The sequence below is a fragment of the Pseudomonas paraeruginosa genome (assembly GCF_003025345.2).
Taxonomy (GTDB): Bacteria; Pseudomonadota; Gammaproteobacteria; order Pseudomonadales; family Pseudomonadaceae; genus Pseudomonas; species Pseudomonas paraeruginosa.
The window spans coordinates 5,941,135-6,054,336 of sequence record NZ_CP020560.1 but is presented as its reverse complement, the minus strand read 5'-3'; the positions used below and the strand labels follow the sequence as shown (position 1 = coordinate 6,054,336).

Here is a 113,202-nt window from a genome sequence, read left to right as displayed (position 1 = left end):
AAACTTAAAGTATAGATTTCGTATTTTATATTTGAAGGTTCCTAAATTTTTATTGACGGTAACTTGTTGTTTTTCAAGGTCTATCATTCGCGTCCCTGTCCCTGGCTATAACACTGACTACTTCAGCATGCCTTTTGCCAATGGAATGCAGGACGGGTTTGATGCGCCTTGAAAAAGGCATGGTTATTCCAGATCCATAGGAACCTGCAATGTTTTCCATGAATATGAACGTTCCGTTCGTGAAAGAACGAAGCGAAGGTATTGTTCGCTCTTCGAAAAACAGGAATTCGCGTTATCTGCTGCTGTCTTTTTCCCTTGCGGCGCTTTCATCCATGTCCGGTGTCGCTTTCGCCGATGAGACCGGGTATACGACCAATGATGAACTGCGGTCCGCCGAGAGCAGCCTGAACAATCGCATCGATCGCGCTTCCACGACGCTCGACAACAAGCTCTCCCAGGTCGCCAGCGATGTCGCCAGGGTTGACAGCAAGGTCGATGCCAGCGAAAGACGCCTGCAGGAAAATATCGATGGCAACAAGGCGGACATCGAGCAGAAGGTGGTCGATAGCGAGACACGCCTGCAGAAGAACATCGACGACAACGTGAACCAGTTGAACGGCCGCATCGATACGGTCAGCGATCGCGCCAGCGATCTCGAGAACGGCAGAAGCGGGATGGTCCAGGTGAATACACCCGCCCGCGGACCGGTCCCCGGTCCCAAGGCGAGCGGCGCCAATTCGATGGCGGCGGGCTCCGCGGCCGAGGCTTCTGGCAACGACAGCACCGCGCTGGGCAACAATGCGAAGGCGACGGCGAACAACAGCATCGCCCTCGGCGACAGCTCGGTCGCCGATCGCGCGAACTCGCTGTCGGTCGGCAGCCGTGGGCATGAGCGGCAGATCACCAACGTCGCCGACGCCACGCAGGGCACCGACGCGGTGAACCTGAGGCAGATGAACGAAGGCCTGCGGGTGACCGAGGAGAATGCCCGGCACTACACCGATCAGCGCTTCAACCGCCTGCACAAGAAGATCGAGGACCTCGACGACGACCTGAGCGCGGGTATCGCCGGCGCCATGGCGATGGCCGCGCTGCCACCGCCCTACCAGGCCGGCGGTACCTCCACCGGGATTGGCGCGGCCACCTATCGGGGCCAGTCCGCGCTGGCCTTCGGCCTGTCGTCGATCAGCAAGGACGGCAAGTGGAGCACCCGGCTCAGCGGCAACATGAATACCGCTGGCGATGCTGGCGCCGCGGTGGGCGTGGGTTACAACTGGTAAGGCGGCTGGCTTGCCGGCCGCCGGGCCGGGGGAGGGCGTGGATGTCGCGCGGCCTGCCCCGGCTTCCTTCAGAGATCCTTCGCCAGCTCCACCGACGCCTGCCGCCCTCCGCGCTGCAATAGCGCCAGATAGACCAGCCCCACGGCGATCCAGGCCAGGCCGAGCAACTGCGCATCGAGGCTCATGCTGTACAGCACGTAGGCGATGATCGCCAGGCCCACCAGCGGGAACAGCAGGTGGCGTAGCCAGCGGCCGGAGCGCTGGCGGCGGAAGTAATGGTTGATCACGCTCAGGTGCAGCAGGCAGAAGCCGGTGAGGGCGCCGAAGTTCACCAGCGAAGTGAGTACGTCCGGCGCGTCGAGGAAGGCCCAGCCGATCGCCAGCGACAGCACCGCCACCAGGTACAGGCTGACGTGCGGCGTCTGGTAGCGCGGATGGACCCTGGCCAGTGCCCGCGGCAGCTTGCCATCGCGGGCCATCGAATAGAGCAGGCGCGACACCGCCGCCTGCGAGGTGATCGACACGGTGACACCCCAGGCCAGCGCGGTGGCCACCGCGGTCAGCATCGACAGCCACTGGCCACCGGCCGCTTCGGCGATCTCGTAGAAGGCGGTGTCCGCCGACCTGAAGGTCATCCCGGCGGCGAGGTCGGTGGCCAGCCAGGTCTGTGCGATGAAGATGCCGCCCATGACGAACAGTGCGACCAGCGCGGCGCGGCCGATCTGCCGCGCGGGATCGCCCTTGACCTCCTCGGCGAGGGTGGAGATGGCGTCGAAGCCGAGGAACGACAGCACGGCGATCGAGGCAGCCTTCATCACCAGGCCGAGGTCGAAGGCCTCCGGGCGATACAGCGGTTCGAGGGTCAGCCGGCCGTTGCCCAGGCCGCCTTCCAGCGCCTGGTAGCCGACCACCAGGAAGATCGCCAGGACCACCAGCTCGCCGACCAGGAACAACAGGTTGGCGCGTGCGGCGAAGGTGATGCCGCGCAGGTTGACCAGGGTCGCCGAGACCAGGAACAGGAGCATCCAGGCCAGCTTGGGAATCGCCGGGAACAGGTGGTTCAGCGCCAGCGCGCTGAACACGTAGAGCAGCGGTGGGATCAGCAGGTAGTCGAGCAGCAGCACCCAGCCGGCGAGGAAACCGACATGGGGATGGATGCCGCGCTGTGCGTAGGAATACACCGAGCCGGCAATGGGAAACGCCTTGGCCATGGCCCCGTAGCTGAGGGCGGTGAAGAGCATCGCCAGCATGCCCACCAGGTAGGCCATCGGCACCATGCCGTGGGCGTCGGCGTGGACCCAGCCGTAGACCCCGAACGGGGCGATGGGGATCATGAAGATCATCCCGTAGATGATCAGGTCGCTCAGGGACAGGCTGCGGCGCAGCTGTTGCCGGTATCCGAACTGTTCGATGGCCATGACGGGCTCCTCGGGAAAAGGCAGCGTATTGTCGTTATCGGCGCCGCGTTGGGGGCGGGTCTCTTTCTCGTTATGGGCGACCGGTCGCGCCGGTCATCGTCTCAGAGCCAGGGATGCAGCCGCTCGGCCCAGGTGCGTACCGCTTCCGGCGTACGCAGTCCATCGTTGCGGATTTCCAGCAGAACCGCCTCCAGGCCACGCGCATCGCCGTGCACGGGGACGGTGGTGTCCTCCGCCGGGTCTATGGCGTATGGCTGGTTGCCGGCGACCTCCAGGCCCTGCCGGCGCAGGCCGTCGAGGATGCGTTCGGCATAGGCGCCGGCGTTTCGATAAAGCACCCCGGCAACCAGCGGGCGGGGTCTGCCGTGGTAGACCGGGGTAAAGCTGTGCACGCCGACCACGCGGGTCGGCAGGCCGGCGGCCTGGCGCTGGTCGAGCAGTTGCGCCAGGCGATCGTGGAACGGATGGAACAGGCAGTCCTGCCGATAGCGGCGGACCGCCTCGGATAGTGCGTGGTTGCCGGGGACCGGATAGATCTCGCTGTGTGGCGGGATGCTGTCGGGGGCCTCCAGCGGCCGGTTCAGGTCAATCAGCAGGCGCGAGTAGCCGGCCGCCAGCAAGGGGGCGTCGAGGTGCCGGGACAGCTGTTCGGCCAGCGCCAGGGCGCCGATGTCCCAGGCGATGTGCTCTTGCGCGGCGGCCTCGTCCAGGCCCAGGCGCTGCAACTCCAGTGGGATGTGCCGGCTGGCGTGCTCGCAGACCAGCACCACCGGGCTGCGGCCTTCGGGATTGAGCAGGCGGAAGGGCGGCAATTGGTAGATGCCGAGTTCGGCGTTGTCAGTAGAGCTCGGCATAGTGGCGGCACAGGTCGTCGTCGGAAAGGCCCGCCGTCAGCGCCAGTTCGTGGCGCTTCATGGCGATGTAGGTGTCCAGCAGCGGCTTCGGCAGCTCGGCGCACAGCGCCTCGTCGCGCTGCAGGCGTTCGAGGGCTTCGCCGAGAGTCGCAGGCAGGGCCTGGATGCCACGCTCGCGGCGCTCCTCCTCGCTGAGGCCGTGCGGGTCGACGTCGGCCACGGCGCGCAGCGGCAGGCGCTGCTCGATACCCAGGCGGCCGGCGATGAGTACCGCGGCCATCGCCAGGTGCGGACAGGCGCTGGCGTCCATAGGCCGGAATTCGAGGTTGTACTGCTTGCCCAGCGGCTTGCCGCCGACGCTGACCACCGGGCAGATACGCAGCGCCGCCTCGCGGTTGCGCAGGCCCAGGCAGGCATAGGCGGCGCTCCAGTGGTGGGGTTTCAGGCGCAGGTAGGAAGCGGCGGTCGGCGCGGTCAGCGCGCACAGTGCCGGCAGGTGCGCGAGCACCCCGGCGGCCCAGTGCTCGCCGAGCTCGGAAAGGTCGTTGGGGCGGCCGGGTTCGTACAGCAGCGGGCTGCCGTCGGTGTGCTGCAGGCTCAGGTGCAGGTGCACGCCGTTGGTCACCGCGCCGGGCGCCGGCAGCGGCGCGAAGCAGGTGCGCAGGCCCATCTGCCGGGCCACCTCGCGGGTCACCTCGCGGACGTTCACCGCACGGTCGGCGGCCGCCACGCCCTGGGTCGGGCGGCAGGTCACCTCGTACTGGCGCTGGCCGTATTCGGGCAGGAACATCTCCGGTTCGGTGCCGGCCTGGGCCAGAGCGCTCACCAGCCAGCCGGGGAATTGCCCGGCGGCGCGCTGCGCCTGCAGGGAGAAGGCCGCCGCCGGACGTTCGCCGGGAAGCCCGAGCAGGCTGAACTCGTGTTCGAACGCGGCGGTAATCTGCAGGCCGCAGTCACGGTAGCGCTCCACTTCGGCCCGCAGCAGGCTGCGCGGGCAGGCCGGCCACGGCGTGCCGTCGGTCTCCACCAGGTTGCCGTGCAGGTAGTCGAGGGCCGGCGCCAGGGGGTCGGGGCCCTGCTCGACGCGCACCCGGCTGTTCGGATCGGGCAGCAGGCGCAGGTCGCCGTGGCTGCCCCAGGGGCTGCTTTCGTCGATCAGGTCCTGCGGGGTCAGCGAGCTGTTCGCCGGCACCCAGCCGCAGCCGCTGGCCAACTGCTCCTCCAGGGTTGCCAGGGGCAGCGAGCGGCCACGGGTGATGCCGGCCAGGTCGGTGGTGACGAAGCTGACCAGGCGTACCGGCTGCAGGCGGTTCACGGATTGCTCCGGCCGAGAGCGGCGATACGTTGCAGGACGGTCTCGGTGTCGCTGATCCAGCAGTAGCCCTTGATCGCTTCCAGGCAGGCCTGGTGGCGCTCGGGAGTGTGGGTGGCGCAGGCATCCTCGACCAGGGTCACCAGGTAGCCGCGGTCGGCGGCGTCGCGCACGGCCATGTCCACGCACTGGTCGGTGACCACCCCGCAGACGATCAGGTGGCGGGTGCCGAGGTTGCGCAGCACGTAGTCGATGGCGGTGGAATTGAACACTCCGGAAGAAGTCTTCGGCAGCACGATCTCGTTGGCGCTCGGCTCCAGGGCGTCGATGACGCGGGCATCCGGGCTGCCCTTGGGCAGGTGCATTTCCGACAGCTTGTGGTCCAGCGAGCGATCGCGACCATCGGCGGTGAGACTCTCGATGATGGTGTGCAGGACGTTCTCGTCCACCGCGCGCATCGCCCGCAGCAGGCGCTGCTGGTTGGGGATCACCTGGTTGTGCACGCGCTCGTAGAAGTAGCTGGCCGCCTGCGGGTCGACATGTGGATCGCGCCCCGGCTCGACCCAGGCGCGCTGCATGTCGACGAACAGGATGGCGGTCTGCCGGCGGCCGAACGGCAGGTCGCGGGGCGAATGGTGGGGCAGGCTGAACATCGGGTCATTCCTCCAGGAGATGGCTGCTGAACGCGTCGCGGAGCTGGTCGATGCCCTCCAGGCGTTCGTCGAGCGGCGCGCCCATGCGCGCCACCAGGGTCGCTACCAGCGCCTCGACCTGGGCCATGGCCGGCACCAGCGAGTCGAAGGGCGAGGCGGATTCCACCGGCGAACTGACGATCAGGTCGGCGTGTTCGCGCAGCGGCGAGGCGTAGATGTCGGTGAACAGCACCAGCCGCGCGCCACGGGCCTTGGCGGCCTGGGCGACGTGTTGGGCCTGGCTCTGGTAGCGGCGGTAGTCGAACAGCACCAGCAGGTCCTGGCGGCCGAGGTCGTAGAGCTGGTCGGGAAGCAGGCCACCGTCGTCGAGCAACCGGCAGTGCGGGCGCAGCAGGCGCAGGTGGGTCACCAGGTAGCCGGCGAGGAAGCGGCTGAAGCGGCCGCCGTGGCAATGCACGCGCAGGCGGCTGTCGAGCAGCCAGTCGGCGAGGCGCTGGATGTCGTCAGGGCGGGTCAGGCCGAGGGTCTGCTGCAGGCTCTGGCCGGCCTGGTCGAGGTAGCGCGCCCAGGTGTCGTCGCGGCCCATCCGCTCGCGGCGTTCGGCGAGCAGGGTGCGCGGCGAGCGCAGGCGATCGTCGACATCGGCCAGCAGGGCTTCCTGGAAGTCGCCGTAGCCGGCGAAACCGAGCTTCTTCACCAGGCGCATGATGGTCGGGTCGCTGACCCCGGCGTGCCGGGCCAGGCGCGTCATCGGCCCGAGACCGAGGCGCGGGTAGTCGTCGAGCAAGGCGCGCACCACCTTGCGCTCGGCGGGCGTCAGTTCGGTGGGCGGGGAAGCCAGGCGTTGTTTTAGTTCTTGCATGGGGCGTCCTCGAAGGAGGATCGATTTTGTAGTGAATTTTTCATTTTGTTCAATATGTGAAGGAATGTTTTTTTCACTACATCCACGTGAAGACTCCAGGTGCAGGGGAGCGGAAACGAAAAAGCCCGGTCGAAGACCGGGCTTTTCCCAGGGCGGTTACGCGGCGTGGCTCAGAAGGCCGGCACCACCGCACCTTTGTACTTCTCCTGGATGAATTGCTTCACCTCGGCGCTGTGCAGGGCCTTGGCCAGCTTCTGCATGGCGGCGCTGTCCTTGTTGTCCGGGCGCGCCACCAGGATGTTCACGTAGGGCGAATCGCTGCCCTCGATGGCCAGTGCGTCCTTGGTCGGGTTCAGCTTGGCTTCCAGGGCGTAGTTGGTGTTGATCAGCGCCAGGTCGACCTGGGTCAGCACGCGCGGCAGGGTCGCGGCTTCCAGTTCACGGATCTTGATGCTCTTCGGATTGTCGACGATGTCCTTCGGCGTGGCGGTGATGCTCTTGTTGTCCTTGAGCTTGATCACCCCGGCCTTGTCCAGCAGGAGCAGGGCGCGGCCGCCGTTGGTGGCGTCGTTGGGGATCACCACGGTGGCGCCGGAAGGCAGTTCGTCGAGTTTCTTGTACTTGCTCGAGTAGGCGCCCAGCGGCTCGATGTGCACGCCGGTGACGGCGACCAGGTCGGTGCCCTTGGCCTTGTTGAATTCGTCGAGGTACGGCTGGTGCTGGAAGAAGTTGGCGTCCAGGCGCTTTTCCGAGACCTGCACGTTCGGCTGCACGTAGTCGGTGAATTCCTTGATCTTCAGTTCCACCCCTTCCTTGGCCAGCAGGGGCTTGACCACGTCGAGGATCTCCGCGTGCGGCACCGGGGTCGCGGCGACGGTGAGGGTCTCGGCGGCCTGGGCGGTGCCGAGGCCGAGCGCCGCGACAGCGGAGAAAGCAGCAAGCAGTTTTTTCATCTTCAACTCCTTTCGAGGTGTTCCTGGCGGCTGTGGATAACCGCGGCGCTCAGGGTTTTGGGCTTGGCCGGCAAGCTTACTTGCGCGAGAAGTGCACCACCAGCTTGTCGCCCACGGTTTGCAGAATCTGGACGAGGATCAGCAGCATCACCACGGTGACCACCATCACATCGGTCTGGAAGCGCTGGTAGCCGAAGCGGATCGCCAGGTCGCCCAGCCCACCGGCGCCGACCACGCCGGCCATCGCCGTGTACGAGACCAGGGTGATGGCGGTGACGGTGATGGCGGCGATGATGCCCGGCCGGGCTTCCGGCAGCAGGGCGTTCCAGATGATCTGCCGGGTGCTGGCGCCCATCGCCTGGGTTGCCTCGATGATGCCCTTGTCGACCTCGCGCAGGGCGGTTTCCACCAGGCGCGCGAAGAACGGCGTGGCGCCTACCACCAGCGGCGGGATGGCCCCGGCGACGCCCAGCGAGGTGCCAGTGATCAGTACGGTCAGCGGGATCATCACGATCAGCAGGATGATGAACGGCAACGAACGGAGGATGTTCACCACCAGCGAGAGCAGGGTGTAGACCGCCTTCTGCTCGAACATCTGCCGCGGCCCGGTAAGAAACAGCAGGACGCCGAGGGGCAGGCCGAGGACCACCGTGAACAGCAGCGAACCGCCGAGCATCCAGAAGGTGTCGACGCTGGCCAGCCAGATTTCGTACCAGTCGATGTTGGCGAAGCTCATGGTTTCGAAGAAGTCCATCAGCGCAGTACCTCCACATGTACGTCAGCGGCGTTCAACTGGCTCATGGCGGCTTCCAGGTCACCGCCGACCAGGGCCAGGGTCAGCTGGCCGTAGGGCGTGTCCTTGATCCGGTCGATGCGTCCGGAAAGGATGCTGTAGTCGACCCCGTTCTGCCGCGCCACGGTGCCCAGCAGCGGGGCGTAGGTGGCTTCGCCGCGGAAGGTCAGGCGCAGGATCAGGCCCGGCACGTGGGCGAAGTCGTCGTGGCGCTCGTCTTCGTCGACCCGTTCGGCCTCGAAGACGAAGCGGCGGGTGGTCGGGTGCTGCGGGTGGAGGAAGACATCGGCGACAGCGCCCTGCTCGACGATGCTGCCGCCGTCCATGACCGCGACCTGGTCGCAGACGCGGCGGATCACGTCCATCTCGTGGGTGATGAGGACGATGGTCAGCTTCAGTTCGCGGTTGATTTCCGCCAGCAGTTGCAGGACCGAGGCGGTGGTCTGCGGATCGAGGGCGCTGGTGGCCTCGTCGCAGAGCAGGATGCTCGGCCGGCAGGCCAGGGCGCGGGCGATGCCGACGCGCTGCTTCTGCCCGCCGGATAGCTGTGCCGGGTACTTGCGCGCGTGGTCGGACAGGCCGACCCGCGCGAGCAGCTCCGCGACCCGTGCGTCGATCTCGGCGCGGCTGTGGCCGCCGGCCAGGCGCAGGGGCATCGCGATATTGTCGGCGACGGTCTTCGACGACAGCAGGTTGAAGTGCTGGAAGATCATCCCGACGCGCTGGCGGAAACGGCGCAGGCCTTCGGCGTCGAGGGCGGTGACGTCCTCGCCTTCGACCAGGATGCGCCCGCCGCTGGGTTCCTCGAGGCGGTTGATCAGGCGCAGCAGGGTGCTCTTGCCGGCGCCGGAATGGCCGATCAGGCCGAAAATCTGCCCGGCCTGGATGTTCAGGCGGGTCGGTTGCAGGGCGGGGATTTCCCGGCCGGCGACGCGATAGGTCTTGTGGACGTCGTGGAATTCGATCACTGGGCGAACCTTGTGGGTGCGGCGATGCGGTTACGGCTGGAGCACGGGCTTGGCAGGAAGCGGAGGTGGTCAGCTAAACCGAGCATTCTACCCTGCTTTCTTATGCGTTATTAATATTTGTTGGTGATGGAAAAACATAAAAAAGGAATAAGCATCTAGACCGCCGCTGCCCGCCGGGACGGGACTGGCGGCCTTCAGGCCTGCGGCGTGAGGATCAGCCGGGTCGGCTTGTCGGCTTGCACGACATGGCTGAGCTGCAGGTCGAAATCGGGCGCGAGTTTTTTCACCCGCACCAGCAACTGGTCGGAAATCAGCGGGTAATCGCTGTCGCGGCGCACTTCGATATGCACCTTGCAACGATAGGCGACGACATCCGCAGCCACCGCATCGAGCACCCCGCCGAGGCCGGCCTGGCCGGTGCCGTCGAGCATCGGCAGCGGCACCGCGCTGCTCGCCGCGTGCGGGTCGATCAGGCGTGGCGTGCCGGGGAGCGGCTTCAGCTCGCCGGCGGGCGGCGCCTGGATGATCTGCTGCATCTGCTGCCGGGCCGCCTCCTGCATGCGCCGGGCTTGTTCGGCACGGGCTGGGTCGACCTTGGCGCGGTTGATCGCGCCGTCCAGCCCGGCGGTCAGTGCCGGGGCCTTGGGCATCAGCCCGCGGGCGTGGCCGAGGGCGCTGGTGGCGGTGTTCAGGTCGCCCTGGCGCAGGGCGGTCTCGCCGCGTTGCATGTAGGCCTCGGCCAACTGGCGGCGGAACGCTTCGACGCGCTCGTCGCCTGCGGCGGCGCTGCGCAGGGCCAGCCATTGTTGCTCGGCCTGTTCGAGCCTGCCGGCGGCCAGGGTCCGTTGCAGTTCGGCGTAGGGATCGGCGGGCTGCGCCTGGGACGCGACCTGCGGCGCCGGTTGCGACGACGCGTTGCCCTGGCAGGCGCTGATCAGCAGCGCCGCGGCCAGGACCGATAGCAGGCGAAACAGGGGCGACATCATTCCTGCGGATTCTCGTTTGGTCAAAAAATGGCCAGATTCTACACCGTGCGGCGGGGCAGGACAAAACTCAGCAGGAACAGGCCGGCGGCGCTGACCACGATCGAGGGCCCGGCAGGGGTGTCCTTGAACCAGGACAGTGCCAGCCCGGCGCACACCGCGACCAGCCCCAGCAGGCTGGCGCCGATCGCCATCTGCTCGGGACTGCGGGCGTGACGCTGGGCGGCGGCGGCGGGGATGATCAGCAGCGAGGTGATCAGCAGCACGCCGACGATCTTCATCGCCACGGCGATGACGATGGCGATCAGCAGCATCAGCGCCAGGCGGATCGCGCCGACCGGCAGGCCTTCCACCTTCGCCAGTTCCTCGTGCACGGTGATCGCCAGCAGCGGCCGCCAGAGGAAGCAGATCAGCGCCAGGACCAGCGCGCTGCCGGCGATTATCCACAGCAGGTCGGTGGCGCTCACCGCCAGCAGGTCGCCGAACAGGTAGGCCATCAGGTCGACCCGCACTTCCTTCATGAAGCTCAGGGTCACCAGGCCCAGCGACAGGGTGCTGTGGGCGAGGATCCCCAGCAGGGTGTCGGCGGCCAGCGGCTGGCGCTGCTGCAGGGTCACCAGGAGCACGGCGAGCAGCACGCAGCCGACGGTTACCGCCAGGGTCGGGCTGACGTCGAGGAGAAAGCCCAGGGCCACGCCGAGCAGGGCGGCGTGGGACAGGGTGTCGCCGAAATAGGCCATCCGCCGCCAGACCACGAAGGAGCCCAGGGGGCCGGCCACCAGGGCCAGGGCGAGGCCGGCGAGGAGGGCGTTGAGCAGGAAGTCAGCCATGGTTGCAATCGGGGCCGTGTTTGTGGACAGGAGTGAAACGGGTGCCTGGAGGCAAGGCGCCGGGGCCGGCCCTGACCACCTCGCCGTGGAGGTCGTGGGCATGGTCGTGATGGTGGTGGTAGATCGCCAGGCTGCGCGCGTCCTGGCCGAACAGCTCGACGAAGGCCGGGTCGCCGCTGACCTGCTCGGGGTGCCCGGAGCAGCATACATGGCGGTTCAGGCAGACCACCTGGTCGGTGGCGCTCATCACCAGGTGCAGGTCGTGGGAGACCATCAGCACGCCGCAGCCGTAGCGGTCGCGCAGTTTGCCGATGAGCCGGTAGAGTTCGGCCTGGCCGGCGACGTCGACGCCTTGCACCGGCTCGTCGAGCACCAGCAGCTCGGGCTTGCGCAGCAGGGCGCGGGCCAGCAGCACGCGTTGCAACTCGCCGCCGGAAATGCTCTGCAACGGGCGCTCCAGCACGTGCGCTGCGCCGACCTCGCGCAACGCCGCCAGCGCCTGCTCGCGCCTCACCCCGGGCACCAGGCGCAGGAAGCGCAGCACGCTGAGCGGCAGGGTGGCGTCGACGTGGAGTTTCTGCGGCATGTAGCCGATGGTCAGCCTCGGCCGTCGCCAGACCTCGCCGACGTGCGGCTTGAGCAGGCCGAGCACGCTGCGTACCAGGGTGGTCTTGCCGGCGCCGTTGGGGCCGATCAGGGTGACGATCTGCCCGGGCTCGATGGCCAGGTCGACATCGCTCAGTACCGCCTGGCCATTGAAGGACACGCCGACCCGGGCCAGCCGCACCAGTGCCTTGTCCATCAGGCGTCCTTCCGGTCCCGGCAGGTGCCGCAGAGGCCGACCACCTCGACGGTCTGGCTTTCCACGGCGAAGCCGACGCTGGTGGCGCCGGCGACGATGGCCTGGCTGATGTCCGGTTGCTCCAGCTCGATGGCGGTGTGGCAGGCACGGCAGATCAGGAACTGGCCCTGGTGGCTGTGCTCCGGGTTGTTGCAGCCGACGAAGGCGTTGAGCGAGGCGATGCGGTGCACCAGGCCGTTCTCCTGGAGGAAATCCAGGGCCCGGTAGACGGTCGGCGGCGCGGCGCGACGACCATCGGTTTCGCTGAGCACCGCAAGGATGTCATAGGCCCCCAGCGGCTTGTGGCTCTGCCAGACCAGCTCCAGCACGCGCCGGCGCAATTCGGTCAGGCGCACGCCCAGGCGCGCGCACAGCGCATCGGCCTCGGCCAGCGCGGTGCTGACGCACTGGCTGTGGTCATGGGGCTGGCAGGCCAGCGGGGTCTTGGGCGCAATCTTGTACATGGGCTGCGACGCTCGAGGGTAGAGACGTTATTATATTACCCGCTTACCACCCTTTCATGTGAGTGCCGCCGTGTCCCTGCGCCCCCTTGCCCTGCTGTCCGCCTGCTTCGCCCTGTTCCTGCTGGCTTCGCCGGCGCGCGCCGAGGTCAGCGTGCTGACCAGCATCAAACCGCTGCAACTGGTCGCCGCGGCCATCCAGGACGGCGTCGGCCAGCCCGACGTGCTGCTGCCGCCGGGCGCCTCGCCGCACCAGTACGCCCTGCGTCCTTCCGACGTACGGCGCCTGCGCGAGGCGCAACTGTTCTACTGGGTCGGCTCGGACCTGGAGAACTTCCTGCCCAAGGTGCTCGCCGGTCGCCAGGGCGGCAGCGTGGCGGTGCAGGACCTGCCGGGGATGCACCTGCGCAAGTTCGTCAATTTCGAGGAAGAGGAGCATGCCGGGCACGACGAGCACGATCATGACCATCGCCCCGGCATGCTCGACGCCCATCTCTGGCTGTTGCCGGCCAACGCCCGGACCATCGCCGCGCGGATGGCCGAGGACCTGGCCCAGGCCGACCCGGCCAACGCCGGGCGCTACCGGGCCAACCTGAAGGCCTTCGAGGAGCGCCTCGGCGGGCTTGACGAGAAACTCCGCGAACGCCTGGGCAAGCTCGCCGGCAAGCCGTTCTTCGTCTTCCACGAGGCCTTCGACTATTTCGAGGAAGCCTATGGCCTGCGCCATACCGGGGTGTTCGCGGTATCCGCGGAAGTGCAGCCGGGCGCCCGCCATGTCGCCGCCATGCGCGCCCAGCTGAAGGCCGCCGGTCCGGCCTGCGTGTTCAGCGAGCCGCCGCTGCGCCCGCGCCTGGCCGATACCCTCAGCGAGGGCCTGCCGGTGCGCCTGGCCGAGCTGGACGACCTGGGCGTGAACGTGGCGGTGGATGCCAACGGCTACGAGAATCTCCTGAACAACCTGGCAGGCGAATTTGCCGGCTGTCTGGAAAAGCTCTGAAAACCCGTGACTGATGGCCGCGCCCTCTTGCGCGCGGCGTCCCGATGACTAAGGTTGTCTGTTGGTGCCTGACACAAGATATTGATTCCTGTCAGGTATGGACAACTAGATGTTGCGTACGGTGGCCGGCTTCGGACACCCCAACAACCATCGGGAGGTTAATCAGCGGATGGCCAAGACAGACGCACGCAGTCCCCGCACCGAACGCGGGACCATCGCCCTGCAGGACGCGTCGCAGGATATCTGGGACAAGAAGTACCGTCTCAAGAGCAAGGACGGCACGCCGGTGGATGCCAGCGTCGACGGTACCTGGCAACGCGTCGCCCGGGCCCTCGCCGATGTCGAGGACAAGGCCTCCCGCGAACACTGGTACGGGCGCTTCCTCTGGGCCCTGCGCAACGGCGCCATCCCGGCCGGGCGAATCATCTCCAACGCCGGCGCGCTGGGGCACAAGCCGGCCACCTCGACCATCAACTGCACGGTGTCCGGGACTATCCAGGACTCCATGGACGACATCCTGGAGAAAGTCCACGAGGCCGGCCTGACGCTCAAGGCCGGCTGCGGCATCGGCTATGAGTTCAGCACCCTGCGTCCGCGCGGCGCCTACGTTTCCGGTGCCGGCGCATACACCAGCGGGCCGCTGTCGTTCATGGACATCTACGACAAGATGTGCTTCACCGTCAGCTCCGCCGGCGGCCGCCGTGGGGCGCAGATGGGCACCTTCGACGTCAGCCACCCGGACGTCCGCGAATTCATCCGCGCCAAGCGCGAGGACGGGCGCTTGCGCCAGTTCAACCTGAGCCTGCTGATTACCGACCAGTTCATGCAGGCGGTGGAGCAGGACGCCGACTGGCCGCTGGTGTTCCCGGTGCACGTGAAGGAGCGCGACGAGATCGATCTCGACGACCCCAACGCGGTGGTCTGGCGCGAATGGCCGACCCAGGACAACTACGTCCAGCGCGCCGACGGACTGGTCGCCTGCAAGGTCTACGGCCAGGTCCGCGCCCGCCACCTGTGGGACATGATCATGGCCTCCACCTACGACTACGCCGAGCCCGGCTTCATCCTCATCGACCGGGTCAACGAGCTGAACAACAACTGGTGGTGCGAGGCGATCCGCGCCACCAACCCCTGTGGCGAGCAGCCGCTGCCGCCCTACGGCTCCTGCCTGCTCGGCTCGGTGAATCTCACCTGCTTCGTCGAGCAGCCGTTCGGCGACGAGGCGCGCTTCGACTGGGATCGCTTCCGCGAAGTGGTGCGGGTGTTCACCCGGATGCTCGACAACGTGGTGGAAATCAACGGCCTGCCGCTGCAACAGCAACGCCAGGAAATCCTTGGCAAGCGCCGGCATGGCATGGGTTTCCTCGGGCTGGGCTCGACCCTGACCCTGCTCAAGCTGCGCTACGGCAGCCCCGAGGCCTGCGTGTTCACCGAGGAAGTGGCGCGGGAAATGGCCCTGGTGGGCTGGGAAGTGGCCCTGGAACTGGCCAGGGAGAAGGGCCCGGCGCCGATCCTGGCGCAGGACTACGAAGTCACCGCGGAAATGCTTCGCAAGCGTCCGGAAATGGCCGCCGACGGCTACAAGGTCGGCGACCGTATCCGTGGCAGCGTGCTTCACGCCAAGTATTCGCGCTACATGCAGCGGGTCGCCGAACATGCTCCGGAACTGATCGAGGCGTTGGCGGAAACCGGCGCGCGCTTCACCCACCACAGCTCCATCGCGCCGACCGGGACCATCAGCCTGAGCCTGGCCAACAACGCCTCCAACGGTATCGAGCCGAGTTTCGCCCACCACTATTCGCGCAACCTGATCCGCGAAGGCCGCAAGACCAAGGAGAAGGTCGAGGTCTACAGCTACGAGCTGCTGGCCTACCGGACCCTGGTCAACGCCCAGGCCCTGCCGGACAGCGACGACCCGGCGCGACGCCTGCCGGACTACTTCATCACCGCCGACAGTGTCACCCCGGCGCAGCACGTGGACATCCAGGCGGCGGCGCAGAAGTGGGTCGATTCGTCGATCTCCAAGACCGCCAACGTGCCCACCGACTATCCGTTCGAGGACTTCAAGGACATCTACCGCTACGCCTGGCACCAGGGACTCAAGGGCTGCACCACCTTCCGTTTCAATCCCGAGGCGTTCCAGGGCGTGCTGGTCAAGGAGTCCGACCTGGAGAAGACCCGCTACCGCTTCGAGCTGGAGGACGGCAGCGTGGTGGAGTTCAAGGGCAACGAGCAGGTCGAGTACGACGGCGAGATCCACACCGCCGCCAACCTCTTCGACGCCTTGAAAGAAGGCTATTACGGCAAGTACTGAGGCCGGGGGAATCGATATGTCAGCAGTCAAGATCACGCAGAAGATCAAGGGCTTCAAGGTCGTCAACGAAGCCGAGGAACAAGCCCTGGCCGCCGCTGCCGAAGCCGCGTCGGTGGTGCAGATGGACGAGACCCTGGAGCGCCCGGACACCCTGATCGGCGCCACCTACAAGATCAAGTCGCCGCTGTTCGAGCACGCGCTCTACGTGACCATCAACGACATGGTCCTCAATGCCGGCACGGCGCACGAGCAGCGGCGCCCCTTCGAGATCTTCATCAACTCGAAGAACATGGATCATTTCCAGTGGATCGTGGCACTTACCCGCATCATGTCTGCGGTTTTCCGCAAGGGGGGTGATTGCACCTTCCTCGTCGAGGAGCTCAAGGCGGTATTCGACCCGCGCGGCGGCTACCTGAAGAAGGGGGGCATCTACATGCCTTCCATCGTCGCCGAGATCGGCGGCGTGCTGGAGCGCCACCTGACCGCCATCGGCCTGTTGCGCGGCCCCGAGCTGGACGAGGAACAGCGCCTGTTCCTCGCGGAAAAGCGCGCCGCCTACGAGGCCGCCCAGGGCACCAGCAAGGTCGAGCCGGGCGAAGGCTTCCCCGCCGGCGCGCAACTGTGCGGCAAGTGCAACACCATGGCGGTGGTACAAATGGACGGCTGCGCCACCTGCCTCAACTGCGGCCACTCGAAATGTGGGTGAGCACTTGAAAAACGCATGCGTTTTTCAATGCGAACGACCGGCCAGGATGGCCGGGCCGGGGGTGGGCTGAACGACGAAGCCTCGACAGGATGTCAACTCGGCCTCACCCAAGACGCCAAACCGCATGCGTTTTGAAGGGCGAACGACCGGCCAGGATGGCCGGGCCGGGGGGTGGCTGAACGACGAAGCCTCGACAGGATGTCGGCTCGGCCTCACCCCAAGACGCCGAACCGCATGCGTTTTTCAATGCGAACGACCGGCCAGGATGGCCGGGCCGGGGGTGGGCTGAACGACGAAGCCTCGACAGGATGTCAACTCGGCCTCACCCGAGACGCCGAACCGCATGCGTTTTTCAATGCGAACGACCGGCCAGGATGGCCGGGCCGGGGGTGGGCTGAACGACGAAGCCTCGACAGGATGTCAACTCGGCCTCACCCAAGACGCCAAACCGCATGCGTTTTGAAGGGCGAACGACCGGCCAGGATGGCCGGGCCGGGGGAGGGCTGGACGACGAAGCCTCGACAGGATGTCAGCTCGGTCTCACCCAGGACGCCGAAGCGCATGCGTTTCGAAAGGTGGGCGAGGGAGTGCAGCACGCTCCCCCGCTGCCTTCCTACAACGCAAACGGCAAATGAATCTCCACCTTCTGCCGTTGTGCCAGACGCATCTGGAATTCCGTCGGATCATGGATCAGCACGTCCTGCCCGGCGAACGCCTCGGCGGCGATCAGCCGCGACAGCCAGAAACGCACGCAGGCGACCCGCAGCAGGGCCGGCCAGTGCTCGGCTTCCAGCGCGGTGAACGGCCGGCGGTTGGCGTAGGCGCCGAGCAGGGCGCGGGCGCGGGCCGGGTCCAGGCTGCCGTCGGCGGTGGAGCACCAGTCGTTGAGAGCGATCGCCAGGTCGTAGAGCATCCAGCCGGAGCAGGCGTTGTAGAAGTCGATCAGGCCGGTCAGGTGCGGGCCGTCGAACAGCACGTTGTCGCGGAACAGGTCGGCGTGCAGGTTGGCGCGCGGCAGCGCCGGACGTTCGGCATGCAGCGCGGCGATTTCCGCCAGGGCCGGGGCGAGCAGGGCCTGGGCGGGTTCCGCCAGGCGCGGGGCGAGGCTTGCGCCTTGCTCCAGCATCCAGGCCAGGCCGCGGTCGCTGGGGCGCTCGATGATGCGTTCGCGGGTGGCGGCGTGCAGGTGGCCGAGCAGGTCGCCGACCTCCTGACAGTGATGGGCGTTCGGCTGCCGTTCGTGGCGGCCGGCCAGGCGCGGCTGCAGCAGCGCCGGCTTGCCTTCGAGGCGGCGCAGCGCCTCGCCGTCGCGGGTGCGCAGGGCGTAGGGTACCGGCAGGCCGTCCTCGTGGAGCACGTCGAGCAGTTCGATGAAGAACGGCAGGTCCTGCACCGGACCGCGCTCGACCAGGGTCAGGACGAACTCGCCGCGCTCCAGGCTGACGAAGAAATTGCTGTTCTCGGAACCTTCGGCGATGCCGCGGAAGTCCCGCAGGCGGCCCAGCTCGTAGGGGGCGAGGAAGGCTTCCAGGGTCGGACGTTCAAGTGGGGTGAACACCGACATGTCAGTGCGGCCTCGCCAGGTTGGAAATGCACATCACCAGCTGAAGATCTCCCATTGTGGAATCAGCTTGTCCGGCTGGTCGGAGCGGATGAAGTTGCCATCGCTGCCGTCGGCGCGGACCAGGAAATAGGGTTTGCCATGCTTGGGAACCACCTTGATGGCGTAGAGGAAACCATTGACGCGGTATTCCTGGATGGTCTTGTCGCCCTCCTGGCGGATGGTTACGTCGGGCTCGCCGGAGGGCGCATCGTCGTCCGCCGCCAGCGCGACGAGCGGGGCGAACGCCAGCAGTCCGGCGAGCATCAAGCGGTTCAGCGTACGCATGGTAACCTTGCTCCTTTATCGAATCGTCCAGGGTTCATTCTACACGCCCTGGTCTCCGGAAAAGGTTGATTCCCCTCATGAGCCAAGCGCCCCTCGTCCTGGTGGACGGTTCCTCGTACCTGTACCGCGCCTTCCATGCCCTGCCGCCGCTGACCACCTCGACCGGCAAGCCCACCGGCGCGGTGAAGGGCGTGCTGAACATGCTCCTGAGCCTGCGCAAGCAGTATCCGGACAGCCCGTTCGCGGTGGTCTTCGACGCCAAGGGCCCGACCTTCCGCGACGAACTGTTCGCCGAGTACAAGGCCAACCGGCCATCGATGCCCGACGACCTGCGGGTCCAGGTCGAGCCGCTGCATGCCAGCGTCCGCGCCCTCGGCCTGCCGCTGCTGTGCGTGGAAGGGGTCGAGGCCGACGACGTGATCGGCACCCTGGCGCGCAGCAGTGCCGCGGCCGACCGCCCGGTGGTGATCTCCACCGGCGACAAGGACATGGCGCAACTGGTCGACGGGCACATTACGCTGGTCAACACCATGACCGGTAGCCGCCTCGACGTGGATGGCGTGAAAGAGAAATTCGGCGTCGGTCCCGAGCTGATCATCGATTTCCTCGCCCTGATGGGCGACAAGGTCGATAACATTCCCGGCGTCCCCGGGGTCGGCGAAAAGACCGCGCTGGGCCTGCTGACCGGCGTCGGCGGCGGGCTGGAGGTGCTCTACGCGAGCCTGGACAAGGTACCCGAGCTGCCGATCCGCGGCGCCAAGGGCCTGCCGGCGAAACTGGAGGAGAACCGCGAGCAGGCGTTCCTTTCCTACCAATTGGCGACCATCAAGACCGATGTCGAACTCGACGTGCAGCTCGACCAGCTGTATCCCGGCGAACCGCAGCGCGAGGCGCTGATCGCCCTGTACCGCGAGCTGGAATTCAAGAACTGGCTCGATGACCTGCTGCGCGAGGCCAAGGAGGCCGGCGAGAGCGGCGAGGCGGAGACGCCGATCCAGGCCGAGGTCGACTACGACGTGGTGCTCGACCAGGCCGGTTTCGACGCCTGGCTGAAGAAGCTCGAGCAGGCCGAGCTGATCGCCTTCGATACCGAGACCACCAGCATCGACGCCCAGCAGGCGCAGGTGGTCGGCGTATCCTTCGCGGTGAAGGAGGGCGAGGCCGCCTACGTGCCGCTGGCCCACAGCTACATGGGCGTTCCCGACCAACTGGAGCGTGACGCGGTGCTGCGCGCGTTGAAACCGCTGCTGGAGGATCCGCAGAAGCTCAAGGTCGGCCAGCACGCCAAGTACGACATCAATGTCCTGGCCAATGCCAGCACGCCCATCGCGATGCAGGGCGTGGCCTACGACACCATGCTCGAGTCCTATGTGCTGGACTCCACCGCCACCCGCCACGACATGGACAGCCTGGCCCTGAAGTACCTCGGCCACAGCACCATCCGTTTCGAGGACATCGCCGGCAAGGGCGCCAAGCAACTGACCTTCGACCAGATCGCCATCGAACAGGCCGGGCCCTACGCCGCGGAGGACGCCGACGTCACCCTGCGCCTGCACCAGGCTCTGTGGCAGAAGCTGGAAGCCATTCCTTCCCTGGCCCGGGTCCTGACCGATATCGAGATGCCGCTGGTGCCGGTGCTGGCGCGGATCGAGCGCAACGGCGCGCTGGTCGACGCCAACCTGCTGGGCATCCAGAGCCGCGAGCTGGGCGAGAAGATGGTCGCCCTGGAGCGCCAGGCCTATGACCTGGCCGGGCAGGAGTTCAACCTCGGCTCGCCCAAGCAGCTTGGCGCGATCCTCTACGACAAGCTCGGCCTGCCGGTGCTGAGCAAGACCGCCACCGGCCAGCCGTCCACCGCCGAGGCGGTGCTCGCCGAACTGGCCGAGCAGGACTTCGAGCTGCCCAAGGTGATCATGCAGTACCGCTCCATGAGCAAGCTCAAGAGTACCTACACCGACCGCCTGCCGGAGCAGATCAACCCGCGCACCGGGCGCATCCATACCTCCTACCATCAGGCGGTGGCGGCTACCGGGCGGTTGTCGTCGAGCGATCCGAACCTGCAGAACATCCCGATCCGCACCGCCGAGGGCCGGCGCATCCGCCAGGCGTTCATCGCGCCGCAGGGCTACAAGCTGCTGGCGGCCGACTACTCGCAGATCGAACTGCGGATCATGGCCCACCTGGCCAAGGACGAAGGCCTGCTGGACGCCTTCCGCCACGATCTGGACGTACACCGCGCCACCGCGGCGGAAGTCTTCGGCGTGCCGCTGGAAGACGTCAGCGGCGACCAGCGACGCAGCGCCAAGGCGATCAACTTCGGGCTGATCTACGGCATGAGCGCCTTCGGCCTGGCCAAGCAGATCGGCGTCGAGCGCAAGGAAGCCCAGGCCTACATCGATCGTTACTTCGCCCGCTACCCCGGGGTGCTGGCGTACATGGAGCGGACCCGCGCGCAGGCCGCCGAGCAGGGCTTCGTCGAGACCCTGTTCGGCCGCCGCCTGTACCTGCCGGAAATCCATTCGAAGAACGGCGCCATGCGCAAGGCCGCGGAGCGGACGGCGATCAACGCGCCGATGCAGGGCACTGCGGCGGACATCATGAAGCGCGCCATGGTCTCTGTGGATAACTGGCTGCGGGAAAGCGGCCTGGATGCCCGGGTAATCCTCCAGGTGCACGACGAATTGGTGCTGGAGGTACGCGAGGACCTGGTCGGGCAGGTGCGCGAGGGGATTCGCCCGCTGATGAGCGGGGCGGCGTCCCTGGACGTACCGCTGGTGGTCGAGGCGGGCATCGGTTCGAACTGGGACGAAGCCCACTGATGAACGGTTGTGGGGCCCGTATGGCGGGCCTTGCGAGCAGGTCCGGAGTGCCTGGGGTGGATGCCGTGGAAAAGTTTTTCGCGGCGCGCTGAACTTTCCCGTTTTGCCGACAGTCAGAACACACGAATGGCTGATTGAGCCCTTCGATGCTCCTTTGCAGTGTTTAGTGTTGGCAGATTCCTGGACCCCGCCCTAGCGGTCCGGACTTGAACCCCGAACTTCCCCCTCCCCATACGAAGCTCGGGGTTTTTTTTGCCTGGAATTCAGGCTTCCCCGACCGGCTCTTCGTCCTCGTCCAGCAAGCCCAGCCATTGCGCCAGGACCATTTGCGCCTCGTCGACACCCTGGCGCTTGGGCGCGGAGAACAGCTGCAGGCTGGCGACATCGCCCCAGCCCTGCTGGACTTCGCGGCGCACCTTGAGCAGGGCGTTCTTCGCCGCGCCGAAGGCCAGCTTGTCGGCCTTGGTCATCAGCACATGGATCGGCAGCTGGCTGGCCTGGGCCCAGTCCAGCATGAGGCGGTCGAAGTCGGTCAGCGGATGGCGGATGTCCATCATCAGGAACACCCCGGCCAGGCTTTCGCGGCTGCTCAGATAGGCTTCCAGATGGCGTTGCCAGTGCTGCTTGAGCGGGATCGGCACCTTGGCGTAGCCGTAGCCGGGCAGGTCGACCAGCCGCCGCGACTCGTCCAGGCTGAAGAAGTTGAGCAACTGGGTGCGGCCGGGGGTCTTCGAGGTACGTGCCAGGTTGGCGTGGGTGAGGGTGTTCAGCGCGCTCGACTTGCCGGCGTTGGAGCGTCCGGCGAAAGCGACTTCCAGGCCCTCGTCGGGTGGGCACTGGTCGACCTGGGCGGCGCTGATGAGAAAGCTGGCCTTCTGGCACAGGCCGACGATGGGGTTCTTCTCTGACATGGGTTATCCACAGGGGTGCGACTCGGTGTCGCGGGGGCTGTTTCGTTTCCGTTTCGGTATCGGAAGTATATAATGCCGCGGATTTTGTGTGCGCTTTATCCCCCAGGGTCGAGCGCGCGCGGGAACGGACAGAGCATTTTTCCGCGCGGTAGAACGCGGGCGTTCCCCCTGATGAGGACGATCATGAAGAAACTGCTGCTCGCAGCGACAGTCGTTGCGGCGGCCGTTACGGCGCAGGCGGCGCAGGACCCGGAAGCAGTGTTCAACCGGACCTGTGGCGCGTGTCACGACGGCCAGCTGCCGACGGCGCCGAAAAAGGGCGACCATGCCGCCTGGGAGCCGCGGCTGGCCAAGGGCATGCCGACCCTGGTCCAGCATGTGACCAACGGATTCAACGCCATGCCGCCGCGCGGCCTGTGCACCGACTGCAGTGCCGAAGACTACCAGGCAACCATCCAGTGGATGGTGAAGAAGTAGCCGAAGCCCACTATCTTTCACCCTTAGCCGTAATTGGATTAGCTGATGAACAAACTTCTCGTGAGTCTGCTGTTGACCCTGGGTCTGACCGGCCTTGCCCATGCCGCTGGCGATGCCGCCGCGGGCCAGGCCAAAGCCGCGGTATGCGGCGCCTGCCACGGTGCGGATGGCAACAGCCCGGCGCCGAACTTCCCGAAACTGGCCGGCCAGGGCGAGCGTTACCTGCTCAAGCAGATGCATGACATCAAGGACGGCAAGCGTACCGTGCTGGAAATGACCGGCCTGCTGACCAACCTCAGCGACCAGGACCTGGCCGACATCGCCGCCTACTTCGCCAGCCAGAAGATGAGCGTCGGCATGGCCGATCCGAACCTGGTGGCCCAGGGTGAAGCGCTGTTCCGCGGCGGCAAGATCGCCGAGGGCATGCCGGCCTGCACCGGCTGCCATTCCCCGAGCGGCGTCGGCATCGCCACCGCCGGCTTCCCGCACCTGGGCGGCCAGCACGCGACCTACGTGGCCAAGCAGCTGACCGACTTCCGCGAAGGCACCCGTACCAACGACGGCGACACCAAGATCATGCAGTCCATCGCCGCCAAGCTGTCGAACAAGGACATCGCCGCGATTTCCAGCTACATCCAGGGTCTGCACTGATCGCTGCGTAGCCTGGCAAAAAAAGATGTATGAAAAAGGGTGGCCTCGGCTGCCCTTTTTTGCATCCGCCATCGCTACAATGCCGGAACCCGTTACCGGTCGTCCGGGTCGAAACCCGGCCGGAGAGCGGCACAGACCTCGCCTAGGAGTGAACGATGCGTAACCTGATTCTCAGCGCCATGCTGGCCATGGTCAGCCTGTTCGGCATGACTGCCCAGGCCGACGAATATACCGCCGGCAAGGAATACACCGAACTCAGCAGCCCGGTGCCGGTGTCGCAGCCCGGCAAGATCGAAGTGGTGGAGCTGTTCTGGTACGGCTGCCCGCATTGCTATGCGTTCGAGCCGACCATCGTGCCATGGAGCGAGAAGCTGCCGGCCGACGTGCATTTCGTCCGCCTGCCGGCCCTGTTCGGCGGTATCTGGAACGTCCATGGGCAGATGTTCCTGACCCTGGAAAGCATGGGCGTCGAGCATGACGTGCACAATGCCGTGTTCGAGGCGATCCACAAGGAGCACAAGAAGCTCGCCACCCCGGAAGAAATGGCCGACTTCCTGGCCGGCAAGGGCGTGGACAAGGAGAAGTTCCTGAGCACCTATAATTCCTTCGCCATCAAGGGCCAGATGGAAAAGGCCAAGAAGCTGGCGATGGCCTACCAGGTCACCGGCGTACCGACCATGGTGGTTAATGGCAAGTACCGCTTCGACATCGGCTCCGCCGGTGGTCCGGAGGAAACCCTCAAGCTGGCCGACTACCTGATCGAGAAAGAGCGCGCAGCGGCCAAGAAGTAAGCAAGGTGATCCGGCATGTTGCGCCGCTGGCAGCGTGAACCTCGGGTCGCAGGCAGCTGCGACCCGCGAGTGAACCCCTCCTGTGACGACTCGCGGGAGTTGCCCGGCGACGGCCGTCTGCGCCTGCTGAGCTTCAACATCCAGGTCGGCATCAGCACCGAGCGCTACCGCCACTACCTGACCCGCGGCTGGCAGCACCTGCTGCCCCACGCGGGCCGCGCGACCAACCTCAAGCGCATCGGCGAGCTGCTCGCCGACTACGATCTGGTCGCCCTCCAGGAAGCCGACGGCGGCAGCCTGCGTTCCGGCTACGTCAACCAGGTCGAGCACCTGGCCCAGCTCGGCGCCTTCCCCTACTGGTACCAGCAGCTCAACCGCAACCTCGGGCGCATCGCCCAGCACAGCAACGGCCTGCTCAGCCGCTGGCGGCCGAGCCTGCTGGAAGACCACCCCTTGCCCGGCCCGCCGGGGCGCGGCGCGATCTTCGTGCGTTTCGGCGACGGGCCCGACGCGCTGGTGGTGGTGATGATGCACCTGGCCCTCGGCGCGCGCACCCGCACCCGCCAGCTCGCCTACATTCGCGAGCTGATCGGCGACTACCGCCACCAGGTGCTGATGGGCGACATGAACACCCATGCCGTCGACCTCCTGGAAAACTCGCCGCTGCGCGATCTCGGTCTGATGGCGCCGCAGGTCGAGGCGACCTTCCCCAGCTGGCGGCCGCAACGCAACCTCGACCACATCCTGCTCAGTTCCGACCTCGCGCTGGAGCGGGTCGATGTGCTCGACCAGCCGATCTCCGACCACCTGCCGGTGTCGGTCGAGATCCGTCTGCCGGACAACCTGCGCGACAGGGCCCTGGTCGTGAGCGACAGCGCCGGGAGCGCGTCATGAGTCGCGACGACGCCCAGCGCTGGAAAGACAAGTACCTGGAGAACATCGAGCAGCAGGAGCGCCTGCAGCGCCGCTGGGATGCGCGCATCGACCTGCTGCGTCGCGGCCTGGTGCGCAGCAGCCTGGCGGCCGAAGGCAGCGACAAGGCGGTCGACCTGTGCATGAAGGAGCTGCGCGAGATCATCCGCCGCGACGACATGGACGCCGGCCTGGCCGGCCTGATTCCCCGCCTGGAGAAGGCCGTGCTCGACTCCGAGCAACGTCGCCAGCAACGCACCCAGCAGAACATCGACGCCCTCGGCGAGCTTGCCCAGCAACTGCTGGCCCTCGACCTGCCGCGGGAGCTGCGCAAGCCGCTCAAGCAGTTCGCCCGCGATATCGAGGAGCGTGCCCGGCAGTCGCGCGAGATACCCATCCTGCTCGGCGAACTGAGCCGGTTGCAGCGCCAGGTCCTGGCCGAGCGCAAGGGCGGCGACGGCGACGACAGCCGGCCGGGTCTGCTGCAGCGCCTGTTCGGCGGCAAGGAGGCGGAAACCGCCGTGGCGCGGGCGAACCCAGCGCTACCCATGGCGTCGGCGGTCGCGCCAACCACCGGGCCCGCGCCTGTCGCTCAGCCTTTGCCGGTCGGCGCCGGTAGCCCGCGCGGCGAGGTGGAGGCCAGCGTCCCGGCAGGGTTATCCACAGATCCGGAGAGCGTCGCCGCGGCGCCTCCGGCGCGACGTGGCGCGCTGGCCGCGCGCGGCGAGTCGAACCAGATCCGGCTGGAAGAGCCGCGGCCGATCTGGCTGGATAGCCTGCCCCTGCCAGGGGGCCTGGTTTTCCGCGAAACGCCCGGGGAGCCCTCGGTGGAGCAGGAGCTGGACATCGAGCCGGAAGAGCCGGGCGAGCCTGTGAATAACCTCGCCGAGGCGACGGCCGACGAGACCTACGCGCTGCCCCCGCCGATGCCCGAACCCGGCTACAGCGCGGTGGCGCCGCATATCGAGGCGAGCCTGCTGCGCCTGCTCGACGGCCTGTCCCTGCCGAGCAGCCACCAGCCCCAGGCCGAGGCGCTGCGGGTACGCATAGACGGCAGCCTGAACTGGTACGAACTGGTGCCGGTGCTGGACGACCTGGCGGTGCTGGTGCTGTCCCTGGCCGACAGCGGCCAGCGCGACTTCGAGGAATACCTGCGGCAGCTCAACGAGCGCCTGGAAAGCTTCCTTGGCCACCTGGGCGATGCCCACGCCGGCTACACCGGCGTGCTGGACAACGCGCGCGGCTTCGACCAGACACTGCGCGAGCAGGTCAGCGGCCTCCAGGCCAGCGTGCAGCAGGCGACCGACCTGGACAGCCTCAAGCTGGCGGTGGACAGCCGGCTCAACGGCCTGCTCGCCTCCATGGACGAACACCAGCGCGAACAGGCCGAACACGAGCAGGAAGTCTCCGGCCGCCTGCAGGCGCTGATGGAACGGGTCAACAGCATGGAGCAGGATGCCAAGGCGTTCCACACCCACCTGGAAGACCAGCGACAGAAGGCCCTGACCGACCCGCTGACCGGCCTGCCCAACCGCGCCGCGCTCAGCGAGCGCCTGGAGCAGGAAGTGGCGCGCCGGCGCCGGGACGGCGGCGAGCTGCTGCTGGCGGTGCTGGACATCGACCACTTCAAGCGGATCAACGATGATTTTGGCCACCTGGCCGGTGACAAGGTGTTGAAGATCATCGCCGGCGAGTTGCGCAAACGGTTGCGCCAGGCCGATTTCATCGCCCGCTTCGGTGGCGAGGAGTTCGTCGTCCTGCTTCCGGCCACGCCGCTGGACGCCGGCCGGCAATTGCTCGAGCGGCTGCGCGCGGCGATCGCCGCCTGCCCCTTCCACTTCAAGGGCGAGCCCCTGAGCATCACCTGTTCCGCGGGGATAACCGCCTTCGTCGGCAACGAGGCTGGCGAGGCGGCGTTCGAACGTGCCGACCAGGCGCTGTATCGTGCCAAGCGCGCCGGCAGGGACCGCCTGGAAGTCGCCTGAAGCACGACCGGCGCACATTCCGGCGCCCGAGGCCGGCTGCGCCTGCAGTTCGCTCCCGCGCCCGGTAGAATGGCAGGCCATACCGTTCTGGAAACAGCCATGGATATGTTCGGCGTCGCCGTCCTGATCTTTCTGGTCACCGACCCCTTCGGCAACATCGCCGTGTTCCTCGCCGCGCTGAAAGGCGTCGCGCCCGGGCGCCGCCTGCGCGTGGCGTTCCGCGAGCTGGCCTTCGCCCTGGGCCTGCTGCTGCTCTTCCTCACTCTCGGCGAGCACATCCTCAGCGGTCTTGGGCTGTCCCGCGAGGCGACCGGAATCGCCGGCGGGATCATCCTGTTCGTGATCGCCATGCGCCTGATCTTCCCGTCTCCCCAGGGCCTGCTCGGCGAGGTGCCCGACGGCGAGCCGCTGCTGGTGCCGCTGGCGACGCCGGCGGTGGCCGGCCCTTCGGCGCTGGCGATGCTGATCACCCTGCGTACCACCTTCGACGGGCCGCTGTGGGAGCTCTACCTGGCGGTGATCCTGGCCTGGGCCGCCACCGCCCTGATCCTGCTGCAGGCGGCGTTCCTCCAGCGTTTCCTCGGCCCGCGCGGGCTGACCGCCATCGAGCGCCTGGCCGGAATGCTGCTGATCATGCTCAGCGTCGATATGCTCCTGGACAACCTGCGCAGCGTGTTGCACATCGCCGCCTGACGGCGCTGCCTATTCATTCGGAGTCATCATGCGTTCGTTCATTTTCCTGGTTTTCACCCTGGCGCTGCTGGCCGGCTGCTCCAGCGGCCCGCGCCTGAACACCGACTACACCTCGGTGAACCAGGACAGCCGTGTCCAGTTCATCGTCCTGCACTACACCTCCACCGATCTGCCGCATTCGCTGGGCATCCTCACCCACGGCGGCGTCAGCGCGCACTATCTGATCGGCGACGACGAACCGGCCACCGTCTACCGCCTGGTGGACGAGAACCGTCGCGCCTGGCACGCCGGGGTCAGCGAATGGCAGGGGCGGACCTGGCTGAACGCCACCTCGATCGGCATCGAGATCGTCAACCAGGGCTATCGCGATACTTCTCAGGGGCGGGTCTGGTATCCGTTCAGCGAGGCGCAGGTCCAGGCGCTGATCCCCCTGCTGAAGGACATCGCCAAGCGCCATGGCATCACCCCGGACCGGATCATCGGGCACAGCGACATCGCGCCGGGGCGCAAGGTCGATCCGGGCCCGCTGTTCCCCTGGAAGCGCCTCGCCGACGCCGGCCTGGTGCCCTGGCCGAAGCCCGGCGAACTGGCGCGCCGCCTGGCCGAGCTGAACGGACAGTTGCCGGATGTCCGCTGGTTCCAGCAGCAGCTGGCGCGGCACGGCTACCTGGTGCCGCAGACCGGGGTGCTGGAACAGGATACCCGCGACGTCATCGGCGCCTTCCAGATGAAGTACCGGCCGGCCCGCTTCGATGGCCAGCCGGACCTGGAAACCGCCGCGCTGCTGCTGGCGGTTCCCGCTTCCTGAGGCCGCTGGAAAAGCCTGCCGGCAGCGCCCGCTACACCGGCAGCAGCATGTAGAAGCGCGCCCCCTGGCCTGGCTGCGAGCGGACCGCGATGCGCCCGCCGTGCAGCTGGATGATCTCCTTGCACAGCGCCAGACCCAGTCCGGCGCCGCCTTTCTTGCGGCCGACCTGGACGAACGGCTCGAAGATCCGGCCCTGCTGGCTGAAAGGGATGCCTTCGCCGTTGTCTTCCACCGCGATCAGCACGCGATCGCCCTGGCGCCGCGCCTGCAGGTGGATCTGCCCGCTTTCGCTGCTGTGGCGCAGGGCGTTTTCCAGCAGGTTGTCGATTACCCGTTCTATCTGCAGGCGATCGAGCTGCAGGTGCGGCAATTCCTCGCCCAGTTCCAGTTCCAGGGAAACCCGGCGCGCCTCGCCCTTGGGCACGAAGCGTTGCTGCGCCTGGGTGAGCAGGTCGACGAGGTCGCAGGTCGTCAGCTCGAGTTTCTGCATGCCGGTCTGGTAGCGCGAGAAGTTCAGCAGGTCGTTGATCAACAGGACCAGCCGCGACATTTCCTCGTCCACCGTCTGGATCAGGTCCGCTTCCCGCGACTCGGCGGGGAAGTCCAGGCGTTCGCGGAGCAGGCTGAAGGCCATCTGCATGCCGGTCACCGGGGTGCGCAGCTCATGCGAGGCGCGCAGGACGAATTCGCTGCGGACCCGCTCGAAGGCTCGCTGCTCGGTGACGTCACGCACCACCAGCACCGCGCCGACGCTGTGTCCGCCGGGGTGGGTAACCGGATACAGCGACCAGGCCAGCAGTCGCGACTCGCCGGCGACATCCACTTCCAGGTCGGGCATCGCCTCGTCCTGGACCTCGCCCTGCAGGGCCTTTTCCACAGCCTCGCGCAGACCTTCATCGCCGAGGATCTCGTCGATCCGCTTGCCGTGGGGGTCGTTGCTGACGAACAGCTGGCGGATCGCCACTGGGTTGGCGTGTTCGATGCGGCCCTGGTTGTCGAAGATCACCAGGCCATCGTCGATGCTGTCGAGCACCGCTTGCAGGCGCCGCTCGCCGGAAAGCATTTCCTCGACGCTGGTCCGCCGGTACTGCCGCAGGGCTTCGGCCATCAGGCCGAAACGGCGGGTCAGTTGGCCGACCTCGGCGAGGTTGGTCGTCGGCAGGGTCACGTCGAAGTCGCCTTTGCCGATCTTGTCCGCCGCGCGCGCCAGGGTCTCGATCGGCGCGCCGAAGCGGCGGGCGATGCTGTGGGCGGTGACGAAGCCGATCAGCAGAATGGCCACGCCCACCAGGCCGAGCAGGCCGGCGACCAGGTAGGCGCGATGGCGGGCATTGGTCTCGGCGGCGCTGATGCCGGAGAGGGCCAGTTGGTGCAGGTCCTGCAGGCGCAGGCGGAGGGTGTTGAAGGCTTCGCTGAAGTCGTCGCTGTCGTCCAGCGGTGCTTCGAGCAGGGGCTGGGTCTGCGCCTGCAACTGCCGGTAGGCGTCGCGGATGCCATCCAGCGCAGCCTGTTCAGCGCTGTCCACGGCATTCGAGCGCCCCTGTTCGAGAACCCGGCGGAAGTCGTTCTGCGAGCGTTCCAGGGCCTGGCTGTCGGGGCGCGTGCGAAGCAGGATGACCAACTGGTCGCCAAGCAGCTGGCGTAGTTGCTGGCTGGCCTCGATGGTCGTGTAGTGATGCGACATCCGTTGCTCCTGGGCCCGCCCGAGCTGCATCACGCTGAACAGCCCGAGCAGCAGGCCGAACAGCGAGACGGTGATCAGCGCGGAAATGCTGAGGAACAGCCGGGTCCGGAGTTTCATCGGCAACGGCATGTTCATAGGCCGTACTGCTTGCGCTTCCGGTACAGGGTCGAGGCGTCGATACCGAGGGTCTTGGCGGCCTGGTCGAGGGTGGCGCTGGAGGCCATCACCGCCGTTATATGGGCTTTCTCCAGGTCTTCCAGGCTCAGCGATTCACCGACTCGCGGAGCGCTGCTGGCCGATTGCGTGGCGCTGAAGCCGAGGTGGTCGAGGTCCACCAGCTCATGATTGCAGATGATGCTGGCGCGCTCGATCACGTTGCGCAGCTCGCGGACGTTGCCCGGCCAGGGATATTGCCGCATGGCCTCGCGGGCGGCCTCGCTGAAGCCTCGGGCGGGACGGCCATAGTCCTTGACGAAGCGGGCGAGGAAACGTTCGGCCAGGCCGAGGATGTCCTCGGCGCGTTCGCGCAGGGGCGGCAGGTTGAGGACGATGACATTGAGGCGGTAGAGCAGGTCCTCGCGGAACTGGCCCTGGGCGACCATCGCGCCGAGATCGCGGTTGGTCGCGGCGAGGATGCGCACGTCGGCGCGGCGGGTCACCGGGTCGCCGACGCGTTCGTATTCCTTGTCCTGGATGAAACGCAGCAGCTTGGGTTGCAGGGTCAGCGGGAAATCGCCGATCTCGTCGAGGAACAGGGTGCCGCCGTCGGCCTGGCTGACCCGGCCCAGGGTACTTTCGGTGGCCCCGGTGAAGGCGCCGCGGCTGTGGCCGAACAGTTCGCTTTCCATCAGTTCGGCGGTCAGCGACGGGCAGTTGATGGTGACCTGGGGTTTCTTCGCGCGCTTGCTCCAGGTATGGATGGCGCGCGCCAGCTCGCCCTTGCCGGAGCCGGACTCGCCGAGGATGAGGATATTGGCGTCGGTCGCCGCCACCTGGCGGGCGGTTTCCAGTACCGCGGCCATGGCCGGACTGTGCGACTCCAGGCCGTCACCCTGGCGGCGCATCTCGCCCTCCAGGGCTTCCAGGCGCGCGGTCAGCTGGCGCACCTCCAGTTGCTTGGCGGCGGCCAGGCGCAGCTGGTCGGGGCTGCAGGGCTTGACCAGGTAGTCCACCGCGCCAGCCTGCATGGCGTCGACCGCGGTATCCACCGCCGAATGTGCGGTGACGATAACCACGCGCATCCAGGGCGCCTGGACGCGCATCTGGGCGAGGACGTCGAGGCCGTTGTCCTCGCCCAAGCGCAGATCGAGGAAGCACAGGTCGAAGACCTGGCGCTGCAGCAGGGCCTCCGCTTGTGGCGCGCTGCTGGCGGTGGCCACGCTGTAGCCCTCGTCCTCCAGGCAGTAACGGAAAGTGCGCAGGATCGCCGATTCGTCATCGACCAGCAGGATGCGCCCCTGCTTTTCGGAAGTGGTTTCCATCGTTGCTTTTATCCTCCAGGGAACTCGCTGCCATACGGCCTCTGGGTTAGTCCGCGGAAAGCCCGTGCTAGTTGCAAGAGCGCCCCGCCACCCATCCGGGGCGGGCGGTGCCGACCCGCAAGCCGCTGGAGCGCCTGTTTCGATTTTCGGGCCGCATGCCGGATGGCATCGCCTGGCCCGCTCCCTGTACATGTGACAGCGTACCGCGTCGGTCGTGCAAAACGCCCGGAATAATTTGCGTCGTCGTGCAGGATGAACTGCGTCGACTACCGAAAGATATTTTCAACCCATTGAATTTAAAGGTTTTTTATTTTTTGAAAAGGCTGGCATGAGGCGTGCAAAGAGGAGGTACGGTCTCCCAGCAGAGAAATGGACAAAGGCCGGTTCGCTACCCCGCGGGCAATCTCCCGAGGCGGTACGACAGTTCCGAAGGCACACAGGAGAAAAACATCATGCTTAGTTGGGCAATCACCTTTCTGATCATCGCCATCATCGCCGCCGTCCTCGGGTTTGGTGGTATCGCGGGTGCAGCCACCGGAATCGCGAAGATCCTTTTCGTCCTGTTCCTGGTGCTCTTCGTGGTCTCGTTCTTCTTCGGACGCCGCCGCGGCTAGCCGGACGCCGAGGAGAAAGCGATGCGACTCATGCGCAACCTGATGAACGCACTGCTGCTCGGTGCCGCCGCCAGTTCGCTGGCGGTGGCGGCCGACAGGGATGGCGAATACCGTTTGAACGAACTGCAGAGCACCGACGCCGGGTATCGCAAGGCCTGGCAGAACCTGGTGGAAGACGAGAGCCGGCTGCCCGACTGGGTAATGAACCTTTCGGGGACCGCCACGCCGATGCGCGCGGTCGACGACCAGGGCGACAAGTATCTGGTCGGCGGGCTCTGCGAGAAGTCCGACTGCAAGGGCCAGCGCCTGCTGGTTGCCTTCGACTGGGACAAGAGCCACGCCTACGGACTCTACGTGCAGGTGCCCGAAGGCTTGCCGCAGGACAAGTCGCCGAGCAAGCACGCCAGCTTCCGCTGGCTGGGCAAGCCGGAGCCCGCGGTACAGAAGATTCTCGACGAACAACTCAAGGCCGATCCGAACTGGTACTGACTCGGGTCGGGCTTGCGTGACAACGCCCCGCTGGCAGCGGGGCATGGCCAGGGGACCGGGGTGCGCTGGATGAGGTCGATCCGGCGGGCTCCAGGGGTACAGGGAGTACCTCCTTCGGGGTCGGGCCAGGTGAAAACGCGCCGGAGGGGAGCGAACCGACGAGTCGCTCCTTTCCGGCGCGCTTCTATATATAGAAGGGCACGCCGTTCCGCCGCCCGGCGGAGCGGCGACCTCCGCGAGCATGCTCGGCGTACTTCCCTGATATCGATCAATGCCGACGACTGGCGAGGCCGTTTTACAATCGACCATCCGCGCATTCCGAAGCACCCTCCGGAAGGACTTCACCATACGGTTATCCACAGAAAGCCACTTATCCACAGCAGAGGGTGTCACCTCGGCGACGCCGCCGCGTCCCCGCGACCATCCATCGCAATCATGATGAGCGGGCTTCATCTTCCCAGGATGGACACCAGGCCCCGGGCCCGGCATGGAGTGCCTTCCGCTCCCTGTTCTTGAGTGAAAATCAAGGGCAATTTCCTGTGGGACGGATGTTTCATTAGTGATTTCTCATGCCGATTCGGCATGGGGCAGTCACTTACGGCATTAGACGGGGTAGGGGAGCGCATGAATCATTGCGCCCTTTCGCCTGTCGGGAGCGACTCTCCCGCTGGAGCGACTCCCGACTTCCACAAGAATTAAGGGTGACGAAACATGGGTAAAGCCAAGCTAAGCCTCGCCTGGCAGATCGTGATCGGTCTGGCACTCGGTATCGCCGTAGGCGCAGTGCTCAACCACTTCAGCGCCGAGAAGGCCTGGTGGATCGCCAACGTGCTGCAACCGGCCGGCGACATCTTCATCCGCCTGATCAAGATGATCGTGGTACCGATCGTGATCTCCTCGCTGGTGGTCGGCATCGCCGGCGTCGGCGACGCGAAGAAGCTTGGCCGCATCGGCCTGAAGACGATCATCTACTTCGAGATCGTCACCACCGTCGCCATCGTCGTCGGCCTGCTGCTGGCCAACCTGTTCCAGCCCGGCACCGGCATCGACATGAGCACCCTGGGTACCGTGGACATCTCCCAGTACCAGAAGACCACCCAGGAAGTGCAGCATGACCATGCCTTCATCGCGACCATCCTCAACCTGATCCCGTCCAACGTCTTCGCCGCCATCGCCCGTGGCGAGATGCTGCCGATCATCTTCTTCTCGGTGATGTTCGGCCTTGGCCTGTCGAGCCTGCCCAACGACCTGCGCGAGCCGCTGGTGAAGGTGTTCCAGGGCGTCTCCGAAACCATGTTCAAGGTCACCCACATGATCATGAAGTACGCCCCGATCGGCGTCTTCGCCCTGATCGCGGTGACCGTCGCCAACTTCGGCTTCGCCTCGCTGCTGCCGCTGGCCAAGCTGGTGATCCTGGTCTACGTCGCCATCGCCTTCTTCGCCCTGGTGGTGCTGGGCCTGATCGCGCGGATGTTCGGCTTCTCGATCATGCGCCTGATCCGCATCTTCAAGGACGATCTGGTCCTGGCCTATTCCACCGCCAGCTCGGAAACCGTGTTGCCGCGCATCATCGAGAAGATGGAAGCCTACGGCGCGCCGAAGGCGATCAGCAGCTTCGTGGTGCCTACCGGCTACTCCTTCAACCTCGACGGCTCGACCCTGTACCAGAGCATCGCGGCGATCTTCATCGCCCAGCTCTACGGCATCGACCTGTCCATCGGCCAGCAGATCATGCTGGTGCTGACCCTGATGGTGACCTCCAAGGGCATCGCCGGCGTACCGGGCGTGTCCTTCGTGGTGCTGCTCGCCACCCTGGGCAGCGTCGGCATCCCGCTGGAGGGCCTGGCCTTCATCGCCGGCGTCGACCGCATCATGGACATGGCGCGCACTGCCCTCAACGTGATCGGCAACGCCCTCGCGGTGCTGGTGATCTCCAAGTGGGAAGGCATGTACGACGCGGCCAAGGGCCAGCGCTACTGGGATTCGCTGCCGCACCTGCGTCAGGCGGTCGGCGAGGCCAAGGGCAAGCAGGCCACGATCGAGTAAGACGGACTTTGTCCAGCAGGCCCCGGCATCGTCCGGGGCCTCGTCGTTTCTGGCGCCGGCACCGCCTGCGCCGCTATCATCCGCGCAACGCGGGGGATTCTGAATGCTGAACGGCTTGTGGTTGGGTTTTTTCCTGGTGGCGGCGGCGAGCGCGTTGGCGCGCTGGTTGATCGGTGGCGACGCGACGGTGTTCGCGGCAATGGTGGAGAGCCTGTTCGCCATGGCCAAGCTGGCGGTCGAGGTGATGGTCCTGCTGTTCGGCACCCTGACGCTCTGGCTCGGCTTCCTGCGCATCGCCGAGAAGGCCGGGCTGGTGGAGCGCCTGGCGGTGCTGCTGGGGCCGCTGTTCCGCCGGCTGATGCCGGAAGTCCCGCCGGGGCATCCGGCGATCGGCCTGATCACCCTGAACTTCGCCGCCAATGGGCTGGGCCTGGACAACGCCGCCACGCCGATCGGCCTGAAGGCGATGAAGGCGTTGCAGGAGCTCAATCCCAGCAGCACCACGGCGAGCAACGCGCAGATCCTGTTCCTGGTGCTCAACGCCTCGTCGCTGACCCTGCTGCCGGTGACCATCTTCATGTACCGCGCGCAGCAGGGTGCGGCCGACCCGACCCTGGTGTTCCTGCCGATCCTCCTCGCCACCAGCGCCTCGACCCTGGCCGGCCTGCTGTCGGTGGCGCTGATGCAGCGCCTGCGCCTGTGGGACCCGGTGGTGCTGGCCTACCTGGTCCCCGGCGCGCTGTTGCTGGCCGGCTTCATGGCGCTGCTCGGCACCCTCTCGGCCAGCGCGCTGGCGCAACTGTCCTCGCTGCTGGGCAACCTGACGCTGTTCAGCCTGATCATCCTGTTCCTGGTCGTCGGTGCGCTGAAGAAGGTGCCGGTCTACGAGAGCTTCGTGGACGGTGCCAAGGAAGGCTTCGATGTCGCGAAGAACCTGCTGCCCTACCTGGTGGCGATGCTCTGCGCGGTCGGCGTGCTACGTGCCTCGGGGGCGCTGGAAGTGGTGCTCGACGGGGTCCGCTGGGCGGTGGAGGGAATGGGCTGGGACAGCCGCTTCGTCGAGGCGCTGCCCACCGCGCTGGTCAAGCCGTTTTCCGGCAGCGCGGCGCGGGCGATGCTGCTCGAGACCATGCAGACCCACGGTGTCGACAGCTTCCCGGCGCTGGTCGCCGCCACGGTGCAGGGCAGCACCGAGACCACCTTCTACGTGCTCGCCGTCTATTTCGGCTCGGTCGGCCTGCAGCGCGCCCGCCACGCGGTGGGCTGCGCGCTGGCCGCGGACCTGGCCGGGGTCGTCGCCTCGATCACGGTGTGCTACTGGTTCTTCGCCTGACGCCGCCAGGCTTCGGCGTCACTCGGTGACGTCGAAGCGCAGGCTGCCGATCATCTGCCCGGCCTCGGTGAGCACCTTCACCTGCCAGTGGCCGACCGGGTCGCCGGGGAAGTTCTGCTTGTGGGTCCAGGCCCGGTAGCCCTCCTTGCGGCCGCCGTGGATATCCAGGGCGATGCGGTCGAATTCCTTGCCGTTGAACATCCACACGTGATAGATGCGCTCGTCGAGGCCGCGCGGCGCATTGATCGCGGTGTAGGCGAACAGGCCCTGGCTGCGCAACTGGGCGGCGCCGACCTGCTCCAGGCTGTCGCCCGGGGTACGGTTCTGGTCGTCGAACTGGCTGCTCACCGCGACTTCGGTCAGCCACAGGGTCGCCGGCGGCACCCAGGCGCGGCCGAACCAGCCGGCCAGGCCCACCGCCAGGGTCAGGCCAAGCAACAGGATGCCGCGCCACCAGTGCTGCAGCGGGAAGGTCACCAGCAGGCTGGGGAAGGACAGCGCGACCGCGATGCCCAGGGATAGCCGGTAGCTTTCCGGCGTGGTCAGGTGCAGCAGGATTGGCAACGAGGTCAGCAGCACGGCGAACAGGGTCAGGGTGTGGTAGGCGAGGAACACCCAGCGACGTTGGGCCAGCCAGCGGTAGTAGAGCGGGTCGGTGATGGAGACCAGCGCGGCGGCTGCAAGCGTGCCGGTGAACAGCGCCTGACCGCTGTTCCAGGTGGTGGTGATGAGGAAGAACGGCAGGACGAAGAACAGGCTTTCCTGGTGGATCAGCTGGGTGGCGTAGCGCAGCAGCGGCGCCGGGATTTCCCAGCCGAAGCGGCGGGCGAAGGTTTCCCGCAGCAGGTTCTCGAGGATCAACCAGACCCAACTGACCAGCATGATGATCGCCAGGACCTGGGCGAAGCCCTTCTGCCGGTCGACCATGATGAAGCTGAACACCCCCGAGCAGAAACCGAACAGGGCGATGGTGCGTGGATAGCGGGCCATCAGGCCGGTGACCAGGGAGATCAGTCGCTCCAGGCGGGCTTTCCAGGACATAGGGAAACGGGAAGACATGGTGGAAAGAAATTACCTGACAGAGAGGAAAATTCTACGGCAGTAGCGTCGGGCCGGCGAACCGCAGAACGCGGGCTTGGTACTGGCGCGGGTCGGGAAATGAAGCAGATAAGTAATTTCATACATCTCTTTCGGAAAAATCCCATTAGATAAGCGTTCGAGTTCAAGGAGCATCGGAAATATCCAATTGCCGAGCTGACTGCTTCCATGAGTGCTTGTCTATCCAAGCTCACCAGACGTTCCCTTTTTGCCGTCGCCCTTCTGCCCGTGTCCGCCCGCGCGGGGCTGATGGATGTTTGCGTACCCGTGGGCTCGTCCAGCGTGCAGGTGGCATTTCCCGGACCGATCACGGTGCAGCGCGACGCGCCGGCAGGTACCGTCCTGGCGACCAGGGAAGTTCCCACCGCCATGGAGTGCGCCAACCTGTACTACCCGACCGGGAGCAAGGCGGTGTATTTCAAGTGGGGTTCCAACCCTTCGATCCAGTCTTTCTCCGCCCCAGGATATTCCGTGTACCCGACAGGGGTGGCGGGTGTGGGCCTGTACTGGGGTACCAGGAATCATGAGTCGGTGACCTACAACATGAGCGTCGGTTCGCTGAACGACGAGAGCTCCCTCCTCGAGGTACCGTTCCCCTATCTGTTGGGCTCGCGCACCTATCCCTTCACCCAGGTCTTCAAGCTGATCAAGACCGGGCCTGTCAGCGGCGGGACCTTCAGCTTTCCCAGTTTCAAGGTGATGACACGTCCGGTCTCGCTGCAGGGGGACTTCTACAAGAAGGACCTCTTCACCTTCAGTTTTTCGCCGGTCCAGGTGGTCGGCTCGTCCTGCGAGTTGAAGAACAGCGGCAAGACCGTCGACCTTGGCCAGGTCGAGGCCAGTGGTTTCAAGGGGCCGGGCACCACGCTGGGGGCCAGGGCGTTCGCCCTCGAACTCAAATGCACGCCGGGCGCCAGGATGAACCTGACTCTCGACAAGACCTTCCAGAACACCAGCTACGTGGGCACTATCAACCTGGTCAGCACTTCGAGCGCCAGCGGAGTGGGTATCCAGGTCCTCGATGCGGCCAACGGGCAACCCATCCCGTTGGGACAGGCGCATGCCATGGGCGTGGCCGCCAGTGGCGACACCTTGCTGGCGCTGGTGGCCCGCTACATCCAGACCGGCCAGCGGGTCGTTCCCGGCAAGGCGCAGGCGATCCTGAGCTTCACCCTCAGCTACAACTGAATCGCGGGGGGCACCGTGCACCGGATTGCGTACCGAAGCTTTCAGCCAGCTTTCAAAAGGCCTCTATCTGGCACCTTCCAGCCGATTTCTGTTGTTTCCTCGAGGTTTTTACACATATGGTTACAACTCGGTCGATGGATGACGTACCCGCCTGCGTGGCCATCGACGCCGCCATGGACCGCTTCCCCGTGTCTGCCTGAGTGTGTGTCCCATGGCCTCGAATAAATCCAAAGGCGTCGCCATTTTCCGTGTGGTCAGTGGCAACTTCCTCGAGATGTACGACTTCATGGTGTATGGCTTCTACGCCACCGCCATCGCCAAGACCTTCTTTCCCGGCGACAACCCGTTCGCCTCCCTGATGCTGGCCCTCGCCACCTTCGGCGCCGGCTTCCTGATGCGGCCGCTGGGGGCGATCCTCCTCGGCGCCTACATCGATCGCCACGGACGTCGTCGGGGCCTGATCATCACCCTCGGCCTGATGGCCATGGGCACCCTGCTGATCGCCTTCGTCCCCGGATATTCCACGCTGGGCGTGGCGGCGCCGCTGCTGGTGCTGTTCGGCCGCCTGCTGCAGGGCTTTTCCGCCGGTGTCGAGCTGGGCGGCGTGTCGGTCTATCTGTCAGAAATCGCCACGCCTGGACGCAAGGGCTTCTTCGTCAGCTGGCAATCGGCCAGCCAGCAGGTGGCGGTGGTCTTCGCCGGCCTGCTCGGCGTGCTCCTCAACCAGTGGCTGAGTCCGCAGGACATGGGCGAGTGGGGTTGGCGCGTGCCGTTCCTCATCGGCTGCCTGATCGTCCCGGCGCTGTTCGTCATCCGCCGCTCGCTGGAGGAGACCCCGGAGTTCGAGGCGCGTACCCACCGGCCGTCGTTGCCGCAGGTGCTGCGCTCGATCGGGCAGAACCTCGGCCTGGTCCTGGCCGGCATGGCGATGGTGGTGATGACCACCGTGTCGTTCTACCTGATCACCGCCTATACCCCGACCTTCGGCAAGAACGAACTGCATCTGTCGGACCTCGACAGCCTGCTGGTGACCATGTGCATCGGCCTGTCCAATTTCATCTGGCTGCCGGTGATGGGAGCCTTCTCCGACCGTGTGGGGCGCAAGCCCCTGCTGCTGGGAGCGTCCATCCTGGCGATGCTGACCGCCTACCCGGCGCTGTCCTGGCTGGTAAGCGAGCCGAGTTTCGCCGGCCTGCTCGGCGTCGAGCTGTGGCTGTCGTTCCTCTATAGCAGCTACAACGGCGCGATGGTGGTGGCGCTCACCGAGGTGATGCCGGCGGAGGTGCGCACCACCGGCTTCTCCCTGGCCTACAGCCTGGCCACCGCGACCTTCGGTGGCTTCACCCCGGCTGCCTGCACCTGGCTGATCCACGTCCTGGACAACCGCGCGGCACCGGGCATCTGGCTGAGCGGCGCGGCATTGCTCGGGCTGCTCGCCACCCTGGTGCTGTTCCGCCGGCGCGGCAAGCAGATCGCCGAGGCCGAGCTGGCCAACGCCTGAGGCATCCGGTCGCACGCCGTGCGTCGGCTCCCGCGGGAGCCGCGCCGGCGGCGTTGATGTCGATCAACCGGTGTCGCGCCAAACCGCGTAGACAGGAAGTCAGTAGCCGTACCGACTTTCTTCTACGGAGATCGCATCATGTCCAATGTACAAAATGCCAGCCGGTCTTCTGCGTTCGCGGCGGTGGAGGGCGACCACTGGGTCGAGTCCCTCGACGATGGCCGCCACGTGCTGATCCGTCCCCTGCGCGAGGAGGACCGGGAGCGTGAACGCCAGTTCATCAACCGGCTGTCCCCGGCGACCCGCCACTTCCGCTTCCTCGGCGAGATCAAGGAAGCCAGTCCGGCGCTGCTCGACCAGTTGATGGATATCGACTACCAGCAGAGCATGGCCTTCGTCGCCCTGGTGCACGAGGACGGCGAGCTGCGCGAGGTCGGCATCAGCCGCTACGCCGCCTGCTGCGAGGAAGGGCAGTGCGAATGCGCGGTGACCATCGCCGACGATTACCAGGGCCTCGGGCTGGACGCCGTGCTGATGCGCCACCTGATCGATGTGGCGCGGCGCAACGGCTTCCGCCAGATGTACTCGGTGGATTCGGCGGCCAACCGGGCGATGCGCGATCTCTGCTGCGCATTGGGCTTCGTCGGCCAGCGCGATCCGGACGACTCGACCCAGGTCATCCACCGCCTGGCCTTGTAGCGCGCTCAGGCGCGCCGGCGGCGCAGGCCGAACCAGAGCAGGCCGCTGGCCAGCAGGCCGGCGGCGAGCAGCAGCGGATAGAGCATGTCGTCGTCGAACAGCGGCTTTTCGATGCGCAGGTAGCCCTCGCCGTCGAACAGCCGTTGCGCCAGCGTGTCCACCTGTTGTTTCCGGACCTTGGCCAGGCGTCGCTCCTCGTCGGGGAAATGGCCTTCCTCGTAGTCGGCCAGCGAGCCCCAGTAATAGTCAGCCAGCGCCGCGTTGCCCTGGGTGCTCCAGGCCAGCCTGGCGCGCTCGGCGTATTGCACCCGCTTGAAACGCCCCGGGTCCAGGCCATGCTGGCGGATGCCGTCGAGCAGTTCGCGCAGGGCGGCCTCGGTGGCCGGCAGGTCGCCGCGCTCGACATCCGCGTCGAGGCTGAAGAAGCCCTGGTTGGCGAACACCTGGCGATCGGTCGACGGCCCGTAGGTGAGTCCGCGACGGACGCGCAGGTCGGCGTACAGCGCGTCGTTCATATAGGCCTGGAGCAGGACCATGGCGTCCGGGTCGGCGTCGTCCGGCTCGGGGAAGATCCAGTGCAGCATCGCGCCTTCGCCGAACAGCCGGGTGAGCAGGGTGCGCCTGGCCTCGGCGTGGCCGTTGGCCGCTGGCAGCTCACGACGCTCGGGGACCTCCTGGTCCTGCAGGGCGCCGAAGGTGCGGGTCAGGTAGGCCGGCAGGCGCGGGTCGAGATCGCCGACCATGATCAGGGTCATGTTGCCCGGCACGTACCAGTCGCTGCGCAACCGCTCCAGCTGCTCGGCGCTGAGCGGCGCCAGCGGCGCGCGCTGGGAGCAGGCCAGGCCCAGCTCCACCGCCAGCTGGTCCATGGCGCCGCGGCCGAGGTTCTCGCGGTCGAGCCAACGTTGCAGGTGCGAGTAATGGCCGCCGCCCTCGCGCTCGATCACCCGCTTGGCGGCGGCGATGCGCGGTTCGTCCAGTTCGGTGCGGGTGATGGTGTCCAGCAGCAGGTCAAGGACCTGGCGCTGGGTAGCGGCCGGCGCCTCGATGACGAAGGTGGTGTCGCCCTCGCTGGTGTAGGCGTTCCACTGGCCGCCCAGGGCTTGCATGCGGGCCTCCAGGTCGGCCTCGTCGCCGCCGTCCAGGCCGCTGAAGAACAGGTGCTCGAGCAGGTGCGGCAGCTGCTTTTCACGGCACGAGAAGTCGGCGAAGCCGACCCCCACCACCAGCCGGATCGAGACGTGCCGGCGCTGCTCGGTGGGCTTGAGCAGCACGCCCATGCCGTTTTCCAGCTGGAAGGCTTCGACCTCGCTGCGCTGGTCGGCATACGACCAGGGGCAGAGCAGACAGAACAGCAGCAGGGTGGACAACGAACGCATGGGCCGGGCCTGGAACCGAAAATACCGAGAATAGCGGATGCTTCATGACGAACCTACCCGCAGAACGGCTAATGTCGCGAGCGGCGCGGCTCCGCCGGTTCCTTCGCGAGCGCCGGTTCGGCCAGGGCCGACGAAGTCATGTCGTCGACCTCGTCGGCCCAGTCGTCGTCCGTCTCGCGGCTGCGCTCGTCGGCGGCGCTGTGTGGCGCGTCGGGATTGTCCAGCACGGCGTAGGCGATGGCGCAGAACAGCGAGTTGAGGCGCTTCATGTCGCTGATCAGGTCCAGGTGCAGGGAGCTGGTCTCGATACTCTGCACCACCTGCTGGTGCAGGCGGTCCACGTGGGCATGGGCATAGCGCCGCTCCTGCAGGCGGAAGCGCTGCTTGGCCCGGCGCAGGCGCTTGGCGCTGTCGAGGTCGCCATTGAGGAACACCGAGAGACCCAGGCGCAGGTTGGCGATCAACTGCTGGTACAGGGTGCCGATCTCCTCCAGGCCGGTGTCGGAGAAGGAGCGGCTGCGCGAGGTCTTCTTGTCCTGCACGGCGGCGAGCATGTGCTCGATGATATCCCCGGCCTGCTCCAGGTTGATCGCCAGCTCGATGATTTCCGCCCAGCGCCGGCTGTCGCGCTCCGACAGGTCCTCGCGCGGCATCCGCGCCAGGTACAGCTTGATCGCGGTATAGAGGGCGTCGACGTCATCGTCGAGCTTGCGAATGTTCTTGCCCAGCAGCGGGTCGCCGCCGCGGATGATCTGCATCAGGTCATTGAGCATCTGCTCGACGATGTCGCCCATGCGCAGGGTCTCGCGCACTGCGTTGGCCAACGCCAGGCTCGGTGTGTCGAGGGCGGCGGGGTCGAGGTGGCGGGGCCGGGCGACGTCGTCGGGCTGCGCGCGGTCGGGCATCACCCGGGTGCAGAAGCTGGCCATGGCGTTGGTCAGCGGCAGGCAGGCCAGGCAGCGGGCGGCGTTGTAGAGTACGTGGAAGGCGATCACCAGTTCGGCAGTGCTGAACTGCCAGTGGTCCATCCAGTCCGCCAGCGGGCCCACCAGCGGCAGCACCAGCAGGCAACCGGCGATCTTGAACAGCAGGCTGCCGAGGGCCACCCGGCGTCCGGCGGCGTTCTGCGCGGTGGCGCTGAGCATGGCCAGGATGCCGCTGCCGAGGTTGGCGCCGACCACCAGGCACAGCGCGACCTTCAGCGAGATCACCTTGGACGCGGCGAGGGTCGCGGTGAGCAGCACGGCGGCGAGGCTGGAATAGGAAATCATGGCGAACAGCGCGCCGGTCAGCGCATCGAGCATGATGTCGCCGGTCAGGCTGGAGAACAGTACCTTGACGCCCTTGGCCTGGGTCATCGGCTCGGCGGCGGCGACGATCAGCTGCAACGCCAGGATGATCAGGCCCAGGCCGATGAACACCCGGCCGAGCTGGCCAAGGCGGGTCTGCTTGCGGCTGAGGAAGAAGATCACGCCGAAGAAGATCAGCAACGGCGACAGCCAGGACAGGTCGAGGGTCAGCACCCGCGCCATGAGGGCGGTGCCGACGTCGGCGCCGAGCATGATCGCCAGCGCCGGGGCCAGCGCCATCAGGCCCTGGGCGACGAAGGAGGTGGCCAGCAGGGCGGTGGCGTTGCTGCTCTGCACCAGGGCGGTGACGCCGATCCCGGCGGCGAACGCCAGCGGGCGCCTTTCCACGCTGCGACTGAGGATGCGCCGCAGGTCGGCACCGTAGACCCGGAGAATACCGCTGCGCACGATATGCGTGCCCCATACCAGCAGGGCGACGGCGGAGAGCAGGTCGAGCAGTTTCAGCATGGCGTGGCCCCCTGGCACTTCGACGAATGGCCAACCTCGCGCCAGGTTCCGTACGGCAGGCACCTGTGCCCGGCGTCCTTTCCCGGACCCGGAGGGCGCCGACGGCCACGGTGGAACGACAGCGTTCAGGCATTTTGTAACACGAACGTCATATTTGGACCGGTGTCTCCCGCGGGAGTTCGTCCCGATGGCCTGAACGCCGGGGCGCTTTCCCTCCAGTTAAGCGTGCGCGCCGGGGAGCGGCGAGGATTTTTCGCCGCGACCGGGCGTCCGCCCGATGCGCACGTTTGCGCCACAGGCCATGGAATTGGCCGACAGGAAAGGTATCCTTTGCGCCTTTTAAAAAGCCCCGGTCTAGAGGGATGCAGAGGAGTGGTGCGGATGCGATTTGCGGGGATCAGTGGCTGCCTCTCGGCAGCGGTGTTGGCGCTGGGGCTGGGAGCGGCGACGGAGGCACGGGCCGATGCGCTGGGCGACGGTCTGGAGCAGGCGCACATTCGCAAGGCGACCTTCGCCGCGCCGGTCTGGGAAGGCTACACCAACGCCGACGGCAGCGGCCTGTACTGGGACCTGTTGAAACAGGTCTACGCGCCCTATGGCCTCGACCTGAAGTTCATGAACATGCCCTGGAACCGGGCCAACAAGCTGATGACCGCGGGCTCGATGGTCGACGGCGTGCCCGGTGAGATACCGGGGGTGGAAGGCAAGCTGTACGCCCAGCTGCCGATCGATATCGAGTACCACGGCGTGATGCATGCGGCGAAGACGCCGTTCTCCGGCCGCGCCAGCCTGACCGGCAAGCGCGTCGGCTGGCGCCACAGCTACAACCTGATCCCGGTCGAGCAGCGCGACTTCACCCTGGTCGAATGCATCCGCCCGGAGCGCTGCACCGAGCAGCTGGAGGCCGGCGAGCTGGACTTCTTCCTCGACGAGCCGGACGAGCTGCAGGTGCAGCGCAGCGAAGCGCGCCTGGCAGCGGATGCCTATCCCATCGCGCAACTGCCACCGGGCAAGGAGTCCTTCATGACCTTCGCCGACAGTGCCAGCGGACGCCTGCTGCGCGAGGTCTATGACGCGCGGGTGCGGCAGATGGCCGAATCCGGCGAGCTGCGCACTCTCTACCAGCGCTGGAACAGCGAGATGCCGGGGGCCGTGCAGGCGCTCTCCGGTCAGTGACGCGCCCCGCGTTTCCGCTGCGCGGCCCTGATGGGGGTTGCGCAGCGGGAATGAAACACCTAGGATTCGCCTTTCATTTCCCGCTCACGCACCGCAAAGGAGGTTACATCGATGATTCAGTTCTCTACCCTTTGCAGGCTGCGCCTGGCCTAACGGCCACCGAAACCTACCGCTCGACCCCCTGCAACGCTGAACGATTCCCGCCCTTGCCACCGCGCAAGTCTCCGGCGAGGGGTCATCGGCTGCCGCGGTCACCGCTCCCCAGGTTTTCACCTTTCCGTTAGACGCCCTTCGCCCATCCGCGAGTGCCCGCTCGGCTTCGGTCTGCCCCCCGGATCTACCGTTTCAATCACATGGATTGGATTATGGGCAACTACATCAAGCCTTTGTCCGCGGGCGTCACGCTGATCGCCTCGGACAGCACCTGGATCGAGGGCAAGGCGATCCAGCAACTGCAAACCACCGCCGCGCTGGACGGCATGCAGCGGGTCGTCGGCCTGCCGGACCTGCATCCCGGGCGCGGCTATCCGGTCGGCGCGGCGTTCTTCTCCGCCGGCCGCTTCTACCCGGCGCTGGTCGGCAACGACATCGGCTGCGGCATGGCGCTTTGGGAAACCGGGCTGGTTCCCGGAAAATTGTCGGCGGACAAGCTGGAGAAACGCCTGGGCAACCTCGACCTGCCGCTGGACGACTCCTGGCACGACTGCATCGAAGCCCTGGAGCTGCCGGCCCGCGAGCACTGGCGTGCGCTCGGCACGATCGGCGGCGGCAACCACTTCGCCGAACTGCAGCAGGTCGAGACGGTGTTCGACCGGGCCGCCCTGCATGCCCTCGGTCTCGACGCCGGGCGCCTGCAACTGCTGGTGCACAGCGGCTCGCGCGGCCTGGGCCAGGCGATCCTGCAGGAGCACGTCAGCCTGCACGGCCATGCCGGGCTGCCCGACGGCAGCCTGGAGGCCGCCGCCTACCTGGCGCGCCACGCCGAGGCGCTGCGCTTCGCCGAAGGCAACCGCCAGCTGATCGCCCGGCGCATTCTCGAACGCTTGCGCTGCGACGGCCTGGAACTGCTCGACGTCAACCACAACCTGGTGGCCCCGGCACAGGTCGACGGTGTCCACGGCTGGCTGCAGCGCAAGGGGGCCACTCCGGCCGACCAGGGCGCGGTGGTGATTCCCGGCTCGCGCGGCGACTACAGCTACCTGGTGGAGCCGCTGCCGAGCGCGCTCAGCCTGTTCTCCCTGGCCCACGGCGCGGGGCGCAAGTGGCAGCGTGGCGAGTGCCGCGAGCGTCTGTCGGCGCGCTTCAGCGTCGACCAGTTGGGTCGCACGCGACTGGGCAGCCGGGTGATCTGCGGCGACCGCCAGTTGATCTACGAGGAAGCGCCGGAAGCCTACAAGGGCATCGACTCGGTGGTCGGCGCGTTGCTCGAGGCCGGCCTGCTGCGCCTGGTCGCCCGCCTGAAGCCGGTGCTGACCTACAAGACCCGCGGGGAGTGCTGCCGATGATCCTGCTGCAACTCTCCGCGGCCCAGGGGCCGGCGGAATGCTGCCTGGCGGTGGCGAAGGCGTTCGAGCGGCTGTGCGTCGAGGCGGCGGCGGCCGGCGTCACGGTCGAGGTGCTCGAGGAGATGGCCGGCGAGCGTCCACGGACCTGGCGTTCGCTGCTCCTGGGGCTGCGCGGCACTGCCGCCGAAGCGCTCGCCGAGCGCTGGTGCGGCGGTATCCAGTGGATCTGTCCCAGCCCCTACCGGCCCCGGCATGCGCGCAAGAACTGGTTCATCGGCGCGCAGCGCTTCGCCGGGCCGCCGGCCAGCCTGGAAGGCGGGATCCGTTTCGAGACCCTGCGCTCTTCCGGCCCCGGTGGCCAGCACGTCAACACCACCGACTCGGCGGTGCGCGCCACTCACCTGGCCAGCGGCATCAGCGTCAGGGTCCGGAGCCAGCGCAGCCAGCATGCCAACAGGCGCCGGGCGATCCTGCTGATCGCCCGGCGCCTGGAGGAGCGAGCGAACAGTGCCAGCGACGCGCTACGCGCCGAGCGCCACCAGGCACATGCCCGGGTCAGCCGTGGCGAGGCTCGCAGGGTATTTCGCGGCGAGCGCTTCGAGCCTGCCTGAAGGGCTCAGTCGCCGAGCACTTCGCGGCGCAGCTTCACCGGCTCTTCGCCCCGCTTGCGCGCGGCGGCGCCGCGCATGCGGATGTTCAGCGCCTCCACGGCCAGGGAGAAGGCCATGGCGAAGTAGACGTAGCCCTTGGGTACGTGGACCTCGAAGGCTTCGGCGATCAGCACGGTGCCGACCACGATGAGGAACGACAGGGCGAGCATCTTCAGCGACGGGTGCTTGTCGATGAAGTCGCTGATGGCGCCGGCGCAGAGCATCATCACCAGTACCGCGACGATGATCGCCGCGACCATCACCGGCACGTGGGAGACCATGCCGACGGCGGTGATCACCGAGTCCAGGGAGAACACGATGTCGATGATCGCGATCTGGACTATGGTGCCGATGAAGCCGCCCGCCGAGCCTTTCGGCTGCTCGCCGCTCTCTTCCTCGCCCTCCAGGCCCTGATAGATCTCCGAACTGCTTTTCCAGAGCAGGAACAGTCCGCCGAAGAACAGGATCAGGTCGCGCCCGGAGATACCCTGGCCGAACAGGTGGAAGAGGTCGGCGGTCAGGCGCATCACCCAGGTGATCGACAGCAACAGCAGGATCCGCGTGACCATCGCCAGGGCCAGGCCGAAGAAGCGGGTGCGCGGCTGCAGGTGCTTCGGCATGCGCCCGACCAGGATCGAGATCATGATGATGTTGTCGATGCCGAGGACGATCTCCAGGGCGGCCAGGGTGAAGAACGCAATCCAGATTTCCGGGCTGGTCAGCCATTCCATGAAGCGGTCACTCGTCTCGGTCAGTCACTGAAAAGGGGGAACAGGCCCAGCAGCAGGGCCATGGCGAGGATCGCCAGGCACACCAGCACGGCCCATTTCAGGGTGAAGCGCTGGTGGTCGCCGAAGTCGATCTTGGCCAGGCCCACCAGCAGGTAGGTGGAGGGCACCAGCGGGCTGAGCAGATGCACGGGCTGGCCGACGATCGAGGCGCGGGCCATTTCCACCGGGGTGATGCCGTATTCGGCGGCGGCCTGGGTGAGGATCGGCAGCACGCCGTAGTAGAAGGCGTCGTTGGACATGAAGAAGGTGAACGGCATGCTCACCAGCGCGGTGATGGTCGCCAGGTACGGGCCCAGCGCCGGCGGGATCACCGCCAGCAGGCTCTTGGACATGGCGTCGACCATCCCGGTGCCGGAGAGGATGCCGGTGAACACCCCGGCGGCGAAGATCAGCGAGACCACCGCGAGGATGTTCTCGGCGTGTGCGCCGATGCGCTTCTTCTGTTCCTGGATGCACGGGTAGTTGACGATCATGGCGATGCCGAAGGCGATCATGAACAGCACCGGCATCGGCAGCAGGCCGGCGATCAGGGTCGCCATCAGGACCACGGTGAGGAGTGCGTTGAACCACAGCAGCCTGGGCCGGCGCGCCTCCGGGTACTGCGATACGCTGATCTCCGCCAGGTCCTCGTGGTCGGTGGGCAGGTGCAGCTCGCCGAGGCGGGCGCGCTCGCGCTTGCCGTAGATCCAGGCGATGGCGAAGATCGCCAGCAGCCCGGCGATCATCGCCGGGATCATCGGCACGAAGATGTCCGCCGGATCGACGTGCAGGGCACTGGCCGCGCGGGCAGTGGGACCGCCCCAGGGGGTCATGTTGAGCACGCCGCTGGAGAGCATGATCAGGCAGGCCATCACCAGCGGGCTCATGCCCAGGCGGCTGTACAGCGGCAGCACGGCGGCCACGCAGATCATGTAGGTGGTCGAGCCGTCGCCGTCGAGGGAGACGATCATCGCCAGCGCCGCGGTGCCCAGCGAGACCTTCAGCGGGTCGCCCTTGACCAGCCGGAGGATCTTGCGCACCGCCGGGTCGAACAGCCCGGAGTCGATCATGATGGCGAAATAGAGGATGGCGAACATCAGCATCACCCCGGTCGGCGCCAGGGTACGGATGCCGTCGAGCATCATCGGGCCGAGGCCGGCGGCGAAACCGCCGAGCAGGGCGAAGGCGATCGGGACCAGGATCAGCGCGATCAGCGCGGACAGGCGCTTGGTCATGATCAGGAACATGAAGGTCGCCACCATGGCGAAGGCGAGCAGGGTCAGCATGGGAACACTCCGGGAAGACGGCGGACGGGCGGCGTGCGATCAGCAGGCGGCGTGCGGTAGGCGTCGCGCGGACGGAGTGCGGCTGCGGGCATGTGCGGAACGGGGCATGGCAATCACCATTGTTGTTTTTGTACGGATAAGCGGGCGTCTCGCGGACGCGCCGTCGTGACCGGTCTTCTGCCGGTGGTGGGCGGATGCTACGGCGGGAAGCTTTCAGGCAGCTTTCGCTGGATAACGGCGGGAAACGTGCGGGTAATTCCGGATATGTGGCCGATCAGGGCTGCCAGGCGAGGAGCGCCGCGGCCAGTTGCAGGTCGCTGTAGCCGGCGTTTCCCGGGGACTGCCGCAGGACCCGCAGGGCCGCCTGGAGGTATGCGCCGCGGATCGCACCGTCGCTGGCGACGAAGCTGGCGGCGTCGTCCCGCGCCTGGACGAGCTTGTCGCCTTCGTCAGAACTGGACTCCTGTGCGCTGACGGTGGTGCCGATGAACGGGCCGACGGTGGTGAAGGCCGCCCAGAAGAAGGTGGCAGCGCCGGGTTCGTCGTCGAATTCGGGAACCACCTTGATGAAACCGAAGGTCGGTTGGCAGAACAGGCAGAGCGCAGTGAGGGCGGCGGCGACGCGTCCTGTCGTCATGGGCTTCCTTGCAGCACGAGGAGTACGCCGATCAGGGTGGCGCCGGCAAGCAGGGTTTGCAAGGTGATGATGCCCGCCATCAGGTGGCCGTCGCCGCCCAGTTGGCGGGTCAGCACATAGGCGGTGGGCGCCGTCGGCAGGGCGAAGAACAGCACCAGCACGGCGCTTTCCATGCTCGGCAGACCCAGCCCGCGGGCGATGACGAAGGCCAGCAGGGGCATCGCCAGCAGCCGCGCCGCGCAGTTCCAGCCAAGGGCCGCGACTTCGCCGCCGAGTTCCTGGGGTTTCAGCGCCGCGCCGACGCACAGCAGGCCCAGCGGCAGGCTGGCCACCGCCAGCAGGTTGAGCAGGCGGTCGCTGCCGCCGGGCAGGCCGACGCCGGCCAGGTTGACCAGGGCACCGGCCAGGCAGGCGAGGATCAGCGGGTTCTTCAGGATCGGCAGGAGCAAGCCGCGCAGGCTGATGCCGCGCTCGGCGGTCAGTGCCCAGACCGACATCACGTTCACCGTCGGCACCATCAACGCCAGCATCAGCGCGGCCAGGGTCAGGCCCGGCTTGCCGTACAGGCTGCCGACCGCGGCCAGGCCGAGGTAGGTGTTGAAGCGCAGCACACCCTGGGCGATGGCGCCGAAGCGCCCGGCGTCCCAGCCGCGCCAGCGCTTGCAGAGCAACAGGGCGAGCCAGGCGACGCCGAGCCCGAGCAGTACGGCCAGAGCCTGGCGGGCCAGGCCGGGGTCGTCCAGCGGCGCGGTCGCCAGGTTGCTGAACAGCAGCGCGGGAAACAGGATGAAGTAGTTCAGGCGTTCGGCGGCAGGCCAGAAGGCTTCGCCGGGAAAGTCCCAGCGGCGCAGGGCGTAACCGCCGACGATGAGGGCGAACAGCGGCCAGAGGGAGTAGAGCAGAGCGGTCACGGGCACCCCCGGATGGTGGAATCCGCCCATCTTGCGAGGAGGCTGCGGCGCAGGGCAAGTCCGGCTTATGCTGAACCTTCCCGTGCGGAGGATTCGTCATGTCCGAAACCCATGCCGGCGGCTGCCACTGCGGCCACCTGCGCTACGCCGTCGCCGCGCCGCTGGACGACGTTGCCCATTGCCATTGCTCGATCTGCCGGCGCACCACCGGCGGCATCGTCACCACCTGGGCCACGGTGCCGCGCGCGGCGTTCCGCTGGCTGGCGGGCGAACCGGCGGAGTACGCCTCGTCGGCCAGTTGCACGCGCTATTTCTGCCCGCGCTGCGGGGCCAACCTGGCGCTGCATACCCGGCTCAGCGTGGACACCCTGGACTTCACCGTGGCCAGCCTCGACCACCCGGAGCGTGCTCCCGCCAACCGGCATATCTGGCTCGGCAGCCGCTTGCCATGGCTACACCTGGACCCGCAGTTGCCCGGGGAGGACGGGGAGTTCATCGCCGCAGCGGACGACCCGTGAGCGAAGCCCGGAGTTGGCACCTGTAGGGCGAATAACGCAGAGCGTTATCCGCCATTTGCGAGGCGCCGGAAGATCGCCGGGGGCCATGCGTCCTGCAGGCGCCTCCCTCAGGGCAGCATCAGCCCGCCCGCCGCCTTGTGCAGCTCGCGCAGGTGCGCACCGATCTCCTTGATATTGGCCTCGTTGGCTTCCAGCTCGGCGCGCCGCTCGGGGTCGAGCAGGGCGCGGACCTCGCGGTCGAGGTCGTCGCTGAGCCGGCGCAGGCGCGCCTGGCGTTCGCGGGTCTGCTCTTCCAGGTGCTTCCACTCGGCGGCCTGCGGCAGGCCGTAGCCGCCCTCCAGGAGTTCCGCCGGACGACTGAGGAAGCCGCTGTCGTCGAGGATCTGCTGGAAGGTCTTGCCGGCCACTTCCAGGCGCTGGTCGCCGGCCGGCTTGTCCAGGTGGCCGAGGTACAGGCGCTTCAACTCGTCCTGGGCGAGCAGCAGCTGGCGCCGCAGCGAGGCCTGCTCGAGCAGCAGCAGCGCCGCGCTGGCGCGCAGGTCGGCCTTGGCGAACCAGGGCTGGCGCTCCCTGGCCGGCAGCGCCAGCCAGTCCTCGACCTTGTCCTGGGGGATGTGCAGGCGCTGCTTGAGCACGTCGAACATCGCCTGGTAGCGGTCGCGGAAGGAGTCGAAGCGGTAGCCCAGGCGCAGGGCTTCCTTGGGGTCGTCGAGCACGCTGGGATCGGCCAGCTTGCGGTTCTCCAGCATCTCAAGCACGCCGTAGGGGGTGATGCTGTCCAGGCTTTGCAGCGGTCGCCGGGGGATGCCGCTGCGCAGCAGCTTGAGGGTTTCCACCGCGCAGTTGTTGGAGATGAAGTAATACTGGCCATCGTAGCTCCAGTGACTCTGCGCGGCGCGCTCGACCAGGCTGGCGACCTCCTCGCGGTCCAGCTTCAGCGGCACCGAGGCGAGGCTGCGCAGCTCGACCTTGGTGTATTCCTCGATCACCTGCGACAGCGGCAGGACGAACAGGCGCGACGGATAGGCGCCGGTCAGGCCGTCCCAGCTGGACAATTGCAGGTCGCCGACGAAGGCGCGGTAGGACAGCACCAGGTGCTGGTCGAGGTCCAGCCGGCAGTCCGGCCCGCGCGGCCGGCCGGGGGCGCAGATCACCAGGCGGAGCATGGTGTGGCCCCAGCGGCTGACCAGGTTGTCGTTGGCCTCGGCCAGCAGGTAGTCGACCTCGTAGACCCGCTCGGGGTCGAGCTGGCCCAGCGGCTGCTGGCCGAAGTCGCGGCCGGCGTTGAGGTAGGCGAAGCTCTGCGCGCAGGCACTGTGTGGCGGCGCCCAGCCGAAGCGTTGCTGGTAGTAGCGGTAGAGCGCCGGGCGGCGGCAGGCATAGCTGGGATCGAGGAGGAAGTATTCCATGTTCACCGCGACGAACTCGCGCGGGTTGCTCAGCTCGTAGACGTCCGGGCTGCGCAGGACGAAGCCGTTGTGCGCCTCGCGCCGTCCGCGCTGGCCGGCGCGCTGCGGCCAGCCGGCGAGATCGAGCAGGCGCGGGTCGTCGGAGAGCGTGAAGCGGCGTCCGGCCTGCCCGCGGCAATCGCCGGGCTGGGCGATCCGACCGAGGGTTTCCTCCTGGCGCGTGCAGCGGCGGATCTCGCGTTTTTCCTCCGGCGACCACAGGCGCGCGCGATCGTAGACGTGGGTCAGCTCGTGCAGCAGGGTCGCCAACAGCTCGCGCCGCTCGGTGCCGTGCACGCGCCCGGTCTGGCGGCTGGCGGCGCTGCCGTCGGTGAGATCGGCCAGGTACCTGCGGTTCAGCGCGATGCGCTCAGGACCACGGGCCTGGCCCATGCCGTTGGCGGGCAGGTCGTCGCGCCATTCGACCGCGATCTCGCGGTCCAGGCGCTCGCGGAAGGCCGGCGGCAGCTTGTCCGCGGCTTCGTCCAGCAGACGCTGGCTGGCCTCGCGCTGCGTGGGATCCAGCCCAGGCGCGTCGAGCTTCAGGCGCAGGGCCGCCGTCGCGCTGCCGGCTCCGCAGAGGGCCAGCGCCAGCAGCCAGGCGCAGGCCTTCCTCACAGGGCGAGGATGGCTTCGGCGAGGACCTGGTCGGAGGCTTCACGGGCTTCCGGCAGATGGCTGCGCAGGGTCCGCATCGCGGCTTCCAGCTGGGCGCCGCGGATGGCGCCGTCGCTGGCGACGAAACTGGCGGCATCGTCGCGCGCCTCGGTGACCACTTTCATGTCGCGCACGGAGGTGGTGGTGTCCGAGGTGAAGTCGATGCTGCGGTCCAGGGCGCGGACGATGATGTTGCTGGTCGCGACCACCGAGCGGGCCTCCGCGGCGGTGGCGCAGAGCGCCAGCAGCAGGGCGGCGAACAGGGGGCTATGACGCATGGAGCTACGGCGCATGGAGGTTCTCCGGGACGGTGGTGATCGCCTATTGGGCAAGAATTGCTTCGGCCAGTTCCTGGTCGCTGGCCGCCAGTTCGGGGTGCGCGACGCGCAGCCAGCGTAGCGCCGCTTCCAGGCGCGCACCGCGAATGCTGCCATCGCTGGCGACGAAGCTGGCCGCATCGCCCCGGGCATCGCGTAACAATTTGTTCTCGAACGGCGTGCTGGTCAGCTTGCTGGTGACGTAAAGGGACTTCGCGGTGAACGCCGTCGTGGTATCGAAGGCGTGCGCAGCGGGCGCCAGCAGGCAACAGAAGAGCAACGAGAATCGGCAACGCATGGGGTTGTGCGGAACAGGACTGGAACAGCCACCAAGGCTAACGGAATGTGCGGCGCGGAGCCAGTGTGGCCGGTCGGCCGGGTCATCGCCGCAGCCGGGCGGCTGCGGCGGCGGGGCAGGTGGCTCAGATGGTGAGGATCGCCTGGGCCAGTTGCATGTCGTTGGCCGCCAGGCTCGGCAGCTTGCCACGGATGTGGCGCAGCGCGGCCTCCAGGTGCGAACCGCGGATGTCGCCCTGGCTGGCGACGAAGCTGGCGGCGTCGTCGCGCGCTTCGAGGACGATCTTGTCGTCGCGGAACGAGTTGGTGATGTCCGAAGTGGCGTTGGAAGTCATGCCGGTGGCGCGAACCAGGGTATCCGTGGTGACCACGAAGCTGCTGGCGAAGGCGCTGGAGGCGCAGGCGAGCAGGGCAGCGGCACCGATCAGGCGCAGACGTTTCATGTGAGTTGCTCCGAACGAAGTCAGCGTAGACGGCCGCATCCACGCGGCCGTGTCAACGCTGAGACTAACCAACTGTGCGCCACGTCACCAGCGGCTCAGCGCCAGAAAGGTTTCGAAACTTCTACGTAGCGTTCGCTCGGGCTGATCGCCAGGTCGGCGAGGTCGTGTTCGCTCATCTGTGCCAGCAGCCGGCGGGACCGGACGTTATGGCGCCATCTGAGCAGGCAATCGCGCCAGTGCGAGGCTGTCGGGGACGATATCGGATGCGCTTGCGAAGAGTATCCCATGGCCTGTTCCTCATCCGCAGGGAGAGAGTTGAGCATGAGCGCGTTGTCGGGTGGCGGGCAGGGACAGGCCACGGGCGTTTCAGCGGAACAGCCCGCTGTGTACGCCGACTGTTCCGCTCGGGAAGTTCGCAGCTGTTCCACATTTGCGCCCGATCGACAGCTAGCTCCCTATTTGCTCGGGTTTTTCGCGAATGAAGTGAAAGCTGGTGCTATTCCGCATTTTTCACGGCAAGATGACGCGATCTTTGAATCGCCGCAGCACCGTCTCCAGATGGGCGCCAGGCGGCTGCGACAATAACGACATAACAATGCAGAGAAGGACGGGGTAGCAGTACCTGCGCGGATTTATGGCGGAAACGATCATTCTCATCGGCTCCAAGATCGGTAGGGATAGCATCCTGTCATCCCTTGGCAAGCCGGAATACAGCTACTTCTTCCTCCTACAGGAATTCCTCCCGGCGCTACATGCCTTGGGGCGGGTGATCGAAGTGGCGTCCACGGCGGAAGTCGATCGCCTGTTCGACGATTATTCGAGCAAAGGGCACCCGGTGGTGTTCCTGAGCTTCAGTCCTCCCCATCAGACCCCGCTGGGGCTGCGTTGCCCGACTGTGCCGCTGTTCGCCTGGGAGTTCGACAGTCTGCCGAACGTGGCCTGGGAGGGCGAACCGCGCAACGACTGGCGCTATGTGTTCGAAAGAGTCGCCGGCGCGGTGGTGACCAGCCGCGAGGCCGCGCAGTTGGTCAGGGAGGTTTCGCCGCTGCCGGTGCTGGCATTGCCGGCGCCCGTCTGGGCACGCTTCGCCGACTCCGAGCCGAGCGAATTGACGCTGGCGGCAAGAGCCTTTTCCTTTGCCGGACAGGTTATCGACAGTCCGCTGCTGGGCCTGAGCGCCGATGGGCTGGTCAGGCGGCCGCCGGTCGTAGAAGCAGAAGAGGCGCCAGCAGAGGAACCCACCGGAGAGCAGGTGGCGTCGCCGCCGCCCCGCAATACGCGCTGGGCGCTGAGCTGCCGGTTGGCGGAGGCCTGGTGGAACGAGATTCGCGGCTGTTATGCGAAACCTGTCGTCGTCGCCGAACCGAACGTCGCGCCACCAGCGCCCATCCAGCATGTGCAGGTCGATGGCGTGGTATTCACCACGGTGTTGAATCCGGCCGACGGGCGCAAGAACTGGGTCGACCTGATCACCGCGTTTTGCTGGGCGTTCCGCGACGTTCCGGATGCCACATTGATCGTCAAGATGACTCACCACGACCTGGAATACTACCGGATAGTGTTGATCACGCTGCTCTCCCGTCTGGCTCCGTTCGCTTGCCGCGTGCTGGTGCTCCATGGCTTTCTCGAGGATCCGCAGTATCGCGAACTGATGGCAGCTACCACGTTCTACGTGAACGCTTCCAGCGGTGAAGGGCTGTGCCTGCCCCTCATGGAGTTCCTCTGCGCCGGCAGGCCGGCGATTGCGCCGCGGCATACCGCCATGGCCGATTACCTGAACGACGATATCGCGCTTCCGGTGGCCTGTGCCCCCGAGCCGACCTGCTGGCCCCACGATCCCACCGGAATGCTGGTGACCCACCGGCATCGCCTGGATTGGCAGTCATTGATGGAGGCCTATCGCCAGGCCTATGCAATGGCGAAGGAGGAACCGGAGCGTTATCGCGCCATGCTGTCGCGAGCCAGACATGAGATGGAGGCGTTCTGTTCCGTGGAGCAGGTGAGTGGTGCCCTGGGGGACTTCCTGGGGCGAATTGCCGGTTCAGAGAGCACGACTCCCGGTTCCGTTGATTCGCTGCGGAGTCTGGCGTGATGAAAATCCTCGTTCATTCGGAAATATCGGCAGCAACCATCGCGCGTAGCCTGGGACTGCCCGACTACAGCTACTACTTCGTGCTCAAGGAATTCCTTCCGGTACTTCGGGAGCTGGGCGACGTAGTGGTGGTGGAAGCACCTGGGCGGGAAGTGGATGCGTTATACGACCAGGCCATCTCGGATGGCGAGTCCTGTGTGTTTCTCTCGTTCACTCCGCCGCACAAGACGCCTCTGGAGCTGCGTTGCCCAACTTTCCCGGTATTTGCCTGGGAGTTCGACTCGATTCCCAGCGAGCCATGGCTCGAAGAAGAGCAGCAGAACTGGGCCGTGGTATTGAAGCGCTGCGGGGCGGCGATCACCCATTCGGAGCTCACCGTCCGAGCTGTGCGCGATCTGCTGGGTCAGGAGTTCCCAGTGCTCTCGATCCCTGCACCGGTCTGGGACAAGTACGAAGGCTTGCGTTCCACCGCGACCGCTGGGCAAGTCCAGCACCGGCCCCTGCGGATCGCCCGAGGCGTGGTGCTCGACAGTCATGACGTGTCTCTGGCGCCCTATATGCCGGGCATCGATGCTGTCCAACGGGCGGTTACCGCCGCCCGGGGCGCCAGCGCCGGGTCAACGAGCGCGCCCAATCCCCGCTCGCCACTGAGGATCACCCTGGATTATCTGGGGCAGTGGTATCGACAGGTCCTGCTCGGCAGAGAACCTGCCGCGCCCGCGCCGGACGGGCAGGAGAAGCGACTCGAGCCGGAGAACCCGGTCGAACCGCAAGGCCTGCCCCCGGTTGGCGGGGAAAACTCCGAGATGCCGGTCCTGAAGCTGGCCGAGCATAGTCTGCAGCTTTCCGGTGTCGTGTTCACGGCGCTGTTCAACCCCTACGACGGGCGCAAGAACTGGGTCGATATGCTGACGGCGTTCTGCGCGGCGTTCCGCGACCAGCCGAACGCTACCCTGCTGTTCAAACTGGGCCATCATGAATACCAGTCGGCGATGAACGACATGCTGATGTGCATGGCCCGGATGCCAGCGTTCCGTTGTCGCGTCGTGCTGCTCCAGGGATTCCTCGAAGGAAACGACTTCGAGTCGTTGATCCGCGGTACGGCGTTCGTCGTCAATGCCTCCCATGGTGAGGGGCAGTGCCTACCGCTGATGGAGTTTCTCTCCTGCGGAAAACCCGCCGTAGCGCCACGGCATTCGGCGATGGCCGACTATATCGACGAGCGGGTAGCCTTCGTGGTGGATTCCTGGCTGGACGCTACCGCTTGGCCGCACGATCCGCGCCTGGCCTATCGCACACTGCGGCACCAGGTCGACTGGCAGTCGTTGGTGGCGGCCTATCGGGCCGCCTATACCTGCTATGCCGAACGGCCGGAACTGTACGCACGGATGTCCGCCGATGCCATTGAGCGCATGCGTGGACACTGCTCGCGCGAAGCCGCGCGGCGGAAGCTGGAGACCTTTCTCGAGCGGGAGGCGCTGGAAGCATGAGCCTGCGTCGTCTGTTGGAGGCCTGGCGAGGGCCGCAATCGTTGGAGAGGGAAAGGCCCGTCGAAGCTCCGGAGAATGCTCCGGATTACGTCGATTCGCGGGATTGCGGTCTGGTGGACGCGGTGCAGAGCGGCTGGTACCAGAGCGAGACCGACGAATTGTTCAAGGGCTTTCCGGTGGGTGCGGACGATGTGGTCCTGGATGTCGGCTGCGGCGCTGGCGGGGCAACCCTGTTCTGCGCCAATCGCGGCGCCCGGGTGATCTTCTCCGATGTGGTCGAGGAGAAGATCGAGGCCCTGCGCCAACGTGTGGCGTCGACCCCGGCACGGGATGCGCAGGGGATCGTCTCCGATAGCTGCCCGCTACCGCTGGAAGATGCCCTGGCGACCCGCGTTATCGCGCTGGAGATGCTCGAACACGTGGACGATCCGGCACAGGTGCTGGCCGAGCTGGTCCGGGTGGGGCAGCCAGGGGCTCTCTATCTGCTTGCCGTGCCGGATGCGGCTGGCGAGCATCTGCAGAAAAGGTTCGCACCGTCCTATTACTTCTCGGCGCCGAACCATGTGCGCATTTTCGAGCGCGAGCAGTTCGCCGGGTTGGTCAGGGAGTCGGGATTGGAGGTACTCCAACAGTCGACCTTCGGTTTCTACTGGACCTTGTGGATGTGCATCTACTGGACTTGCGCGCGGGCAACCGGTGCCGAGTTGGAGGGCGCCTCCCACGACGTGGTACAGCCGCCGTATCCGCCATTGCTCAACGATTGGGCGAAGCTGTGGCATCAATTGCTCAAGATGCCTGAGTCGGCGCCGATGAAGGCGGCCCTGGACGACCTGCTGCCGAAGAGTCAGGTGATTGTGGCGCGTAAGCCGGAGAGTCGCCGTTCATGAATCGTCGTATCGACGATATCGAAGTGCTGAGAGCCGTAGCGGTACTTTTCGTGGTGCTGCAGCACGCCCAGGGCAACCTCTTCAGTTGGTCGAGCCCGGCGCTGGAATGGTTCTACACCTTCATTGGCGGCTCTTTCGGCGTGGACCTGTTCTTCGCCATTTCGGGGTTCGTCATCGCCCGCGACTTGCTGCCACGCCTGCAGGCCAGCGGAAGCCGCAGGCAGGCCTGGTACATCCTGCTGGCATTCTGGGTCCGCCGTGCCTGGCGCCTCTGGCCGTCCGCCTGGCTGTGGCTCGCGGTGATCCTCGGATTGTGCTGGGGGTTCAACCAGAGCGGTGTGTTCGGCAGCCTGCGCGCCAACGCTGAGGCCACTCTGGCCGCATTGCTGCAAGTGGCGAATGTGCGCTTCGCCCTTACCTTCGGTGAAGGCGAAATCGGTGTCAGTTTCGTCTACTGGAGCCTGTCACTGGAGGAGCAGTTCTACCTGCTGTTCCCATTGCTGGCCTTGCTTGGGCGGCGCTACGTGCTGCCAGTGGTGCTGGCGCTGATTTTCCTGCAATGCTTCGCGCCGCGCCTGCAGTCGTTGTGGCTGATGATGCTGCGGACCGATGCGCTGGCTTATGGAATCCTCATTGCGATGATTCACGAGCGTTTCACTGCCGGACGGGTGCCTGCGTGGTTGCATGGTCGGCATCTTTCCCGCCTGTTGCTGGTCCTCGCCCTGCTGTGCCTGACCCTGCTGGCGAGTCGCCTGCCGGTGCCGTCCTTCAGTATGGGCCTGATTGCCCTGCTTTGTGCCGGGCTGGTCTGGATGGCGGCCTACGACGCGAACCTGATCTGCCCGCCGGGTTTGTTGAAGAGGCTATTGATATGGATCGGCAATCGTTCCTACGCGATCTATCTCATACATGTGCCGGCGTTCTTTTTCACTCGCGAACTGTTTTATCGCCTGTATCCAGAGGAACACGTCGGACCGGCATATTTCTTTCCTTACCTGGTGGTTTCCGTGGGTCTGATCCTCATGTTCAGCGAGCTTAACTATCGCTGGGTGGAAAGCCCGTTTCGTCGCTTCGGGGCCCGCCAGTCCAGAATTCTTCTCATACAGGGTCGGACGCCCGAAACCATGGCCGTGCTACCGGCCGAGCGTATCTAGGAGTCGCAATGCTGGAGTTCTTCAAGCGCATATCCGGGCGGCCTCAGCCCGTATCCGTATCCGAAGTGCCGACCGCACCGGCTGACGAGGCCGTCGAGGAGCAGTCCACCCTGACCGATGCCTATCTGAGTGGCTGGTTCCAGCAGGAGAGCGGCGAATTGTTCGAGGGTTTCCCGATCATGGCGGAAGACTCGATCCTCGACATCGGTTGTGGTGATGGACCCTTCGTGCAATTTTGCGCCCAGCGCGGAGCCGAGGTGATCTTCGCGGATATCGATGCGGCCAAGGTCGCTGCCGTCGAACAGGCTCTCCAGGGCTCGCCCGCGCGGGGCATCATTCCTCTGGTGACAGACGGTGATCCGATTCCGTTGGAGGATGCGCGGGTCAACAAAGTCGTGGCGATGGAGGTACTCGAGCACGTGGCCGATCCTGCGCAGTTCATGCGTGAACTGGTGCGTGTCGGCAAACCGGGCGCGCTGTACCTGCTTACCGTTCCCGATCCGCTTGGCGAAAGCGTGCAGAAAGAGTTGGCGCCGCCGGCTTATTTCGAGCATCCGAACCACATCCGGGTGTTCGAGCGTGATGATTTCGCCCGTTTGGTGGAGTCCGCCGGCCTGGTGATCGAACGGCGTACCCAGTATGGGTTCTACTGGTCGGTCTGGTGGTTCCTGTTCTGGGCCTGCAGGCAGGAACTGTCGCCGCCCTGGCATCCCTTGCTGGAGAGCTGGACGCGGACCTGGAACATGCTGTTGTCGATGGAGGACGGCCCACGCATCAAGAAGGCTCTCGACCGCGCCATGCCGAAGAGCCAGGCGATCATTGCCCGTAAGCCACTCTGAACTGAACGAGGACGAAGGCTGTGCAGGGATGTTGGCGGTTCGTGAGGCTCGATCGGGAGGAGTGGGGGTGCGTACTCGCGGTGCTGGCGGCCGTGTTGTTCGTTCGCCTGGCGATGGGCTTCGAGTTTCCGATTCCCTGGAATGACGAAGCGGCGTTCATCTCCCAGGGATTCGAGTTCAGCCGTACGGGGAGCTTCTATGTTTTCGGCTTGAACACCGAGCGGGTGGTGATGTGGATGCCGCCAGGCTTCATGCTGCTGCTGGCTGCGGCCTACAAGGTTTTCGGCTATAGCTTCGAGCTGTCACGCTGGATTTCCTGCCTGCTCTATCTTGGCGCTTTCGGGGTTGCCCTGGGCATCCTGAGGAGCCTGCGCCTGGAGGGCTGGGTGCGTCTGGTGGCTCTGGTCCTGACGGCTCTGGCGTTCGTCTCTCCTTATTCGCTGGCGATCTCCAACATGGCGCGGATGGAGGCGCTGTACGCCTTGTTGTTTCTCGCCTCCCTCCTGGCCATGTTACGCGAGCGCCCCGGGCTGGGGCTGGCCCTGGTGCTGTTTGGCGCCACCGTGCACTTCAACGCGGTCTACATGCTGTTGCCCTACCTGGCACTGATCGGCTGGAAGATCCTTCGCCGCGAAAGCCTGACGCTGACCCCGGGCGAGCTGCTGGCGCTATGCCTTTCCACCCTGGCGCTGGCGGCCTATGGCGTATTTGTCGTCAGGCACATCGGCGGCTTTCTCGAGGACATGAAGTTCCAGTTCGACTTCAAGCTGGGATGGGCGGTCATGGATGGGCCGATGGGATGGTTGCAGGTGGGGGCGATGGTGGCCCTGGCAGCCCTGCAACTTGCCTGGCGTCGGCGTTTTTGCCGCGAAGCGATGCTTTCGCTGTATGCCGCGGGCTTCATGGCGTTGGCGCTGAATGGCCATAACATGTGGTATGGCTTCGCCTTTGTATTCGCACTCTGGCTACTATTGCTGAGCGTGCTGCTGAGCTTTGCAGGGTTGGCGCGGCGACCGCTCTTCAAGGGGCTGTCACTGCTGGTCGGATGCCTGCTCCTGCTGCCGTTCGCGGTGCATGGCTGGAGCAGAAGCGATGTCTTCGTACCCTTGTGGCCGCGCGCCGAGCTGCTTCAGCGGCCGTTCCTGGCACCCTCTGAAATCGCCAAGGTTCGCGCCTGGATCGCGACCCTGCCGCCGGAGACTACCGTCTCCTTTGGTTACTCGGGGGTCGAGCCTTTCTTCTTCGCCGATCTGGCCAGGGCCGGCGTGCGCTGGAGCATTCCCGGCCACAGCGTGACCCAGGTGCTGCCACCACGCCGTAACGACTACCGGGTGTTCTGCGACAGCGCTCTTTTCCCCACCTACCTTGCGCGTTTCGACTGGGATGGGTTTCCTCGCAAGAGCGCCGATACCGGCTGTGTCATTCTGCCCGCGGGAGGTGAAAGATGAGGCAGGCCGTGGACCTCGGCGGCGGTCGCCGCTCCGCCCTGGGGGGCATGCTGGCCGGCCTGCTGGGACCGGCTTTGCTCGCCTTGGCGTTGTTGCTCTTCCTCCTCGAAGGCTGGAAGCCGATCGAACAGATGGATGATGCCTACATCTCCTATCGCTATGCGCAGAACCTGGTGAACGGCCATGGCCTGGTGTTCAACGCTGGAGAGTGGGTGGAAGGCTATACCAATCTATCCTGGACCCTCATGGTCGCCGCGGGGATGTGGCTGGGCATGGACGGACCCCAGGCCGGGCACTGGCTGGGGCTGTTCTGTGGGCTCGGGCTGCTGTGGGCCAGCTACCGCTATGCGCAGCTCGTCCTGCCGCGCGGCGGCCACTGGTTGGCAGGCGTGGCGCCGCTGTTGATTCTGGCAAGCAACAGCTTCGCCTGCTGGAGCCTGTCCGGCCTGGAAACACCGCTGTTCGCCTGGGCTGTGACGGCAGCCCTGCGTGCCTATGCGCTCGGGCGCATGGGGCAGGTCGCGGCCTGGTCGATCTGCGCCAGCCTTACCCGCCCCGAAGGGGCTCTGCTGGCCGGCGTGCTGCTGGGCTGGGACTGGCTGATGCGGGTGCGTCAGCGTCGGCCTTGCGACCTGAAGGGGGTGTTGCGTCTCTCAGGACCGGTGCTGGCCTATGCCATCTATTTCCTCGGCCACCTGCTGTTCCGACTCCATTATTACGGCGATTATGTTCCCAATACCTTCCATGCCAAGGTGGGCGGCATTCCATTGAGCCGGGGCTTCGACTATCTGTATGGTTTCCTGAAAGATGGAGCGGGACTTCTCTTGCTCCCCGCGCTATGGGGATGGAGGCGTTTTCCGGAGGTGCGAATGGGGGTTGCCTATCTTCTGGCGACCTGCCTGTACATTCTTCTCGTGGGGGGCGATGTGTTTTCCCATGGAAGATTTCTGTTGCCGGTATTCCCGGTACTGGTCGTCGCGGCACTCGCCGGTGTCTACCATGTTGCCCGACAGCGGCGGATATTCGGCTGGTTGTTGGGGGCGACGCTGCCGGCATCGATGCTGGTCGCCTTGTATATCGGTGATGGAAGTGCCGGGAGATTGTTAGTCAATGCCGTGCAGAGTACGGATGCGGCGCAATTTCCTTACTCGGCGAAGCGCGCCCAGGCTCGCAATCATAGGTTCATCTTCACTGCGGAGCATATGCGGCAGTGGATGCAGCGCCTTGCTCGGCTCCAGCCACCGGTGCGCCTGGTTGCGGCGATCGGTATCGGCCAGCCGGGTTATTTCGCCGGGGACATGCGCATCCTCGACCTGGTTGGCCTCACCGATCGGCATATAGCCAAGAGCGAGAGAACGCTGCCGAACACCTTGATCCTGCCCGGCCACCACCGTACGGATGCTCCCTACGCGTTGGCACGCAAGCCCGATGTGATCATGATTCCACGCAAGGACGACCCGAATATTCTGATCCCGCTACCGGCGATGCGGGATCTATGGAACCAACCGGCCCTGCAAGAGGAATACTACTGGGACGATGACCTGGGTACCTATCTGCGCAAACCTGAACTACGCCGCCGAGCCCAGTCGCCCCGAGGCCATGCTGGCGAAGCCCCGCCTGCGTAGGCGATACGCATCGATCGACGTCTGCAGGCGCAACAGTAGCCAGGATATCCCCAGCGACAGCGCAATGCTGGCGGGGATCGCCGCGCCTTGCTGGCCCTGGTCGAAACCGAGCAGTTTTTCGCAAAAGAAGAATGCCAGGAAATGGCTGATGAAGATCGGATAGGCGAGCCGGCCGAGCAGGTTGTCAGCCTTCTTCAGCCAGACGTTGTCAGGACGGGCTCCTAGCGCGGCAGACAGCAATGGCCAGGCCAGCACGGCGCCCAGCAGTAACTCCATGACGAAGGGATGGCTGAACAATCCAAACGTTGGCGCCACGACCAGCAACAGGCTGGCATAGACAAGCCAGAGCGCGAGAGGGATCCAGGCATAGCCGGGCTCTTCGCGGCGGGCATGGGCATAGCCGAAGAGGAAGAAGGTCAGCGCGCCAAAAATGAACCGATACCCGAAGTTATCGCTGTTGAAGGGGCCGCTGCCGAAGAACAGCGCCGTTACCTGGATGCTGGCCGTCACCGCGAGCACGGCGAGAAACGCCCTTCTCGGCAGTAACGCTATCGTGGGTAGAAGCAGATAGAAGTGGAATTCTGCGGCCAGCGACCAGGCCGGCGGTACGATGGGATGAGGCAGCAGTCTTTCTACCGTCAATGGTTCGAAGACGTAGTTGGCCGGCAGCAACGCCAGGTTGAGCAATACTTTTTCCAGGCTGGCCGGCTGGTTCATGAACAGCACATGCTGTGCCGGGCCGAGCCAGGCGATAGCGGCGAAACTGGCCAGTACGACCAGCCCGTACTGGGGAAAGAGCTTGAGAAAACGATCGGTATAGAAACTGCGGACTGGCGTAGCGGAGTGGCTGACGAAGCGGCGATAGCTGCGCTGCATCAGATAACCGCTGGTGAAGTAGAAGACGATGACCGCGACTACTCCTGGATTGAAGTGGAAGTTGCTGCCGGTGGCATGTGAAAGCAGCACCAGGAGCGCCAGTATGAAGCGGGTGATGCCGAGCATTTCAGCCTCTTTTCCGGTGATAGGTTCGGTGCGGCTAGCGCCGAGCGGCCCATGTCATCAGTCCACCGCTAGGAGGTGGAATGCCATTCCAAGGATGCGTGTGTCCGCCGTACCGGGTGGATGGGCGTCGGGAAGTGCGAAATCGAGGCGGTTCAGGCCGTCATGCAAGAGGCCGGCTGGCACCTGGATACGGATGTCATGTTCGCCGCCCTGATAGGCGCCTTCGAAAACGAGGGTGCCGTTCAGGCAAACGGCCAGTCGCTGGCTGCCGAGAAAGCCTGCCTGCAGGGAAAGCCGGCCGGACAGCGTGGAGGCATTTTCCAGCTTGAAGCTCAACGTTGACGCGGTGCCTTCGGTCCAGCGAAAACCGTTCTCGATCACGGAAAAACCGTCGAAGCCGGCATTCGGTTCATCATAGGTGATTCGTACCTTGCCTTGCAGCGGTGGCATGACTGCCAGGTGGAAGTGATCCAGCCGCTCCTGCTGGCGATGCTGGGTGTTGAGGAACGGCGGATAGCTCCAGTCGAACAGGAGTTCCGGATGCTCGTCGATGTTCGGTGCGGCGTTCCATTGCAGGGCATAGGTATTGTATAGACCCTGATAGCTATTAACGAAGATAGAGAAGGCGGCGAGGACGGCGAACAGGGCGAGGGCCGGCCGCCGCCATTTTTCCAGCGATGCCAGGCAGACGGCAGTGCCGAGCAGTAGACCGGGAAGCGCGTCGACCATCAGCCGGGAGCCATACGACCAGCCTGCCCACCAATGGGGGAAGCGGGAAACCGTCAGGTAGTGCAGCAGGGGCCATCCCAGGGCGAGGATCAGTAGCGGCAGGTTTCTCTTTTGCTTCCAGAGCAAAAAGGGCAGGCACAGGATCGGCAGCAGCAGGAATGGCGAGTAGACCAGCAGTCCTCGGGCGGGGCTCAACAGATTGCCGTAGAGGGCAGTCGCGAACTGGGTGCCTTCCAGGCGCTTGGGCAGGTAATAGTCCGGCAACGGTTGACCGAACTCATGGAAACTCCAGAGCACGAAAAGCATCAATAGCCCGCCTTGCACCAGGGCGGCTGCGATCGCCGTTTTCCAGCTCCTGGTCATGAGAAAGGCGAGCAGGGCTGGAGCCAGCAGGGCCATGGTCGGTCGGCAGAGATAGGCCAGGAACAGGGACCCGCCGATCAGAGCGAACTTGCCGGTAAGCGGTCTTTCCCTGAGCGCAAGATAGATGGCCAGGCTGGCGAACAGCACCGCCAGGTCGTGGGACCAGAGCGCGGTGCCGAGCGTGCTGGCATAGGCGCTGCCGAACCAGCCGAGGGCGGTCAACGCCAGGCTTGCGTCACGTCCCAGATAGAGGCGGGCGGTGCGATAGAGCAGCAGGAGTATACCGATAGCGCAGAGCGCCACGATGATCATCTGCATGGTGGGCTCGTGTTGGCGCATGTCCACTCCAGCGGCGTTGGCGATTGCCACGACTGGAGTGGCAAGCAGGGCGCTGCCGAGGGGAAAGTAGTGGTAGTAGTGGCCGTTCTTCTGCTGGATGACGTACCCGTAACTTTGCAGTAGTGGCTCGCCCAGGCTGTCGAGCTGGATCGTGCCATGCTGAACCAGTGCCTGGCTGACCAGTAGAGTGGCGCGAGGATCGCTATTTGTATTGTGGTTGCGCTGGGTTACCAGGGTCAGAAGCAGCAGGGACAGGACAACGATCCATAGGAGGCGCTGTCGATCCGCGAGAAAACCGGTGGCCATGGCGTGTTCTTGTTCTTCTGTGGCTGATGTTGACGTTGGCTCAGAGGCTCAGCTTCTTGAAAAGACGTTCTGGCAGCAGCCGTATGATGACCATGATCGGAAGCCAGAAGCCTGGTGTATAGAGGACATCGCGGCCTCTGGCGATCGCTTTCTCGATATCTGCGGCGACCTTCTCCGGGCTTGCCCACAATGGCCCCTTGGGAAAGGCCGCAGTCATCGGTGTATCGACGAATCCGGGCTTGATGGTGAGAACCTGCACGCCGCTCTTGCCGAACCGGTTTCGTAATCCCTGCAGGAACAGGCTCAGCGCGCCCTTGGCGGTACCGTAGACATAGTTCGACTGGCGGCCGCGGTCGCCGGCCACCGAGCCGATCACGGCGATGCAGCCGGAATTCTGGGCCTCGAAATGCTTGGCCAGCTCGGTGAGCAGAGCGATCACGCTGAAGGCGTTGATGGTCAGTTCGCGCAAGGTCAGATCGACGCTCTGCTCGCACGCTTTCTGGTCGCTCAATGTGCCGTGGGCGATGAGCACCTGGTCGAGGCCGCCGAGGGTCTCGATGCAGGAGTGCACCAGGACCGGGTAGTCGTTGTTCGTGGCCGCATCGAAGCCGAGGGTATGTACCGCGGCAGCACCGCGTACTTCCAGATCGGTTGCCAGCAGTTGCAGGCGTTCGCGATCACGGGCCAGGAGCAGCAGTGTGGCCCCTTGGGCGGCGAAGCGACGGGCGGTGGCTTCGGCAATGGCAGAGGTGGCACCGACGATCAGGATCTTTTTCATCGATTCAGTCCAGACCCAGGCGGCGGGCCTGGAGGGAAGTGAATTTGCCCAGGGCGCCGTAGCGTTCCCGGATTTCCTGGAAGTTTTCCCAGCGGGGATAGCTCTGTTTGAAGGTGGCTGCGCTCATACGCGCGTCCTTGGCCAGATACAGTCGTCCGCCATGATCGAGCACCATGCGGTCCAACTCGTCGAGCAGGGGCAACAGGCTTGCATCCATCTTGAAGTCCAGGGCCAGGGTGTAGCCCTTCTGCGGAAACGACAGCGGGTTTTCGTTACCTTCACCGAAAGCCTTGAGCACCGCCAGGAAAGAACCACGGCCCGAGGCCGCTATACGTTCGAGGATACGTCTCATGCCGGGCAGGCCGGCGCTGGCGGGAATGACGAACTGGTATTGCAGGAAGCCGTTGCGGCCGTACATCCTGTTCCAGTCGCCGATACCGTCCAGCGGATAGAAGAAGCTTCGGTAGTCGACCCGCTGCTCCACGCGGGGCTGGCGAATTCGCTGGAAATACAGGCTGTTGAAGACGCGCACCGAATAGTGATTGAGCAGGGCCGATGGCATTTCCAGCGGAACCGCAAGCGCGCGCCTGGGCGGCAGTTCCAGCCCGCCGTGCGAAGAATGCTCGCCGAACATCAGCAGCGAGCGGCCAAGTGAGGCGCCATTCGCCAGGCAGTCTATCCAGGCCACCGAGTAGGTGGCAGCCGCCTGCTGCTCGAATAGCTCGAAGGCTTCCTCGAGATTGTTCGCCTTGCAGGTGACCTGGTCGATCCAGGCGCTGGGCACGCGCCTCAAGCGCAGGGTGACGTCGACCAGCGCACCGGTAAGGCCCATGCCGCCGCAGGTTGCATGGAACAGATCGGGGTGCTCGTTGCGCGAACAGTGCAGCAGGTCGCCATCGGCCATCAGCAGGCGGAAGGAGTCGACGAACTCGCTGAAGCAACCATGCAGGTGGTGGTTCTTGCCGTGGACGTCGCTGGCGATGGCTCCGCCGACGGAGATATGAGCGGTGCCTGGGGTTACCGGAAGGAACCAGCCGCGTGGCAGGAAGGTAGCGGCCAGGTCGGCCAGGGTGGTGCCCGCTTCGCAACGAAGTACGCCGGTAGGTTCTCCGAACGATTGCAGGTGATCGAGGTTCCGGCTATCGGCGATCGATTCGCCAAGGGCGCTGTCGCCGTAGCTTTTCCCATGGCCGCGAAGGGTGATCCCGGAGGATAGCTGGATGCGACGGCGCAGTTCGTCCACGCTACGCGGCGACACGAGGGTGGCGTCGATACGGGGATAGCGTCCCCAGCCGAAGACTTCCATCAGGTATCCGCCATGCCGAAGACGAAGCGCCGGTCGAGCTTGTACTTGGCGAAGTAGCCGACGGCGAGGCCTATCACCCCACCCAGGTAGCGCATTTCCTTGCTGTCGAAGAGGTGGTCGAAGGTGAATTCGAACCCCCAGAATATTGCGGTGGTGAATACACCCATCAGCGCATAGAGCAGGAAGGTCTGGCTGTCGTGGGAAAGGTTGTTGGCTTTGAAACGGAAAATGTAGCGCTTGTCCAGCGCATACTTGACCAGCAGCCCAACGGCAGTGCCGATCATGATGGAGAGGGCCATGGCGTAAGGGCCGAAATACAGACGAGTGCTCAACTCCTGTGCCCCGATATTGCAGATTGTTGCGATCGCCGCCAATAACGTGTAGATCAGGGCCAGCTTCATCACCAACTCTTCCAGTTCCAGCTACCCGAGGCCAAGTGGGCATGCATACTACCGTAGAGCGGAGCTCCTCTCTAGCGCAGCTGAAGGGGCTATTGGCGCTAATGAGACCCAGGCAGTGGGTCAAGAATGCTTTCGTGGTTGCGCCACTGCTTTTTTCCGGCGAGTTCCTGCAGGTCGACGCGGTCCTTCATGCCCTGGCCGCGTTTCTGCTCTTTTGCCTGGCCTCCTCCGCTACCTATATCGTCAACGATCTGCACGATATCGAGCGTGATCGCCTGCACCCGAAGAAGGCCCTTACCCGCCCGCTCGCTTCGGGGTTGGTGTCGCCCCTGCAGGCGAAGTATCTGCTGGCGCTCCTGTACCTTGCATTGCTCGGCGGCCTGCTGATCAGTCCGCCGGTGATCATGGTGATCGGCCTGTACCTGCTGTTGAACCTGGCCTACACCTTCTTCCTGAAGCATCAGCCGGTACTGGACATCTTCACTATCGCCTTGGGGTTCGTATTGCGTGTCTATGCCGGGGCGGTGGCGCTAGCGGTACCGGTGTCTTCCTGGATGTTCGTCACCACATTGTGCCTGGCGCTCTATCTGGCTGCGGTCAAGCGACGTCAGGAACTGGCCAGGAACGGCAGCCAGAGCCGTGAAGTCCTGCAGCACTATTCGCTGGCGTTGGTTGATCGTTATGCGGAAATGTCTGCAACCGGGGCTTTGCTGTTCTACAGTCTGTTCGTGATCACCAGTCGAGAGGAACTGGTGGTGACCATTCCGCTCGTGCTGTTCGGTCTGTTCCGGTACTGGTATGTGGTGGAAGCCAAGGAGGGTGGTGAGTCGCCGACCGATGCCCTGTTGTCCGACTGGCAGCTTCTGGCGACAGTGGTCCTCTGGGGGCTGGCCTGCGCCTATGCGCTCTGGCCGCACTGAGATGAAGGATTACTCCTACCTGATCACTCCTTTCCTGGCCTGGCTGGTGGCTGGCAGTTGCAAGTTCGTGATCAATAGCCTCAAGGCAGGAAAACCGGCTTTCGGCCTTATCGGTTATGGTGGCCTGCCAAGCAACCACAGCGCCATCGTCGGCAGCATGGCCGCTCTCATTGCTCTGCGGGAAGGTATCGGCCATCCGGCTTTCGGCGTGGCCGTCACGCTGGCCTTCATCGTGGTGCTCGATGCCAACAGCCTGCGACGGCAGATCGGACTGCAGGCGCGGGCGATCAACGAGTTGCGTGACAGCCGTGAAAAGGGCGCATTGCGTGAGCGCATGGGGCACAGTCGGACGGAGATTCTCGCCGGCCTGCTGGTGGGGAGTCTGGTGGCCTGGCTGGTGGTGCTCGTGCTGCCCGTCTAGGTGGTGTCGGCCCGCCCGGCGAGAACCGGTCGGTCACGGTATCAACAGTTGAATTCACCCCATTTTTGGCACAGATTGTTCGAAACATAACAATACGACTCCCGATGCCCTGGAATCCCTGCTCCTGAACGGCCAATAGCAGTAGCCAGCATCAGGAGATTGACCGATAGGTAGCCGAATTGAAAAAGAGCCTCCTGGTGACCGGTCTGAACGGATTCGTGGGCCGTCATCTGCGGCAGCGCATCGAAAGCCACGATTTGCCTTGGTCCCTTCTGCCTCATCCCGCCTTCGATCTGGCGGTCCCCGAGTCGCTGGAAAGTTGGCGATGCGAAGTGCCCGACGCAGTGATTCATCTCGCTGGGCAGACCTTCGTGCCGGACTCCTTTCTCGATCCGCGTCGGACTTTCGAAGTCAATTTTCTGGGGACGCTTTCTCTTCTTCAGGCACTGAAGCGTAACGGTTTCGCCGGCACCTTCCTCTACGTCAGCTCCGGCGACGTCTATGGCCAGGTGCCCGAAGCGGCGTTGCCGATCCACGAAGAGTTCCTGCCCCACCCGCGCAACCCCTATGCCGTGAGCAAGCTGGCGGCCGAGTCGCTGTGCCTGCAGTGGGGCATCAGCGAAGGCTGGCGGGTGCTGGTGGCGCGGCCGTTCAACCACATCGGCCCGGGGCAGAAGGACAGCTTCGTGATCGCCAGCGCCGCGCGGCAGATCGCCCGGATGAGGCAAGGCCTGCAGGCTCATCGGCTGGAAGTGGGGGACATCGACGTCAGCCGTGATTTCCTCGATGTCCAGGACGTGCTGTCAGCCTATCTGCGGCTGCTCTCCCACGGGGAACCGGGGGCCGTCTATAACGTCTGTTCCGGTCAGGAGCAGAAAATCCGCGACCTGATCGAACTGCTGGCGGATATCGCCCAGGTCGAGCTGGAAATCGTCCAGGATGCCGCCCGGATGCGCCGGGCGGAACAGCGCCGGGTCTGCGGCAGTCATGCCCGCCTGCGCGACGCCACGGGGTGGAAGCCTGAAATAACCATAAAACAATCCCTGCGGGCGATCCTGTCCGACTGGGAGTCACGGGTACGAGAAGAATGACAAGAAATGCACTGGTAACTGGGATCACCGGTCAGGACGGAGCGTACCTGGCCAAGCTGCTGCTGGAAAAAGGCTATCGCGTCCATGGCCTGGTGGCGCGGCGCAGCAGCGACACGCGCTGGCGCCTGCGCGAACTGGGGATCGAGGACGACATCCAGTACGAGGACGGCGACATGGCCGACGCCTGTTCGGTGCAGCGCGCGGTGATCAAGGCCCAGCCGCAGGAGGTCTACAACCTGGCGGCGCAGAGCTTCGTCGGTGCCTCCTGGAACCAGCCGGTGACCACCGGCATCGTCGACGGCCTGGGGGTGACCCACCTGCTCGAGGCGATCCGCCAGTTCAGCCCGGAAACGCGCTTCTACCAGGCTTCCACCAGCGAAATGTTCGGCCTGATCCAGGCTGAGCGCCAGGACGAGAACACGCCGTTCTACCCGCGCAGCCCCTATGGCGTGGCCAAGCTCTATGGCCACTGGATCACCGTCAACTACCGCGAGAGCTTCGGCCTGCACGCTTCCAGCGGCATTCTCTTCAACCATGAGTCGCCGCTGCGCGGCATCGAGTTCGTCACGCGCAAGGTCACCGACGCCGTGGCCCGCATCAAGCTCGGCAAGCAGCAGGAATTGCGCCTGGGCAACGTCGACGCCAAGCGCGACTGGGGCTTCGCCGGGGACTACGTCGAAGCCATGTGGCTGATGCTGCAGCAGGAAAAGGCCGACGACTACGTGGTAGCCACCGGCGTCACCACCACCGTGCGCGACATGTGCCAGATCGCCTTCGAGCACGTGGGCCTGGACTATCGTGACTTCCTCAGGATCGACCCGGCGTTCTTCCGGCCCGCCGAGGTCGACGTCCTCCTGGGCAACCCGGCCAAGGCCCAGCGCGTGCTCGGCTGGAAACCCAGGACCAGCCTGGAAGAGCTGATCCGGATGATGGTCGAGGCGGACCTGCGACGCGTAGACCGGGAGTGAGCCATGCTGATTCCCGTGGTGCTTTCCGGCGGCGCCGGCACTCGCCTTTGGCCGGTGTCGCGTGAAGGTCAGCCGAAACCGTTCATGCGCCTGCCCGATGGCCAGACCCTGCTGGGCAAGACCTACCGGCGCGCCGCCGGGCTCCTGTCCGGACCTGGCGACATCGTCACGGTGACCAACCGCGACTACTACTTCCAGAGCAAGGACCAGTTCCAGGAAGCCCGCCTGGGCCGGCTGCGCGGACACTTCCTGCTCGAACCGGCGGGGCGCAACACCGCCCCGGCGATCGCCGTCGCGGCGCTGGCGCTGCAGGCCGAGCATGGCGACGCGGCGGTGCTGGTGGTGATGCCGGCCGATCACCTGATCCGCGACGAAGCGGCCTTCCGCGCGGCGGTCGAACATGCCGCGCGCCTCGCCGCCGCCGGCCACCTGGTCACCTTCGGCGTGGTGCCGAGCGCGCCGGAAACCGGTTTCGGCTACATCGAACTGGGCGAGCGGCTGGACGAGCGGGGCGCGGCCAGGGTGCGCCGCTTCGTCGAGAAGCCCGACGAGCAGACCGCCCGGGGTTACCTGGAAAGCGGCAACTTCCTGTGGAATTCCGGGATGTTCTGCTTCACGGCGGCGACCCTGGTCGACGAGCTGGCGCAGCATGCGCCGGCCCTGCTGGAGCAGGCCAGGGCCTGCCTGGCCGCCAGTGCAGCTGTGCAGATGGCCGATGGGGTCCAGCATGAACTGGCGGGCGAAGCCTTCGCCGCGCTACCGGACATCTCCATCGACTACGCGCTGATGGAGCGCTCCGCGCGGGTCGCGGTGGTGCCGGCGAGCTTCGACTGGAGCGACATCGGCTCCTGGGGCGCCATGGGCACGCTGCTCGACGCGGATGCCGAGGGCAATCGCGGCAGCGGCGACACCCTGTTCGTCGACACCCGCAACACCTTCGTGCAGAGCGACGGGCGTCTGGTCGCCACGGTCGGGGTCGACGACCTGGTGGTGGTGGATACTTCCGATGCGCTGCTGGTCGCCCGCGCCGATCGGGTCCAGGACGTGCGCAGGGTGGTGCAGCGGCTGAAGGACGAGCGGCACGAGGCCTATCGGCTGCATCGGACCGTCAACCGTCCCTGGGGCAGCTATACCGTCCTCGAGGAGGGGCCGCGCTTCAAGATCAAGCGAATCGTGGTCAGGCCGGGAGAGCGCTTGTCGCTGCAGATGCACCATCACCGCAGCGAGCACTGGATCGTGGTGCAAGGCATGGCCAGGGTCACCAATGGCGATGGCGCGCGGCTGGTCAACAGCAACGAGTCGACCTACATTCCCGCGGGCCACCAGCATCGCCTGGAGAACCCAGGGGTCATCGACCTGGTGATGATCGAGGTGCAGAGTGGGGAATACCTGGGAGAGGACGATATCGTCCGCTTCGAGGACCAGTACGGCAGGGTGGTCTGATGCTTCTTGGCTTGTCTCGTTCCTTGTGGGGCTATCGCGGATTCGTGCTCGGCAGCGTCAAGCGCGAGTTCCAGTCGCGCTACCGCGGCTCGCTGTTCGGCGCGCTGTGGACGGTGCTCAATCCACTGTCGATGATCGTCGTCTACACGGTGATCTTCTCCCAGGTGATGCGCGCGCGCCTGCCCGGCGTCGACGATGGCCTGGCCTATAGCGTCTATCTCTGCGCCGGCCTGCTGACCTGGGGCCTGTTCGCCGAGATCACCCTGCGCAGCCAGGGCATGTTCATCGAGAACGCCAACCTGCTGAAGAAGATCAGCTTCCCGCGCATCTGCCTGCCGGTCATCGTGCTGCTCAACGCCGCGGTCAACTTCGCCATCATCCTCGTCCTGTTCCTCGGCTTCCTCGCCCTCAGCGGGCGCCTGCCCGGGGCGGCGCTGTTGGCGCTGGTGCCGCTGCTGGCGATCCAGGTGCTGTTCGCCGCCGGACTGGGGATGATCCTCGGGGTGCTCAACGTGTTCTTCCGCGACGTCGGCCAGCTGTTCGGCATCTGCCTGCAGTTCTGGTTCTGGCTGACGCCGATCGTCTATCCGATCGGCATCCTGCCCGAGGGTATCCGCTCGCTGATCGAGCTCAATCCGATGACCGCGCTGATGCGCAGCTACCAGCAGCTGTTCCTCCACGGGCAATGGCCGGACTGGCCTTCATTGCTGCCGATCACCCTGCTGGCGCTGCTGCTGTGCGCGCTCGGCCTGCGTCTGTTCCGCCAGCGGGTCGGCGAAATGGTGGATGAACTCTGATGGGACAGATACGCGTATCCGGCCTGGGCAAGGCCTACAAGCAGTATCCGAATCGCTGGAGCCGGCTGTTCGAATGGCTGGTGCCGTTCAGTCCGCCGCGCCACCACCTGCACTGGATCCTGCGCGAGGTCGAGTTCACCATCGAGCCTGGCGAAGCGGTCGGCATCGTCGGGGTCAATGGCGCCGGCAAGAGCACTCTGCTGAAGATGATCGCCGGCACCACCCAGCCGACCTGCGGCGAGATCCGCGTGGCCGGCCGGGTCGCCGCGCTGCTCGAATTGGGCATGGGCTTCCACCCGGACTTCACCGGCCGGCAGAACGTCTTCATGGCCGGGCAACTGCTGGGCATGCAGGTCGAGGAGATCCAGGCGCTGATGCCGGAGATCGAGGCCTTCGCCGAGATCGGCGAGGCCATCGAGCAGCCGGTGCGCACCTACTCCAGCGGCATGCAGATGCGCCTGGCGTTCAGCGTGGCGACTGCCCGGCGGCCGGACATCCTGATCGTCGACGAGGCCCTGTCGGTTGGCGATGCCTATTTCCAGCACAAGAGCTTCGAGCGCATCCGCAGCTTCCGCAAGGCCGGCACCACCCTGCTGATCGTTTCCCACGACCGCTCGGCGATCCAGTCCATCTGCGACTCCGCGATTCTCCTGGAGCAGGGACGGATGGCCATGCGTGGGCGGCCGGAGGAGGTGATGGACTACTACAACGCCCTGCTCGCCGAGCGCGAGGGGCAGACCGTGCGCCAGGAAATGCTCGCCGACGGCCAGGTGCGGACCATCTCCGGTACCGGTGAGGCGGCGATCCTCGACGTGCGGATGGTCGACCAGCGGCAGCGCGCGCTGGAGGTGGTCGAGGTGGGCCAGCCGGTGGCGCTGGAGGTCGAGGTGGAGGTACGCCAGGACATCGAGCGGCTGATCCTCGGCTTCATGATCAAGGATCGCCTCGGCCAGCCGATGTACGGGATCAATACCCACCGCCTGGACAAGGCCCTCACCGACCTCAAGGCCGGCGAGCGCATCACCTACCGCTTCGCCTTCGACATGCGCCTGGGCAAGGGTCACTACTCGGTGGCGCTGAGCCTGTCGCGGCTGGACTCGCACCTGGACCGCAACTTCGAATGGCGCGACTACGGCCTGGTCTTCCATGTCATCAACAACCGCCGGGAAGACTTCGTCGGTTGCGCCTGGCTGGGCGCCGAAACCCATGTCAGCCGCTCCACCGAGGCGGCGCTGGACCCCACCTCCGCGGAGAGCACTCCATGACGCGTCTGCTGGTCGAATGCACCTATGTGTTCGAGCATCCCAAGGTCAATTCCGGTATTCAACGGGTGGTGCGCAACGTCATCCGCGAGTTGCCGGAAGCCGACGAGACGGTGGAATGCATCCCGGTGGCGATGCTCGACGGCACCCTGTACCAGGTCCATAGCCTGGCGCCGCTGGACCCGCGTCCGCATTCGCCGCTGGTACGCCTGCGCATCCTGCTGGAGCGGGCCGCCAACTACTTCTGGCTGGGCCAGCGCACCCTGGAGAAGCGCCGCCCGTTCCGTTCCTCACCGTGGGCCCGGCGCCTGCTCTACATAGCTTGCCGGCTGTTCGCCTTCGCCTTCCTCAGCGTTCCGCTGCGCCTGCTCGACCGTATCCTCGGCAAGCAGCAGCCCGCACCCGTTCGCGCGACCCCGCTCGAACATCGGGCCGGCGACCAGCTGGTCTTGCTGGACTCCTCCTGGCACGCCGATTTCTTCCCGCTGGCGGAGCGCCTCAAGAGCGAGGGCGTGGGCATCGTCTCGGTGATCTACGACCTGATTCCCCTGACCCATCCGCAATTCTGCGATGCCGGCCTGGTCAAGGTGTTCAACCACTGGTTCGACTGGATCGCGGCCACCGCCGACGGCTACGTCGCGATTTCCGAGACCATCCGCGACGAGGTACGCGCGGAGATGCTGCGGCGCATCGGCCCGGAGAAGGTCGCGCAACGCTGGTTCGACTATTTCCACCTGGGCTCGGAGCTGGACCTGGTGGAGGACGGCGCCGCCGTCGAGCCCGACCTGCTGCGCATGTTCAAGGCCAAGGTGCCGGTATTCCTGATGGTCAGCACCATCGAGCCGCGGAAGAACCACGGTTATCTGCTGGATGCCTTCGAGCGCGCCTGGGCCCAGGGCTCGCAGGCGCGGCTGTGCATCGCCGGACGCATCGGCTGGAAGTGCGAGGCGCTGGTGGAGCGGGTGCGGCAGCATGCGGAGCTGGGCAAACGCCTGTTCATGTTCAACGATCTCTCCGACAAGAGTCTGGAGTACGCCTATTCCCACGCCGCGTCGCTGGTCTTTCCATCCTACGTGGAGGGCTTCGGCCTGCCGCTGGTGGAGGCCATGCAGCGCGGCCTGCCGGCGATGGGCAGCGATATTCCGGTGTTCCGCGAGATCGGTGGCGAATTCATGGCCTACTTCGATCTCGCCGATCCGCAGACCCTGGCGAGCCTGGTCACCCGCTTCGAGGCCACGGGCGAGTTCCCGGCCGAGCGACCGGTCGGCGAATGGCGCTGGATCGGCTGGCACGAGGCGAGTCGGCAACTGATCGCGCGGATCCTGCTCGCCCTCGGCAAGGCGTCGGCGCGAGGCGAGGCAGTACATGCGGATTGCGGTTAACGCGCGGATTCTCCAGGCGCCGCGGACCGGCATCGGACATTACCTGGTCGAGCTGCTGGGTGCGCTGCAGGCCCATGCCGACCTCGAGTTTTCCCTGTTCCATGGCTGGGGCTGGAGTGGCGACCTGCCGGCGGCGGCATTGCCCGGCTACTCGCGCCTGTCACCCTGGCTGCGCAGCGTGCCCGGCGCCTACCGGGCACGGCGCTGGCTAGAGCAGCGGCGCTTCGAGCGCGGCCGGCCAGCGGTCGATCTCTACCACGAGCCCAGCCTGTGGCCGCTGGAATTCGACGGGCCGCTGCTGATGACCCTGCACGACCTGACTCATTTGCGCTATCCGGCGACGCAACCCGCCGCTCGCTTGCGCGAAATAGAACGCCGGTTGGCGCGCGGGGTGGAAAAGGCGCGGTTGATCCTGACCGACTCGCAGGCGATCGCCGACGAGGCGCAGGCGTATTTCGGCCTGCCGCGCGAGCGCTTTGTGGTGGCGCCCCTCGGCCATGCCGCGCGCTTCCGCCCGCGGGACCGGGAGTCCCTGCGCGAGCCCTTGCGCACGCATGGTCTGGTGCCGCGCGGGTATTTCCTCTGCGTGGGAACCCTGGAGCCGCGCAAGAACCTGTCGCTGGCCCTGCGCGCCCACGGGCAATTGCCGGCGGCGATCCGCCAGCGTTTTCCGCTGATGATCGTCGGCATGCCAGGTTGGGAGAGCCGCTCGCTCAACGACGAGTTGCGCCAGGCCCTGGCCTCCGGAACCGTGCGGTTGCTCGGCTACCTGCCGGACGAGCGGGTCGCCGAACTGCTGGCGGGCGCGCGGGCGCTGGTGTTTCCCTCGCTCTACGAGGGCTTCGGGCTGCCGGTCCTGGAGGCCATGGCCAGCGGCACGCCGGTGTTGCTCACGCGGCTTTCGGCGATGCCGGAGGTGGCCGGCGAGGCGGGCAGCTATATTGACCCGGATGATGCCAATGGGCTATCTGACATGCTGGTCCGCATGACCGAGGATACCGTCTACTGGGAGCATCGCCGGGAAGCCGGCCTGCGACGGGCGGAGCAGTTTTCCTGGGAGCGTTGCGCGAATCTCACCGCTGCAGCCTATCGCCGTGCCGTGGAGGGCTGAATGCGGGTACTGCACTTCTACAAGACCTACCTGAGCGAGACGGTAGGCGGGATCGAACAGGTGATCTTCCAGCTTTGCGAAAGCAGCGGGCCGTGGGGGATCGACAACCACGTCCTGACCCTGAGCAGCGATCCGCATCCGCCTGTCGTGCCCTTCGGCGGACATGTGGTGCATCGCGCCAGGCTCGACCTGCAACTCGCTTCCACCGGTTTTTCCCTGAGCGTGTTCAAGCAGTTCCGCGAACTGGCGGCGGAGGCGGACGTGGTCAACTACCACTTCCCCTGGCCGTTCATGGACCTGGTGCATTTCCTCACCGGTATGAACAAGCCGAGCGTGGTCACCTACCATTCGGACATCATCCGCCAGCGCCTCCTGTTGAAACTGTACCGGCCGCTGATGGGTCGCTTCCTTCATAGCGTCGATCGGATCGCGGTGGCGTCGCCCAACTACTTCAGCACCAGCGACGTGCTCCGCCACTACCGGGAAAAGACCCGGGTGATCACCTACGGCCTGGACAAGGCCTGCTACCCGAAGCCTGCGGCACAGCGTCTGGAGCACTGGCGCGAGAAGCTCGGGCCGCGGTTCTTCCTGTTCGTCGGGGTGATGCGCTACTACAAGGGCCTGCATATCCTGCTGGATGCGTTGCAGGGCACCGATTACCCGGTGGTGATCGTCGGTGCCGGGCCGTTGCAGGCCGAGCTGTATGCCCAGGCCGCGGCGCTGGGGCTGCGCAACGTACACTTTCTTGGCCGGGTGGACGACGAGGACAAGGTCGCCCTGCTGCAACTCAGCTACGCCATGGTCTTTCCGTCGCACCTGCGTTCCGAAGCGTTCGGCATCTCCCTGCTGGAGGGCGCGATGTACGGCAAGCCGATGATCTCCAGCGAGATCGGCACCGGCACCAGCTACATCAATATCCATGGCGAGACCGGCCTGGTCGTGCCGCCCAGCCAGCCGGCCGCGTTTCGCGAGGCGATGCGCTGGCTCTGGGAACATCCGCAGCAGGCGGAGGAAATGGGCAGGAATGCGGAGGCCCGCTATCGGCAACTGTTCACCGCCGAGGAAATGGGGCGTCGCTGGAGCGAGCTGTATCGCGAAATTTTGGAGGAAAAGGCTTCCTCCACATGCGCGAAGGCCGCTCGGTAAGGAGCGGCCTTCGGTACAGTTCAGGCAGGCCTGAACCTTGGCATAACAGTGTCGCTTAGCGCCAGAACGGCTTGTTCAGTTCGGCGTAGCGCTGGGCTTCGCTGATGCCGGCATCGGCGAGCAGGCGGGAGTCCAGGCGGGCCAGCTGGCGACGGCTCTGGATGCGGCGCTGCCACAGTTTCATGGTGCCCAGCAGGCTGCTGCTGCGGCGGTTGGAGCGAGCGATGTCGAAAGTGTTGGAACCGAGGGTACGTTCCATGATGTGTCGATCCTTCCCACTTGTGGTGGGTAGTCAGGTTGCCAGTGATTAACTGAGCAATATGATCTGACTAACAGGTCAACAAGAATAGGAACAGTTGCGGAGAATTGCGTTGGATCACCGGGGTGTGTTTCCTGACTGTATGGGTTGTTTCGGAGCGTAACTGTACCGCTCCGCACTTTTATGGTGCGTTACCGAAAGAAACAACGAAGTGTTACAGCTGGAAAATCGAAAGGGCCAGGTCGGCGTGTTGCGCTGGCGGCAAGAAAAAAGGCCGTCGAAAAATGTTTTTACGTGGTTTTTTCTGCTCTGTCCAGACGCCCGGGCGAATTAATCGCCCGGGCGCGGGAAATAGTTGCGGATGAAACGGTTCAGCTTCAACTGGCCAGCATGTGTCCGCGTTCTTCCAGGTTCAGGTGCCAGGCCAGCGCTTCGCGCAACAGGTGGGGGGTATGACCGCCCTTCGCACAGGCCGCCTCGAAGTAATCCAGCAGCGGCGCCTGGTAGGACGGGTGGACACAGTTCTCGATGATCACCCGGGCCCGTTCGCGAGGCGCCAGGCCGCGCAGATCGGCGAGGCCCTGCTCGGTGACGAGGATGTCGACGTCGTGCTCGGTGTGGTCGACGTGGCTGACCATCGGCACCACGCTGGAAATGTTGCCGCCCTTGGCGATCGACTTGGTGACGAAGATCGCCAGGTGCGCGTTGCGGGCGAAGTCGCCGGAGCCGCCGATGCCGTTCATCATCTTCGTGCCGCCGACGTGAGTCGAGTTGACGTTGCCGTAGATGTCGAACTCCAGCGCCGTATTGATGCCGATGATGCCCAGGCGACGCACCACTTCGGGGTGGTTGGAGATTTCCTGCGGGCGCAGCACCAGCTTGTCCTTGTAGCGCTCCAGGTTGCCGAACACATCGGCGTTGCGCCGCGGCGACAGGGTGATCGAGCTGCCCGAGGCGAAGCGCAGCTTGCCGGCGTCGATCAGGTCGAAGGTCGAGTCCTGCAGCACTTCGGAGTACATGGTCAGGTTCTCGAACGGCGACTCGATCAGGCCGCACATCACCGCGTTGGCGATGCTGCCGATACCGGCCTGCAGCGGGCCGAGGCTGTTGCTCATGCGCCCGGCGTCGACCTCGCGCTTGAAGAAATCGATCAGGTGGTTGGCGATGGCCTGGGTCTCGCCGTCCGGCGGCAGCACGGTGGATGGCGAGTCCGGCTGGTCGTTGATGACGATGGCGACGATTTTCTCCGGCGGAATCGGGATCGCCGTGCTGCCGATGCGGTCGTCGACGCGGGTCAGCGGGATCGGCGTGCGGGTCGGCCGGTAGGTCGGGATATAGATGTCGTGCAGGCCTTCCAGATTGGTGCTGTGGGCCAGGTTGATCTCGACGATGACCTGCCTGGCGAAGATCGCGAAGCTCGCCGAGTTGCCCACCGAGGTGGTCGGCACGATGTGGCCCTGCTCGGTGATCGCGGCGGCTTCGATGACGGCGATGTCCGGCAGCTTCAGCTGGTGGTTGCGCAACTGCTCGACGGTTTCCGAGAGGTGCTGGTCGATGAACATCACTTCGCCGGCGTTGATCGCCTTGCGCAGGGTGCTGTCGACCTGGAACGGCATGCGCCGGGCGAGCACGCCGGCTTCGGTGAGCTGCTTGTCGAGGTCGTTGCCGAGGCTTGCGCCGGTCATCAGGCTGATGCGCAGCGGGCGTTCCCTGGCGCGCATGGCCAGCGCCTGGGGGACGGCCTTGGCCTCGCCGGCGCGGGTGAAACCGCTCATGCCGACGGTCATGCCGTCCTGGATCAGGTCGGCGGCTTCGGCCGCACTCATCACCTTGTCGAGCAGGGAGGGCAGGCGCACGCGATCACGGTACATGGAACGAACCTCAGACGACGAATTATTAGAGGCCGCCAGTCTAGGGTTTCCGCGATTTTTCGCCTTTATACCAAGGTCGAAGCGCCATTCAGCGGGCTTATGGGCGGATTGCCAGGACCACCACGCCCGCTGTCACCAGGGCTACGCCGAGCCATTGGCGCAGGTCCAGGCGTTCGCCGAGGAAGGCCACGCCGAGCAGTGCCACCAGCACCACGCTGAACTTGTCCAGCGGCGCCACCAGCGACGCCGGGCCGAGCTTGAGGGCGCGGAAATAGCAGATCCAGGAGGCACCGGTGGCCAGCCCGGAGAGCGCCAGGAACAGCCAGCTGCGCGGCGGGATGCTGCCCGGGGCCGGGAGTTTACCCAGGACCGCGAGGATGCCGCCGAGGCTGACGAGGATCACCAGGGTGCGGATGAAGGTAGCGAAGTCCGAATCGACCTGGTCGAGGCCGATCTTGGCGAAGATCGCGGTCAGCGCGGCGAACAGCGCCGAAAGCAGTGCCCAGAAGGCCCAGGATGCCAGCATGTCGTCCTCCTTCGGGCCTTCTCCACGGGCTGCGCCGCTACAGGGCTTCCAGCTTGGCGTAGCCGAGCATCAGCCACTTGCTGCCTTCGCTCTCGAAGTTCACCTGCACCCGGGCCTGGGCGCCGGCGCCTTCGAAGTTGAGGATAGTCCCTTCGCCGAACAGCGCGTGGCGCACCCGCTGGCCGAGGGAGAAGGGCGTCTCCGGCACCCCGGCGCCGCTGAACAGGCTGCCGCCGGCGCTGCGCGAGGCGCCGCCGTAAGGGCGGCTGACGGTATTGGACAGACGCACTTCCTGGATCAGCGAGGGCGGGATCTCGCGGATGAAGCGCGAAACCTTGTTGTAGGTCTCGCTGCCGTAGAGCCGACGGGTCTCCGCGTAGGTCAGGACCAGTCGCTGCATGGCGCGGGTGACGCCGACGTAGGCCAGGCGGCGTTCCTCTTCCAGGCGGCCGGATTCCTCCAGGCTCATCTTGTGCGGGAACAGCCCTTCCTCCATGCCGACCAGGAACACCAGCGGGAACTCCAGGCCCTTGGCGCTGTGCAGGGTCATCAGCTGGACGCTGTCCTCGTGGGCGTCGGCCTGGGTTTCCCCGGCCTCCAGGGAAGCGTGGCTGAGGAAGGCCTGCAGCGGGGTGAGGTCTTCCTCTTCCTCGCTGTTCTCGAAGGCGCGGGCGGCGCTGACCAGTTCCTCGAGGTTCTCCACCCGGGCCTGGCCTTTCTCGCCTTTTTCTTCCTTGTGGTAGCCGATCAGTCCGGACTGCTCGATCACCGTCTGGGTCATCAGGTGCAGCGGCATGTCCATGACCTTCGCCGAAAGATTCTCGATCAGCTCGACGAAGCCGGTCAGGGCGCTGGCGGCGCGGCCGGGCAGGACCTTGTTGGCGATCATCAGGCGGATCGCCTCCCACATCGACACATCGTTGCCGCGGGCGAATTCGCGGATGCTCTCCACGGTCTTCTCGCCGATGCCGCGTGCCGGCACGTTGACCACCCGTTCCAGCGCCGCGTCGTTGCCGCGGCCGTCGAGCAGACGCAGGTAGGCCATGGCGTTCTTGATCTCGGCACGCTCGAAGAAGCGCTGGCCGCCGTAGATGCGGTAGGGAATCTTCTCCCGCAGCAGGGCTTCCTCCAGCACCCGCGACTGGGCGTTGGAGCGGTAGAGGATGGCGATCTCGCTGCGCGCCAGGCCGCCCTTCAGTGCGCTCTCGATCGACTCGACCACGTAGCGCGCCTCGTCGTGCTCGTTGAACGCGGCGTACAGGCTCAGCGACTCGCCGTCCTCGCCGTCGGTCCACAACTCCTTGCCCAGGCGTCCCTGGTTGTTGGCGATCAGGGCGTTGGCGGCCTTGAGGATCGACGCGGTGGAGCGGTAGTTCTGCTCCAGGCGGATCACCTCGGCGTCGGCGAAGTCGTCGCTGAACTGCTGGATGTTCTCGATCCGCGCGCCACGCCAGCCGTAGATCGACTGGTCGTCGTCGCCGACCACCATCAGGCTGTCGCCGCCCTTGGCGAGGATACGTAGCCAGGCGTACTGCACGGCGTTGGTGTCCTGGAACTCGTCCACCAGGATATGGCGGAAGCGCCGCTGGTAGTGCTCGAGCACGCCGGGATGGTCGCGCCAGAGGTCCAGGGCGCGCAGCAGCAGCTCGGAGAAGTCGATCACCCCGGCGCGGGCGCAGGCCGCCTCGTAGGCTTCGTAGATCTTCAGCATGGTGGCGAGGAACAGGTCGCCGCCGGGCTGGATGTGCTGCGGCCGCAGGCCTTCGTCCTTCTGCCCGTTGATGAACCACTGGGCCTGGCGCGCCGGCCAGCGCTGCTCGTCGAGGCCGAGTTCGCGGATCACCCGCTTGACCAGGCGTTGCTGGTCGTCGCTGTCGAGGATCTGGAAGTTCTCGCTCAGCCCGGCCTCGCGCCAGTGCGCGCGCAGCAGGCGGTGGGCGAGGCCGTGGAAGGTGCCCACCCACATGCCCGCCGGATTGATCCCGAGCAACTGCTCGATGCGGTGGCGCATCTCCGCCGCCGCCTTGTTGGTGAAGGTCACCGACAGGATGCTGTAGGGCGAGGCGTGCTCGACCTGGATCAGCCAGGCGATCCGGTGCACCAGCACGCGGGTCTTGCCCGAGCCGGCACCGGCGAGGACCAGTTGGCGGCCCAGCGGCGCGGCCACGGCCTGGCGCTGCGGGTCGTTGAGGGAGTTCAGCAGGAGGGAGAGGTCGTCGTTCATCGCGGCATTCTACCGGGGCGGGGAAAAACCGGGCAAACCGGGCCGCCATTCGGCGCGGGCCGGCGCAGCGTCGGGCCCGGCTGCGGAAAAATGCTCCCTGCCGGCCTTGGGCAGCCCGCTCGTGCTCGGTTATGCTCCGGCCACTTCGAGGCAGACCACTACAAGAACAAAGCGCCCATGACCTTCCATGTCGAGCCCTTGGCGCTGCCGGGCGGCAGCACCGATGTACTGCGGCTCTATGCCCGTGAAATCGCCATCGAGCGTACCCGGCTCCTCTACCTCGGCTCGCGCACGCCGACCCTGCTCATGCTGCTCGGCGGTGCGACCAGCGCCTGCCTGGTGTGGGGCAAGGTCAGCAGTTGGCTGCTCGGCGGCTGGCTGGTCTGGCTGGTGCTGCTCGCCGTGCTGCGCCTGCTGCAGGTCGCCGCCTTCCAGCGAGCCGACAGCCGTCGCCAGGCCAGCCGCCACTGGCGACGGACTTTCCTGCTCGGCGCCGGCGCTTCGGGCCTGACCCTGGCGTTGGCGGTGATCATGCTGGTCCCGGCCGATGCCTTCCTCCAGCAGGTGCTGGTGTTCGGCCTGGCGGCGGCGGCGATCCTTTCCGCCAGCGTCGCCTATGCGGTGAGCCTGCCGGCCTTCCTCAGCTTCGCCTTGCCGGGGCTGTTGCCGTCGATCGGCTTCCTGCTGCTGCAGCCGCACAGCCTGCTGCAGGGCTGGGGCATGCTCGGCCTGATCCTGCTGGTGGCCTTGCTGGTGGTCGCCGGGCAGATCCACCGGCTGGTGCAGGGCGCGCTGCTGCGACGCTTCCAGACCCAGGCGCTGAACCTGCACCTGGAGCGCGCCAACGCCGAGGCCGAGGCGCTCAACCGCAAGCTCGCCCAGGAGGTCGGCCAGCGACGCCTGGTCGAACGCGAGCTGCGCGCCGCCCGCGATGCGTTGCAGCGCCGGGTGGAGGCGCGCACCGAGGAGCTTGGCGCGACCAGCCAGGCGCTCAGCCAGAGCGAGGCGCGCCTGGCCATGGCCCTGGAGGCCAGCGAGCTGGGGCTGTGGGACTGGGACCTGGAGAGCGGCCGGGTCCAGCATTCCCATCTCGAAGCGATCTTCAGCGACGCCGGAGACGGTCCCGGGGACTATCGCAGGCTGATCGAAAACATCCACCCCGGCGACCTGCCGCGCATCCGTCGCGCCCTCGCCGAACATCTCAAGGGACGCAGCGAGCTATACCGGGTGGAGTACCGCGTGCGCGGCCGGGAGGGCGGCTGGCGCTGGCTGGAGGATCGTGGCCGGGCCATGGCCCGCGATCCGCGGGGACGGGTGACGCGGATGCTCGGCACGCGCAGCGACATCAGCGCGCGCAAGCGCCTGGAAGAGCAGCAGCAACTGGCCGCGACAGTGTTCGAGGCGGCCAGCGAGAGTATCGTGATCCTCGATCCAGCCTACAACCTGCTGGCGGTCAACCAGGCCTTCAGTCGTATCACCGGCTATCGCCGCGAGGACGTGGTCGGGCGCAACGCCAGCCTGCTGGTGAACACTCCCGAGGCCCAGCGCCACTACCGGCAGATCCGCGCCGAGCTGCGCCAGCACGGGCAGTGGCAGGGCGAACTGGTGGATACGCGGAAGAATGGCGACCCTTATCCCCAATGGTTGCAGCTCAACCTGCTACGCGACGGCAACGGCGAGGCGACCCACATCGTCGGCTTCTTCACCGACCTCAGCGCTCGCCGCGATGTGGAGGAGCGCCTGCGCCACCTGCTGCACTACGACGAGCTGACCGGCCTGGCCAACCGCCGGCTGTTCCGCGAGCGCCTGCACGAGGCGGCCCAGCGGGCGCGCCAGGAGGAGGGCGAGCTGGCCCTGCTGCTGATCGACCTGGACCGCTTCAAGCTGCTCAACGACAGCCTCGGCCATGAAGTCGCCGACCAGTTGCTCAGGGAGATGGCCCGGCGCCTGCGGCGCACCGCGCCGGAAGCGAACACCTTGGCGCGCCTGGCCGGCGACGAGTTCGCCATCCTCCTCGATGGCGGCACCGGCGCCGCGGCTCTGTCGCGCCTGGCCGAACGCCTGCTGGCCCAGTTGCGCCAGCCGGTGAGCGTGCTCGGCCACGAGCTGATCCTCGGCGCCTCGCTGGGAATCAGCCTGTTTTCCGAGCAGGCGCGGGAAATTTCAGTGCTGATGAGCCAGGCGAACCTGGCGATGCAACACGCCAAGCAGCTGGGCGGCAACACCTTCCAGTTCTTCCGCGACAACCTGCAGGACAGCACCCTCGAACGCCTGCGCCTGGAAACCCGCCTGCGCAAGGCGATCGAGGAGGGCCAGCTGGACGTGCATTACCAGCCCAAGCTGTGCCTGGCCAGCGGCCGCCCGGACTCGGCCGAGGCGCTGGTGCGCTGGCACCATCCGGAGGATGGCATGATCCCGCCGGCGACCTTCGTCGGCCTGGCCGAGGAGTGCGGGTTGATCGGCGAGATCGGCGAGTTCGTCCTGCGCCGGGCCTGCCTGCAGGCCGCCGAGTGGAACGCGCGCGGCCTGTCCGTGAGGGTCTCGGTTAACCTCTCGGTGCACCAACTGCGCCAGGGCGACCTGCTCGAGGTGGTGCGCTCGGCGCTGGCCGACAGCGGCCTGCCGGCGGCGCAACTGGAGCTGGAACTGACCGAGAGCCAGTGGCTGGACGCCCTCGACAGCGTCCTGGCGACCTTCCGCCAGTTGCGCGAGATGGGCGTGAAGCTGTCGATCGACGATTTCGGCACCGGCTACTCCTCGCTCAGCTACCTGAAACGCCTGCCGCTGGACTACCTGAAGATCGACCAGTCGTTCGTCCGCGACCTGACCCAGAACGGCGAGGACGCGGCGATCATCCGGGCGATCATCGCCATGGCCCACAGCCTTGACCTGAAAGTGGTCGCCGAAGGCGTGGAAACCATGGAGCAGCGGGACTTCCTGGTGGCCCAGCGCTGCGACGAGTTGCAGGGCTACCTGATCGGCCGGCCGCTACCGGCCCACGCGGTGGAAGAAGGTTTGCGCCAGGCTCGTTGAATGCGCGCCGGCGGAGTATGCTGTAGCCCTTTCGACTCCCGCGAATTAAGGACGATTCATGCGCTCGAAGCCGCTTCTCCCCGCCCTCCTGCTGGTGGGCGCCGGGCTCTCCCCGCTGGCCCAGGCCAGCAGCGACGACTCCTGCTACCCCGACTGGTCGCTGGTCGGCGGCGGCGCCTGCGATACCCTGCCGTTCCTCGCCCCGGGCAATGACACCCGCGCCAACCTGCGTCTGCTGCTGGCCGACGCCGGCCACTGGCGGCTGGTGGAGGCGCCGCCCTCGGAGGAAGAGAAGCTCGAAGGCTACGGCCTGGTGCCGTTCGGCCTGTTCCGCCTGCTGCCCGGCGACGGCAGCCAGCCGCCCGCACCGCCGGCGGCGAGCGAAGCCGAGACAGCGCCGCCCGCGCCAGCTCCCTCGCCGCTGGCCGAACTGGCCCGGCAGATGGGCGCCGAAGCGCTACCGGAAAAGATCGCCGGCGCCGAATTCTTCGAGGGCGAGGGCAGCCGCTGCCGCAGCAACGACCAAGACAGCGCGCTGGCGTTCCTCCGCCAGGTGCGTGACGCCGGGCTGGCCGAGGCGGAGACCAGGGCCCTGGCCAACAGCCGCCTGGACTTGCTCGGTGCCTGCGGCTGGGAACAAGAGGAACTGGGCGGTGTGCTCGCGCATGGCGTCGAGTCGGCCGAGGGCAAGCCCTTCGCCGCCTACCTGGCGGCCGCGGCGGACTTCTACAGCGGTCGCTTCGCCGAAGCCGAACAAGGCTTCAAGGCGTTGCAGGACGCGCCGCAACCCTGGTTGAAGGAGACCGCCCTGTACCTGCAGGCGCGCACCCTGCTCAACGCCGCCCAGCAGAACGCCTTCGACGACATGGGCTTCCCCGAGCTGCAGAACGTCGACAAGGCTCGCCTGGAACAGACCCGCAGCGCCCTGGAGGCCTACTTGCAGGCGTACCCGAAGGGCCTCTACGCTGCCTCGGCCAGGGGCCTGCAGCGGCGCGTGCACTGGCTGGCCGGCGACCAGCGGCAACTGGCCCAGGACTACGCCGCGCAGTTCGCCGAGGCCGAGCAAGGGCAGCGTAACATGGCCCTGGAAGAGCTGGTCCAGGAGGTCGACAACAAGCTCCTGAGCGGTATCCAGCTCGGCGACATCCAGACCCCGCTGCTGCTGGCGGTGGCCGACCTGGTGCAGATGCGTGCCCACGATCCGTCGAGCCCGCGCAACTTCACCTGGGAAACGCTGCAGGGCCAGCAGGCCAGCTTCGCCGCGCATCCCGAACTGTTCGCCTACCTGCAGGCGGCCTATCGCTTCTATGTCGACCAGGACCCGGCGAAGACCCTCGAAGCGTTGCCGCAAAAGGTCGGCAGCCTCGACTACGTCGGCTTCAGCCAGCAGACCCTGCGCGGGCTGGCGCTGGAGCAGCAGAAGGACTGGAAAGCCGCCGAGGCGCTCTGGCTGGAACTGTTGCCGCAGGCCGCGCAGCCGTACCAGAAGGGCCAGTTGCAGTTGGCCCTGGCGCTCAACTACGAGCGCAGCGGCCAGTTGGAAAAGGTCTTCGCCGAAGGTTCGCCGGTCCAGGAGCCGTTGCTGCGCAGTATCCTCCTGCGCAACGTCGCCGACGCCGCGCTGTTGCGCCGCCAGGCCAAGCAGGGCGCGACGGCGGAAGAGCGCGATACCGCGCTGTTCACTCTCCTTTACAAGGACCTGCGCCGCAGCCGCTTCGCCGACTTCGGCAAGGACTTCGCGCTGCTCGGCGAAACCCCCTCGCAGACCAAGCTGGGCACCAGCCTCGGCTATGTCTACGGCGCCGGCAACAGCCTGGAGCTGTTCCGCTGGAAGGGCGACAAGGCCGAGTCCGGCTACGTTTGCCCGGCCATCGCCGAGTCGGCCGCGGCGCTGGCCGCCGATGACAAGGACCCGAAGGGCCTGAACTGCCTGGGCGAATTCATCCTGCGCAACGGCCTCGACGGCATGCCGCTGGACGACCAGCCCGAGGCCAGCGAGCTGGGCGGCACCCCGAGCGGTTTCAAGGGCGAGGTGTACTCCCGGCTGGATGGCTACCGCCAGGTCATGGACAACGCCAAGGCGTCGCGCGAAGACAAGGCCTACGCGCTGTTCCGCGCGATCAACTGCTTCGCCCCGGCCGGCTACAACACCTGTGGCCAGCAGGACATCCCGCAGGCCGAGCGCAAGCAATGGTTCCGTACGCTCAAGTCGACCTACGCCGACAGCTCCTGGGCCAAGGAACTGAAGTACTACTGGTGAGGCGCTGGCGAGCCTGGTTGGCGGGCCTGCTGCTGGGCCTGTCGCTGTTGCCGCCCGCCGAAGCCGCGGTGCGCGCCGAGGACTACGACGCCTTCTGGCTGTGGAGCGGCGTCGCGCCGCAGCCGGCGCTGGCGCGGGCCGAGACGCTGTACATCCTGCAGGGGCAGATCAGCCAGTCGCGCCGGCGCCCCGGCGAGGGCGTGCGGCTGATCGCCCAGGGCATCTCGGTGCCGCGCCTGGCGCGGGGCGAGGTCTGGGTGGTCTATCGCGCCCATACCCTGCGCTGGACGCCGCAGATCTACCAGGCCGTGCTGAACCAGGTGCAGCGCTGGAAGCGTGCCGGCAACCCGGTGGTCGGCATCCAGATCGACTTCGATGCACGTACCCGCTACCTCGACGAGTACGTCGATTTCCTCCGCGACCTGCGCCGGCGCCTGCCCCGCGAGTACCGCCTGAGCATCACCGGGCTGCTCGACTGGGGCAGCAACGCCGAGCCGGCGGCGATCAACCGGCTCAAGGGCGTGGTCGACGAAGTGGTGGTGCAGACCTACCAGGGCCGCCACAGCATTGCCAACCACGCCGCCTACCTGCCGCGGGTCAGCCGCCTGCAACTGCCGTACCGGATCGGCCTGGTCCAGGGCGGCGACTGGCAAGCCCCCGACTACCTGGAAAAGAGCACCTGGTTCAGGGGCTACGTGGTGTTCCTGCTCAACCCTCAGTGAGCGCAGCCGCAAGCGCCCTTGCCGGCACACCCGCCGCTGCGTTCGGCCTGCGGCTGGCGGGTGTCCTGGCCGGGCTGGAGATCGCGCATCAGTAGCGCGTAGCGCAGGTCCAGGCCTTCCGGCAGCGCCAGGTAGACCACGTGGCCATTGCCCGGCGCCACCTCGATGGCTTCGCCGGCGGCGTTGCGCAGGTCCTTCACGCGCAGGCTCAGGTTGCCTCGCGGAGTCATCAGTTCGACGCTGTCGCCGCGCTGGAAGCGGTTCTTCACCTCCACCTCGGCCAGTCCGTCGCGGCGTTCGCCGGTGAGCTCACCGACGAACTGCTGGCGCTCGGACAGCGAATGGCCGTGCTGGTAGTTCTGGTACTCGTCGTGCACGTGGCGGCGCAGGAAGCCCTCGGTGTAGCCGCGGTGGGCGAGGGACTCCAGGGTGTCCATCAGGCCGCGGTCGAACGGTCTGCCGGCCGCTGCGTCGTCGATCGCCTGGCGGTAGACCTGGGCGGTGCGCGCTACGTAGTAGTGGGACTTGGTGCGGCCCTCGATCTTCAGCGAATGCACGCCGATCCGCGCCAGCCGCTCGACGTGCTGCACGGCGCGGAGGTCCTTGGAGTTCATGATGTAGGTGCCGTGTTCGTCCTCGAAGGCGGCCATCGGTTCGCCGGGACGGTTGCCTTCCTCCAGGAGGAATACCTGGCCGGTCGGCGCGCCGCGTCCCAGGGTCGGCTCCAGCGCCACCACGTTGCCCAGTTCGTCCTCGCGGCCTGCCACCGCCTTGTATTCCCAGCGGCAGGCATTGGTGCAGGTGCCCTGGTTGGGGTCGCGGCGGTTGATGTAGCCGGACAGCAGGCAGCGCCCGGAATAGGCCATGCACAAGGCGCCGTGGACGAACACTTCCAGCTCCATGTCCGGGACCTGCTGGCGGATTTCCTCGATCTCCTCCAGCGACAGCTCGCGGGAAAGGATCACCCGGGTCAGACCCTGCTGCCGCCAGAACTGCACCGCGGCCCAGTTCACCGCGTTGGCCTGCACCGACAGGTGGATGGGCATCTGCGGGAAATGCTGGCGAACCAGCATGATCAGGCCCGGATCGGACATGATCAGCGCGTCGGGGCCCATGGCGATCACCGGCTCCAGGTCGCGCAGGAAGGTCTTCAGCTTGGCGTTGTGCGGGGCGATGTTGACCACCACGTAGAAGCGCTTGCCGAGCGCGTGGGCCTCGGCGATGCCTTCGGCCAGCTGGGCGTGGTCGAAATCGTTGTTGCGTACCCGCAGGCTGTAGCGCGGCTGCCCGGCGTAGACGGCATCGGCGCCGTAGGCGAAGGCATAGCGCATGCTTTTCAGGGTGCCGGCGGGGCACAGCAGTTCGGGGCGGAGGGCGGTGGCGGTCATGGTTCGGGCTCGCAACGACGTGGGCGCGCGACTCTAGCCGAGTGCGCGCCGGGCGATCCTGAGCCGGATCAATGTCCGCGTCATTCCAGCCAGCGTCGTCCCTGCAGTTCCAGCAGCAGTTGCGCCTGTTCCGGACCGTTGCTGCCGGCCGGGTAGGGCCGCGGGCTCTGGTAGTGCTCGCGCCAGCCGGCGAGGATCGGGTCGACCCAGCTCCAGGCGGCCTCTACCTCGTCGCGGCGCATGAACAGCGTCGAGTCGCCCTCGATCACGTCCAGCAGCAGGCGTTCGTAGGCGTCCCAGCGCCGCTTGTTGCGGCTGAAGGCCTCGGCCAGGTTGAGATCCAGCTCCACCGGCTCCAGCTGCATGCCCTTGCCCGGGGTCTTGGCCATCAGTTGCACGCTGATCCGCTCTTCCGGCTGCAACCTTATCCACAGGCGGTTGGCCGGCCCGCCGCCGCCGTCGATCAGGCTGTGCGGCACCGGCTTGAACTGGATGACGATCTCCGAGCACTTGCGCGCCATGCGCTTGCCGGTGCGCAGGTAGAACGGCACCCCGGCCCAGCGCCAGTTCTCCACTTCGGCCTGGAGCGCGACGAAGGTCTCGGTATCGCTGTCGTTGTCGACGTTTTTCTCGAAGTAGTACGCCGGCACCTCCTGTCCGCCGATCCTGCCGGCGGCGTACTGGCCGCGTACCGTCTTGTCCTGCACGTCGAGCCCGGAGATCGGCTTCAGCGCCTGCAGCACCTTGAGCTTCTCGTTGCGCACCGCCTCGGCGTCGAAACGCACCGGCGCCTCCATCGCCACCAGGCAAAGCAACTGGAGCAGATGGTTCTGCACCATGTCGCGCATCGCCCCGGCGTGGTCGTAGTAGCCGCCGCGGTTCTCCACGCCGAGGGTCTCGTTGACGCTGATCTGCACGTGATCGATGTGCGCCGCGCGCCAGACCGGCTCGAACAGCGCATTGGCGAAGCGCAGGGCCATCAGGTTCTGCACGGTTTCCTTGCCCAGGTAGTGGTCGATGCGGAACACCCGCGACTCGTCGAACACCCGCCCGATGGCCTGGTTGATCGTCCGCGCCGAGTCCAGCGAATGGCCCAGCGGTTTTTCCAGCACGATGCGCGCCTGCGGCCCGGCGAGGCCGGCGATGGCGAGGTTCTGCGCGATCGGCGCGAACAGGCTCGGCGAAGTCGCCAGATAGTGCACCAGCACCCGGCCCTCGCTGCTCTTCAGGTGCCGCGCGAGACGGCCGAAGTCGGCGCTCTGCGAGGCGTCCATGGCCAGGTAGTCGAGGCGCGCGGCGAAACCTTTCCATTGTTCGGCGGCGAACTCGCTGCGCGCGACCACCGCGCGGACGTTGCGCTCGGCGAGGGCGAGGAAAGCGGCGTTGTCCAGTGCGCTGCGGGCGAGGGCGAAGATCCGCGTATCGGCCGGCAGGCGATCTTCCCGATGCAGGCGGTAGAGCGCCGGCAGCAGCTTGTGCAGGGCCAGGTCGCCGGTACCGCCGAAGACCAGGATGTCGCAGGACGTTGGAGTGGCTGGTGTACTCAAGGCAAGCTCCCGACGGCGTTGGCTGGGCGTGGCTGACTGTTTGTAGTATAACTACAAGGTTACTACAGAGAGTCGAGTCCAGCCTGTGAACCTGCTGCAGCACATAGCCCAGTCCCGCCAACAGCTCCGCAAGTCGGAGCTCAAGGTCGCCGATCACGTTCTCAACGATCCGGCGTCGGTCATGCATAGCTCCATGGCCGAACTGGCCCATGGAGTAGGGGTCAGCGAGCCGACCATCGTGCGCTTCTGCCGCGCCATCGGCTGCAGCGGCTTCCAGGACCTCAAGCTGAAGCTGGCGCAGAGCCTGGCGGCCGGCGCCAGCTTCGGCCAGTTCTCGATCCACGAAAGCGACTCGGTGGCTGACTTCAGCCTGAAGATCTTCGACACCACGCTGCACAGCCTGATGGAAGTCCGCGAGCACCTGGACACCCACGCCCTGGAGCGCGCCATCGCCGCCATCGCACATGCCCAGCGCGTGGAGTTCTACGGCTTCGGCGCTTCCGGCGCGGTGGCCGCGGATGCCCAGCACAAGTTCTTCCGCCTGCTGCTGTCGGCGGCGGCCTACTCCGACCCACACATGCAGGCGATGTCGGCGGTGACCCTCAAGCCCAGCGACGTGGCCATCTGCATTTCCCAGTCGGGCCGCTCGAAGGACCTGCTGATCACCGCCAACCTGGTCCGCGAGGCAGGCGCCACGCTGATCACCCTGTGCCCGAGCCAGACCCCGCTGGCCGACCTGGCCACGGTCAACCTGGCGATCGACGTGCACGAGGACACCGACATCTACACCCCGCTGACCTCACGCATCGCCCACCTGGTAGTGATCGACGTGCTGGCGATGGGCGTGGCCATGGCCCGCGGCCCGGACCTGGTCAACCACCTCAAGAGCGTCAAGCGCAGCCTGCGCAGCCTGCGCCTGTCGCCGAAAGTGATGAAGAACCAGGAGGAGCGCGGCGAGCCGTCCTGAGGCGCCGCCGGGAAGGCATAACGCAGTCTTCACCGGCCTGCCGCCAAACCGTCACATTGCTGCGCGATGCTCGCGACTCCAGCCAGTCGGCCATGGGAGACGCGAGATGCCCCGTCATAGCGATGCCAATGCCCAGCACGTGGATTCGAAAACCCGCCGCAAGCTCGAAGACCAGCGGCGCATGCAATTCCGCCGGGCGATCGAGGACCACTGCGAAGAACTGCGCCTGCGCCAGGAGCTGGCCGACTACCCCGAACTGGTAGCCGCCGCCTACCTCAGTTCGAACCGCCAGGGCCGGCGAAGCGCCCAGCGAGCTGGCTGATCAGCGCCCGTTCCTCGCGCACGAAGGCGACGAACGCCTGGGCCACCGGGCTCAGGCGCTTGCCCTTGGCGTGTACCAGGCACCAGCTGCGATAGAGCGGCAATTCCTCCACCGGTAGTTCGCGCAGCAGGCCGCTGGCCAGTTCCTGGTGCGCCGCGTGGCGCGGCAGCAGGGCCAGGCCGAGACCGGCGATCACTCCTTCGCGCAGGGACTCCAGCGAGGCGATCTCCTGGATCTGCGAGAAGTGCGCGCGACGCTGCTGGAAGAACTCCTCGCAGGCCTTGCGGGTGCCCGAGCCCGGCTCGCGGACCAGCAGCGGAAAGGGTTCCAGGTCCTTCAGGGCCAGCTTCGCGGCGTTGCACAGCGGATGGTCCGGCGGCGCCACGGCGATGATCGGGTTGTTCAGGAAGGGCAGGAACTCCAGGGCCATGTCCTGCGGTACCAGGGACATGATCACCAGGTCGTCGCGGTTGTCGGCCAGGCGCTTGATCACCTGGGTGCGGTTGACCACCGTCAGGCTCAGGCTGACTTCCGGATGCAGGTTCTGGAACGCCTTGAACAGGTGCGGGGTGATGTACTTGGCGCTGGACTCCACCGCCAGGCGCAACTGGCCCTGCAGCGAGCCCTTCAGGTCCGAGAGCTGCATGTCCAGGCTTTCCAGGCGCTGGAACAGGTCGGTGCTGGTCTTCAGCAGGGCTTCGGCGGCGTCGGTCAGGTAGAGCTTCTTGCCGACATACTCGAACAGCGGCTGGCCGACCAGCTCTTCCAGCTGGCGGATCTGCAGGCTGACCGCCGGCTGGGTCAGGGCCATTTCCTCCGCCGCCCGGCTGTAGGAGCGGCTCTCGCATACGGCACGAAAAACCTGAAGCTGCCGTAATGTCATACGCATCAACGACTTACGCATTCCAGTCACACTCTGACCGAGATCGGTCGGGCGACTATAAAGCTTTTCTAATGGCTATCCCAATAATTATTGATTTTTGTTAATCGCCCTCGCGGGGGTAGGGTAAAAGCGCGACCGGGAGCTGCCTGCCGGTCATGCAGCGACCGGAATATCCGGATCGACCGTACCAGGTTCCCAACCCCGAAGAGGGAGACCTCCGTGATCAAGAAGATCCTGATCGCCAACCGTGGCGAGATCGCCGTCCGCATCGTGCGTGCCTGCGCCGAGATGGGCATCCGCTCGGTGGCCGTCTACTCCGAGGCTGATCGCCATGCGCTGCACGTCAAGCGCGCCGACGAAGCCCACAGCATCGGCGCGGACCCGCTGGCCGGCTACCTCAACCCGCGCGCCCTGGTGAACCTGGCGGTGGAAACCGGCTGCGACGCCCTGCATCCCGGCTATGGCTTCCTCTCGGAAAACGCCGAACTGGCGGAAATCTGCGCGGAGCGCGGCATCAAGTTCATCGGCCCGTCGGCGCAAGTGATCCGCCGCATGGGCGACAAGACCGAGGCCCGCCGCAGCATGATCGCCGCCGGCGTGCCCTGCACCCCCGGCACCGAAGGCAACGTCGCCGACCTCGCCGAGGCCCTGCGCGAAGCCGAGCGGATCGGCTACCCGGTGATGCTCAAGGCCACCTCCGGCGGTGGCGGTCGCGGCATCCGTCGCTGCAACAGCCGCGAGGAGCTGGAGCAGGCGTTCCCGCGGGTGATCTCCGAGGCGACCAAGGCCTTCGGCAGCGCCGAGGTATTCCTCGAGAAGTGCATCGTCAATCCCAAGCACATCGAGGCGCAGATCCTCGCCGACTCCTTCGGCAACACCGTGCACCTGTTCGAGCGCGACTGCTCGATCCAGCGTCGCAACCAGAAGCTCATCGAGATCGCCCCGAGCCCGCAGCTCACCCCCGAACAGCGCGCCTACATCGGCGACCTGGCGGTGCGCGCGGCCAAGGCGGTGGGCTACGAGAACGCCGGCACCGTGGAGTTCCTGCTCGCCGACGGCGAGGTGTACTTCATGGAGATGAACACCCGGGTCCAGGTGGAGCACACCATCACCGAGGAGATCACCGGCATCGACGTGGTCCGCGAGCAGATCCGCATCGCTTCCGGGCTGGAGCTGTCGGTCAAGCAGGACGACATCATCCACCGCGGCTACGCCCTGCAATTCCGCATCAACGCCGAGGACCCGAAGAACAACTTCCTGCCCTCGTTCGGCAAGATCACCCGCTACTACGCTCCCGGCGGTCCCGGCGTGCGCACCGACACGGCGATCTACACCGGCTACACCATCCCGCCGTACTACGACTCGATGTGCCTGAAGCTGATCGTCTGGGCGCTGACCTGGGAAGAAGCCCTCGATCGCGGCCTGCGTGCCCTCGACGACATGCGCGTGCAGGGGGTCAAGACCACCGCCCCGTACTACCAGGAAATCCTCCGCAACCCGGAATTCCGCAGCGGCCAGTTCAACACCAGCTTCGTCGAAAGCCACCCGGAACTGACCCGGTACTCGATCAAGCGCAACCCGTCGCACCTGGCCATCGCCATCGCCACCGCCATCGCGGCCCACGCCGGCCTGTAAGGGAAGGAGCAGAACATGAGCAACACCATCCAAGCGAAGAAGACCGGCGTCACCGATACCATCCTGCGCGACGCCCACCAGTCGCTGCTGGCGACCCGCATGCGCACCGAGGACATGCTGCCGATCTGCGACAAGCTCGACCGCGTCGGCTACTGGTCGCTGGAAGTCTGGGGCGGCGCCACCTTCGACGCCTGCGTGCGCTTCCTCAAGGAAGATCCATGGGAGCGCCTGCGCAAGCTCAAGGCGGCGCTGCCCAACACCCGCCTGCAAATGCTCCTGCGCGGGCAGAACCTGCTCGGCTACCGCCACTACAGCGACGATGTGGTGCGCGCCTTCGTGGCCAAGGCGGCGGTCAACGGCATCGACGTGTTCCGCATCTTCGACGCGATGAACGACGTGCGTAACCTGCGCGTCTCCATCGAGGCGGTGAAGGCCGCCGGCAAGCACGCCCAGGGCACCATCTGCTACACCACCAGCCCGGTGCACACCATCGAGGCCTTCGTCGCCCAGGGCAAGGCGATGGCCGACATGGGCGTCGACTCCATCGCCATCAAGGACATGGCCGGCCTGCTCACCCCCTACGCCACCGGCGACCTGGTCAAGGCGTTGAAGGACGCCCTGCCGCTGGACGTGGTGGTGCATTCCCACGACACCGCCGGCGTCGCCAGCATGTGCCAGCTCAAGGCCGTGGAAAACGGTGCCGACCGCATCGACACGGCGATCTCCAGCATGGCCTGGGGCACCAGCCACCCGGGCACCGAATCGATGGTCGCGGCGCTGCGTGGCACCCCGTACGACACCGGCCTGGACCTGGAGCTGATCCAGGAAATCGGCATGTACTTCCACGCGGTGCGCAAGAAGTACCACCAGTTCGAGAGCGAATTCACCGGCGTGGATACCCGCGTGCAGGTCAACCAGGTGCCGGGCGGGATGATTTCCAACCTGGCCAACCAGCTCAAGGAGCAGGGCGCGCTGAACCGTATGGGCGAGGTGCTCGAGGAAATCCCGCGGGTCCGCGCCGACCTCGGTTTCCCGCCGCTGGTGACGCCGACTTCGCAGATCGTCGGCACCCAGGCGTTCTTCAACGTGCTCGCCGGCGAGCGCTACAAGACCATCACCAACGAGGTCAAGCTGTATCTGCAGGGCCGTTATGGCAAGGCCCCCGGCGAGGTCAACGAGCAACTGCGGCGCCAGGCCATCGGCAGCGAGGAAGTCATCGACGTGCGCCCGGCCGACCTGATCAAGCCGGAGCTGAACAAGCTGCGCAGCGAGATCGGCAACCTGGCCAAGTCCGAGGAAGACGTACTCACCTACGCGATGTTCCCGGACATCGGGCGCAAGTTCCTCGAAGAGCGTGAGGCCGGCACCCTGAAGCCCGAGGAACTGCTGCCGATTCCCACCGGCAAGGGTGTCGCCGCCGCCGGCGCGGAAGGCACGCCGACCGAGTTCGTCATCGACGTGCACGGCGAGACCTACCGCGTCGACATCACCGGGGTCGGCGTGAAGAGCGACAACAAGCGGCACTTCTACCTGTCCATCGACGGCATGCCGGAAGAAGTGGTGTTCGAGCCGCTCAACGAATATGTCGCCGGCTCCGCCAGCGGCCGCAAGCACGCCAGCGAGCCGGGCCACGTCAGCACCACCATGCCGGGCAACATCGTCGACGTGCTGGTGAAGGAAGGCGACAGCGTCAAGGCCGGCCAGGCGGTGTTGATCACCGAGGCGATGAAGATGGAAACCGAGGTCCAGGCCGGCATCGCCGGTACGGTCAAGGCGATCCACGTGGCCAAGGGCGACCGGGTCAACCCGGGCGAGATCCTGATCGAGATTGCGGGCTGACCGCGACAGACGGTTAAAGTCCCTGGGGGAGCATGATGCTCCCCTTTTTTTATCGATGCCGGCGTCCTGCCGCGTGCGCCTGTGCAAAGGGGTGGGACATCGGTGGCTGTCCACCCTGCCAGGATGCGCCCGGCGCGCGCGCCGCCTAGAATGCCGCCTCTGCCCAACGGCGCGTCGCGCCGCAGGCGCTGACTATCGGGAAGCCCAGGTGTCCTCTTTACCACCCACAACCAGCCGCCAGCCTTCGCTGCTTGGCGGTTCGATGATCATCGCCGGCACCGCCGTCGGCGCCGGAATGTTCTCCCTGCCCATCGCCATGTCCGGCATCTGGTTCGGCTGGTCAGTGGCGGTGTTCCTGCTCACCTGGTTCTGCATGCTGCTGTCGGGGATGATGATCCTCGAGGCCAACCTCAACTACCCGGTGGGCTCGAGCTTCTCGACCATCACCCGCGACCTGCTCGGCCAGGGCTGGAATGTGGTCAACGGGCTGAGCATCGCCTTCGTCCTCTATATCCTCACCTATGCCTATATCTCCGGCGGCGGCTCGATCATCGGCTACACCCTGTCCAGCGGCCTCGGCGTGAGCCTGCCGGAAAAGCTCGCCGGGCTGCTGTTCGCCCTGGCGGTGGCGCTGGTGGTGTGGTGGAGCACCCGCGCGGTGGACCGCATCACCACGCTGATGCTCGGCGGCATGATCATTACCTTCGGCCTCTCCATCAGCGGCCTGCTCGGGCGCATCCAGCCGGCGATCCTGTTCAACCGCGGCGAGCCGGACGCGGTCTACTGGCCCTACCTGCTGGCGACCCTGCCGTTCTGCCTGACTTCCTTCGGTTACCACGGCAACGTGCCGAGCCTGATGAAGTACTACGGCAAGGACCCGCAGCGGATCAGCCGTTCGCTGTGGATCGGCACCCTGATAGCCCTGGCCATCTACCTGCTGTGGCAGGCCAGCACCCTGGGCACCATCCCCCGCGAGCAGTTCAAGGGCATCATCGCCGGCGGCAGCAACGTCGGCACCCTGGTGGAATACCTGCACCGGATCACCGCGTCGGATTCGCTGAACGCGTTGCTCACCACCTTCTCCAACCTGGCGGTGGCCAGCTCCTTCCTCGGCGTGACCCTCGGCCTGTTCGACTACCTGGCCGACCTGTGCAAGTTCGACGACAGCCACTTCGGACGTTTCAAGACCGCATTGCTGACCTTCGTCCCACCGACCATCGGCGGGCTGTTGTTCCCCAACGGCTTCATCTACGCCATCGGTTTCGCCGGGCTGGCCGCGGCGTTCTGGGCGGTGATCGTCCCGGCGCTGATGGCGCGGGCTTCGCGCAAGCGCTTCGGCAGCCCGCTGTTCCGCGCCTGGGGCGGCACGCCGGCGATCGTGCTGGTGCTGCTGTTCGGCGTGGCCAACGCGGTCGCGCACATCCTCGCCAGCCTGCACTGGCTGCCGGAGTACCGTTGAGCGACCGCCAGGGCCTGCCAGGGGACTAGCCGCGCAGCGCCGCCAGCGCTTGCCGCTGGCGGCCTTCCTCGTCGAAGTTGGAAGGATCGAGCCAGCGCTCGAACGCCGCCCGTCGCGCCGGCCATTCGCTGTCGAGCAGGGAGAACCAGGCGGTGTCGCGGTTGCGCTGCTTGACCACCATGTGCTGGCGGAAGGTGCCTTCGTAGGTGAAGCCCAGGCGTTCGGCGGCGCGCATCGAGCGGGCGTTGCCGGCATTGCACTTCCACTCCAGGCGGCGGTAGCCGAGGCGGCCGAGGGCGAGTTCGGCGAGCAGGTAGACCGCCTCGGTAGACCCCGGCGTGCGCTGCATCGGCGCGCCGAAGGCGATATGGCCGATTTCGATGACGCCATCCTTCGGCGTGATCCGCAGATAGCTGAGCAGGCCGACGGCGCATCCTGTGCGCCTGTCGCGCACGGCGAAGAACAGCGGGTCGCGGCTGGCCGCCTGGCCGGCCAGCCAGGCGTCGAACGCCGCGCGCTCGGCGAACGGGCCGTAGGCCAGGTATTCCCACAGCAGGGGATCGGCGTCAGGTCCTTGCAGGGCGCCCCACAGGTCGTCGCCGTGGTCTTGCGGGTCGAGCGGTTCGAGCTTGACGAAGCGGCCGTCGAGCGGGGCGTGGGGCGGAGTGGCGACGGGGCGCCAGTTCAAGGGTTCGCGCATGGTGGGCCTCAGAGAATCCTGCGGTACTGGAGGAAACCGGATTTGTCGGCGATGCGGTCGTACAGCTTCATCGCGTCGCTGTTGCTCTCGTGGGTCAGCCAGTGCACCCGCGAACAGCCGGCGGCGCCGGCCTCGGCGTAGACGTGCTCGATCAGCCGGCGCCCAACGCCTTCGCCGCGCAGGCCCTCGGCGACGAACAGGTCCTGCAGGTAGCAGTAGTCGCCGAGGGTCCAGCAGGAGCGGTGGTAGATCCAGTGCACCAGGCCCACGGCGCGCCCGTCGAGCCAGGCGAGGGCGGCGTTCATCGGTTCGTCGGCGTCGAGGAAGCGCTGCCAGGTGGCGTCGCTGGTGGCGGCGGCGATCTCGGTCCTGTAGAAGCGCTGGTAGCCCTCCCACAGCGGCAGCCAGGCGGCGTGGTCGGCGGCGCCGACGGGACGAATCTGCAGGGACGTGCTCATGGCTCGGTTCCATGTCCGGGTAAAGGTGCCTCCAGACTAGGTCGGGAAATGGTCCGCTAGAAGATCCATTGCTGGTCAATTCCACAGGTCCAATCCACACTGGCGCTTTCTTCCCTCCGAGACCGCCATGGCCACCGTACTGCCCTTCGACGCCGCCGGCATCCACCTCGACCCCGCCCAGGGCCTGGCCCGCCAGCTCTACGCCGCGCTGCGCGAACGGATCCTCGACGGCCGCCTCGGCAGCCGCACGCGGATGCCCGCCAGCCGTGAGCTGGCCCAGGCCCTGAAGGTTTCGCGCAACACCGTGGTGCGGGCCTATGAACAGTTGCACGCCGAGGGTTATATCGACGGACGCACTGGCGACGGCACCTACGTTGCCGAGTTGCAGGAAATTCCAGGCAGGGCCGCCGCCGTCGCTCCGACCGCTCCCGCGCCGCGCGGCCCGGCGGCCCTGGCGCCGCCGCCGGAAGGCGCGCCGCGAGCGTTCCGCGTCGGTGTGCCGGCCTTCGACCTGTTCCCCTTCGACACCTGGGCGCGTCTGCAGGCGCGCTTCTGGCGCAACCCGCCGGCGGACTGCCTGGGCTACGGCGATCCGGCCGGCGAGGCGCGCCTGCGCGAGCTGATCGCCGCCTATCTGCGCAGCGCTCGCGGCCTGCGCTGCGAGGCGGAACAGGTGATCGTCACCCATGGCGCCCAGCAGGCCATCCGCCTGTGCGCCGAGGTGCTGCTCGAGAACGGCGATCCGGTGGCTGTGGAGAACCCCGGCTACCGCGCGGCACGCCTGGCCTTCGCCGCGGCCGGCGCGCTGCCCCGCGGGATCGACATCGACGCCGAGGGCCTGCGCAGCGACCAGCTCGCGCGCGTTGCCGGCTGCCGCCTGGCCTATGTCACCCCCTCGCACCAGTACCCTACCGGCGTCACCCTGTCGCTGGCGCGGCGCCTGGAGCTGCTGGAATGGGCCGAGCGCGCCGACGGCTGGATCGTCGAGGACGACTACGACGGCGAGTATCGCTACAGCGGTACGCCACTGGCGCCGCTGGCCGCGCTGGATCGACAGGGTCGGGTGCTCTACGTCGGGACCTTCTGCAAGATCGCCTTTCCGGCGCTGCGCCTGGGCTACCTGGTGGTCCCGCCGGCGCTGGTCGAGCGCTTCCGCCAGCGCCGGGCCATCGAGGTACGCCATTCGGAGGTGGGCACCCAGCGGGTCATGGCCGACTTCATCGCCGAGGGGCATTTCCAGCGCCATGTCCGCCGCATGCGCCGCGCCGCCCGCGCCCGCCGCGACGCCTTGCTGCGGGGCTGGCCAGAGGTGCCGGGCTGCCAGCCTTTGCCGGCGGTGGAGGCGGGGCTGCACCTGTGCGTGCGGGTCGACAGCCTGGCGCGGGAGCGGGCCCTGATCGCCGCGGCGGCAGCCGTCGGGGTGGAAATCAGCGCCTTGAGCGATTACTGGATGGATGGCTCCGGCGTTGCGCCAGACCACCGCGCGGGCCTGGTGCTGGGCTTCGCGGCAGTGCCCGAAGCGCGTATCGACGAGGCGCTGCGGGCGTTGCGCAAGGCCTGGCGGCGGCAGGCTTTGGTTGGACCCGTTGCCGCGACTGACTAGAATGCCCCCGGATCACCCTCTCGCCCAGGAGCAGCCATGAGTGTCGCCCTTTCCGCCGCGCCCGAGCGTAAGCTCGCCGCCCCCCTGATCGCCTTCGCCCTGCTGGTGCTCGGCGGGCTGTTCCTGTTCAACGCGGTCAGCGCGCGCCAGGCCACCCTCTTCATCGTCGGCGGCGCCCTTGGCCTGACCCTCTACCACGCCGCCTTCGGCTTCACCTCCGCCTGGCGGGTATTCATCCGCGAACGGCGCGGCGCCGGGTTGCGCGCGCAGATGGTGATGCTGGCCGTGGCGGTGCTGCTGTTCTTCCCGGCGCTGGCGGCGGGCAGCCTGTTCGGCCAGCCGGTGAGCGGTTTCGTCTCGCCGGTCGGCACTTCGGTGATCGTCGGCGCCTTCATTTTCGGCATCGGCATGCAACTGGGCGGCGGCTGCGCCTCCGGCACCCTGTTCACCGTCGGCGGCGGCAACGCGCGGATGCTGGTGACCCTGCTGTTCTTCATCCTCGGCTCGCTGATCGCCACCCAGCATGTCGGCTGGTGGTTCGCCCTGCCGTCGCTGCCGCCGATCTCGCTGGTCGCCGAACTGGGCCTGGCACCGGCGCTGGTGTTGAGCCTGGCGGTGTTCATCGGTATCGCCGGGGTCACGGTGCGCATGGAGAAGGCCCGCCACGGCACCCTGGAAACCCCGCCGAGCGCCGAATGGCGCGGCTGGCGGCGCTTCCTCCGCGGCCCCTGGCCGCTGCTCTGGGGCGCGCTGGCGCTGGCGCTGCTCAACTTCCTCACCCTGTACCTCGCCGGACGCCCCTGGGGCATCACGTCGGCCTTCGCCCTGTGGGGCGCGAAGATCGCCCAGGGCGTGGGCCTGGACGTCGGCGCCTGGGCCTTCTGGCAGACGCCGGCGAACGCCAAGGCGCTGGCCGCGCCGCTGTGGCAAGACATCACCAGCGTGATGGACATCGGCATCGTTCTCGGCGCGCTGCTCGCCGCCGGCCTGGCCGGGCGCTTCGCGCCGAACCTGGACATCCCGCGCCGTTCGCTGGCGGCGGCGGTGATCGGCGGGCTGTTGCTCGGCTACGGCGCGCGGCTGGCCTATGGCTGCAACATCGGCGCGTACTTCAGCGGGATCGCTTCCGGCAGCCTGCATGGCTGGTTGTGGTTGGTGGCGGCGTTTGCCGGCAACAGCGTCGGGGTACGGGTGTTGAGGCCTTACTTCTTTCCGGGGGAGCGGCGGGAACAGGGGTTGACGGGGTGTTGAGAGGGGAGATGCCTTCGTAGGACGTATGACGCGGACGTTATCCACAGGTGAGCGCAGCCACACAACACCTCGGCAACGGGGAAGATCTGCGGGCCGTCTTGAGCGGTGAAAAAAAAGAAGGGACACCGCAGGTCGCCGTGTCCCTCAGAGTGTAGAGAGGGAAAGTTGGTATCCCTCTCGACCGGTGAGCGTGGCGCCGCGGCTGGGCCGGGGCGCCGGGTATAAAAGAAGGGATGAAGGGTATCCATCCCTAAAGGTCGAGGGGGTAGTACTCCCCCTCTACCGGTGAGCCTTCTTCGATCGGCTGCGCTGCGGCCCGGCTGCGTCGAAAGCCGGACCTGGGCTCGCCCGATCTCGTATCGGGTCAGGCGCGCAGCGGAATCAGGCGCGGCGCGATCATGTTTTCCGGCAGCAGGATGTCGGCCAGGGTGGCTTCGTCCAGCAGCTTTTCCTCGCGTACCAGTTCCAGTACGCCGCGGCCGGTCTCCAGGGCGGTCTTGGCGATCCGCGTGGAGTTCTCGTAGCCGATGTACGGGTTCAGCGCGGTGACCAGGCCGATGCTGTGCTCGACCAGTTCATGGCAGCGCTCGACGTTGGCGGTGATGCCGGTGATGCAGTGCTCGCGGAGCATATCCATGGCGCGTTGCAGCAGGCGGATCGAGTCGAAGATCTTGTAGGCGATCAGCGGCTCCATCACGTTCAGTTGCAACTGGCCGCCTTCGGCCGCCAGGGTCAGGGCGAGGTCGTTGCCGATCACTTCGAAGGCGACCTGGTTGACCGCTTCCGGGATCACCGGGTTGACCTTGCCCGGCATGATCGAGCTGCCCGGCTGGCGCGGCGGCAGGTTGATCTCGTTGATGCCGGTGCGCGGGCCGCTGGAGAGCAGGCGCAGGTCGTTGCAGATCTTCGACAGCTTGACCGCGGTGCGCTTGAGCATGCCGGAGAACAGCACGAAGGCGCCCATGTCGGAAGTGGCTTCGATCAGGTCGGCGGCCGGCTTCAGCGGCTGCCCGCTGATGGCGGCCAGGCGCTCGACGGCGAGCTTCTGGTAGCCGGGGTCGGCGTTGATGCCGGTGCCGATGGCGGTGCCGCCGAGGTTCACTTCGGTGAGCAGTTCCGGCGCCAGGCGACGCAGGCGGTCGAGGTCTTCGCCGAGGGTGGTGGCGAAGGCGTGGAATTCCTGGCCGAGGGTCATCGGCACGGCATCCTGCAGCTGGGTGCGGCCCATCTTCAGTACGCCGGCGAATTCGACGCCCTTGGCGGCGAAGGCCTGGATCAGGCTGTCGAGGCTGGCCAGCAGGGTGTCGTGGCCGAGCAGCAGGCCCAGGCGGATGGCGGTCGGGTAGGCGTCGTTGGTCGACTGCGCCATGTTCACGTCGTTGTTCGGGTGCAGGTACTTGTACTCACCCTTGGTGTGGCCCATGGCTTCCAGCGCGATGTTCGCGATCACTTCGTTCGCGTTCATGTTGGTGGAGGTGCCGGCGCCGCCCTGGATCATGTCCACCACGAACTGCTCGTGGAAATCACCGCGGATCAGGCGGGCGCAGGCCTCGCTGATGGCGGCGTGCTTGTCTTCCGGGAGATGGCCGAGCTGACGGTTGGCGTCGGCGGCGGCCTGCTTGACCATGGCCAGGGCAACGACCAGCTTCGGGTAGTGCGACAGCGGCACGCCGGAGAGGCGGAAGTTGTTCACGGCGCGCAGGGTCTGGATGCCGTAGTAGGCGTCAGCGGGCACTTCGAGGGTGCCGAGCAGGTCTTTCTCGATACGGGAAGATGCAACGGGGGACATGACGGGTTTTGTCTCAGAGGGACACGGCCAGTGCCGCGATGCCCACTAGACTAAGGATGTGACGGTTTCGTGGCCAATGCTGTTAAACGCTGCCTCATGCACAAACGGCATAATGTTGGATGTGACGCTGGTATGATGACGGACGTGTCGTCGTATTACCGGAGCCTTTCCCGTCGTGAACCTCGAACTGAAGTGGCTGGAGGATTTCATCGCCCTAGCCGGCACCCGCAGCTTTTCCCAGGCGGCGGAGAAGCGCTTCGTCACCCAGCCGGCCTTCAGCCGGCGCATCCGCAGCCTGGAGGACGCCCTCGGCCTGACCCTGGTGAATCGCCAGCGCACGCCGGTGGAGCTGACCGAGGCCGGGCAACTGTTCCTGGTCACCGCGCGCAGCGTGGTCGAGCAGCTCGGCCAGGTGGTGCGCCACCTGCATCACCTGGAGGGCGGGCAAGGCGAGGTGCTGCAGTTCGCCGCCGCCCACTCGCTGGCGCTGGGCTTCTTCCCGCAGTGGATCGCGCGGCTGCGCAACGAAGGGCTGAACATCGCCAGCCGGCTGATCGCCACCAACGTCGGCGAGGCGGTGCATTCCCTGCGCGAGGGCAGCTGCGACCTGATGCTGGCGTTCTACGATCCGGACGCCGCGCTGCAGATGGACCCGGAGATCTTCCCCTCGCTGCACCTGGGGCGCACCGAGATGCTGCCGGTGTGCGCGGTGAATGCCGAGGGCCAGCCGCTGTTCGACCTGGAGAATGGCCAGAGCGTGCCGCTGCTCGCCTACAGCGCCAGCGCCTTCCTCGGCCGCGGGGTCAACCTGCTGCTGCGCCAGCGCAACCTGCGCTACACCACGGTCTACGAGACGGCGATGGCCGACAGCCTGAAGAGCATGGCGCTGCAAGGCATGGGCGTGGCCTGGGTGCCGCGGCTGAGCGTGGTCAACGAACTGGAGCGCGGCGAGCTGGCGATCTGTGGCGGGCCGCAATGGTTCGTGCCGCAGGAAATCCGCCTGTACCGCTGCGCGCTGGTGCGCAAGGCGGCGATCCGCCTGCTCTGGCGCAAGCTGGAAGGCGGGCTGGGCAGCGTCGAGTAGACAGGCAAGGGCGGCGCCGGGGCACCGCCCCGCGGGTCACATCTCGAGGACGATGCGCCCCTCGATCTGCCCGGCGCGCATCTGGTCGAGGATCTGGTTGATGTCGTCCAGCTTGCCCGGGTGGATGGTCGCCTTGACCAGGCCCTCGCCGGCGAAGTCGAGGGCTTCCTGCAGGTCGGCGCGGGTGCCGACGATGGAGCCGGCGATGTGCAGGCCCTTGAGCACCACGTCGAAGATCGGCGTCGGGAAGTCGCCCGGCGGCAGGCCGACCAGGGCGATGGTGCCGCCGCGGCGGGCCATGCCGATGGCCTGGCCGAAGGCGCTGTTGGATACCGCGGTGACCAGCACGCCATGGGCGCCGCCGATGTCGCGCTGGAGCGTTTCGACCGGATCTTCCTGCCGGGCGTTGACCGTCAGGCTGGCACCGAGCTTGCGCGCCAGTTCCAGCTTGGCGTCGTCGATGTCGATGGCGGCGACGTGCAGGCCCATGGCTCGGGCGTACTGCACGGCGACGTGGCCGAGGCCGCCGATGCCGGAGATCGCCACCCACTGGCCGGGGCGCGCGTTGGTCTGCTTGAGGCCCTTGTAGACGGTGACGCCGGCACAGAGGATCGGCGCGATTTCGGCGAATTCGACGTTCTTCGGCAACAGGCCGACGTAGTTCGGATCGGCCAATACGTATTCGGCATAGCCGCCGTTCACCGAGTAGCCGGTGTTCTGCTGGCTCTCGCAGAGGGTCTCCCAGCCGGTCAGGCAGTGCTCGCAGCAGCCGCAGGCGGTGTACAGCCAGGGGATGCCGACCCGGTCGCCTTCCTTCACCCGGGTCACTCCGTTGCCCACCGCGGCGACGTAGCCGACGCCTTCGTGACCGGGAATGAACGGCAGCGGCGGCTTCACCGGCCAGTCGCCCTCGGCGGCATGCAGGTCGGTGTGGCAGACGCCGGAGGCCTCGATCTTCACCAGTACCTGGCCGGGGCCGGGCAGCGGAACCTTGACTTCCTCGATCCGCAGCGGCGCGCCGTAGGCGTGCACGACCGCGGCTTTCATGGTCTGTGGCAGGGTCATGGATATCTCCTTGGAAGTGGCTGAGCGCCTGCCGCGGTATCCATGACGGGGACCGCGGCAGGCTCCGGTACCGCTGCGGCCGCGTTTCCTTCGGGGCGGGCCGCCGCAACCAGTCTGGCCCGTCGCGGCAGGCGCGCATTGAGTTGCGGCAAGTTTCCCGCCACGGCGCGAAAAAACGGGACGGACGGTAGCCCCCGGCGCGCGCCCGGCCTGCCTTTGCGGTATACTGCGCCGCCTTCGAACCGGCACTGCCCGCCGGCTCGGCCCAGTACAAGCCACGCCCCTCGACGAAGCGTGGCTTGTTGGTTTCTGACGCGCCGGACGGCGCATTTGAGAGAGGCACGACGATGAGCGCACTGGTTGGCGTGATCATGGGTTCCAAATCGGACTGGAGCACCCTCAGTCACACCGCGGACATGCTGGACAAGCTGGGCATCCCCTACGAAGTGAAGGTGGTTTCCGCCCATCGCACCCCGGACCTGCTCTTCCAGTACGCCGAGGAAGCCGAAGGCCGCGGCCTCGAAGTGATCATCGCCGGCGCCGGCGGCGCCGCCCACCTGCCGGGCATGTGCGCGGCCAAGACCCACCTGCCGGTGCTCGGCGTGCCGGTACAGTCGTCGATGCTGTCGGGTGTCGACTCGCTGCTTTCGATCGTGCAGATGCCCGCCGGCGTGCCGGTCGCCACCCTGGCCATCGGCAAGGCCGGCGCGGTCAACGCGGCGCTGCTCTCGGCGAGCATCCTCGGCGCCAAGCATCCGCAGTACCACGAGGCGCTGAAGCAGTTCCGCGCCAACCAGACCGAAACCGTGCTGGACAATCCCGACCCGCGCGATGCGTGAGACAGGCTCTGAGAAGGTAAGGCTCGAACCATGAAAATCGGTGTCATCGGTGGCGGCCAGCTGGGCCGCATGCTGGCCCTGGCGGGAACCCCGCTGGGCATGAACTTCGCTTTCCTCGACCCGGCGCCGGACGCCTGCGCGGCCTCCCTGGGCGAGCACATCCGTGCCGACTACGGCGACCAGGAGCACCTGCGGCAACTGGCCGACGAGGTCGACCTGGTGACCTTCGAGTTCGAGAGCGTGCCGGCGGAAACCGTGGCCTTCCTCTCCCAGTTCGTGCCGGTCTACCCGAACGCCGAGTCGCTGCGCATCGCTCGCGACCGCTGGTTCGAGAAGTCGATGTTCAAGGACCTCGGCATTCCCACCCCGGACTTCGCCGACGTCCAGTCCCAGGCCGACCTCGACGCCGCCGTGGCCGCCATCGGCCTGCCGGCGGTGCTCAAGACCCGCACCCTGGGCTACGACGGCAAGGGCCAGAAGGTCCTGCGCCAGCCGGCCGACGTGCAGGGCGCGTTCGCCGAACTGGGCAGCGTGCCGTGCATCCTCGAGGGCTTCGTGCCGTTCAGCGGGGAAGTCTCGCTGGTGGCGGTGCGCGCCCGCGATGGCGAGACGCGTTTCTACCCGTTGGTGCACAACACCCACGACAGCGGCATCCTCAAGCTTTCCGTGGCCAGCAGCGAACATCCGTTGCAGGGCCTGGCCGAGGACTACGTCGGCCGCGTGCTGGCCCGGCTCGACTACGTCGGCGTGCTGGCCTTCGAGTTCTTCGAGGTGGATGGCGGCCTGAAAGCCAACGAGATCGCCCCGCGCGTGCACAATTCCGGGCACTGGACCATCGAAGGCGCCGAGTGCAGCCAGTTCGAGAACCACCTGCGCGCCGTCGCCGGCCTGCCGCTGGGCTCGACCGCCAAGGTCGGCGAGAGCGCGATGCTCAACTTCATCGGCGCGGTGCCGCCGGTGGACCAGGTGGTCGCCATCGACGACTGCCACCTGCATCACTACGGCAAGGCCTTCAAGAACGGCCGCAAGGTCGGCCATGCCACCCTGCGCTGCGCCGACCGGGCGACGCTGCAGGCGCGCATCGCCGAGGTCGAGGCGCTGATCCAGGGGTGAGCGATTGCCGCCCGCCCATCCTTGGGTTGGCGGGCGGCACTGAACCCAAGGCTTCTCTACACTGTCCCATGGCAGGCGCAATACATGCGCATACACCCGTAAGGAGGGACTGTCATGGGATTAATCGGAACCATCATCGTCGGACTGATCGTTGGTCTCGTTGCACGCTTTCTGAAGCCAGGTGACGACAGCATGGGCTGGATCATGACCATCCTGCTCGGCATCGGCGGCTCGCTGCTGGCCACCTACGGCGGTCAGGCGGTCGGCTTCTACCAGGCCGGCCAGGCGGCCGGTTTCATCGGCGCGGTGGTCGGCGCCGTCGTACTGCTGGTCATTTACGGCCTGATCAAGAAGAATTGATGGCTCTGGCCGGCCCCCGCGGGGGCCGGCGTTTCCTCACTTCGCCGGTATTCCCGCCATCATGCGCCGCTCCCCGTTCGCCCGCCTGTTGCTGCTCGTCCTGTTGTCCTCACCCCTGGCCCACGCCGAACTGCCCGAGACCGACTGGCTGGAACTGATGCCGCCGGCCGACCGCAAGGCGCTGGAAGAAATGCCCGACATCGTCCACGACACCCCGGAGGCCGCCGGCACCTTCACCAGCAAGGGTGGCCTGAAGCAGTCGGACCGGAAGATGCCGGCGGTGATGTATTCGGCCAGGACCGTCGCCGGCCTGGATGGCAAGGCGATCCGCCTCGGCGGCTACCCGGTGCCGCTGGAGAACGATGCCAAGGGCCGCGTCACCGAATTCTTCCTGGTGCCCTATCCGGGCGCCTGCATCCACGTGCCGCCGCCGCCGCCGAACCAGATCGTCCTGGTGCGTTATCCACAGGGACTGGAGCTGACCGATATCTACACCCCGCTGTGGGTCAGCGGCACGCTGAAGATCGAGCAGGTGAGCAATGACCTGGCCGATGCCGCCTATGCCATCGACAAGGCCAGGGTGAAGGTGGTGGAGGAAGCGGACCTGTAGGGCCTGCACCTGCGCAACGGCCCATGGCGGACGACGCGGGCCGCCCCGGGCGTCATCCGCCGAGCCGCTCAGGGCCGCTCCAGCGGCTCGCTCCAGATCTGCACGCCAAAGCTTTCGCTGCGCCCGGGTGCGACCAGCATGAGGTCGTCCCAGACCCGCCCGGTCTCGATGCAGAGCATCTCCTGCCAGGCGTCGTCGGCGAATTGCGAGAGCCGCCGCGACTTGTCCACCCAGGGGTTCCAGACCACCGCCGAGCGCGAGTCGAGGGCGTGCAGGTGGATGCTGCGTTCCCAGCGCGGGTCCTTGATCAGCAGGTCGCGCTCGAGGCCGAGGTAGATGCGGTCCAGTTCGCCCTTGACCCGTACCGCGCCGTGCTGGGTGCGTTCTTCCCAGTTTTCCAGGGTCTCGATGTAGCGCGCGCCTTCCAGGCCCTCGATGGCGATCTCGCGGCTGTCGCTGACCGCGAAGTAGGTGTGCAGTGCCTGGCTGAGCACCAGCGGCTTGCTGCCGAGGTTCTCGGTGGACAGCCGCAGGGTCAGCCGCTCGCCGAAGCGGAACAGCATGCGCAGCGCCGCCGGGTGCGGCCAGCCGGGGAGGCCGTCGGGGGCGTCGAGGCGGAAGCTGACGCAGAGGTCGCCGTCCTCCTCGGCGATGTCGTCGATTTCCCAGTCGACCGCCCGGACCAGCCCGTGGGCGGGCGCCTTCAGGCCATCTTCCACCTGGCCGCGGACTTCCTGCGGGTTGCGCTCCAGCGGACCGAACCACGGCCAGCACACCGGAACCCCGCCGCGTACCGACTGCCCGCGGCGGTAGCCGGCCTCGTCGCTGAGCCAGACCAGCGGCGGCTGTTCGTGGGGCTGGTAGCTGAGCAGCTGCGCGCCCTGCTGGGCGATCAGCGCCTGGCCATGGGCGGTGTGGATGCGCCAGCAGGCCAGGTCGTCGACCTGTACCTGTTCGACGCGGTTGATCGGGCTATCGGTGCTCATGGCGGTCTCCGGGACGCGAATGGATGGCAGCAGTATCACCGATCCATTTTATCGCCGGCAGTTCCCCCGGATAGCGCCAACGACGACGCGGCCCGTGGGCCGCGTCGGTTGTTGCCGGTGGTTCAGGCCGCGCGGAACAGGTTGTGCGGGTCGATGACGAATTTCTTCGGCACCCCGGCGTCGAACTCGCCGTAGCCTTTCGGCGCATCGTCGAGGGTGATGACTTCCACCCCGACGATGTCGGCGATCTTGATCCGGTCCCACATGATCGCCTGCATCAGCTGGCGGTTGTACTTCATCACCGGGGTCTGGCCGGTGTGGAAGCTGTGCGACTTGGCCCAGCCCAGGCCGAAGCGGATGCTCAGGGCGCCGTGCTTGGCGGCCGCGTCCACCGCGCCCGGGTCTTCGGTGACGTACAGGCCGGGGATGCCGATCTTGCCGGCGACCCGGGTGATGCCCATCAGCGAGTTGAGCACGGTGGCCGGGGCTTCCTGCTGCGAGCCCGAATGGCCGTGGCCGCGCGCCTCGAAACCGACCGCGTCGACCGCGCAGTCGACCTCCGGCTCGCCCAGCAGGGCGGCGATCTGTTCGTGCAGCGGGGTGTCCTTGGACAGGTCGGCGATCTCGAAGCCCTGTTTCCTGGCGTGGGCCAGGCGGGTCGGGTTGACGTCGCCGACGATCACCACCGCCGCGCCGAGCAGGCGTGCCGAGGCCGCCGCGGCCAGGCCGACCGGACCGGCGCCGGCGATGTAGACCGTGCTGCCCGGACCGACGCCGGCGGTGACCGCGCCGTGGTAGCCGGTGGGGAGAATGTCCGAGAGGCAGGTCAGGTCGCGGATCTTCTCCATCGCCGCTTCGCGGTTGGGCAGTTTCAGCAGGTTGAAGTCGGCGTAGGGCACCAGCACGTATTCGGCCTGGCCGCCGACCCAGCCACCCATGTCGACGTAGCCGTAGGCGCCGCCGGCCCGCGCCGGATTGACCGTCAGGCAGACGCCGGTGTGCTGT

At 66.4% G+C, this 113,202-nt stretch carries 102 protein-coding genes (1 of these 102 only partly in view); 55 read left to right on the top strand and 47 right to left on the bottom strand.

Features of this window, described 5'->3' with window-relative positions; genetic code table 11:
* Window positions 1–209: 209 nt before the first annotated feature.
* Complete coding sequence (locus B7D75_RS28630) at window positions 210–1,280, top strand: YadA family autotransporter adhesin (protein ID WP_185269350.1); 1,071 nt, start codon at window positions 210–212, stop codon at window positions 1,278–1,280.
* 68 nt (window positions 1,281–1,348) lie between these two features.
* Here the strand turns inward: B7D75_RS28630 and B7D75_RS28625 are convergent, their stop codons facing one another.
* The 12 genes from B7D75_RS28625 to zur form a co-directional block, all read right to left on the bottom strand.
* Window positions 1,349–2,698 (bottom strand): APC family permease, encoded by a 1,350-nt coding sequence (locus tag B7D75_RS28625; protein WP_034080727.1) that lies wholly within the window; start codon window positions 2,696–2,698, stop codon window positions 1,349–1,351.
* Window positions 2,699–2,799: 101 nt separating this feature from the next.
* Window positions 2,800–3,468 (bottom strand): N-formylglutamate amidohydrolase, encoded by a 669-nt coding sequence (locus tag B7D75_RS28620; protein WP_079381756.1) that lies wholly within the window; start codon window positions 3,466–3,468, stop codon window positions 2,800–2,802.
* A gap of 67 nt (window positions 3,469–3,535) precedes the next feature.
* Entirely contained in the window at window positions 3,536–4,867 is a 1,332-nt protein-coding gene (locus B7D75_RS28615; RefSeq protein WP_033997674.1) for a glutamine synthetase family protein, read from the bottom strand.
* Window positions 4,864–5,517: an isochorismatase family cysteine hydrolase gene (locus B7D75_RS28610; RefSeq protein ID WP_003155422.1), complete on the bottom strand. Its 654-nt coding sequence runs from the start codon at window positions 5,515–5,517 to the stop codon at window positions 4,864–4,866. Before B7D75_RS28610 ends, B7D75_RS28615 begins: the two co-directional genes overlap by 4 nt.
* 4 nt (window positions 5,518–5,521) lie before the next feature.
* Window positions 5,522–6,379, bottom strand: a complete 858-nt coding sequence (gene qapR, locus B7D75_RS28605) for a transcriptional repressor QapR (RefSeq protein WP_003155421.1) — start codon at window positions 6,377–6,379, stop codon at window positions 5,522–5,524.
* A gap of 170 nt (window positions 6,380–6,549) precedes the next feature.
* The gene (locus B7D75_RS28600; RefSeq protein WP_003155419.1) at window positions 6,550–7,332 is read right to left on the bottom strand and encodes a MetQ/NlpA family ABC transporter substrate-binding protein; all 783 of its coding nucleotides are present in this window, start codon (window positions 7,330–7,332) and stop codon (window positions 6,550–6,552) included.
* Window positions 7,333–7,408: 76 nt separating this feature from the next.
* A complete protein-coding gene (locus B7D75_RS28595; protein WP_003097004.1) occupies window positions 7,409–8,086 on the bottom strand; it encodes a methionine ABC transporter permease in 678 nt (225 codons plus the stop codon).
* A complete protein-coding gene (locus B7D75_RS28590) occupies window positions 8,086–9,093 on the bottom strand; it encodes a methionine ABC transporter ATP-binding protein (protein WP_107114634.1) in 1,008 nt (335 codons plus the stop codon). Before B7D75_RS28590 ends, B7D75_RS28595 begins: the two co-directional genes overlap by 1 nt.
* A 194-nt stretch (window positions 9,094–9,287) precedes the next feature.
* Window positions 9,288–10,076 (bottom strand): PA5502 family lipoprotein, encoded by a 789-nt coding sequence (locus B7D75_RS28585; protein WP_079383526.1) that lies wholly within the window; start codon window positions 10,074–10,076, stop codon window positions 9,288–9,290.
* 41 nt (window positions 10,077–10,117) lie between these two features.
* Window positions 10,118–10,906, bottom strand: coding sequence for a zinc ABC transporter permease subunit ZnuB (gene znuB / locus B7D75_RS28580; protein ID WP_003155417.1), 789 nt, complete (start codon window positions 10,904–10,906; stop codon window positions 10,118–10,120).
* On the bottom strand, window positions 10,899–11,708 hold the full coding sequence (gene znuC, locus B7D75_RS28575; protein WP_012078063.1) for a zinc ABC transporter ATP-binding protein ZnuC: 810 nt from the start codon (window positions 11,706–11,708) through the stop codon (window positions 10,899–10,901). The genes znuB and znuC overlap by 8 nt, the downstream gene beginning before the upstream one ends.
* Window positions 11,708–12,211, bottom strand: coding sequence for a zinc uptake transcriptional repressor Zur (gene zur / locus B7D75_RS28570; RefSeq protein WP_012078062.1), 504 nt, complete (start codon window positions 12,209–12,211; stop codon window positions 11,708–11,710). Before zur ends, znuC begins: the two co-directional genes overlap by 1 nt.
* Before the next feature lie 70 nt (window positions 12,212–12,281).
* On the opposite strand from zur, the gene B7D75_RS28565 reads away from it, so the two are divergent.
* The 3 genes from B7D75_RS28565 to B7D75_RS28555 all read left to right on the top strand — a co-directional run bounded on the left by B7D75_RS28565 (window position 12,282) and on the right by B7D75_RS28555 (window position 16,225).
* Window positions 12,282–13,205, top strand: coding sequence for a zinc ABC transporter substrate-binding protein ZnuA (locus B7D75_RS28565; RefSeq protein ID WP_043099707.1), 924 nt, complete (start codon window positions 12,282–12,284; stop codon window positions 13,203–13,205).
* 109 nt (window positions 13,206–13,314) lie between these two features.
* Window positions 13,315–15,519 (top strand): adenosylcobalamin-dependent ribonucleoside-diphosphate reductase, encoded by a 2,205-nt coding sequence (locus tag B7D75_RS28560; protein WP_107114633.1) that lies wholly within the window; start codon window positions 13,315–13,317, stop codon window positions 15,517–15,519.
* Window positions 15,520–15,535: 16 nt separating this feature from the next.
* The gene (locus B7D75_RS28555) at window positions 15,536–16,225 is read left to right on the top strand and encodes a TSCPD domain-containing protein (protein WP_012078059.1); all 690 of its coding nucleotides are present in this window, start codon (window positions 15,536–15,538) and stop codon (window positions 16,223–16,225) included.
* Window positions 16,226–16,838: 613 nt separating this feature from the next.
* Here B7D75_RS28555 and B7D75_RS28550 read toward each other — a convergent pair.
* Both B7D75_RS28550 and B7D75_RS28545 read right to left on the bottom strand, forming a co-directional pair.
* Entirely contained in the window at window positions 16,839–17,789 is a 951-nt protein-coding gene (locus tag B7D75_RS28550) for a homoserine kinase (protein ID WP_107114632.1), read from the bottom strand.
* Between the two features lie 33 nt (window positions 17,790–17,822).
* Entirely contained in the window at window positions 17,823–18,113 is a 291-nt protein-coding gene (locus B7D75_RS28545; RefSeq protein WP_034080721.1) for a DUF2782 domain-containing protein, read from the bottom strand.
* Between the two features lie 77 nt (window positions 18,114–18,190).
* On the opposite strand from B7D75_RS28545, the gene polA reads away from it, so the two are divergent.
* A complete protein-coding gene (polA, locus tag B7D75_RS28540) occupies window positions 18,191–20,932 on the top strand; it encodes a DNA polymerase I (RefSeq protein ID WP_058174428.1) in 2,742 nt (913 codons plus the stop codon).
* A 263-nt stretch (window positions 20,933–21,195) separates the two neighbouring features.
* Here polA and yihA read toward each other — a convergent pair whose 3' ends face one another.
* On the bottom strand, window positions 21,196–21,843 hold the full coding sequence (gene yihA, locus B7D75_RS28535) for a ribosome biogenesis GTP-binding protein YihA/YsxC (protein ID WP_012078054.1): 648 nt from the start codon (window positions 21,841–21,843) through the stop codon (window positions 21,196–21,198).
* Window positions 21,844–22,026: 183 nt separating this feature from the next.
* On the opposite strand from yihA, the gene B7D75_RS28530 reads away from it, so the two are divergent.
* From B7D75_RS28530 to ampDh2, 7 genes are all read left to right on the top strand, one after another.
* A complete protein-coding gene (locus B7D75_RS28530) occupies window positions 22,027–22,320 on the top strand; it encodes a c-type cytochrome (protein ID WP_012078053.1) in 294 nt (97 codons plus the stop codon).
* Between the two features lie 45 nt (window positions 22,321–22,365).
* Window positions 22,366–22,971 (top strand): c-type cytochrome, encoded by a 606-nt coding sequence (locus B7D75_RS28525; protein WP_003102831.1) that lies wholly within the window; start codon window positions 22,366–22,368, stop codon window positions 22,969–22,971.
* Between the two features lie 155 nt (window positions 22,972–23,126).
* A complete protein-coding gene (gene dsbA / locus B7D75_RS28520) occupies window positions 23,127–23,762 on the top strand; it encodes a thiol:disulfide interchange protein DsbA (protein WP_003155460.1) in 636 nt (211 codons plus the stop codon).
* A 15-nt stretch (window positions 23,763–23,777) separates the two neighbouring features.
* A complete protein-coding gene (locus tag B7D75_RS28515) occupies window positions 23,778–24,656 on the top strand; it encodes an endonuclease/exonuclease/phosphatase family protein (RefSeq protein WP_003155459.1) in 879 nt (292 codons plus the stop codon).
* Window positions 24,653–26,659 (top strand): GGDEF domain-containing protein, encoded by a 2,007-nt coding sequence (locus B7D75_RS28510; RefSeq protein ID WP_107114631.1) that lies wholly within the window; start codon window positions 24,653–24,655, stop codon window positions 26,657–26,659. The genes B7D75_RS28515 and B7D75_RS28510 overlap by 4 nt, the downstream gene beginning before the upstream one ends.
* A gap of 99 nt (window positions 26,660–26,758) precedes the next feature.
* A complete protein-coding gene (locus B7D75_RS28505; RefSeq protein ID WP_034080716.1) occupies window positions 26,759–27,352 on the top strand; it encodes a MarC family protein in 594 nt (197 codons plus the stop codon).
* A 28-nt stretch (window positions 27,353–27,380) separates the two neighbouring features.
* Window positions 27,381–28,160 carry an N-acetylmuramoyl-L-alanine amidase AmpDh2 gene (gene ampDh2, locus B7D75_RS28500; protein WP_107114630.1) on the top strand — a complete coding sequence of 260 codons (780 nt, stop codon included), beginning with the start codon at window positions 27,381–27,383 and terminating at the stop codon, window positions 28,158–28,160.
* 31 nt (window positions 28,161–28,191) lie between these two features.
* Here ampDh2 and B7D75_RS28495 read toward each other — a convergent pair whose 3' ends face one another.
* Together B7D75_RS28495 and algB are read right to left on the bottom strand one after the other, a co-directional pair.
* The gene (locus B7D75_RS28495) at window positions 28,192–29,979 is read right to left on the bottom strand and encodes a KinB sensor domain-containing domain (protein WP_107114629.1); all 1,788 of its coding nucleotides are present in this window, start codon (window positions 29,977–29,979) and stop codon (window positions 28,192–28,194) included.
* Entirely contained in the window at window positions 29,976–31,325 is a 1,350-nt protein-coding gene (gene algB / locus B7D75_RS28490; RefSeq protein WP_034080715.1) for a sigma-54-dependent response regulator transcription factor AlgB, read from the bottom strand. Before algB ends, B7D75_RS28495 begins: the two co-directional genes overlap by 4 nt.
* A gap of 452 nt (window positions 31,326–31,777) precedes the next feature.
* Between algB and B7D75_RS28485 the strand changes: the two genes are divergently transcribed.
* The 4 genes from B7D75_RS28485 (at window position 31,778) to B7D75_RS28470 (ending at window position 35,807) form a co-directional block, all read left to right on the top strand.
* Window positions 31,778–31,939: a DUF1328 domain-containing protein gene (locus tag B7D75_RS28485; RefSeq protein ID WP_003096961.1), complete on the top strand. Its 162-nt coding sequence runs from the start codon at window positions 31,778–31,780 to the stop codon at window positions 31,937–31,939.
* Between the two features lie 21 nt (window positions 31,940–31,960).
* Complete coding sequence (locus tag B7D75_RS28480) at window positions 31,961–32,428, top strand: inhibitor of vertebrate lysozyme family protein (protein WP_003156905.1); 468 nt, start codon at window positions 31,961–31,963, stop codon at window positions 32,426–32,428.
* Between the two features lie 711 nt (window positions 32,429–33,139).
* Window positions 33,140–34,474 (top strand): glutamate/aspartate:proton symporter GltP, encoded by a 1,335-nt coding sequence (gene gltP / locus B7D75_RS28475; protein ID WP_003156903.1) that lies wholly within the window; start codon window positions 33,140–33,142, stop codon window positions 34,472–34,474.
* Between the two features lie 103 nt (window positions 34,475–34,577).
* Complete coding sequence (locus B7D75_RS28470) at window positions 34,578–35,807, top strand: nucleoside recognition domain-containing protein (protein WP_107114628.1); 1,230 nt, start codon at window positions 34,578–34,580, stop codon at window positions 35,805–35,807.
* A gap of 18 nt (window positions 35,808–35,825) precedes the next feature.
* Here the strand turns inward: B7D75_RS28470 and B7D75_RS28465 are convergent, their stop codons facing one another.
* On the bottom strand, window positions 35,826–36,866 hold the full coding sequence (locus tag B7D75_RS28465) for a DUF5924 family protein (protein ID WP_034080713.1): 1,041 nt from the start codon (window positions 36,864–36,866) through the stop codon (window positions 35,826–35,828).
* A 306-nt stretch (window positions 36,867–37,172) separates the two neighbouring features.
* On the opposite strand from B7D75_RS28465, the gene B7D75_RS28460 reads away from it, so the two are divergent.
* The 3 genes from B7D75_RS28460 to B7D75_RS28445 all read left to right on the top strand — a co-directional run bounded on the left by B7D75_RS28460 (window position 37,173) and on the right by B7D75_RS28445 (window position 40,293).
* Complete coding sequence (locus B7D75_RS28460) at window positions 37,173–38,093, top strand: fimbrial protein (RefSeq protein ID WP_158039325.1); 921 nt, start codon at window positions 37,173–37,175, stop codon at window positions 38,091–38,093.
* A gap of 211 nt (window positions 38,094–38,304) precedes the next feature.
* Window positions 38,305–39,594, top strand: a complete 1,290-nt coding sequence (tcuC, locus tag B7D75_RS28455) for an MFS transporter (RefSeq protein ID WP_003151041.1) — start codon at window positions 38,305–38,307, stop codon at window positions 39,592–39,594.
* Window positions 39,595–39,732: 138 nt separating this feature from the next.
* On the top strand, window positions 39,733–40,293 hold the full coding sequence (locus B7D75_RS28445) for a GNAT family N-acetyltransferase (protein WP_003096934.1): 561 nt from the start codon (window positions 39,733–39,735) through the stop codon (window positions 40,291–40,293).
* 5 nt (window positions 40,294–40,298) lie between these two features.
* Here the strand turns inward: B7D75_RS28445 and B7D75_RS28440 are convergent, their stop codons facing one another.
* Together B7D75_RS28440 and B7D75_RS28435 are read right to left on the bottom strand one after the other, a co-directional pair.
* Window positions 40,299–41,672 carry a M16 family metallopeptidase gene (locus B7D75_RS28440; protein WP_034080712.1) on the bottom strand — a complete coding sequence of 458 codons (1,374 nt, stop codon included), beginning with the start codon at window positions 41,670–41,672 and terminating at the stop codon, window positions 40,299–40,301.
* A gap of 68 nt (window positions 41,673–41,740) precedes the next feature.
* A complete protein-coding gene (locus B7D75_RS28435) occupies window positions 41,741–43,489 on the bottom strand; it encodes a Na/Pi cotransporter family protein (protein ID WP_003151046.1) in 1,749 nt (582 codons plus the stop codon).
* Window positions 43,490–43,864: 375 nt separating this feature from the next.
* Here B7D75_RS28435 and B7D75_RS28425 point away from each other — a divergent pair, with 375 nt between their 5' ends.
* The 3 genes from B7D75_RS28425 to prfH all read left to right on the top strand — a co-directional run bounded on the left by B7D75_RS28425 (window position 43,865) and on the right by prfH (window position 46,781).
* On the top strand, window positions 43,865–44,665 hold the full coding sequence (locus B7D75_RS28425) for an ABC transporter substrate-binding protein (protein WP_107114691.1): 801 nt from the start codon (window positions 43,865–43,867) through the stop codon (window positions 44,663–44,665).
* 365 nt (window positions 44,666–45,030) lie between these two features.
* Complete coding sequence (locus B7D75_RS28420) at window positions 45,031–46,170, top strand: RNA ligase RtcB family protein (RefSeq protein WP_043099605.1); 1,140 nt, start codon at window positions 45,031–45,033, stop codon at window positions 46,168–46,170.
* Window positions 46,167–46,781, top strand: coding sequence for a peptide chain release factor H (gene prfH / locus B7D75_RS28415; RefSeq protein ID WP_107114627.1), 615 nt, complete (start codon window positions 46,167–46,169; stop codon window positions 46,779–46,781). The genes B7D75_RS28420 and prfH overlap by 4 nt, the downstream gene beginning before the upstream one ends.
* 5 nt (window positions 46,782–46,786) lie before the next feature.
* Here the strand turns inward: prfH and B7D75_RS28410 are convergent, their stop codons facing one another.
* The 4 genes from B7D75_RS28410 to B7D75_RS28395 form a co-directional block, all read right to left on the bottom strand.
* Window positions 46,787–47,551 (bottom strand): TerC family protein, encoded by a 765-nt coding sequence (locus tag B7D75_RS28410; protein ID WP_003151049.1) that lies wholly within the window; start codon window positions 47,549–47,551, stop codon window positions 46,787–46,789.
* Between the two features lie 20 nt (window positions 47,552–47,571).
* The gene (locus B7D75_RS28405) at window positions 47,572–48,876 is read right to left on the bottom strand and encodes a CitMHS family transporter (RefSeq protein WP_012078039.1); all 1,305 of its coding nucleotides are present in this window, start codon (window positions 48,874–48,876) and stop codon (window positions 47,572–47,574) included.
* A gap of 274 nt (window positions 48,877–49,150) precedes the next feature.
* A complete protein-coding gene (locus B7D75_RS28400; RefSeq protein ID WP_053814846.1) occupies window positions 49,151–49,513 on the bottom strand; it encodes a DUF2388 domain-containing protein in 363 nt (120 codons plus the stop codon).
* Window positions 49,510–50,454 carry an AEC family transporter gene (locus B7D75_RS28395; RefSeq protein WP_079383520.1) on the bottom strand — a complete coding sequence of 315 codons (945 nt, stop codon included), beginning with the start codon at window positions 50,452–50,454 and terminating at the stop codon, window positions 49,510–49,512. The genes B7D75_RS28400 and B7D75_RS28395 overlap by 4 nt, the downstream gene beginning before the upstream one ends.
* Before the next feature lie 68 nt (window positions 50,455–50,522).
* On the opposite strand from B7D75_RS28395, the gene B7D75_RS28390 reads away from it, so the two are divergent.
* A complete protein-coding gene (locus B7D75_RS28390) occupies window positions 50,523–50,942 on the top strand; it encodes a GFA family protein (RefSeq protein ID WP_034080706.1) in 420 nt (139 codons plus the stop codon).
* A gap of 107 nt (window positions 50,943–51,049) precedes the next feature.
* Here B7D75_RS28390 and B7D75_RS28385 read toward each other — a convergent pair whose 3' ends face one another.
* The 5 genes from B7D75_RS28385 to B7D75_RS28365 form a co-directional block, all read right to left on the bottom strand.
* Window positions 51,050–53,008 (bottom strand): DUF7844 domain-containing protein, encoded by a 1,959-nt coding sequence (locus tag B7D75_RS28385; protein ID WP_107114626.1) that lies wholly within the window; start codon window positions 53,006–53,008, stop codon window positions 51,050–51,052.
* On the bottom strand, window positions 53,005–53,325 hold the full coding sequence (locus tag B7D75_RS28380; protein ID WP_283250607.1) for a DUF2388 domain-containing protein: 321 nt from the start codon (window positions 53,323–53,325) through the stop codon (window positions 53,005–53,007). Before B7D75_RS28380 ends, B7D75_RS28385 begins: the two co-directional genes overlap by 4 nt.
* 43 nt (window positions 53,326–53,368) lie before the next feature.
* Window positions 53,369–53,662 carry a DUF2388 domain-containing protein gene (locus B7D75_RS28375; protein WP_034080704.1) on the bottom strand — a complete coding sequence of 98 codons (294 nt, stop codon included), beginning with the start codon at window positions 53,660–53,662 and terminating at the stop codon, window positions 53,369–53,371.
* Window positions 53,663–53,786: 124 nt separating this feature from the next.
* The gene (locus tag B7D75_RS28370; RefSeq protein ID WP_003096907.1) at window positions 53,787–54,104 is read right to left on the bottom strand and encodes a DUF2388 domain-containing protein; all 318 of its coding nucleotides are present in this window, start codon (window positions 54,102–54,104) and stop codon (window positions 53,787–53,789) included.
* Window positions 54,105–54,199: 95 nt separating this feature from the next.
* Entirely contained in the window at window positions 54,200–54,391 is a 192-nt protein-coding gene (locus B7D75_RS28365; RefSeq protein ID WP_052177977.1) for a DUF1127 domain-containing protein, read from the bottom strand.
* Window positions 54,392–54,738: 347 nt separating this feature from the next.
* On the opposite strand from B7D75_RS28365, the gene B7D75_RS28360 reads away from it, so the two are divergent.
* The 7 genes from B7D75_RS28360 to B7D75_RS28330 are packed head-to-tail and all read left to right on the top strand — an operon-like array spanning window position 54,739 to window position 63,639.
* Window positions 54,739–56,196 (top strand): glycosyltransferase family protein, encoded by a 1,458-nt coding sequence (locus tag B7D75_RS28360; protein WP_034080703.1) that lies wholly within the window; start codon window positions 54,739–54,741, stop codon window positions 56,194–56,196.
* Complete coding sequence (locus B7D75_RS28355) at window positions 56,196–57,686, top strand: glycosyltransferase (RefSeq protein ID WP_185269349.1); 1,491 nt, start codon at window positions 56,196–56,198, stop codon at window positions 57,684–57,686. The genes B7D75_RS28360 and B7D75_RS28355 overlap by 1 nt, the downstream gene beginning before the upstream one ends.
* Window positions 57,683–58,573 carry a class I SAM-dependent methyltransferase gene (locus tag B7D75_RS28350; protein WP_058130397.1) on the top strand — a complete coding sequence of 297 codons (891 nt, stop codon included), beginning with the start codon at window positions 57,683–57,685 and terminating at the stop codon, window positions 58,571–58,573. The genes B7D75_RS28355 and B7D75_RS28350 overlap by 4 nt, the downstream gene beginning before the upstream one ends.
* Window positions 58,570–59,727, top strand: a complete 1,158-nt coding sequence (locus B7D75_RS28345) for an acyltransferase family protein (protein WP_034080701.1) — start codon at window positions 58,570–58,572, stop codon at window positions 59,725–59,727. The genes B7D75_RS28350 and B7D75_RS28345 overlap by 4 nt, the downstream gene beginning before the upstream one ends.
* Before the next feature lie 8 nt (window positions 59,728–59,735).
* On the top strand, window positions 59,736–60,566 hold the full coding sequence (locus tag B7D75_RS28340; protein ID WP_003152561.1) for a class I SAM-dependent methyltransferase: 831 nt from the start codon (window positions 59,736–59,738) through the stop codon (window positions 60,564–60,566).
* A 41-nt stretch (window positions 60,567–60,607) separates the two neighbouring features.
* A complete protein-coding gene (locus tag B7D75_RS28335) occupies window positions 60,608–62,014 on the top strand; it encodes a hypothetical protein (protein ID WP_176540973.1) in 1,407 nt (468 codons plus the stop codon).
* Window positions 62,011–63,639: a hypothetical protein gene (locus B7D75_RS28330; protein WP_033996971.1), complete on the top strand. Its 1,629-nt coding sequence runs from the start codon at window positions 62,011–62,013 to the stop codon at window positions 63,637–63,639. Before B7D75_RS28335 ends, B7D75_RS28330 begins: the two co-directional genes overlap by 4 nt.
* Here B7D75_RS28330 and B7D75_RS28325 read toward each other — a convergent pair.
* The 5 genes from B7D75_RS28325 to B7D75_RS28305 are packed head-to-tail and all read right to left on the bottom strand — an operon-like array spanning window position 63,583 to window position 68,863.
* The gene (locus tag B7D75_RS28325; RefSeq protein WP_034080699.1) at window positions 63,583–64,641 is read right to left on the bottom strand and encodes an acyltransferase family protein; all 1,059 of its coding nucleotides are present in this window, start codon (window positions 64,639–64,641) and stop codon (window positions 63,583–63,585) included. The two genes, B7D75_RS28330 and B7D75_RS28325, sit on opposite strands and share 57 nt — an antisense overlap.
* A 57-nt stretch (window positions 64,642–64,698) precedes the next feature.
* A complete protein-coding gene (locus B7D75_RS28320) occupies window positions 64,699–66,378 on the bottom strand; it encodes a glycosyltransferase family 39 protein (protein ID WP_107114623.1) in 1,680 nt (559 codons plus the stop codon).
* A gap of 40 nt (window positions 66,379–66,418) precedes the next feature.
* The gene (locus B7D75_RS28315) at window positions 66,419–67,156 is read right to left on the bottom strand and encodes an SDR family oxidoreductase (protein WP_003152555.1); all 738 of its coding nucleotides are present in this window, start codon (window positions 67,154–67,156) and stop codon (window positions 66,419–66,421) included.
* 4 nt (window positions 67,157–67,160) lie between these two features.
* Window positions 67,161–68,462, bottom strand: coding sequence for an FAD-binding protein (locus tag B7D75_RS28310; RefSeq protein ID WP_107114622.1), 1,302 nt, complete (start codon window positions 68,460–68,462; stop codon window positions 67,161–67,163).
* Window positions 68,462–68,863 carry a GtrA family protein gene (locus B7D75_RS28305; protein ID WP_003152552.1) on the bottom strand — a complete coding sequence of 134 codons (402 nt, stop codon included), beginning with the start codon at window positions 68,861–68,863 and terminating at the stop codon, window positions 68,462–68,464. The genes B7D75_RS28310 and B7D75_RS28305 overlap by 1 nt, the downstream gene beginning before the upstream one ends.
* Between B7D75_RS28305 and B7D75_RS28300 the strand changes: the two genes are divergently transcribed.
* From B7D75_RS28300 to wbpZ, 10 genes are all read left to right on the top strand, one after another.
* Window positions 68,800–69,783 carry a decaprenyl-phosphate phosphoribosyltransferase gene (locus B7D75_RS28300; protein WP_260394481.1) on the top strand — a complete coding sequence of 328 codons (984 nt, stop codon included), beginning with the start codon at window positions 68,800–68,802 and terminating at the stop codon, window positions 69,781–69,783. The two genes, B7D75_RS28305 and B7D75_RS28300, sit on opposite strands and share 64 nt — an antisense overlap.
* Before the next feature lies 1 nt (window position 69,784).
* Window positions 69,785–70,204, top strand: coding sequence for a divergent PAP2 family protein (locus B7D75_RS28295; RefSeq protein WP_003152549.1), 420 nt, complete (start codon window positions 69,785–69,787; stop codon window positions 70,202–70,204).
* 179 nt (window positions 70,205–70,383) lie between these two features.
* Entirely contained in the window at window positions 70,384–71,295 is a 912-nt protein-coding gene (locus B7D75_RS28290; protein ID WP_107114620.1) for a GDP-mannose 4,6-dehydratase, read from the top strand.
* Window positions 71,292–72,263: a GDP-mannose 4,6-dehydratase gene (gmd, locus tag B7D75_RS28285; RefSeq protein ID WP_003152544.1), complete on the top strand. Its 972-nt coding sequence runs from the start codon at window positions 71,292–71,294 to the stop codon at window positions 72,261–72,263. Before B7D75_RS28290 ends, gmd begins: the two co-directional genes overlap by 4 nt.
* 3 nt (window positions 72,264–72,266) lie before the next feature.
* Window positions 72,267–73,706, top strand: a complete 1,440-nt coding sequence (locus B7D75_RS28280; RefSeq protein ID WP_053817950.1) for a mannose-1-phosphate guanylyltransferase/mannose-6-phosphate isomerase — start codon at window positions 72,267–72,269, stop codon at window positions 73,704–73,706.
* Window positions 73,706–74,503, top strand: a complete 798-nt coding sequence (locus tag B7D75_RS28275; protein WP_012078020.1) for an ABC transporter permease — start codon at window positions 73,706–73,708, stop codon at window positions 74,501–74,503. The genes B7D75_RS28280 and B7D75_RS28275 overlap by 1 nt, the downstream gene beginning before the upstream one ends.
* Window positions 74,503–75,768: an ABC transporter ATP-binding protein gene (locus B7D75_RS28270; RefSeq protein ID WP_107114619.1), complete on the top strand. Its 1,266-nt coding sequence runs from the start codon at window positions 74,503–74,505 to the stop codon at window positions 75,766–75,768. The genes B7D75_RS28275 and B7D75_RS28270 overlap by 1 nt, the downstream gene beginning before the upstream one ends.
* A complete protein-coding gene (locus tag B7D75_RS28265) occupies window positions 75,765–77,147 on the top strand; it encodes a glycosyltransferase family 4 protein (protein WP_107114618.1) in 1,383 nt (460 codons plus the stop codon). The genes B7D75_RS28270 and B7D75_RS28265 overlap by 4 nt, the downstream gene beginning before the upstream one ends.
* Window positions 77,131–78,258: a glycosyltransferase family 4 protein gene (locus tag B7D75_RS28260; RefSeq protein WP_034080688.1), complete on the top strand. Its 1,128-nt coding sequence runs from the start codon at window positions 77,131–77,133 to the stop codon at window positions 78,256–78,258. Before B7D75_RS28265 ends, B7D75_RS28260 begins: the two co-directional genes overlap by 17 nt.
* On the top strand, window positions 78,259–79,404 hold the full coding sequence (gene wbpZ, locus B7D75_RS28255) for a D-rhamnosyltransferase WbpZ (protein WP_034080687.1): 1,146 nt from the start codon (window positions 78,259–78,261) through the stop codon (window positions 79,402–79,404).
* Window positions 79,405–79,459: 55 nt separating this feature from the next.
* Here wbpZ and B7D75_RS28250 read toward each other — a convergent pair whose 3' ends face one another.
* The 4 genes from B7D75_RS28250 to uvrD all read right to left on the bottom strand — a co-directional run bounded on the left by B7D75_RS28250 (window position 79,460) and on the right by uvrD (window position 84,284).
* Window positions 79,460–79,663: a DUF1127 domain-containing protein gene (locus B7D75_RS28250; RefSeq protein WP_003096877.1), complete on the bottom strand. Its 204-nt coding sequence runs from the start codon at window positions 79,661–79,663 to the stop codon at window positions 79,460–79,462.
* 377 nt (window positions 79,664–80,040) lie between these two features.
* Window positions 80,041–81,534 carry an acetyl-CoA hydrolase/transferase family protein gene (locus tag B7D75_RS28245; RefSeq protein WP_053814835.1) on the bottom strand — a complete coding sequence of 498 codons (1,494 nt, stop codon included), beginning with the start codon at window positions 81,532–81,534 and terminating at the stop codon, window positions 80,041–80,043.
* Window positions 81,535–81,631: 97 nt separating this feature from the next.
* Entirely contained in the window at window positions 81,632–82,060 is a 429-nt protein-coding gene (locus tag B7D75_RS28240; RefSeq protein WP_107114617.1) for an EamA family transporter, read from the bottom strand.
* 37 nt (window positions 82,061–82,097) lie between these two features.
* Window positions 82,098–84,284 carry a DNA helicase II gene (gene uvrD, locus B7D75_RS28235; protein WP_012078015.1) on the bottom strand — a complete coding sequence of 729 codons (2,187 nt, stop codon included), beginning with the start codon at window positions 84,282–84,284 and terminating at the stop codon, window positions 82,098–82,100.
* A gap of 177 nt (window positions 84,285–84,461) precedes the next feature.
* Here uvrD and B7D75_RS28230 point away from each other — a divergent pair, with 177 nt between their 5' ends.
* From B7D75_RS28230 to B7D75_RS28220, 3 genes are read left to right on the top strand one after another with little or no spacing between them, the layout of a single operon-like run.
* Entirely contained in the window at window positions 84,462–87,317 is a 2,856-nt protein-coding gene (locus tag B7D75_RS28230; RefSeq protein WP_034080681.1) for a putative bifunctional diguanylate cyclase/phosphodiesterase, read from the top strand.
* 58 nt (window positions 87,318–87,375) lie between these two features.
* Entirely contained in the window at window positions 87,376–89,577 is a 2,202-nt protein-coding gene (locus B7D75_RS28225) for an outer membrane assembly lipoprotein YfiO (protein ID WP_107114616.1), read from the top strand.
* Window positions 89,574–90,299: a DUF3142 domain-containing protein gene (locus B7D75_RS28220; RefSeq protein WP_107114615.1), complete on the top strand. Its 726-nt coding sequence runs from the start codon at window positions 89,574–89,576 to the stop codon at window positions 90,297–90,299. The genes B7D75_RS28225 and B7D75_RS28220 overlap by 4 nt, the downstream gene beginning before the upstream one ends.
* Here B7D75_RS28220 and trhP read toward each other — a convergent pair.
* Window positions 90,293–91,687: a prephenate-dependent tRNA uridine(34) hydroxylase TrhP gene (trhP, locus tag B7D75_RS28215; RefSeq protein ID WP_033996988.1), complete on the bottom strand. Its 1,395-nt coding sequence runs from the start codon at window positions 91,685–91,687 to the stop codon at window positions 90,293–90,295. The genes B7D75_RS28220 and trhP overlap by 7 nt on opposite strands.
* An 80-nt stretch (window positions 91,688–91,767) precedes the next feature.
* Complete coding sequence (zwf, locus tag B7D75_RS28210) at window positions 91,768–93,234, bottom strand: glucose-6-phosphate dehydrogenase (protein ID WP_003154081.1); 1,467 nt, start codon at window positions 93,232–93,234, stop codon at window positions 91,768–91,770.
* 85 nt (window positions 93,235–93,319) lie between these two features.
* Between zwf and hexR the strand changes: the two genes are divergently transcribed.
* Window positions 93,320–94,201 (top strand): transcriptional regulator HexR, encoded by an 882-nt coding sequence (gene hexR, locus B7D75_RS28205; protein ID WP_003154080.1) that lies wholly within the window; start codon window positions 93,320–93,322, stop codon window positions 94,199–94,201.
* Between the two features lie 106 nt (window positions 94,202–94,307).
* Window positions 94,308–94,523: a PA3496 family putative envelope integrity protein gene (locus tag B7D75_RS28200; RefSeq protein ID WP_003105559.1), complete on the top strand. Its 216-nt coding sequence runs from the start codon at window positions 94,308–94,310 to the stop codon at window positions 94,521–94,523.
* On the opposite strand, the gene pycR is transcribed toward B7D75_RS28200, so the two are convergent.
* A complete protein-coding gene (pycR, locus tag B7D75_RS28195) occupies window positions 94,477–95,412 on the bottom strand; it encodes a LysR family transcriptional regulator PycR (RefSeq protein ID WP_034080677.1) in 936 nt (311 codons plus the stop codon). The genes B7D75_RS28200 and pycR overlap by 47 nt on opposite strands.
* Window positions 95,413–95,625: 213 nt before the next feature.
* Here pycR and B7D75_RS28190 point away from each other — a divergent pair, with 213 nt between their 5' ends.
* The 3 genes from B7D75_RS28190 to mtr all read left to right on the top strand — a co-directional run bounded on the left by B7D75_RS28190 (window position 95,626) and on the right by mtr (window position 100,339).
* On the top strand, window positions 95,626–97,041 hold the full coding sequence (locus tag B7D75_RS28190) for an acetyl-CoA carboxylase biotin carboxylase subunit (RefSeq protein WP_012078009.1): 1,416 nt from the start codon (window positions 95,626–95,628) through the stop codon (window positions 97,039–97,041).
* Between the two features lie 15 nt (window positions 97,042–97,056).
* Entirely contained in the window at window positions 97,057–98,880 is a 1,824-nt protein-coding gene (gene oadA, locus B7D75_RS28185; protein WP_003105555.1) for a sodium-extruding oxaloacetate decarboxylase subunit alpha, read from the top strand.
* 208 nt (window positions 98,881–99,088) lie between these two features.
* Window positions 99,089–100,339 carry a tryptophan permease gene (gene mtr, locus B7D75_RS28180; RefSeq protein ID WP_034080676.1) on the top strand — a complete coding sequence of 417 codons (1,251 nt, stop codon included), beginning with the start codon at window positions 99,089–99,091 and terminating at the stop codon, window positions 100,337–100,339.
* 25 nt (window positions 100,340–100,364) lie between these two features.
* On the opposite strand, the gene B7D75_RS28175 is transcribed toward mtr, so the two are convergent.
* The gene (locus B7D75_RS28175; protein ID WP_053817945.1) at window positions 100,365–101,039 is read right to left on the bottom strand and encodes a GNAT family N-acetyltransferase; all 675 of its coding nucleotides are present in this window, start codon (window positions 101,037–101,039) and stop codon (window positions 100,365–100,367) included.
* An 8-nt stretch (window positions 101,040–101,047) separates the two neighbouring features.
* Entirely contained in the window at window positions 101,048–101,497 is a 450-nt protein-coding gene (locus tag B7D75_RS28170) for a GNAT family N-acetyltransferase (RefSeq protein WP_034080672.1), read from the bottom strand.
* Between the two features lie 127 nt (window positions 101,498–101,624).
* Here B7D75_RS28170 and pdxR point away from each other — a divergent pair, with 127 nt between their 5' ends.
* Window positions 101,625–103,100 (top strand): MocR-like pyridoxine biosynthesis transcription factor PdxR, encoded by a 1,476-nt coding sequence (pdxR, locus tag B7D75_RS28165; protein WP_107114614.1) that lies wholly within the window; start codon window positions 101,625–101,627, stop codon window positions 103,098–103,100.
* A 36-nt stretch (window positions 103,101–103,136) separates the two neighbouring features.
* Window positions 103,137–104,351 carry a YeeE/YedE family protein gene (locus B7D75_RS28160; protein WP_043099564.1) on the top strand — a complete coding sequence of 405 codons (1,215 nt, stop codon included), beginning with the start codon at window positions 103,137–103,139 and terminating at the stop codon, window positions 104,349–104,351.
* A 364-nt stretch (window positions 104,352–104,715) separates the two neighbouring features.
* On the opposite strand, the gene aspA is transcribed toward B7D75_RS28160, so the two are convergent.
* On the bottom strand, window positions 104,716–106,140 hold the full coding sequence (gene aspA, locus B7D75_RS28150) for an aspartate ammonia-lyase (RefSeq protein WP_003150612.1): 1,425 nt from the start codon (window positions 106,138–106,140) through the stop codon (window positions 104,716–104,718).
* A gap of 175 nt (window positions 106,141–106,315) precedes the next feature.
* On the opposite strand from aspA, the gene B7D75_RS28145 reads away from it, so the two are divergent.
* Window positions 106,316–107,224: a LysR substrate-binding domain-containing protein gene (locus tag B7D75_RS28145; protein WP_003096819.1), complete on the top strand. Its 909-nt coding sequence runs from the start codon at window positions 106,316–106,318 to the stop codon at window positions 107,222–107,224.
* Window positions 107,225–107,260: 36 nt separating this feature from the next.
* On the opposite strand, the gene adhP is transcribed toward B7D75_RS28145, so the two are convergent.
* Entirely contained in the window at window positions 107,261–108,289 is a 1,029-nt protein-coding gene (gene adhP / locus B7D75_RS28140) for an alcohol dehydrogenase AdhP (protein WP_043099562.1), read from the bottom strand.
* A gap of 347 nt (window positions 108,290–108,636) precedes the next feature.
* On the opposite strand from adhP, the gene purE reads away from it, so the two are divergent.
* The 4 genes from purE to B7D75_RS28115 all read left to right on the top strand — a co-directional run bounded on the left by purE (window position 108,637) and on the right by B7D75_RS28115 (window position 111,211).
* Entirely contained in the window at window positions 108,637–109,128 is a 492-nt protein-coding gene (gene purE, locus B7D75_RS28130) for a 5-(carboxyamino)imidazole ribonucleotide mutase (RefSeq protein WP_003106314.1), read from the top strand.
* Between the two features lie 30 nt (window positions 109,129–109,158).
* Entirely contained in the window at window positions 109,159–110,241 is a 1,083-nt protein-coding gene (locus B7D75_RS28125) for a 5-(carboxyamino)imidazole ribonucleotide synthase (RefSeq protein WP_033997002.1), read from the top strand.
* Window positions 110,242–110,355: 114 nt separating this feature from the next.
* On the top strand, window positions 110,356–110,601 hold the full coding sequence (locus tag B7D75_RS28120) for a GlsB/YeaQ/YmgE family stress response membrane protein (RefSeq protein ID WP_003150607.1): 246 nt from the start codon (window positions 110,356–110,358) through the stop codon (window positions 110,599–110,601).
* 61 nt (window positions 110,602–110,662) lie between these two features.
* The gene (locus tag B7D75_RS28115) at window positions 110,663–111,211 is read left to right on the top strand and encodes a DUF3299 domain-containing protein (protein ID WP_107114613.1); all 549 of its coding nucleotides are present in this window, start codon (window positions 110,663–110,665) and stop codon (window positions 111,209–111,211) included.
* Window positions 111,212–111,279: 68 nt separating this feature from the next.
* On the opposite strand, the gene B7D75_RS28110 is transcribed toward B7D75_RS28115, so the two are convergent.
* Window positions 111,280–112,236: a D-hexose-6-phosphate mutarotase gene (locus B7D75_RS28110; RefSeq protein ID WP_079384952.1), complete on the bottom strand. Its 957-nt coding sequence runs from the start codon at window positions 112,234–112,236 to the stop codon at window positions 111,280–111,282.
* An 83-nt stretch (window positions 112,237–112,319) separates the two neighbouring features.
* Window positions 112,320–113,202, bottom strand: partial view of a formaldehyde dehydrogenase, glutathione-independent gene (gene fdhA / locus B7D75_RS28105; protein ID WP_012078002.1) — the 3' portion only. The gene runs 317 nt beyond the window's last position; the window shows 883 of its 1,200 coding nt (coding positions 318–1,200); its start codon lies beyond the right edge, outside the window; the stop codon is at window positions 112,320–112,322.

Coding starts and splice junctions, on each gene's coding strand:
- B7D75_RS28600 (WP_003155419.1), bottom strand. CDS start 7,332: ATGAAAAAACTGCTTGCTGCTTTCTCCGCTGTCGCGGCGCTCGGCCTC.
- B7D75_RS28200 (WP_003105559.1), top strand. CDS start 94,308: ATGCCCCGTCATAGCGATGCCAATGCCCAGCACGTGGATTCGAAAACC.
- aspA (WP_003150612.1), bottom strand. CDS start 106,140: ATGTCCCCCGTTGCATCTTCCCGTATCGAGAAAGACCTGCTCGGCACC.
- B7D75_RS28550 (WP_107114632.1), bottom strand. CDS start 17,789: ATGTCGGTGTTCACCCCACTTGAACGTCCGACCCTGGAAGCCTTCCTC.
- uvrD (WP_012078015.1), bottom strand. CDS start 84,284: ATGAACGACGACCTCTCCCTCCTGCTGAACTCCCTCAACGACCCGCAG.
- ampDh2 (WP_107114630.1), top strand. CDS start 27,381: ATGCGTTCGTTCATTTTCCTGGTTTTCACCCTGGCGCTGCTGGCCGGC.
- B7D75_RS28525 (WP_003102831.1), top strand. CDS start 22,366: ATGAACAAACTTCTCGTGAGTCTGCTGTTGACCCTGGGTCTGACCGGC.
- B7D75_RS28370 (WP_003096907.1), bottom strand. CDS start 54,104: ATGAAACGTCTGCGCCTGATCGGTGCCGCTGCCCTGCTCGCCTGCGCC.
- B7D75_RS28310 (WP_107114622.1), bottom strand. CDS start 68,462: ATGGAAGTCTTCGGCTGGGGACGCTATCCCCGTATCGACGCCACCCTC.
- B7D75_RS28510 (WP_107114631.1), top strand. CDS start 24,653: ATGAGTCGCGACGACGCCCAGCGCTGGAAAGACAAGTACCTGGAGAAC.
- B7D75_RS28280 (WP_053817950.1), top strand. CDS start 72,267: ATGCTGATTCCCGTGGTGCTTTCCGGCGGCGCCGGCACTCGCCTTTGG.
- B7D75_RS28465 (WP_034080713.1), bottom strand. CDS start 36,866: ATGTCTTCCCGTTTCCCTATGTCCTGGAAAGCCCGCCTGGAGCGACTG.
- B7D75_RS28470 (WP_107114628.1), top strand. CDS start 34,578: ATGCTGAACGGCTTGTGGTTGGGTTTTTTCCTGGTGGCGGCGGCGAGC.
- B7D75_RS28630 (WP_185269350.1), top strand. CDS start 210: ATGTTTTCCATGAATATGAACGTTCCGTTCGTGAAAGAACGAAGCGAA.
- B7D75_RS28170 (WP_034080672.1), bottom strand. CDS start 101,497: ATGAGCACGTCCCTGCAGATTCGTCCCGTCGGCGCCGCCGACCACGCC.
- oadA (WP_003105555.1), top strand. CDS start 97,057: ATGAGCAACACCATCCAAGCGAAGAAGACCGGCGTCACCGATACCATC.
- B7D75_RS28480 (WP_003156905.1), top strand. CDS start 31,961: ATGCGACTCATGCGCAACCTGATGAACGCACTGCTGCTCGGTGCCGCC.
- B7D75_RS28410 (WP_003151049.1), bottom strand. CDS start 47,551: ATGGAATGGCTGACCAGCCCGGAAATCTGGATTGCGTTCTTCACCCTG.
- B7D75_RS28240 (WP_107114617.1), bottom strand. CDS start 82,060: ATGCTGGCATCCTGGGCCTTCTGGGCACTGCTTTCGGCGCTGTTCGCC.
- B7D75_RS28160 (WP_043099564.1), top strand. CDS start 103,137: ATGAGTGTCGCCCTTTCCGCCGCGCCCGAGCGTAAGCTCGCCGCCCCC.
- B7D75_RS28435 (WP_003151046.1), bottom strand. CDS start 43,489: ATGCTGAAACTGCTCGACCTGCTCTCCGCCGTCGCCCTGCTGGTATGG.
- trhP (WP_033996988.1), bottom strand. CDS start 91,687: ATGACCGCCACCGCCCTCCGCCCCGAACTGCTGTGCCCCGCCGGCACC.
- gltP (WP_003156903.1), top strand. CDS start 33,140: ATGGGTAAAGCCAAGCTAAGCCTCGCCTGGCAGATCGTGATCGGTCTG.
- B7D75_RS28610 (WP_003155422.1), bottom strand. CDS start 5,517: ATGTTCAGCCTGCCCCACCATTCGCCCCGCGACCTGCCGTTCGGCCGC.
- pycR (WP_034080677.1), bottom strand. CDS start 95,412: ATGCGTATGACATTACGGCAGCTTCAGGTTTTTCGTGCCGTATGCGAG.
- B7D75_RS28505 (WP_034080716.1), top strand. CDS start 26,759: ATGGATATGTTCGGCGTCGCCGTCCTGATCTTTCTGGTCACCGACCCC.
- tcuC (WP_003151041.1), top strand. CDS start 38,305: ATGGCCTCGAATAAATCCAAAGGCGTCGCCATTTTCCGTGTGGTCAGT.
- znuB (WP_003155417.1), bottom strand. CDS start 10,906: ATGGCTGACTTCCTGCTCAACGCCCTCCTCGCCGGCCTCGCCCTGGCC.
- B7D75_RS28250 (WP_003096877.1), bottom strand. CDS start 79,663: ATGGAACGTACCCTCGGTTCCAACACTTTCGACATCGCTCGCTCCAAC.
- B7D75_RS28390 (WP_034080706.1), top strand. CDS start 50,523: ATGTCCGAAACCCATGCCGGCGGCTGCCACTGCGGCCACCTGCGCTAC.
- B7D75_RS28225 (WP_107114616.1), top strand. CDS start 87,376: ATGCGCTCGAAGCCGCTTCTCCCCGCCCTCCTGCTGGTGGGCGCCGGG.
- B7D75_RS28420 (WP_043099605.1), top strand. CDS start 45,031: ATGGGCAACTACATCAAGCCTTTGTCCGCGGGCGTCACGCTGATCGCC.
- B7D75_RS28595 (WP_003097004.1), bottom strand. CDS start 8,086: ATGGACTTCTTCGAAACCATGAGCTTCGCCAACATCGACTGGTACGAA.
- pdxR (WP_107114614.1), top strand. CDS start 101,625: ATGGCCACCGTACTGCCCTTCGACGCCGCCGGCATCCACCTCGACCCC.
- B7D75_RS28320 (WP_107114623.1), bottom strand. CDS start 66,378: ATGGCCACCGGTTTTCTCGCGGATCGACAGCGCCTCCTATGGATCGTT.
- B7D75_RS28440 (WP_034080712.1), bottom strand. CDS start 41,672: ATGCGTTCGTTGTCCACCCTGCTGCTGTTCTGTCTGCTCTGCCCCTGG.
- purE (WP_003106314.1), top strand. CDS start 108,637: ATGAGCGCACTGGTTGGCGTGATCATGGGTTCCAAATCGGACTGGAGC.
- B7D75_RS28305 (WP_003152552.1), bottom strand. CDS start 68,863: ATGAAGCTGGCCCTGATCTACACGTTATTGGCGGCGATCGCAACAATC.
- B7D75_RS28330 (WP_033996971.1), top strand. CDS start 62,011: ATGAGGCAGGCCGTGGACCTCGGCGGCGGTCGCCGCTCCGCCCTGGGG.
- qapR (WP_003155421.1), bottom strand. CDS start 6,379: ATGCAAGAACTAAAACAACGCCTGGCTTCCCCGCCCACCGAACTGACG.
- B7D75_RS28445 (WP_003096934.1), top strand. CDS start 39,733: ATGTCCAATGTACAAAATGCCAGCCGGTCTTCTGCGTTCGCGGCGGTG.
- B7D75_RS28400 (WP_053814846.1), bottom strand. CDS start 49,513: ATGACGACAGGACGCGTCGCCGCCGCCCTCACTGCGCTCTGCCTGTTC.
- B7D75_RS28485 (WP_003096961.1), top strand. CDS start 31,778: ATGCTTAGTTGGGCAATCACCTTTCTGATCATCGCCATCATCGCCGCC.
- B7D75_RS28230 (WP_034080681.1), top strand. CDS start 84,462: ATGACCTTCCATGTCGAGCCCTTGGCGCTGCCGGGCGGCAGCACCGAT.
- algB (WP_034080715.1), bottom strand. CDS start 31,325: ATGGAAACCACTTCCGAAAAGCAGGGGCGCATCCTGCTGGTCGATGAC.
- B7D75_RS28270 (WP_107114619.1), top strand. CDS start 74,503: ATGGGACAGATACGCGTATCCGGCCTGGGCAAGGCCTACAAGCAGTAT.
- adhP (WP_043099562.1), bottom strand. CDS start 108,289: ATGACCCTGCCACAGACCATGAAAGCCGCGGTCGTGCACGCCTACGGC.
- B7D75_RS28345 (WP_034080701.1), top strand. CDS start 58,570: ATGAATCGTCGTATCGACGATATCGAAGTGCTGAGAGCCGTAGCGGTA.
- B7D75_RS28395 (WP_079383520.1), bottom strand. CDS start 50,454: ATGGGCGGATTCCACCATCCGGGGGTGCCCGTGACCGCTCTGCTCTAC.
- B7D75_RS28625 (WP_034080727.1), bottom strand. CDS start 2,698: ATGGCCATCGAACAGTTCGGATACCGGCAACAGCTGCGCCGCAGCCTG.
- B7D75_RS28275 (WP_012078020.1), top strand. CDS start 73,706: ATGCTTCTTGGCTTGTCTCGTTCCTTGTGGGGCTATCGCGGATTCGTG.
- dsbA (WP_003155460.1), top strand. CDS start 23,127: ATGCGTAACCTGATTCTCAGCGCCATGCTGGCCATGGTCAGCCTGTTC.
- B7D75_RS28125 (WP_033997002.1), top strand. CDS start 109,159: ATGAAAATCGGTGTCATCGGTGGCGGCCAGCTGGGCCGCATGCTGGCC.
- B7D75_RS28560 (WP_107114633.1), top strand. CDS start 13,315: ATGTTGCGTACGGTGGCCGGCTTCGGACACCCCAACAACCATCGGGAG.
- znuC (WP_012078063.1), bottom strand. CDS start 11,708: ATGGACAAGGCACTGGTGCGGCTGGCCCGGGTCGGCGTGTCCTTCAAT.
- B7D75_RS28295 (WP_003152549.1), top strand. CDS start 69,785: ATGAAGGATTACTCCTACCTGATCACTCCTTTCCTGGCCTGGCTGGTG.
- zur (WP_012078062.1), bottom strand. CDS start 12,211: ATGTACAAGATTGCGCCCAAGACCCCGCTGGCCTGCCAGCCCCATGAC.
- B7D75_RS28350 (WP_058130397.1), top strand. CDS start 57,683: ATGAGCCTGCGTCGTCTGTTGGAGGCCTGGCGAGGGCCGCAATCGTTG.
- B7D75_RS28120 (WP_003150607.1), top strand. CDS start 110,356: ATGGGATTAATCGGAACCATCATCGTCGGACTGATCGTTGGTCTCGTT.
- B7D75_RS28175 (WP_053817945.1), bottom strand. CDS start 101,039: ATGCGCGAACCCTTGAACTGGCGCCCCGTCGCCACTCCGCCCCACGCC.
- B7D75_RS28245 (WP_053814835.1), bottom strand. CDS start 81,534: ATGTACCGTGATCGCGTGCGCCTGCCCTCCCTGCTCGACAAGGTGATG.
- B7D75_RS28260 (WP_034080688.1), top strand. CDS start 77,131: ATGCGGATTGCGGTTAACGCGCGGATTCTCCAGGCGCCGCGGACCGGC.
- B7D75_RS28585 (WP_079383526.1), bottom strand. CDS start 10,076: ATGTCGCCCCTGTTTCGCCTGCTATCGGTCCTGGCCGCGGCGCTGCTG.
- gmd (WP_003152544.1), top strand. CDS start 71,292: ATGACAAGAAATGCACTGGTAACTGGGATCACCGGTCAGGACGGAGCG.
- B7D75_RS28355 (WP_185269349.1), top strand. CDS start 56,196: ATGAAAATCCTCGTTCATTCGGAAATATCGGCAGCAACCATCGCGCGT.
- B7D75_RS28325 (WP_034080699.1), bottom strand. CDS start 64,641: ATGCTCGGCATCACCCGCTTCATACTGGCGCTCCTGGTGCTGCTTTCA.
- B7D75_RS28380 (WP_283250607.1), bottom strand. CDS start 53,325: ATGCGTCATAGCCCCCTGTTCGCCGCCCTGCTGCTGGCGCTCTGCGCC.
- B7D75_RS28545 (WP_034080721.1), bottom strand. CDS start 18,113: ATGCGTACGCTGAACCGCTTGATGCTCGCCGGACTGCTGGCGTTCGCC.
- B7D75_RS28115 (WP_107114613.1), top strand. CDS start 110,663: ATGCGCCGCTCCCCGTTCGCCCGCCTGTTGCTGCTCGTCCTGTTGTCC.
- B7D75_RS28315 (WP_003152555.1), bottom strand. CDS start 67,156: ATGAAAAAGATCCTGATCGTCGGTGCCACCTCTGCCATTGCCGAAGCC.
- B7D75_RS28555 (WP_012078059.1), top strand. CDS start 15,536: ATGTCAGCAGTCAAGATCACGCAGAAGATCAAGGGCTTCAAGGTCGTC.
- B7D75_RS28495 (WP_107114629.1), bottom strand. CDS start 29,979: ATGAACATGCCGTTGCCGATGAAACTCCGGACCCGGCTGTTCCTCAGC.
- polA (WP_058174428.1), top strand. CDS start 18,191: ATGAGCCAAGCGCCCCTCGTCCTGGTGGACGGTTCCTCGTACCTGTAC.
- yihA (WP_012078054.1), bottom strand. CDS start 21,843: ATGTCAGAGAAGAACCCCATCGTCGGCCTGTGCCAGAAGGCCAGCTTT.
- B7D75_RS28515 (WP_003155459.1), top strand. CDS start 23,778: ATGTTGCGCCGCTGGCAGCGTGAACCTCGGGTCGCAGGCAGCTGCGAC.
- prfH (WP_107114627.1), top strand. CDS start 46,167: ATGATCCTGCTGCAACTCTCCGCGGCCCAGGGGCCGGCGGAATGCTGC.
- wbpZ (WP_034080687.1), top strand. CDS start 78,259: ATGCGGGTACTGCACTTCTACAAGACCTACCTGAGCGAGACGGTAGGC.
- B7D75_RS28265 (WP_107114618.1), top strand. CDS start 75,765: ATGACGCGTCTGCTGGTCGAATGCACCTATGTGTTCGAGCATCCCAAG.
- B7D75_RS28405 (WP_012078039.1), bottom strand. CDS start 48,876: ATGCTGACCCTGCTCGCCTTCGCCATGGTGGCGACCTTCATGTTCCTG.
- B7D75_RS28365 (WP_052177977.1), bottom strand. CDS start 54,391: ATGGGATACTCTTCGCAAGCGCATCCGATATCGTCCCCGACAGCCTCG.
- B7D75_RS28530 (WP_012078053.1), top strand. CDS start 22,027: ATGAAGAAACTGCTGCTCGCAGCGACAGTCGTTGCGGCGGCCGTTACG.
- B7D75_RS28375 (WP_034080704.1), bottom strand. CDS start 53,662: ATGCGTTGCCGATTCTCGTTGCTCTTCTGTTGCCTGCTGGCGCCCGCT.
- B7D75_RS28360 (WP_034080703.1), top strand. CDS start 54,739: ATGGCGGAAACGATCATTCTCATCGGCTCCAAGATCGGTAGGGATAGC.
- B7D75_RS28340 (WP_003152561.1), top strand. CDS start 59,736: ATGCTGGAGTTCTTCAAGCGCATATCCGGGCGGCCTCAGCCCGTATCC.